Consider the following 112112-nt stretch of genomic DNA (forward strand, 5'->3'; position numbering starts at 1 on the left):
CGGCGACAGAGACTTCAGACTAACAATGCAAACCTGCGTCGCTGCGCTCCGACTGCCCGGCCGGATGACCGTGGAATAGGTGGCCGGATGTTGGTGGACTGAGTGGCCGGATGGCGTGGAATGCCCACCAGGACTTCAAAGAAAGCCAACAACATCGGTCCTTGGCCGTCCTTGGGATCCCGGGCATTGATCGACGGCCACGATTTCACGACCAGGGCGCCGGATCGATAAATCAATTTCTCTGCCGTGTCGGCGATAGGGTCATCGTCCTCCCGGTAAGCGGAACTCAGCCGTAGATCGGTAGAGAAAACGTCCAGCTGCCGGTCATCAAACTCAAAACTGGCAGAGTTGTCAGGTGTAGACTCGCTCAATGCCTGCTGAAATGCACCGGCATGAGCGAACCGCTCCTTTGGATCATTCTGCAATGCTTGCACGAGGACGTTTGCAGGCCACTCTTCTGATGACTCAACCTGAGCTTGAATACTTGCAACGTAGGCGACATCGAGCTTCAGAGGCATTGGCCGGGCCTGAAGCAGATGCCAACCGATCAGCCCGAGCGCGAAGACATCACGACAAAATGGCGTACTGCCTTCCATCGCAGTGTCCAAGTCTTCAGGGAGTGCGATAGCACCGATGCTCAGCAGGGTACGCAAATCGCCGAGAGTACCGACAGGCTGGTAATAGGCACTGATGAAATTGGAAAGAGCGATCGATGACGATGGAGAGAACCATACGCTGTGGTCACCCAGATCACGGTGAGCAATGTTGAATCCATGCAGCCCGGCAAATTGGGCCAGAAGAATTTTGAAAAGCTGGACGCGCTCAAGCGCAGTCATCCGCTCCACAAAGCGGTTGATGAACTCGTTCAGGCGGTAATGCCCGTCCGGCATTTCAAGCAATTCGGCATATTGCTCGGTGATACTGTCGGGGCTGGCATTACGCTTAGGGCGAGCACAGCGATTCATCAACTCCTGATCGCGCAGACGGAGGTAGACCATGACATCCCTCTCGCGGGACAGGATTCGGTACCGTCCTTCAGTCGTTCGAGCACGGGTGTCATCGAGCTTCGAAAAGTCCCAGAGCCGGACCATCGCACGGTCATCCTTGTTATGGATATTGACCGCGTCGTACTCTCGGTAGACTTCTGTTGGGTGTGTGAACACCGCTTGAGACTGCGCACGGTAGTCATCGACAACAAGCTCTTTGGGCTTAACCGTGCCTTCATTGATGATGCCATCGAAGAAGCCGAAATGCTCGTTCAAGCCGATATTCGAGCGCGCGTTGAATCGGTCTTTAAACCACTTAGGGTCGGCCATTTCCAGAAAGTCGTCCAGCAGCATGACATGCTGCATCTCGACCTCAGGAAGATTCAGGGTACATTTGCCGGTGAGCACAATGCAGAAGTCGATCCATGGCTCTTTCCCGTTAGGCAGCCGAGACTTTAGGCCCTTGATTCGTTTCCTCAGTTCAAAGGTTTTCCGACGGGTTTTGTCTACAGGCGAGACTTCTGTTTCCTTCCCGTCTTGGTGCCATTTACCGCCGTGGCTGGTGATCTCGCCGCGCCAGTGCTTAAGCTCGACAACAAGAACGAGGCTGTGGGTGACGATGACAAGATCGAACTCCCCATCTGAGCCCCGCGAGTTAGCAAAACGAAAGCCTGCGTAGCCGCGCCAAGGCCATATGCCATGGCCTGCCTCAGGTTTCTTCAATTGTTTCAGAACGTCAAACGACTTCCCCTTCGAGGGGCCTGATCCTGATTCCGGAGGAAGCTCTTTGGGCCCAAATGCTTTGGCTATCTTGTGGATAGCGTCGATCTCAAACGAAAGGAGACCTCCTTCCCAATAGCGTACGTCCATGTAATCCCCGCGACTTTTCACAATGGAGTCAATCTGCCATACGTTAAGGGAAATGGTGGCCTATTGAAATAAAATATCGGAGGATTTAGCGATTTGGGATCCGTTTTCTTGAGATCCGCCTAGCTCACATTTTTCGCTTTCTAGGACTAACTTCGACTTCACCCGCGCTCAAGGCTCGGAGTCTCGCCGATGACGACGGCCAACTACGCCACGATCCATTTACTCCCACTGACGGTCCAAACGATCGCGCCATCCGGCAACTGACCGCCAAACGTCTGCTCTTTGCCGATTTTTTGCTTTTAGCCAAGGCTAGCTTGCGGTCGAGTCCAGCCGGTCATGAAAAGATCTTGAGCACTGGTCAAGTCGAATGCAAATGGGTGGTCAAGTCCATGCAATTACTCAAATGAGCCAATGAAACGCTTGTTCCGCAGTTTGAAAACGGAAAGGATGCCAAGTGTAGGCTATATGAGCGCCACAACTGGGAGCGGCCATATCAGTTCAATGACGGGCTATAGCCAGCGATTGCCGAAGAAAAACTTAATCCAGTGTCCGGGATTAGTTGACCACCACATACACCACGCTGATGGTAGACGGCCTCTTCCCCATGAACATGGATAGATGAACAAACTGCACACGGTCGGTTTCTGAAACCACTATAAACAAGGGACCATCCGCCTTATGAACATCTAACATCGGCCACTTGTTAAATCATGTATTCTGGATGATGACTGTCCATTGGTTCTTTCAGTTTCCCTCCCATCCACTTTCCTCCCGTCCTACTCTCCAGCAATCAACGCTCGATTCGTTTGGTCACGTAACACGCACCCCGGATCATAGGACTTTATAAATCTCGGAAATCACCTGCATCGTTGCGGTTTCGATCGTTCCTTCGTTCCGGCATAAGACCCAGCCGTGATCTGCAATCGCTTGCTCGAATGCCTGGGTGCAGGCGACATGTTCTTCCAGTCTATGGATCACCGTGCTGTTCAGCCCGCGCTGGCGTGCTGCTGCTCTGGCCCATGAAATATCAGGCGCGGTCACAACTCCGATATGCAGGTCAGGAACTCGGACGTTTCGTTCAATGTTCAACTGTAGAATCTCTGCGAACGGGACTAGCCGGCGAAACGCAGCGTCAGACGGATACCAGCGATCAATCAAGATGATGCTGTCGAGTGGCTGTTCAGTCAGTACGTGCTGAGAAATCCAGGTGCGGCTATCCGCCAGGCGCTCGCAAACCTCCAGCTCCAATACCCGGGTGGGATTTCTGACGAGCTTATTAACGAGGCTCATCGTTTCCCCTCTATAAGGGTCGCTTTTTTTCTCGCAAAGTCTGATCACCTTTTTGTTGTCTGCCCTCAGTACTTTTGTAACGGCCTCCAACAGTGTGGTTTTGCCGGTTCCCTTGGGGCCATCCAGAGAAATAAACAGCGGGCGTTTCATGCTTCACACAACGCTTGATTCAATGGACTGCTCCGTCTGCGCTTTGGGGGAGAATTTCAATACTCTCAGGGTCGTCCGGATTCGATACTTCGAAACACCAACCGTTGCATCGGTCATGGGGTTGCCAGAGTCTCATTAATCCTCGATGCACTCATTTGATTTATTTCGCTAGCCGCTGCCCAGCGGGTCACGCCCCCTGCCCTGCGGCCGAACGCTTACTGCCGCCAATTTTCGCCAAGCCCCTAATGCATCATGTTGTATAGTCATTGGCCAACAGCTCCATCTCACTCGGTGATCCATGTCTTACCCCCTCGACGCCATCACTCACACCTACCTGGGCAGCAACGTCTATTCCCAGTTGCGCAACGCACTGATTACGGGCGGGCTGAAACCGGACGATCGATTGCGCATACGGGAGCTGGCCAGTCAGTTGGGGACGAGTGTCACGCCCGTTCGCGACGCCATTTTGCAACTGGCAAAAGAGAAAGCCCTGGTACTCAAAACCCCCAAGGACATCCGGGTTCCGGTGCTCGACAGTGGCGCTTATCTTGAAATCCGCACGCTGCGGCTGAATCTCGAAGGCTTGGGCGCCGAAACAGCCGCACGACTTGCAACCTCCAGTGACCTGGCGCGCATCGACGCCAACATCCAGCGCAACCTTGAGGCCATCAATAACCATGACCTTCCCGAGGCGCTGCGTCTCAACAGTGAGTTTCACTTCCTGATCGCGGAAGCTGCCCGCATGCCTCTGCTGCGCAGTTACCTGGATAGTCTGTGGATGCGGGCCGGTCCATTGATCGCTCAGGCGTACGCGCACTTTTCCCTGACCATGGCCATCGAGCACCATGTCGAGATACTCAATGCCCTGCGCAATCAGGACGCTGCAGCAGCCAAGCACGCGATCCAGACCGACATCCTCGACGGCAATCAAAAAATGTTGGAATTCATAGCGGTCAGTCAGGAAGCGGTCTCCTAGAGGCGGTTTTCCCGCGAACGGCTATTGACAGTCACTGCACCTGAAAAGATGATGCATCAAACATCAATTGAGTCAGGTGCGTCCATGAGCGAGAAAAAAAAGCTTCTTTTGACCGGTGCCAGCCGCGGTATTGGCCATGCGACGGTCAAGCACTTCAACGCCGCCGGCTGGGAAGTGTTCACCGCCTCCCGCCAGGACTGGGTTGCCGAATGCCCGTGGGCGGAAGGTTTGCTCAACCACATCCATCTGGATCTGGAGGATATCGACAGCGTCAGCGCCAGCTTGGCGATCATCAAGGACAAGCTGGGCGGACGCCTGGATGCCTTGGTGGATAACGCCGGTGTATCGCCAAAAGGCCCGGAAGGCGGTCGACTCGGCGTGCTGGAAACCGATTACGCCACATGGCTCAAGGTGTTCAACGTCAACCTGTTCTCCACCGCGCTTCTGGCTCGCGGTTTGTTCGATGAGCTGAAGGCAGCCCAGGGCAGCATTATCAATGTCACCTCCATCGCCGGTTCCAAGGTGCACCCGTTCGCCGGCGTGGCCTACGCCACGTCCAAGGCCGCCCTCTCGGCACTGACCCGCGAAATGGCCTTCGACTTCGGTCCGCACGGGGTGCGGGTCAATGCCATTGCTCCCGGCGAAATCGATACCGCGATCCTGTCTCCGGGCACCGCGGATATCGTCCAGCGGCTGGTGCCGATGAATCGTTTGGGCAAGCCCGAAGAAGTGGCTTCGCTGATTTATTTTCTCTGCACCAGCGGCGCTTCCTACGTGAACGGCGCGGAAATTCACGTCAACGGTGGCCAGCATGTCTGAAGCGGTCATGGACAAGGCCCTGTGCAACGACCTGATGACCACACAAGCACCGGCGGTGGAGGCTGCCGAGGCGCTGGATATCGCCGATCGGGTGTACGGCCTCAAAGGCAGGCTGAAATTGCTGAACGGTGAGCGCGATACCAACTTTCTCATTGATACCCCGCGCGGTGCCTTTGTCCTGAAGTTCATCAATCCCGCCGAAGACCCCAACGTCATCAGCTTTCAGACCCAGGCTTTGCTGCACATCGAGCAGCACGGTGCCCATCTGCCAGTCCCACGCGTTCTATCCTCGCGCCACGGTGAGGTTGAACCGACGGTGCGGGTCAATGACCAGCAACTGACACTGCGCACTGTCAGTTACCTGGACGGGATCTCGCAAAATCTTGGCAAACCCAGCGCCGCGCTGATGCATGAGCTCGGCACGTCCCTGGCCGAGGTCAACCTGGCCCTCAGGGACTTCCACCACCCCGCCGCCCACCGCGACTTGCTCTGGGATGTCGGGCACGCCGAACGCGTCAGGCCGTATCTGGACCACCTGGCCACCGATCAATTGCCGCTGGTTTCCCGCTTGCTCAATCGCTACGAAACCCATGCAAAGCCGTGCCTGGCGAAGCTGCGGGCGCAGGTGATCCATAACGACCTGAATCCGCACAACGTCATGCTCGACTGCGAAACCGGCACCCGGGTCTCCGCCATCATTGACTTCGGTGATGCGCTCCACGCGCCTCTGATCAACGAGTTGGGAACCGCACTGTCCTACCAGTTCGACGCCGACGCCGCGGATCCGCTTTGGCAGATCAAGGCCTTTGCTGCCGCCTACCATGCGCGGATCCCATTGCAGCGAGAGGAACTGGAGGTTCTGGGCGAACTGATCGCCATGCGCATGGCCATGGCGATCACCATCGCCCAGTGGCGCGCCAGCCTTTATCCAGAAAACCGCGTCTATGTCCTGCGCAACCTGCGCTCAACCTGGCGCAACCTGCAATGCCTGAGCGCAATGCCCGAAGGGCTGCTGACCCAAAGCCTGATCAACGCCTGCACACCGGAGGCTTCATGAGTTCGTCCAACGCTGCTGAGCTGCTTGCCCGTCGTCAACGCGCGCTGGGGGCCAGTTATCGATTGTTCTACGAGGAACCTTTTGCCCCGGTGCGAGGTGAAGGTGTGTGGCTGTACGACAAGGACAACACCGCCTTCCTCGATGCCTACAACAATGTGGCCTCTATCGGACACTGCCACCCTGCCGTGGTCGCGGCGATCGCCGAGCAAAGTGCCCAACTCAATACCCACACCCGCTATTTGCATCCGTCGATCGTGGATTACGCCGAAGACCTGCTCAGCGAGTTCCCCCCGCAGCTCGACAACATGACCCTGACCTGTACCGGCAGCGAGGCTAACGATCTGGCGCTGCGCATCGCGCGTTGTCACAGCGGTGGGACGGGCATCATCGTGACTCGCTGGGCCTACCATGGGGTGACCAGTGCCCTGGCTGAAGTCTCGCCCTCGCTGGCCACCGGCCTGCCAACCGCCAGCCATGTGCGCCTGGTCGATGCTCCGGACTCCTATCGCCGAACCGCCGATTTCGTCGGTAGCGTGCAAGCGGCTGTGCAGGATATGCAAGCTCAAGGCATCAAGCCTGCAGCGCTGCTGGTGGACAGCATTTTCTCCAGTGATGGGGTGTTCAGCCCGGCCAACGGCGAACTGGCGGCTGCGGCGCAATGCGTGCGTAGCGCCGGCGGGCTGTATATCGCCGATGAAGTCCAGTCCGGCTTTGGCCGTACAGGCGGTCAGCGCTGGGGGTTTGCCCGCGATGGGGTGATTCCGGATCTGGTCACCCTGGGCAAGCCCATGGGCAACGGCCATCCGGTTGCCGCGGTGGTTGGGCGCTCTGCGCTTTTCGATCAATTCGGCCGCCAGCAGCGTTACTTCAATACCTACGGCGGCAACCCGGTGTCCTGCAACGCTGCGCATGCAGTCCTGCGGGTGTTGCGCGAAGAAGACTTGCAAGCGAACGCCCGGAACGTCGGCGATTACCTCAAGGCCGGGCTGCGCCAACTGGCCGAGCGCCATGAAGTCATTGGCGATATCCGCGGCGAGGGGCTGTTTATCGGCGTCGAACTGGTGACCGACCGTGCAACCCAGGCACCGGCGACGACTGCCGCCGCGGCCGTGGTCAATGGCATGCGCCGCCGTCAGGTGTTGATCAGCTCGACGGGGGCAAAGGCCAATACCCTCAAGATTCGCCCGCCCCTGGTGTTTGCCCGCGAGCACGCGGACCTGCTGCTAGAACGCCTGGATGAAACCCTGACCGAGCTGCACTGAACGCCGCCTATCGCCGAGACAGACCTGGCCTGTCCCGGCGCCCGCGCTCCTGGGCCGGGGCAATAAACCGGCAATTCCAATGTTCAGGCACCCCGATGGTGCGCAGACCGGCCCCGTCCCCCATAAAACCCTTGAAATCAGGCCGGCTGGATTGGATGGCACAGAATCTGCTTTATTAAAAAATATGATGCATCATGTTTTAACCATGAAACACAATGGGAGGGTTTGAGATGACAGGTAACAGTACAAGCGCCTTCGTCCGCTTCAAAGGGGTGGAGAAAAGTTACGACGGTCTCAAGACCGTGGTTAAGCGATTAGACCTGGACGTTGCTCAGGGCGAGTTCCTCACCCTCCTCGGTCCTTCCGGCTCGGGAAAGACCACCAGCCTCATGATGCTGGCCGGTTTCGAAACGCCGACTCAAGGCCAGATCTTTCTCGAAGGACAGGCCATTGAAAGTGTCCCGGCTCATCGGCGCGGCATAGGGATGGTGTTCCAGAACTACGCCTTGTTCCCGCACATGAGCGTGGCCGAAAACATGGCGTTTCCCCTGCAGGTGCGCGGCATCAAGCGCCACGAAATAGAGACCCGGGTCAAGAAAGCCCTGGAAATGGTACGCCTGGGAGAACTCGCCAATCGTTACCCCGCGCAACTGTCAGGCGGTCAACAGCAGCGGATCGCCCTCGCCCGAGCGCTGATCTTCGAACCCAAGCTGGTGTTGATGGACGAGCCACTGGGCGCGCTGGATAAACAATTGCGTGAACAGATGCAGCTGGAAATTCGCCGCTTGCACCGCGAGCTCGGGTTGACGGTGGTATTCGTCACCCATGACCAGGCCGAAGCCCTGACCCTGTCCGACCGCATTGCGATTTTCAACGACGGCGTCATCCAGCAAGTCGACACCCCGCAAGCGCTCTACGAACGTCCGGCCAACTCCTTCGTGGCCACTTTCATGGGCGATACCAATGTCCTGCCGGGCGTTTTGGCTGCGTTCAACGCCGACCGATGCCAGGTGCAACTTGAACAGGGTGAACAGCTTTACGCACGTACGACACCGGGCCTGGCCACGGGCAGCCGTGCTTCGCTGTCCATTCGCTCCGAACGAGTGACCTTGGATGGCGACGCCCGTTATGACAGCCGCCTCGCCGGGTGTATCGAGGAATGCATCTATCTGGGGGACCACGTGCGCATCCGCCTGAACGTCGCGGGTAATAGCGACTTCAACGTCAAGGTGCCCATTGCCCAGATGCAATCCCACTGGCGTGAAGGTCACAGCCTTCCCGTCTGTTGGCATAGCGCCGACGCCTCGGCGCTCGATGCAATGCCTGCTTGACCCCCCTCCTCCCTTTTTGTTGATGAAATCAGGATATTTGCCATGCTCAAGCGTCTTGCTGCACTGACTGTTCTGGCTGCTTTCGGTTGCCAGGTGAATGCTCAACCATTGACCGTTGTGTCCTTCGGCGGTCTGAACAAGGACGCCCAGGACAAGGCGTTCTACCAACCCTTCAGCGCTGCGGGCAAAGGGGCGGTCCAAGCCGGGGAATACAACGGTGAAATGGCCAAGATCCGGGCCATGGTGGAAACCGGACAAGTGAGTTGGGATGTGGTGGAGGTCGAAAGCCCGGACTTGATCCGCGGCTGCGCCGAGGGCCTGTTCGAACCTCTGGACTGGAGCAAACTGGGCGACGCCAGTAAATTCGTCAGCGGCGCCGTCAGCGAATGCGGTGCCGGGATTTTCCTCTGGTCGACCAACCTGACGTACAACAGCGCCAAGCTCAAGACAGCCCCCAAAGGCTGGGAAGCGTTCTGGGACACCAAGGCCTACCCCGGCAAGCGCGGCCTGCGAAAAAGCGCCAAGTTCACCCTGGAAATCGCCCTTCTGGCTGACGGGGTAAAACCTGCCGAGTTGTATCAGGTACTGGGCACACCGGAAGGCGTCGACCGGGCCTTCAAGAAACTCGACCTGATCAAGTCCGATATCCAATGGTGGGAAGCCGGGGCTCAACCCCTGCAGTGGCTGGTCTCGGGCGATGTGGTGATGACGTCTGCCTACAACGGCCGCGTGTCCGCCGCCCAGGGTGAAGGCCACGACTTCAAGATGGTCTGGAACCACAGCCTGTATGACATCGACAGCTGGGCCATCGTCAAAGGCTCACCGAACAAGGTGCTGGGGGAGCAGTTCATTGCCTTTGCCAACGAAGCGCAGCACCAGAAGGTGTTCGCGCAGAACATCCCCTACGGCCCAACCAACAAGGACACCCTGGCGCTGATCGACGCCAAGACCCGCGAGCAACTGCCGACGGCGCCAGCCAACCTGGAAAACGCCCTGCCCGTGAACACCAACTTCTGGATCGATCACGGTGAGGAACTGGAACAGCGTTTCAATGCCTGGGCCGCTCGCTGATCAACTGCCCCACAGCTGCCCGAATCGTGCCGGCGCTCGTCGCCAGCGCATCCGGGCAATGTTGACGATAGGAGAACTCCCATGTCCGAAGCGCTAGCCCTTCAATCGGCGCCGTCAGTGGTTCAGACGCAACGCTTGCAGAGGCAACTACAGGCTGCCAAACGTGCTTACACACGCCGCTCGATGCTGCTCATCCTGCCCTTGCTGGCATTGCTGGTGGTCGGCTTTTTAACCCCGATAGGGTCACTGCTGACCAAGAGCGTGGAAAACCCGGAAGTCGCCAACGCCCTGCCAAAGACCCTGGTTTTATTGAAGGGTTGGGATGGCAAGGCATTGCCGGGTGAATCCGTGTTCCGCGCCCTGGGTGAGGATTTACGCAGTGCGCGCAGCAATGGGCAGCTGTTTGCGCTCAACCGCCGACTGGGTTACGAAAGCGCCGGCTTGCGCAGCCTGTCGACGGCTGTTCTCGGGCGTATGCCGGGCGACGGCGCCAATGTCCGTGACAGCCTGATAAAAGGCGTGCCGGCACTGGGCGACATCAAGACTTGGTCAACCCTCAGCCAGCTCGGCCAACCCTACACCAGCTTCTACTGGTTGGCGGCCTTCGACCTGAAACTGGACGCCGGCCAGATCCAGGCCGTGGCCCCCGACAAAGCGCTGTACCTGGACGTCCTCAAGCGCTCGCTGACGATCGCCGGGCTGGTCACTGTGCTCTGTGTGCTGCTGGGTTATCCGCTGGCCTACTGGCTCTCGCGACAACCCGCGCGACGGGCCAATCTACTGTTGATACTGGTGCTGCTGCCGTTCTGGACCTCGCTGATCGTGCGCACGGCAAGCTGGATCGTCCTGCTGCAATCGGGCGGTTTGATCAACAACACGCTGATTGACCTGGGAATTCTCGAGAAACCGCTGCAACTGGTATTCAACCGCGCGGGCGTGCTGATTTCCATGACGCATATTTTGCTGCCGTTTCTGATCCTGCCGCTGTATGCGGTCATGAAAGGTATCGACTCACGCTATGAGCGCGCAGCGATTTCCCTGGGTGCCCACCCCTTTACCGCGTTTCAAAGGGTCTACCTGCCGCAGACCTATGCCGGGGTAACGGCCGGAGCGCTGCTGGTGTTCATCATGGCCATCGGTTACTACATCACCCCCGCACTCCTGGGTGGCCCGGGGGACCAGATGCTGAGTTACTTCGTGGCGTATTACACCAACACCACCATCAATTGGGGCATGGCCACGGCGCTGGGCAGCCAACTGCTGATCATCGTGCTGTTGCTGTATTGGGTTTACGCGCGGATCTCGCGCCCTGCCAATCGAGCTGCATAAGGAGGCTGCAATGAAGCATGTCGAACCGCTAGAGATCCGTGTGCTGCGTCCGTTTTTGAGCCTCTACAGCCTTGCTCTGTTGATGTTCCTGATCATCCCGATCCTGGTCATCGTCCCGCTGTCATTCAACGAGGGCTCTTTTCTGAGTTACCCGTTGAGTGGCCTGTCGTTGCGTTGGTATCGCGAGTTTTTCAACTCCAGCGACTGGATGCCGGCCCTGCTCAACAGCCTGAAAATCGCCCCCGCCGCAACCTTGCTCGCCACGGTACTGGGCACCTTGGCGGCGGTCGGACTGTCTCGGGGTGAATTTCGCGGGAAGGCGCTGATCATGGCGATCATGATTTCGCCGATGGTGGCGCCGGTGGTGATCGTCGCCGTCGGGCTGTATTTCTTTTTTGCCAGCTGGGGACTGCTCAACACCTACCCAGGCCTGGTCATCGCCCATGCGGTGCTGGGCGTGCCTTTCGTGGTGATCACCGTCAACGCGACACTTCAAGGTTACGACCGCAATTTCACACGGGCTGCCGCCAGCCTCGGCGCAACACCCTGGTATGGCTTCAAGCGCGTGACCCTGCCACTGATTGCACCGGGCGTCTTGAGCGGCGCGCTGTTCGCCTTCGCCACTTCATTCGACGAAGTCGTCGTGACGCTGTTTCTCGCCAGCCCTACGCAACGCACTTTGCCGATGCAAATGTTTGCTGGGATCAAGGAGAACCTCAATCCCACCATCGCCGCCGCAGCCACCATGATGGTACTCGGCGCGTTACTGCTACTGCTGGCCATGGAGGCCCTGCGCCGCCGGAACGAACGGATTCGCGGCACCTTGTGAGGGCTATCGCCGAGAACGTGCCAGGCACGGGTCAATCAACGCGCAAGCGCAATAACGACTCAAGAACCCGGGTTAGTGAGCTGGATGTACACCGCCCAGGAGCCGAGCATCATCCAGAATGGGGCGAAGATCCACGGCGTGCGAACCGAGAACAGCAAGGACTTGCGATAGCCCTTATGGCTGGACTCGCTCTCGCAGAACAAGGGCGACTCGTCATACGCCAGCCCCATCAACGGCTCGCTGCGCAGCAGTTCGCTTTGTTTGAAGTGCCAATGGTCGATGATCTCGTAGGCGGCCTTGATCCCCGGCCAAGCATTGAGGGAGCTGAGTACCCCCAGCAATGCCAGGAAAGGTGGCACCGCCAGGGTGAACAATTTGCCCCATTCCGGATTGAGGTTGGCCATGCAGGATGCAAAGGCAATCACCAGAAATGACTGCGCCGATAAATAGGCATCGGTGCGGTTGGCCAGGATGCTGGTTTCGTACTGGATCTCCCGACGATAGAAATCCAGGCGTTCCTTGGGCGAACCGAACATTTTGGCGTTGTGCTCGGTGAGCTCGGTTTCTTCCATGTGGGACGTCAGTATTCTGGGCAAAGCAATTCACCTTGTCTGTCGCTGGGCACAATCCTCAGCGTTGTTGATGCTCAGGTTCGGACAGGGTCCGAGCACTGCCCTTTGGTCCGGCCACCAGCCATGCCAGCAGCCCGAGCAAGGGCACAAAGACAATGACCACCACCCACACGCCCTTGCTGTCCCAGGGTTTGGTACTGCGCAGCACACTCCTGATCGCCCACAGTTCCACCAGCAACAGGATTACGGCCAGGGCGATCCAGACATAGTGTTGTATTTGCATGATTTACCTCCCGATTCATAAAGGCTTAGGTCGGGGTGGCCAGCGAGGGTTCATTAAATTTATCGCGCCCCAGAGCCATCGGCGTGCGGTCAACCGATTCTGCGACGCCCCGGCTAGAGCACAGCGCGGGGCCGAATTGGCGTGCAGTCGGCGCCAGAGCAAATCCGGTTGAACCTGACTTGCCTTGGGTCCTCGAATAGCTGTGCAGGTCTGCACGCGATCACCGACCGAGTGCCGGGAACGAGAGATACCTATGAGTTTCATTGTCTGGATGGCAGTGCTGGGCGCAGTCTTGCTGTTGCTCGCGCTGACCTCCTCCTATCTGCGTTGGATGCCGGTCACGACTTCAGCGGTGTGCCTGGTACTGGGGGTTGCCATCGGCCCTGCGGGTCTGGGGCTGTTGCAACTCGACCTGAAACACGCAGCGCCATGGATGGAGCACCTGAGTGAAGTGGCGGTGCTGTTTTCCCTGTTCGTCTGCGGCTTGAAGCTGCGCCTGCCTCTTGGCCACAAAATCTGGCGCGTGGCCTATGGCCTGGCCGGACCGGTGATGTTGCTGAGCATTATCGGCGTGACCCTGGTCCTGCATTACCTGCTTCAAATGTCGTGGGGTGCATCGCTACTGATTGGCGCGGTGCTGGCGCCCACCGACCCGGTGCTGGCGTCGATGGTGCAGGTCAATAACGCCCAGGACTACGATCCGGTGCGATTTGGCCTCTCCGGCGAAGCGGGGCTCAACGACGGCGTGGCCTTTGCATTTGTCATCCTCGGGCTGGTGCTGGTTAAAGCCGATGGTGGCAATGGCGCCTTGTACGACTGGCTTTGGCGGGATGTGCTGTGGGCGGTTCCGGCGGGATTGCTGATCGGCTACTGGATGGGGCGCGGCCTGGGGCGCATTACCTTGTTGCTGAATACCCGGAATGATGACTGCACCGTCTCGCCCAACGACTACCTGACCCTTGCCCTGATTGCGCTGGCCTATGTGGCCGCCGAAAGCCTGCATGGCTATGGTTTTTTATCGGTATTCGCTGCCGGCCTCGGGTTGCGCCAGGCCGAGGTCAATTCGGCGGCCAACCCTCAGGTTCCGGCCGAACACCTGGTGCAACCCCTGGTGGGGCATCAGGATGTCGAACCGCACAAAGCCCTGCATGGCGACACTCAAAGTCTGGAAGGCACCCAAGTGGCCGCTGGAATCATGATGGGCGACATGCTGGCCTTCGGCGGTTTGGTCGAGCGGGCGATGGAAGTCTTTATGGTCACGCTGCTGGGGGTGGTACTGATCGCCCACTGGGATTGGCGTGCACTGCCAATTGGGGCCGCATTATTTGTGTTGATCCGCCCCCTGAGCGTGCTGTTGATTCCCTGGGGCGGCTTGCTCTCCGGCCGCCAACGCTGGCTGATCGGTTGGTTCGGGATCCGCGGTATCGGCAGTCTTTACTACCTGTTCTATGCCCTCAACCACGGCGTACCTCCGGTAACGGCTGCGCTGTGTACCGACCTGACGCTGTCGATTGTGGCATTGAGCATTCTGCTGCACGGTCTCAGCACCCAACCGCTACTGGCGGGTTATGAGCGTTATAAAAAAACCTCGCACCGGTAAATGTAACAAAGAATTTCACGACCTGATTGCTGTCCATTGTTAGACCAACAACCAGGACCCACTGCCATGAAATTCGTAACCTTCTGCCACACGCTTTCCAAATGGGCCGGTAGCTCCAAGACGTTTCTTGTGGCCATCGTGCTGATAGTGGTCTGGGCCCTGACCGGCCCATTTTTCCACTACAACGACACGTGGCAGCTGATCATCAACACCTCGACCACCATCATCACCTTCCTGATGGTGTTCCTGATCCAGAACACCCAGAACCGCGACAACGACATCCTGCACATCAAAATCGACGAATTATTGCGTGCCACCAAAGACGCGCAAAACGCCGCCTTGTGCCTGGATCAACTGGAAAGCAAGGAGCTTCGAACACTGCGTAAGCAATACAGCAGCATGGGTGCGCAGGAGCGTATGGACCCCACGGGCGACTTGTCTGCGCAAAACCCGCGCCCCGCAACCGCCAAGGACAGCGAAGAGGAGGAAGCGCTATAACCCTCTACCCGCCCTGCTCTCCTCCCGGAGGTCAATAAAGGTGACGCGCAAGGTTCCGAGACCAGGTGCAGCGCAATCAAGCTGAACTTCGTTTGGCCCACGGTCCTCAGATAAAGATACGCCGCGTGATACCTGCGCGGGGCTTGCTTACCCTGGAGGACCGGATACATGACCACGCAACTGCATGGCAAAAACATCTTGATCATCACGGCCAATACCGGCATCGAACGCGACGAACTGCTCAAGCCACTTGAAGCGCTGCGCAGCCTGGGGGCAACGTTGACCCATGGCTCGATCAAAGGCGGTTCCACGCAGACCTTCCTGCACGATACCGAGAAGGACCGGCAGGTGGAGTCCGATGGAAAACTGTCAGGCCTGAATGCCCGCGACTTCGACGCCCTGATTATCCCAGGGGGGACGGTGAACGCTGATACCCTGCGCCAGGATCCTGAGGCCCAGCGCCTGGTCAATGAGTTTGTCGACGCGGGGAAGACGGTGGCCGCGATTTGCCATGGCCCTTGGCTACTGATCGATGCGGGAGTAATCCCGGGCAAGACCCTGACTTCCTACACCAGCGTGCGCACCGACTTGCTCAATGCCAAAGCAGCGGGTTGGGTCGACAGTGAAGTCAAGGAATGCACGGCCAATGGTTGGAAACTTATTACCTCCCGTACTCCCGACGACTTGCCGGCTTTCAACCAGGCCATCGCCAACGCATTGCAGAGCGCCTGAGCTTCTGCCTGAGAGTTGTCTGCCATCTCCCCAAGCCCGCTCCGTAATGGCGGGTTCGGGGCGCGTCTGTTTTGCGGAGAGCTGTTGCACATTGCGAGTCAAAGCAATTGACCTGCTCAACGGCGGTCGCGGGCAGGTCAATCGGTCTTTTTTTCTTCAACGGTTTCACGCATCTGCGCCAGCTCACTTTCAAGCGACTCAATACGTTGCAGCATCAGTCCTTTGATCTTGGCCTCCAGCTCCATGGTTTCGTCCAAGGTGAAGGTGCGTTCTATACGGGCGACAATTTCATTATTCATGCTGCGGTTGTTAAGCCGGGCAATGCTCTTGATCCGTGGATGCATGTCATCGGGAAGCCGGATAACAAATTTGTCTCGCTCTTGGGACATGGGAAACACCTCGATGAATGACTGAGGTGATAGCTTAATGCCGTATCCGCCATGAGCTCTTTAGGATAAATCTGAATTGTTCAGGGTGAATTCTCAGTCCCAGGGACCGGGTAACGCGCTCAGAGATAACCTACCTACCCCGTATCACCCTGAGTTCAGGAAAAACCGCTGGCCCCTGGCAGCTCGCGAAGTCCAAGGATTGCTGTCAGCGTGATATCGAACGCAGGCCTGAGTTTCCACCACAGAACCTGAAGGTACTGGGCAACGACACCTGTCAGTTACCCTTGCACTTCAGCTCTGCCTGTTCGTAGTTCAGCTCCTTGTTGCGCTCGGGCAAGTCATACGGCGCCTGGCAGGTGCTGCCGTCCCAAGTGACGTTCATCAAGCCCTTGTCCTGCTTGAGCAGCATCAGCGCCATGCCATACGGGTCCGAGATGGCGCTCTGTTTCCCTTCCGGATCCTCGACGGTGGCCCCAAAGCCCATCTTTTTTCCATCGGCCTGACGCAGGATAAATTGCACTCGACGCCCAATCTGCGCCTGATAGCGAGCAAGCACCACTGCGCCACGGCGCGGCACCACTTGTTGGGTTGCCTGTTCCAGTTCGATATCTGCTCCCAGGTTCCCTGTGTCCAGGCTGACCCAGTTCAAGCGATAGGGCTGGGCATTGGGCACGATGGCGAAACCATTGCGCCCGGTTGTCACTCCCGCATTGCTGATGATGCCCACACCGGGGGTGTCGGGCACTTCGGCCAGGACAAAGCTCTCGCCAACCTGCTGGCCAAGGTTGATACCACCGGCGTGAGCAACCACCGAACCGCTGGCACCGACGTTCAAGCTCTTGTAATCGGGGCCCTGGCCGTAACCGAGGTCCATCCGGCCCACCGCGGTGTCGGTGGAAATACTCGCGTTGCCGCTGTTACCACCTTGACCGTCCCGCCCGCCTTGGAAGGAGTAGTTGGTAGCAGGGCCCAGATAGCCGTTCAGGCCTGCCTGGGTGTTCTGGTTGCCCTCGCGATCACGCAGGATGCGCAGCGTGGCCCGCGGTGAGTGGGCGGTGCTTCCCAGCGGAAGGCTGAAGGACAACGCCACCTGACTGTCATTGCTGCTGGCCGAACCGCGCTCGGCGATATTACGGGTATGGGTCAGGCTCACGGAATAGTTCAGGCTTTTCCAGTAATTGCCGTAACCGGCAGAGATACTTTGCGAACGGGTGCTGCTATTCCAGTAGCTTTGATCGCTGGCGCTCAAGTAGATGCTGCCGTACTGCTGCTTTTCTCCCAGGCTCTGTTGCACGGTCAGGTCCAGGCGCGCTCGAGAGCGCCCCATTCTCGTGGAGGTGAGGTCACGATTGAGGTCCTGCACATGGTCACTGAAACTGCGGTAGCCCTCAGTGGAGTAGCGGTAGGCCGCCAGGGTGAAGTCGGTGCTGGTCTGGGCAAATGTCTTGGCATACAACACCCGGATACTTTGGCCCTTGTCAGTCTGCTGCGGGATTTTGCTGGCACTTTGGGTGATGTCGACCGATAGAGCGCCGATCGGTGTATTGCGCCCTATCCCGAAGTTCAGTGCCTGGAAGTTCTCTGCTACCTGCAGGCCGAAGGTCCCCGTCATATCGTCGCTGAGACCATAGGCCAGCGCTGTGCTGACGAATGAAGGGCTCTGCTGACTATCGTCATTACTCTGATACTGGCCGCCGGCAACACTGAAGGTCATGCGCCCCTTGCGCACCATGACCGGCAGACTGGAAAACGCCTGGCGCGTAACCCGGCGGCGACCATCGGCTTCGACCACCGTCACTTCCAGGTCACCGTTGGAGCCACTGGGGTAGATATCAGTCAACTCAAAGGCGCCCGCGGATACCGGGGTGCTGTAGATGACATAACCGTTCTGGCGCACCTCGACTGTGGCGTTGGTTTCGGCGACGCCGCGAATGATCGGTGCATAGCCTCGTTCGCTGTCGGCGAGCATTGCATCATCGGAGGTCAACTGGGCGCCGCGAAAACGCACGCTGTCAAAAATATTGCCGTTGGTATAGATCTCGCCCAGGGCCAATTGGGCCTTGAGCGCAGTGATATCGCGCTGGACAAAGCTGCGGTTACTGGAGAATTTGGTTGGCTGGCCTTCGTTCATGGTGAGGTTGGACTCGTTGCGCAAGCGCCAAGACCCAAGGTTGAAACCATTTTGCAATCCCAGGTATTTCGAGGTGCTTCTGGTCCCGCCGCTGCTATTACGGCGCATGTTGAACTGATAGTTGATAAAGGCAGCAGTGACGCCTTCATCCCAGAGCGCCGGGTCGACATACCCACGAACGCCAGCCTGCATAAACGCCTGGGGCACGCTAATCAACAGGTGCAAACGGGCAGAGTCGAACTTGACTTCGGCCTGCTCGATCAACGTATCCAACGGGTAGCAGCGATTGGCATTCTCGGGTGCGAGCAGCTCCGGGTTCTGCAACTTGAGCAGATCGATACCGAAGTCCTTGAACATGACCGGTGTCAGGCACGGCTGTACCTCCGCCCCTGCTGCTTCTTGCTTGAATTCGATATCACGTCGGCCATTCAGGTCGCCGTTGACGTAAATTTCCACCCGATAGTTGCCAGGCAGAACGTTGCTACCACCTTGAAGCAAGGCCAATACATCGGCAGGTTGAGCCGAACCACCCTGCAGGAACCCGGTATTAAATGCCAACAGTGGGATTTTTACCCTAGGCTCAGTATTGAGTTGCTCTGAATCAGCATGTGCGACTATTGGAAGTGCAACCAGTAAAAGCGCCCAGCAGAACGACTGCCGACTCTCCAGAGTAATAACGAGGCTAGATTGACCAAAACCTGTAAGCAAATAACCTTTCGACATCATGATTCACTTAGTAGTTGGGTTACATAGGCCAAGTCATGCCTCTGCATTTACAATCGAGAGCAAGGGCCAACGCATGATTTGGTATTGCTATGAATTATCCGCTATAGCCCCTTGGCTTTTGCGGACTGGCCTTCGGTGACATCGACAGTAAATAGATCACGCCCGCCGTAATCATTGATACTGCCAAAATCCAAGCGATGTTTGCTGCCTATTACTTTATTCATAGGCAGAGTGACGGTTTCACCTGGGGAGAGCATGCGCGCCTCAGTTACTTTGTTTTCCTTCACGCCGAAAAGCACCAGATCGACCAAGGTAGTGTAATAAGGTGTCGGATTCTTTATTTGCAGTTGTTGCCCATCAGACGTATTCAGCAGTCGCCATTCCAGTTGTTCGGGTGCTGCGCCGGCTGTGCCGGACAAACCCTTTGGCCGATAAAACACTTTGATCCGCTGACGCACCGCAAGTTGCAGGGTGTTTTCCTCTCCTGCCGACTGGGGTATTTCCTGAATACTTAGCCAGAACACCGACTCTCTGTCGCTGGGCAAGCTGGACCCGGAGAACAGTACGCGTAATAGTTGTTGTTGCTTGGCACCTACGCGGACCAGAGGTGGAGTGATTGCAAATGGCAGATCAGCCTCCCCTTCACTTTCAATCCAGGATTGAACAACGATATCCTTGCCGTCATTACGTACGACGAGGGTTTCCTCTTTTTTTCCTTCAGCAAAAACCAGCCGAGTTCCACTTAGGGATATTGCAGCATGAGCGCCGAAACTGAATGTAATCAGCGCCAGACTCATGGCTTTTATGAAAAACTTAGGCGACATGAAAAACACTCTAAGAGTGTGAGAGGCGCAAGCGCCTCTCACAGCGAGAAACAACTTATTCGTATTTCAGAACAAACGGCATGCTGGCGTTGGCTGTACCCGGCTTGACCGCTGCAGCGTCACTCGTCATGACGTAAGTGGCCCGAACCTGAAGGTTGGTAGTACCGTTAACGCTAGTGCCCGTATAGCTGTCGGTTTTCAGGTCCATTGCGGCACCTGCGGCGTCAACCAGGACAATACCTACACCTTTGGCACCACCGGTTGCGTTATCAATGTGCAAGACGTTAGTGCCCTGAAGCTGAGAAGGCAGTGGGTCAAAGCTCAGTGCAACTTTAGTGTGCGTTTTATCGCACTTCACCGAAATATTGACTTGGCCAGTGCTGGAGATAGCTCCCGGTGCAGCTGCAGTGCCGAGGGTCGAGGCCTGGACGTTGCCCAGCGGGACGTTAATATCACTGGTGCCTTGCCCTTGAACACTGCAACTATCCTGCTTGATAGTTCCGGTGAAGTTAATGTTACCACCGCCACCCTCAGTAAGAGCATTCGCTGTCATAGGCACAGCCAAAACCGAAGACAGAAGGCTTAAAGCAAAAAATCTTTTCATAGTGACACCGAGTTTTAATAGTTGATGGATGCAGCAGTTGTCATTTAACCAATTAAACCGACAAAGATTAATGAGACCAGTCCTATTTGCACTAAGCGGCTCTCATACCAATTACGTCATTACCCTTCAAGCATACCGCCCAAGGCCAAACCCCAAATAGATTACGAAGATGCAATCCGGCCTCTATACAACATAGAGCACCACTATTGGTTCGTCATACGGACATGACGCATAAGCTTCTATTCTTTAGCGCTTGTCGTTAGTTGCCATCATGAGGGGGCATAGTTCAGTCCTTCACTCTGCCAACAGTCATGCGCTAACAGACACCTCCTTTACGATCAAAAAAGGATAACTCGCCGACTATCGTGGATAGCCGCCCCTATTCCGAAATCAATTTGCAGACCGTTGATTGTTTCTTTGGTGGCCTGACAAAGCGCTGTATAAAACTACCAGGCGGATAGATGCACCCTCTGTAACTCCCTGCCACACCAAGGAGCGGTGAGTTGCAAAATTTAAGTGCCCGCCACAGGCCCGCATGAGATGAAGGACCTCATTTCTTTATGATTGCCATGGGCATTGCATAGGTCTGCGGATGGTACTCAACGGGTCCGCCATTCGACTTGGGACACGTACTAAAGCGTTCGACCCGTAACTTCCTATTACAACTTCCCTGATGAGCCGACAGGATTGAACGAGAGTTTTCGTCAGGAAGTGATACGTGCTGATGAGCTTGACTGTCGATGCTGCATGATCACAGGCGTCTTATACCGAAGTGATCAAGGCCCGAAACCGTTGACCGAAGAGCCTTAGTCTCCTCCCCGTAACTGGAGGCGCTCTGAAACGAACTCAGGCAAGGCATGTCACACAATCAAGCGCATCGTGATACAGAAGCTCAACAACTCATGATCCGTAGTGACCTGTAACTTGCGCATCGCCGAGATCTTCTGGGCACTGATGGTCTTTTTGCTGCGATTGAGCAGATGGGCGATCTCATTGACACTCATGCCCGCGGCGAACTGGCGCAGTACTTCGAACTCGCGAACCGAAAGGCTGGAAATCCGGTCTTCGACGGGCTCCGTGCACTCGACCACGCTGGGTAGGGAATGAAACAGTGGTCTGCGGTAGGACTGGCCTCTGGCCAACGTATTGAGCGCTACCAGAATCTCCTTCAGGTCGCTGCTCTTGGGTACGATCCCGGCAACTCCGACATCATAGAGCCGCGACAGAATCAGGTTGTTGGAAACCATGGTCAGAATCAGTACCTGGATGTCCGGAAAGTGCCGGATCAGGTACTCAATCAACTTGATACCGTCGCCATAGGCCTCATCCCCGGGCATGTTGTAATCGGTAATGATCACATCTGGCTTGAGTTGCTGCAGTTTTTCCACCAGCTCCGTTGAGTTCTGCACCTGGGCCACGACTTCATAGCGATTGTCGCGTTCGATGTACTCACTGACCCCCATCAACACCACCGGATGGTCATCAGCTAAAACTATCTTGATTTTTTTCATGAAGTCATTCGTCCAAAGATTAAGTTCGTCAGATCACGACCTGCACCCGCCGCGCTCTCACACGGCTGCAACAGCACGATCTATGCGTGCGAACAGCAGTTCGCTCCTGCGTGCCAGCGGTTGATCAAGCGTCTTGATTTCCAGTGCCTGCTCCACGGCTCCGCAGGCGTCAGCCAGGGCCTGGGCCTGCACCACTGCCAGGGCGCCACGAATGCAATGCAGGCTGCTGCGTAATTGACTGGCGTCCTGTGCGGCCAGGGCGTCGCGTGCGCGCACCATGTCCTCGCGCATGGTGCTGATGAACAGCGCACGCATTTTCGTTGAGACCTGGATCTGATCGGGCGCCTCGACCAGTTCGGTGTCAGCCATTGAGCCAGGTGCCAGCGAAGCCGCCGCGACGAGGTTGTATTGCACGTTGCAGACTCTCATCAAACCGTCCCAGAGCCCCTGCAGGGTCAGGGGCTTGACCATCCAGGCATTCATCCCGACCTGCAGGCAGCGCTCGCCCTCCTCGCGCATGGCATTGGCCGTTACACCAATGATGGGAAACTGCTTGTCCAACTGACGCAACGCGATGGCCAGCTCATAACCATTCATGAGCGGCATGTTCACATCGGTCAACACTGCGTCGAATGCACCCGGCAACCAGAGATGCAGGGCCTCCTGTCCATCCGCAGCCAGCACCACGCGACAGCCGAGCTCCTCGAGCTGCTCCTTGATGATGGCTTGATTGATCGGATTGTCTTCGGCCACCAGCACCCGTAACGGCAACTTGCCGCGCTCGACAGGCCCTCTGTTCGCAGGCGCTACGCCAGCACCGGTTTGCGCCTCGGCCACTGCCCGAGCGATGTCCCTGATTGCATATATCCGGGCCGGCCAGCGCCCATGTTCCGGCTCGACCGCATCTCGCGCCTGGCTGCTGGCGATCACTCTGGGGCCACCCCAACAACAGTCATTACCGGGCGGCCCCAGCAGGTCGACCAATACCGCCCCAGGCAACGGCTCGGCCACCAGGCTTGGCGCTATCAGCGCGTTGGCGCCCCAGTGCTTCAGCCATTCGCAGACGTTGTCCGCCAGTTCCTTGATCGGCGCCCGGACGTACACCGGTCTTGCTCGCAGCAGCGGCACCCCGTGGTCAATCTCGCTGCCTGGCAACACCGACAACTCGACGAAAAAATTGAAACTGCTGCCCAACCCTGGCTCGCTGACCATGTGAATCTGCCCGTTCATCAATTGACTCAGACGCCAGCAGATCGACAGGCCCAGGCCCGCGCCGCCGTCGGTACTGCCCTGGCGTACCTGATAGAACGGTTCGAACAGCAGCACCTGCTGAGCCTGGGAAATTCCCACCCCGGTATCAGTGATCTGCCATTGCAGGCTGACCTTGCCTGCCTCGCGCCCCAGCACCTTGAGACGCAGCACTACCCGCCCGAAATCGGTGAATTTGATGGCATTGGTCACCAGGTTGCCAAGCACCTGCCGAATCCGCGCATGATCGCCCTCCAGGTACTCCGGCACCTGGACATCGATGCAGGCGTACATCTGCAGCCCTTTGGCATTCGCCGCCGCCGCGCAGGCTTCCAGTACCTCCTCGACCATGTCCAACGGGCAAAACCGGCCCAGCTCCAACGGCATCTGCGCCGACTCGATCTTCGACACGTCGAGGACGTCACTGATCAACTGCAGCAAGGTTGAAGACGAGCACTGGATGGTCTTCAGGTACTCCTGCTGGCGCGGATCAAGGGCGGTCCGCTCCAGCAATTCAAGGGTGCCGAGCACGCCATACAACGGGGTGCGAATCTCGTGGCTCATGGTTGCCAGGAAGATCGTCCTGGCCCGGCTGGCCTCCTCGGCCAGGCGCTTGGCCAGGGTCAGGGCGGCGGCACTTTGCTCGTGATGGCTGATATCGCTGAAGGCACATATCCGTACCTGCTGATCCTGATAGCGGGCCGTACTGAAGCGCAGGTGCAAATAACGCCCATCGACCTTGAAGCAGGACTCGCCAATGTCACCGTCTCCAAGCTCATCCAGCACCTGCAGCAGCCACTTGGAGGTGCCCAGCGCCAGGTGGTTTTCCAGCAGCAAACGGTTATCACGCTTGCGTATCACACTCAGTCCGATCGGTGCCGTGTCGATCACCGCGCGATTGAACAGTGTGCTCTCGATCTCTCGGGCATGAGCGCGCTGCAGGGGCCGGCGGACCTTCAACTGGTACCAACGATTGACCAGCCAGGCCAGGGCCAGGCTGCCAGCGATCAGGCCAAGCAGCCCCAACAGTTGCCACCGGGCGTCATGCACAAAGCGTTGGTAGCTGATGTCATACACCGCGGTCCAATGCTCACCCTGGGTCATGGCCAGTTTTATGTGCAGGCCGCGGCTGGAAAAACTCAAGCCTTCGGGCAGTGGTCGGACATCCGTTTGCGAACCCAGCAGCACCCTGCCGTCGGGTCGCGTCAAGCTCAGACCATCGAAAAAGGCCGCCTCCCGGCTAAGGGCAAAACCACTGACTTGAGTCAGCGCGGGTTGCGCCACTACCAGCACTTCACGACCCCGAGCCTCTAACGGCAGCAGCTTGTACGGCATATCGATACTGATATAAGCCTGTAGTTGCCGAGCTGAGTTATCCGGCACTTGCATACCGCTCCAGTGCACACCATCGCGTAGCTTCGGAGCACTGGCCTGCTGCAGCAAAAGGCGCAGTTCAGCGCTGGCCTTCTGGTAACTGGCAGGGTCGAGTACCGAACCATCGGCGCGCCTCTCACCCAGTGCGGGAATGCCCAGGGTGAATTCATCTCCCGGGGTAAGGACAAATACCTGGGGTGGCGAATAAGGCGAGCCGGACCAGAACGCGCCGTAGTCGTTGGCCAGGTGCATACCCAATACGAACGGCGCCTGATCGGGCATCGCCTGATTAGCGTGCGCCGGCACCATGACGCTGAAAGGCAGTGAGAACGAAACCTCCCGGCCTTCGTAGATTACCTGCTGCGGCGTTTGGAACAGCTCGGTAATGCGTAGCGGCGTCAGGTTCTGCTCCAGCAACTCCTGAGGGGCGGTCACTTTTCTCGCCAGGCGCTGTAAAAACGCCTGGTTCTCACCCACTTGCGCCATCAGCAGTTCGAAATGGCGGGTGGCCCTGTGCACCTGCTCGTCCAACAAGCGCTCCACTGCCCAGTAGCAGACTCCCGAGAGCGACAGGACGACCCCTAGGGTGAAGGAGGCCCGGCGCATTCCGGAGTTTGAGGCAACAGTGCCTGGTGAGACGTTATCGGAAGTCATGGTGGGTTCCAGAATGGAAAGGAAGAGCGGTCGACTGACACCCTGTTCGGCAACCCTTTGCAGTACAAAAGGTCATCTGGAGCGCTCCCCGCGAACAAGGCAGCGCACGCTCTGCGTTCAGGGTGGTAATCAATGGCTCGCCGGAGGTCCGTCCTCACTCAACAAGGTGTTGAATTGATCGGATGACACGGCCTGGGAAATCAGGAACCCCTGCACGGCGTCGCATTTGAGCTGGCGCAGCAGCACCAGCTCATCCTGGCTTTCGACGCCCTCAGCCACGACCTCCAGGCCCAGTTGCTGGCCCAGAGCGACGATGCTGGCAATCGCCAGGGCCAGGCTCTTGTTCTCGACACAGCCCTGCACCAGCGCCCGGTCGATTTTCAGTTCGGTAAAAGGGGTCGAGACCAGATTGAAATAGGAGCTGTAGCCTTGGCCGAAATCGTCCTGGGCCAGGCCGAAGCCCTTCATCCTCAGGCGGCAGGCGCCCGCATAGAACTTGCTGATGTTGTCGGTGGTGGAGCACTCCATCAGCTCGAAACCGATCATGCCCGGCACGCCGTCGTGCTCGATCACCAGGTCGAACAGGCGGTCAGCCAGGTTGTCGCTGTCTAGCAGATGAGTAGGCAGATTGATCGAGACCGGAATGTCATAGCCCTGCTTGCGCCAACGGGATTGGGCCAGAATCGTCTGTTTGACGAACAGCATCAGCAATGGCTCTTCCAGGCCAAAGCGCACCACTGCCGGTAGAAAATCTGCCGGCATCAGCAAGCCATGCTGCGGATGAGGCCAGCGGGCCAATGCCTCGGCCGAGATGATGCGGCCATTGGCCAAAGATTTTTTCGGTTGAAACCAGGCCTGCAATACTTCGGCAGCCAATGCCTCTTGCAGCATCTCCCGGCTGAAGACCGGCAGGCTGATATCCAGGGTGCGGCTGGCCCCGAGCCAGGTGTCGAGTTCCTTCATCAATTTATGAACCGAGCCGGACAGCACCGGTTTCGATAACTGGCCTATCACCTTGAGGCCCAGGCTTTGTGCGACCAGGCTGGCGCTGATAATCATGCGTTGGGAAGCCGAGCTCATGATTGCCAATGCCGGCTTCAACGTCCTGGAAGCCAGTTGCTGAATGAATTGCACGCCGTCCATGCCGGGCATCACCAGGTCGGTCAAGACCAGGTCAAAATCAACCTCATCCAGGCGTTTCAGCGCGCTCTGTCCATCGCAAGCGGCTTCAACTCGTACATTGCCGAATTCCTTGAACAGGTTCAGCAGGTACTCATACTGGAAAGGGTGGTCCTCCACGATCAGGACGTTATAAAGCACGGCTCTTACTCCGGTTGTGTTGCAAATTATTGGACAGCGCACGCAGGCCAAACGGCTTGATCAGACACTCATCCATGCCGGCCGCCAGGCAGCGTTCACGCTCATCGCTGAGTGCATTGGCCGTGGCCCCGATGATGGGCAGGTCACAGCCCAGCCGGCGCAGTTGGGCGACCAATTCATAGCCATTCATGTTGGGCATGTTGATATCGGTCAGCACCGCGTCGAATGCGCCTTCGTGCCACAGTGCAAGCGCTTCGTGGCCGTCGGCGGCGAGCTGCGCCGTACAGCCCAGTTCCTCCAGCTGGTCCTTGAGGATCAGCCGACTGATTGCGTTGTCTTCAGCCACCAGCAGGTGCAGCCCCAGTTGCGGCAACACCACGGCGCCGGTCTGGGCGCCATCCGCCTGGCTGTAACTGCCTTGCGCCTGGCCGACTGCGCGGCGCAGGTCCAGCAGGTTGCTGAGGTTGACCTGCCACGACGCGGTCTTGCGATCACCGCTGCTCACACTCACTCTGTCGCACACCTGGACCAGCGGAATGTTCAAGCCTGGTCGGGGTTGCTCAAGGTCGCCAGCCTGCACCTGCACCAGGACTGCGGAGGCTTCCAGCCCTTGCTCCGAATGAATGCCGATTTGCGCACGGGCACCCCAGCGACGCAGCCAGCCGCAGATGTTCTCGGCAAGCTCGCGTGACGGAGAAACCACGTAAACCGTTTCGAGCAGCAGGCGTGGGGCGGTCGGAGCATCACCACTCAAATCCTGCTCCAGCGGCAGCTTCAAGATAAAACTACTGCCCAGCCCTGGCTCGCTGACTACACGCAGGCTGCCATTCATCAGCGAGGTCAGGCGTTGGCAGATGGACAGGCCCAGGCCTGTACCGGCGACCATGCCGGTGTTGTGCCCCACTTGATAAAACGGCGCGAACAGCAGTTGCTGGTGATCTGCGGAAATACCCGCGCCGGTATCGGAGACCTGCCAGAGCACGCAAACGCGCTCGTCATCGCGACTTTCGACCTTGACCCGCAACACGATTCGCCCGCTTTCAGTGAACTTCACGGCATTGCTCAGCAGGTTGTTCAGAATCTGCCGGATGCGCGTCAAGTCACCCTTCAAGCGCTCGGGTAGCAGGGGGTCGACCTGGGCATACAGGTGCAGCCCTTTATTGATGGCAGCTGCCGAAAAGCCTTCGATGACCTCCTGAATCAGATCAAGCGTAGAGATCTCGCTCTCTTCCAGAAACAGTTGCCCGGCCTCGATCTTGGCCACATCCAGCACATCACTGATCAACTGCAGCAAGGTCGATGACGAGCCTTCGATCGCATGCAGGTAGTTGGTCTGCTGGGTATTGAGGGTGGTCCGTGCCAGCAGCTCCAAGGTGCCGAGCACGCCATACAGTGGCGTGCGGATTTCATGGCTCATGGTGGCCAGGAACTGGGTCTTGGCCTCGTTCGCCGTGTCGGCCAATTGCCGAGCATGTTCCAGCGCCGCTTCCACCTGTTTATGGGCGCTGATGTCGCTGAAGGCGCAAAACAGCACATCCTCGCCACGGTAGCGGGTCGCGGAATAACTCAGGATCAGGTGTCGGCCACAGGTTTCGAACTCATCCGTGCCCTCTCCCGCCGGGCTGTCAAAGGCTTGACCAATCCACCCCTGACGACGTTGTTCGCGAACATCTCCAGCCCCCAGCCACTGCTCGGACAGGTGATTTTGCAGGACCACCGCACCGTCCATGCGGCGCAGCACGCAGAGCGCCACCGGAGCAGTCTGGATCACGGCGCGGCTGAAGGCTTCGCTTTCCACCAGCGACTTGTCGCGGTAGATCGCCGGGGCGATCAGGCGTTTTTCTATTCGCGTCACCAGCAGCCAGGTGGCCGCCACGCTGGCGATGCCCAACAGTACGACCAGCAGCAAGGGTCCACGCAATGCCAGGAATACAGAGCGAAAATCGATGGCATAGATCACCTGTAGATCGGTGTAACCCAGGTGCTTGCGCATGATCATGCTGTCGGGCAACCAGCCCTGGCCGACAAAGCCGAAATATTTGTCACCCTGCAACTGCGACACCGCCTGGCTCAGGCTGGGGTACGAGGCGCTGGCGAATACCTCGTTGCCCTGGGCATTGAGCACCAGAAACTCACCCACCCGATCACTGCTCAAGGCTGCCAGCACATCACCATCTTCAATCTCCAACCCGAGCCATCCCGAGCTGGGTTCACGCTCATCGAGCAAGCTGAACAGGTACAGCGAAGAACCGGACTCCGGCGCCCGACTGGAGGTGTCATGCAGCCAGAGCTCGCCTTCCGGCGGCAGGCCCTGGGATGTCAGTTGTTCGAGTTTTTGCAGCACCGACTGTGGCACAACCCGCTCTTCCTGGCGGGCGCCCGGCAGATGCAGGATCTGCGGTTTCGAGCCGGCCTCGACGTATAGCAGGCTGATTTTGTTCTGGCGCAGGTAATCGAGCTTGCGCTCCGTGAGCCACAGGCTCCAGAAAACCTCGCCGCGCCCCAGGCGTACATGCAGCTCCTCATCGGAAACGGTAGGTATGGTTTCTTGCACACCTCGATTGCGCACTGCCGAGAGGCTCAGATTGCGCAGCAGCACCTCATTGCCGGTGAAAAAACGCTGGGCAACGGAGATCGACCCGCTCAGGTAACCCCGTCGCAACGACACTTCGTCCTCGAAACTTGAAATGAGGTAGGCGTAAAGCGCACTGAATAAAGCGAACTGCAACACCAAGGCGAAAAGGCGCAATAGCTTGCGGGCGGCCTTGGGCGTTGAGAAGGAGGCGTCGGCGGGCTGGAATAACTGTTTGAATCTCATTAATTCACACTAAACAGACCACTGCTTCAAGAGACAAGATTCTTCCTGAACTTATATTCCATTCAAAAAATTAATACCGAGAGCAAGCAGGAAATTCCATTTAACTGCTTGCCTTGAACTTTTCACCCTCGATTTAATTCGAGCGTTCCATGTATACAGATCAATTCACTTTTAGCCGTATGCAGGTGTGCAAATACCCTTAGCGGATACTGCGGATATTGCCTTTATTGCCCTTCACGGTGACCGCAACTTTCTTGAACACGAAGTAGTTTTCTTCGCTGACTTCATAACGCGGAGCGACGATCAGGTCAGCGCCGGAAGCCTTGACCGCCTTGTAGGCCGCAGCCGATTTGACTGCGCTGACAGGGTCGAAACCCAGGCCGCCCAGGGCACCGCCGCCGTCGCCGCCATAGGCCACGCCGTCGGCAAATTCGCTGTCGCCACCGAACTTGAGGAAACCAAACAGGATATTGACCGAGGATTGACCGGAGATGGCTTCACCGACTGTCACGTCCGCCTTGAGGTCGGTTTTTACTACGCTGTCGATCGGAGCCGACGGCTGGCTGATGTTGTAGCTGACACAACCACTTGCACCCGCAATAACGGTTGCCAAGGCTACACATTTTAAAAGCGCATTCATAAAACGTCCTTATTACTGAACAGTTAATGCATCCAGATGGGGATACAACGCCCCGCTTAGTCGGGGAGCCGGAGCATATAACCTAAGTTCAAAGGATCTAAATCAGACCAGTCCTATAACTCGTCGAAACCGAAGTTTAAATGGGCCAAAATCCATAAGCCCTGGCGATTTTTTCAGCGTGCCCCAGGCCGACGCTTCAAGGTCTCGCTCGGTAGCTCCTTGAACAAGGCCCGGTAGCTGCTGGAAAACCGGCCCAGGTGCCAGAACGACCAGTGCATCGCGACCTCGGCCACGGTGGTGTCCGCAGCGCTGCGACCAAGCAGTTCGCGGTGCGCGCTGTTGAGCCGCCGCAAGCGCAGCCACTGGCTTGGCGCCATGCCGGTGTAAGTCTTGAAGGTGTGTTGCAACTGACGCAGGGAAACCCCGGCAACCTCGGACAGCTCCAGCAGGTTGAGGGTCTCTTCGGGCACATCGGCGGCCCATTCCGCGACCCGCTTCATGATCGAACGCTCCTCGGCACGCCGCTGCATGGCGCCGCGCTCCAGGCGCACGCAGGCGTTGTCGAGGATGTACAGGCAGTCTTCGAGCAGTTGCTGGGTCAGGGCTTCCCTGCTCGGCGGATCGAAGGTCTGGGACAGGCGGGTCAAAGTGCCGCTGAGCCAGCGACTGAACAGCGCGTTCTGCCCCGAGTTGAGTGGCGCCATGAACAACCCTTCCAGGCGCTCGACACTCAGGCCATGGCGCTGGACGAACTCGGCACCGAACACCACCGCCACTTCCTGGTAGTTCTCCGGGGTGATCCAGATGTTGCGGCTTTCGCCATTGAGCACGTACAGCGCGTTGTCGCTGCGATCGAAACAGAACGCCAGTGCCCCCGGTGGCGCGCAGAAATTCTGCTCGACCCGGGTGTTCATGCATTCCTCGTAGATCTCCACCCCCTGCAGGTCGAGGTAGCGCACCTGGCCAGCGAAATGCCCGGGTGACATCTGCTGGTAATGCTGGACCCAACCGGGTGTGGCACGGATTTGTTCAGCCACGTCGGCGGAGTTGAATGCTTGGACTTGCAAGGCGTTGCACGTTGTCATCGGGGGGACCTTACGCACTCGTTTGGTGCGTTTTGGTTCTGCTTAAAGTGGATAGATGGAACCTTGAGCGTCGACCAAGATAGTCGTCAACGCGCTGCAGGGGAAGCCTTGCCGGAGCCCCTGGCGCCGAATCAACCCACCCCCGAGGTTTTTATGAATGCCCCTTTCGATCAGCTGTCCACTTGGCTGAAAGATCACAAGATTACCGAAGTAGAGTGCGTGGTCAGCGACCTGACCGGTATTGCCCGCGGCAAGATCGCACCGACCAACAAGTTCCTGAACGAGCGCGGGATGCGCCTTCCGGAAAGTGTGCTGTTGCAAACGGTAACCGGGGATTTTGTCGACGACGACATCTACTACGCCCTCCTCGACCCGGCCGACATCGACATGGTCTGCCGCCCCGACGCCGCGGCGACCTATGTGGTGCCGTGGGCGATCGAGCCGACGGCGATCGTCATCCACGATACCTTCGACAAGCTCGGCAACCCGATCGAACTGTCACCGCGCAATGTGCTGAAAAAGGTCCTGCAGCTTTACACCGACAAGGGCTGGCAGCCGATCGTCGCGCCAGAGATGGAGTTTTACCTGACCCAGCGCTGCGAAGACCCGGACCTGCCGCTCAAGGCCCCCCTAGGCCGTTCGGGGCGTGCCGAAAGCGGGCGGCAGTCGTTCTCCATCGACGCCGCCAACGAATTCGACCCGCTGTTCGAAGACGTCTATGACTGGTGCGAAGCCCAGGGCCTGGACCTCGATACGCTGATCCACGAAGACGGCCCGGCGCAGATGGAAATCAACTTCCGCCACGGCGATGCCCTGGACCTGGCCGACCAGATCACCGTGTTCAAGCGCACCCTGCGCGAGGCGGCGCTCAAGCACAATGTCACCGCGACCTTCATGGCCAAGCCGGTGGCCGACGAACCGGGCAGCGCCATGCACCTGCACCAGAGTGTGGTGGACATCGCCACCGGCAAGCCGATCTTCGCCGACGACCAGGGCCGGATGAGCCCGTTGTTCCTGCACCATATCGGCGGCTTGCAGAAGTACATCCCGAAGGTGCTGCCGATGTTCGCACCCAATGTCAATTCGTTCCGCCGCTTCCTGCCGGACACCTCGGCCCCGGTCAACGTCGAGTGGGGCGAGGAAAACCGCACCGTCGGCCTGCGGGTACCGACGTCCACCCCGGAGGCCATGCGTGTCGAAAACCGCTTGCCGGGAGCCGACGCCAACCCTTACCTGGCGATTGCCGCGAGCCTGCTGTGCGGCTACCTGGGTATGGTCGAGGGCATCGAGCCCAGCGCTCCGGTCCAGGGCCGGGCCTATGAGCGGCGTAACCTGCGCCTGCCGATCACCATTGAAGATGCCCTGGCGCACATGGAGAGCTGCCCGACCATCGAGCAGTACCTGGGGCGTAAATTCGTCCAGGGCTATGTCGCGGTCAAGCGCGCCGAACATGAGAACTTCAAGCGTGTGATCAGCTCCTGGGAACGGGAATTCCTGCTGCTCAGCGTCTGATAGCGGGCTTTGCATCACGATCGAACAACAACTCGAAGAGGTGTCGACATGCGTCTATTGAAATCCGTGGTTCCCGTGGCCCTTGCGTTGCTGTGCAGCGCCGGCGCCCAGGCTCAGCCGAGCGTCAGCGTGTACAACTGGACCGACTACATCGGCGAGACCACCCTCGCCGACTTCCAGGCAAAAACCGCAATCAAGGTGATCTACGACGTCTTCGACTCCAACGAGACCCTGGAGGGCAAGTTGCTGGCCGGGCGCACCGGGTATGACGTGGTGGTGCCGTCGAACCATTTCCTGGCGCGCCAGATCAAGGCCGGGGCCTTCCTCAAGCTGGATCGCGCACAACTGCCGAACTGGTCGAACCTGGACCCGAAACTGCTGGCCCTGCTGGAGAAGAACGACCCCGGCAACCAGCACTCGGTGCCCTACCTCTGGGGCACCAACGGCATCGGCTACAACGTCGACAAGGTCAAGCAGGTGCTGGGGATCGACCATATCGATTCGTGGGCGGTGTTTTTCGAACCCGAGAACCTGAAAAAGCTCAGCCAGTGCGGCGTGTCGATGATGGACTCGCCCGATGAAGTGTTCCCGGCGGTGCTCAACTACCTGGGCCTGGACCCACGCAGCGAGAACCCCGAGGACTACAAGAAAGCTGAAGCCAAGCTGCTGGCGATCCGCCCGTATATCACCTACTTCCACTCCTCCAAGTACGTGTCCGACCTGGCCAACGGCAATATCTGCCTGGCCTTCGGTTATTCGGGGGATGTGTTCCAGGCGGCGAACCGGGCCAAAGAGGCGAAAAACGGGGTGAATGTCGCTTACTCGATCCCCAAGGAAGGCAGCAACCTGTGGTTTGACCTGCTGGCCATCCCCGCCGATGCCGGCAATGTCAAGGAGGCCCACGCCTTTATCAACTACCTGCTGGACCCGCAGGTGATCGCCAAGGTCAGTGCCTCGGTCGGTTATGCCAACCCCAACCCGGCGTCGAAGCAGTACATGGACCCCGAACTGGTGAATAACCCCGAGGTTTACCCACCCCAGGAGGTACTGGACAAGCTCTACATCTCCAGTACCCAGCCGCCGGCCATCATGCGTCTGATGACCCGGTCCTGGAGCAAAGTGAAGTCCAACAAATGAATCAGCCAAACACCGGGGCGGCGCCTGCCGAGCACGCCCGCTCCTATTACGCGGCCTCGGCCAGGGCCTTGGCCGGCTACCCGGTGCTGAATGAGGACCTGGAGGCCGACGTCTGCGTCATCGGCGGCGGCTTTACCGGGGTCAACACAGCCATCGAACTGGCCCAGCGCGGGTTGTCGGTGATCCTGCTCGAGGGCCAGCGGATCGGTTGGGGCGCCAGCGGGCGCAATGGCGGCCAGCTGATTCGCGGTATCGGCCATGACGTCAGCGGCTTTGCGCGCTACGTCGGCGAAGAGGGAGTCAACTACCTGAATCGGGCCGGCATCGACTCGGTGGAGCTGGTGCGGCAACGGGTCGGCGAACACGGCATCGACTGCGACCTGCGCTGGGGGTTTTGCGAATTGGCCAACACCCCGGCGCAGTTCGCCGCCTTCCAGGCCGAGCAGGACAGCCTGGCGGCCATGGGCTATGCCCACGCGACACGCATCGTCGGTGCCGCGGACATGGGCCAGGTGGTGGGTTCGTCGGTGTATGCCGGTGGCCTGGTGGACATGGGCTCGGGGCATCTGCACCCGCTCGATCTGGTGCTGGGCGAAGCTCGCCTGGCCGAATCCCTGGGGGTGCGGATCTTCGAGAACAGCCCGGCGCTGCAACTGCTGCACGGCAAATCCGTGACAATCCGTTGCGCCCAGGGCACGGTGCGCGCCGCCAATCTGGTGCTGGCCTGCAATGCCCATCTGGATGACCTGGAACCACGCCTGAGCGGCAAGGTGCTGCCGGCTGGCAGCTACATCATCGCCACCGAGCCACTGGACGAGGCCTTGGCGCAACAGTTGATCCCGCAGAACCTGGCGCTGTGCGACCAGAAGGTCGGCCTCGATTATTACCGGCTGTCCGCCGACCGCCGCCTGCTGTTCGGCGGTGCCTGTCATTATTCAGGGCGCGATCCGGCCGATATTGCGGCGTACATGCGGCCGAAGATGCTCAAGGTGTTTCCGCAACTGGCCAGGGTGCGCATCGATTATCAATGGGGCGGCAAGATCGGTATCACCGCCAATCGCTTCCCCCAGGTCGGGCGCCTGGCCCAGTACCCGAACGTGTTTTATGCCCAGGGCTATTCCGGCCACGGCCTCAACGTCACCCACTGGACCGCCAGGCTGCTGGCCGAGGCCATCCATGCCGGCCACAGCCAGGGCCTGGATATCTTCAGTGCCGTGCCGCATATGACCTTCCCCGGTGGCCCGGCCTTGCGCGCGCCGCTGCTGGCATTGGGCATGCTCTGGCACCGCTTGCGCGAGGTGTTGGGTTGAAGGGGTGACACCGACCTGGCGCCTCAGTGGCTGATAAAGCGCAGAATCGCCTCGGCCACGGCCGGCCCGGCTTCGCGCTGTGGAAAATGCCCCACACCCGGCACTACCTGGCGTTCATAGCGACCGCTAAGGACTTCGCCAGTACCTGGCTGCCACACGTGTTGCACGTCGTTCAACCGCGCCCATCCCCGCGCCAGCATCGAGCTCAAGGTGGGCATCACCAGCGAGTTGCTGCAGCACAAACGCCTGGGTCAACTGGACCAGGTGTTCGGCAAGCAATGCGCGCGGGGTGATGACGAAGGCGAATTACTTTGGGAGGAGCCGCTGGTCTGGGCCTCCAGCAGCACGCTCAAACTGCCACCGGACGCCAGCCTGCCGCTGGCGGTGCTTCCCGAACCTTGCGTGTACCGCGAGGCCGCCATTGCGGCGCTGGCCAGCAGTGCCCGGCCATGGCGTGTGGCCTTTGAAAGCAGCAGCATGGCCGGCTGTATCGCCGCCGCCCTGGCGGGTTTTGCGGTGATACCCATTGCCCGCAGCCAACGGCTGGACGGGCTCCAGCAATTGGGCTCCGAGCACGGCCTGGGAGCCATGAGCCAGGCCCGCTTCTATGCCTTCGCCGAGCAGAACACGCCTACGGTAGCGACGCTGGTTGAAGCGGTGCGGGAAATTGGCCAACGGAAGCGCTTTATTCGTTGATGGTCGCGCAGTGCTTCAGGCATAGACCCGTTGCAAAAAGCCCAGGAGCAGACGATTCACCTCGGGCGCCTGCTCGCTCTGGATCCAGTGCCCGCAATCAGCCAGCAGGTGCTGCTCCAGGTGCGGCACGCTGTCAGGCATACGTTTGAGGGTGTGCGCTTCCAGGACCCCGACCGGGTCGCGGTCGCCGATCAGAAACAGGGTCGGTTGCTGGACCTTGGCCCCACTGAGGAACTCGCTGCGCTGCCAGTTGCGCTCGAAATTGCGGTACCAGTTCAAGGCCCCGCGAAAACCGTGTTCGGCGAAGGTCTGGCGATAGACCTGGAAGTCCTGCTCCGAGCACCAGGGAGGCAATACCTCGGGAATCTGCACCCCATCGAACAGCCGCGCATCGGCGGGACGGGGCTGCAGCAAGGCACCGGCATCGCCCATGAACAGGCGCAGACTGGCGTCGATGTCGGCATCCAGTTCGGCCTCGGCCACGCCAGGCTCCTGGAAATACAGGATGTAATTGAAGCGATCGGCGAAAACTTCACGCATGACCTCGATCGCCGGGCGCTTGGCCCGGCCGGCGAAGGGCACCGAGAGGGTCACCAGCGCCTGTATCCGCTGGGGTTCGAGCAGCGCCAGGTACCAGGCCACCACCGCGCCCCAATCGTGGCCGACCATGCACACCTGGCGATGGCCGAAGGCGTCCATGGCCGCCTGAATGTCGGCGCACAGGGTCAGCAGGTCATAGGCCTCCACCGCCTGCGGTGCGCTGCTGGCACCGTAGCCACGCATCTGCGGCACAAATACCCGGTAACCCGCCGCCACCAGCGGCCCCACCTGCTCGCGCCAGGAATACCAGCACTCGGGAAAGCCATGCAGCAGCCAGACCGGGCGCCCGTCCTGCGGGCCGGCGACCTGCACGCACAGGTCGATGCCGTTGACTGAGAGTCGATGCGCTTGGTAGGGAATCATCGATGGGTGTCCATGGGCCGTAAGGTTTCTGCACGCTAGCAGAACCATCCTTGGCTCTGAATCATCATTCGGCGACCGAATGATGGGCCCCTGGCGTTAACGCACAGCTCAGCTGGCACTGTGGCTGCCTTGCTGACGGATCAGTCTTTGAGTATTCAGGACTTTTTCCAAAGCCTGCTCGGACTCCGGGTCCTGCATCGGCGCGCGGATGGCGGCGGATACCAGGCTGATCAGCTTGGCCATGACCTCGGCGTCGGTGGCCGGGCGCCCGAGACTCATGGCCTGCATCAGCAGGCGCAGTTCGGTACCGGCCATGACCCCGGAAATCGCCTTGAGGGCGAACTGCAAGCGCACCCCCAGTTCATTGCGCGGCAAGTCGGGCAATGCCAGGGCGAACGCCTTGAAGAAGCGCTCGAATACCGGCTGGTAATGTTCCTTGAGGTATTCCTGGATAAAGGGCGATGTGTCGCTGTAGACCCGGCCGAGAAAACGAATGAACGAACGCCCTTCAATGCCGGATTCATCACTGCGCTCCAGGCCCATGGCCGGGGCGAACAGCACGCCGAGCAGGGTTTCGCAATCCAGCGGACCGTCGCTCTGTTCTTCGCACTTGGCGAGCAGTTCCAGGCGCTGGTCATTCAGCGGCCCCAGGCGCTGCATCAGCAGCGCGGTCATCAGCGAGTCCTTGTCGCCGAAGTGGTAATTCACCGCCGCCAGGTTGACCTTGGCCCGCTCGGTGATCTGGCGCAGCAGCACGGCGTCATAGCCGAACTTGATAAACAATGCTTCCGTCGCTTCCAGCAGTCGGGTCTTGGTGACATTTGGAGCACTGAGTTTCTTTGCGACCATGGCGGAGACCTTTGCTGGGGTAAAAAACTGACCGTACGAACAGCGTTTTAAAAAAAAATTTGATTTTTTATACCCGTGCGGCCCTTTTAAAGCAAGCCTTTGACGGATGCCGCCGGTTAAACCGGGCTTTTTTCGACTCGCCAGTCTGGCACCGACCGGGGCGGAAAAAATGTTTCAAATTGTCACGCAAGCACGGGAGAAATTTGCCCCATTCCCCGAGCTTGACGGCTAGCGTCGCCTTGGGATCACAGCTACTATTCAAACAAATTTTTAAAAATAATAAATAAAACCAGTGCTGATCCTGTGTGCAATGCCCTCTCTGCCCTTCTCGGCCCTGGGGAATTCGCCCAGCGACGCCCAGCCTGCCAGCGCGGTAAGCAATGACAGACACAATTGCTCACGAAGGCTTCATCTCCCTGCAAGGCATCGGCAAGAGCTATCGGCTGGCAGACCAGCACCTGCAGATTCTCAAGGACGTCTCGCTGACCATCGAGGTCGGCGAAAGCTGCGCCATCCTCGGCGCCTCCGGTTCCGGCAAAAGCACCCTGCTCAATATCCTCGGCCTGCTCGATCTGCCGGACAGCGGCGAGTACCGCTTCGCCGGCCATGACATCTTCTGCGCCAGCCCCGACCAGTTGGCGGCCATTCGCAACCGACAAATCGGTTTTGTGTTCCAGAGCTTCAACCTGCTGCCACGCCTGAGTGCCCTGGACAACGTTGCGCTGCCCCTGAGTTATCGCGGTGTGGCGCGACGCGAGTCACTGCAACGGGCCATGCACGTACTGGACCAGGTGGGCCTGGCAGAACGCGCCGAACACCGTCCCGCCGACCTCTCCGGCGGCCAGCGGCAACGGGTGGCGATTGCCCGGGCACTGGTCGGCCAGCCCTCGGTAATCCTCGCCGACGAACCCACCGGCAACCTCGACAGCCACACCGCCCAGGACATCATGGAGTTGTTGCTGTCGCTCAACCGCGAGCGTCACGTGACGCTGATTATCGTCACCCACGACCCGCACATCGCCCGCCGCCTGCAACGGCAGATCCGCGTGCACAACGGTGTGGTGCAGGAGGCGTGCCCGGCATGAGCCTGAGGGTCGAGCAAAGCGCCAGCCAATTGCTGCATGAGGCTTTTGTCAGCCTGCGCACCCTGGGCAAGCGCTCGATCCTGGCGCTGCTGGGCATCGTCATCGGCAGTTCCTCGGTGGTGGCGCTGATCAATATCGGCAACAACGCGGCCGAGGAAGCCGCGGCGATTTTCAAGGACATGGGCACCGATACCCTGTCTGTGCAGTTCCCCGGCGCTGCCGACAGCCGTGTACCGCTGCCGCCGATGCTGGATGTCGAGCAACTGCACCGGGACGCGCCAAACATGATGTTTATCGCCCCCGTGACCCTGGCCAGCGGCCCGCTGATCTTCCACGGCCGCTCCACCGGCGCCGGTCTGGTCGGCAGTACCGAAGAACTGGCCGGGGCCATGCGTTTCAATGTGCGCGAGGGGCGCTTTCTTTCGGACTTCGATCAGGGCGAGACCTACACCGTGGTCGGGCATAAGGTCGCCCAGGCCTTGAGTACCCCCGGGGATCTGCTGCGCCTCGGCGACCGGCTCAGGGTCAACGACTACCTGTTCCTGGTGATCGGCATCCTTCAGGAACAACCGGCGTCGCTGATGGTTCCGGTCCAGGCCAATGATTCGATCTTCATCCCCCTGCAAGGCATGCGCCGCATCTACCCCGCGCCGCAGATCAGCAATGTGATCGCCCGGGCGGCCATGGGCCAGGACATGAACCAGGCCGCCGAAGACCTGACCCAGGCCTTGAAGCAGCAACTGCGAGGCAGGGATATCGCCGTGCAATTGCCGCAACAGATCATCGACGGCATGACCCGCCAGAGCCGCACCTTCAGCTACCTGCTGCTGGCCCTGGGCGGCATTTCCCTGATTGGCGGCGGGGTTGGCGTGATGAATGTGATGCTGATGAACGTGTCCGAGCGCCGGCGGGAAATCGGCATTCGCATGGCCTTGGGCGCGCGCCGCCGGGATATCCGCAATCTATTCCTGCTGGAAGCCGTGACCCTGACCGCCGTCGGCGCGCTGTGCGGGGCGGTGCTGGGCGTCGCGGCGGCTTCCATTTATGCGGTGCTGTCCGGTTGGCAATTCACCCTGGCGGCGGCGGCCCTGCCCCTGGGTGTCGGCAGTACCTTGCTGGTGGGGCTGTTTTTCGGTCTGTATCCGGCCGTCTCGGCGTCTCGCCTGCAACCGGTGGAGGCCCTGCGCGATGAGTGACTGGCGCCCATGGATGGTTTGCGTCCTCTACCTGTTCAACCCCCACCTGCTCGCGGCCACCGAGCCCAGCATGGCCAGCCAGGCCGCCGCGCCCTCATTGCGCAACGCCCAGGCGCGCAGTGTGCTGCTGAGCCAGCAAATGACCGACCTGACCCTGGGCGATGCGGTGTACCTGGGGTTGCGCAATAACCGAGGGATTCGCAGCGCCTACCTGCAGCGGGTGGCACAGAAGTTCGACCTGCGGGTGGCTGAAGACGCCTTCAACCCCAAGCTGCTGCTCAATGGCAACTACCGCACTGCCCAAGGCACCGCCGACCGCAGCCGCAACGCCACGGTCGCGCCAACCACCAGCCTGCTGGGTGAATACGGCACGCGCCTGAGCATGGCCTGGACCCAGCAACTGAACAACGCCGACCGGGCCGGGCGCTATCGCAGCGATGGCCTGGACCTGGCCGTGATCCAGCCACTGCTGCGCGGTGCCGGCTGGGACGTGACCACCGCCCCGCTGCGCCTGGCGCGGATCTCGGAGCAGGCCAATCGCCTCAACCTCAAGTCCAGCGTGGCCCAGACCATTTCCGACGTGATCACCACCTACCGCGAACTGCTCAGGTCCCAGGAGCAACTGGCCATTGCCCGGGAAGCCCTCAAGCGCGCCTCGGCCCTGCTGGAGGTGAACAAGGCGTTGATTGGCGCCGGGCGCATGGCGGAATTCGAGATCGTGCAAACCGAGGCCGACATTGCCACCCAGGAACTGGGGGTGGAAGAGGCGCAGAACCAGGTCGACATCAATCGCCTGTCGCTGCTGCGCTTGCTGGCCCTGGACCTGTCCACGCCGATTCGCGCCAGCGAGGCCCTGGAGGCCAGCAAAGTCAGCATCGACAAGGGCCAGGCACTGCGCCTGGCCCAGGTGCAGCAGCCGCAATATTTGTCCACCCTGCTGGGCAGCCAGCAGGCCGACCTCAACCTGGTGATCGCCAAGGACCAGAGCCGCTGGGATGTGTCGCTGGTCGCCGGGGCCAACCAGATCAGTGACCGTTATGACAACGATAACGGCAACGGCTCCGGGCGCCGCTGGGACAGCTATGCCGGGGTCCAGGTGCAGATTCCTATCGGCGATCTGAGTACCCGGCAGGCCGAGGTCCATGCGCGGGTCGACGTGGAAAACCAGGAGCTGGTGCTGGCCGATGCCCGCCAGGCCCTGGAGCGCAGCGTCAACGATGTGGTGCGTGACCTCGGCACGCGCTGGCGGCAATACGAGATCGCCCAGCGCGCAGTGGATCTGTCGCGGCGCAAACTGGACATCGAACGGGAAAAACTCAGCGCCGGACGCTCCAGCAACTTCCAGGTGCTGAGTTTCGAAGGCGACCTGCGAAACGCCGAAAACGCCCGCCTGAATGCACTGATTGCCTATCTGAACGCCCAGACCCAGCTGGATCTGACCCTGGGCATGACTTTGGAGAGCTGGGACATTGCGCTCAACGACTATTGATAAGACGGGTGTTATCCGCCGTCACAAGCGCACGTTGCAGGTTGGCGCGCTGTTGCTGGTACTGGGCGTGGCCGGGTTTGCCGTGCTGCGCTATCAGGCACCCGTTGCCGAACAGCCGGCCCGCGCGCAGTGGATTGCCGTGCAACCAAAACCCTTGAGCCATCAGATCGGCCTGGTGGGCAAGATCGAGCCGCAACAGACCATCACCCTCACCGCGCCTTTTGACGGCAACGTCCAGGCCAGCCTGGTGGAACAGGGGCAGCGGGTCGAGGCTGGGCAGACCTTGTTGCAGATGGACCCGGCACTCCTGGAAATCCAGTTGCGCGATGCCTTGTCGACCCAACTCAAGGCGCGCCGCGCGGTGCAGGAACTGCAGGACTGGGACAGCAGCCAGCAAGTGACCCGCGCCCGGCGCGCGGTCAGGACCTCGGAAATGGCCCTGAGCAACTCGGAACGCAAGCTCAGTGACAGCCAGAACCTGTTCAGTCGTGGCATCGTCGCGCGCAATGAACTGGACGACCTGAACCAGCAGTTGCAGGTCCAGCGCCTCGACCTGCAGGCGGCCAAGGGCGAGCTGGAGCAGACCCTGGCCCAGGGCAAAGGCGAGTACCTGCAGATCGCCGAAATGGAACTGACCAACGCCACCGTGAAATACCAGGCCCTGCGCACCCTGCTTGAAGGGCGCAATGTGCGGGCGCCCTTTGCCGGGATCGTGGTGCCGGCGCCGGGCTCGACGGGCGGGCAAAATTCCAGTGCCATGGCCTCGGGGCCGGTTCAGGCCGGTGCGCGGGTCAATCAGGGACAAGTGTTGTTCGGCCTGGCCAACATCGAGCAGTTGAAGATCGTCAGCAAGGTTTCGGAGCTGGACATCAACCAGTTGCACCCGGGGCAAAGCGTGGAGATTCTCGGCGACGGTTTCGACGGTGAGCGCCTCAATGGCACGGTGGATATCGTCAGCAGCCTGGCGACCTCCGGCGACAGCGCCGGAGGCAGCGCGCAGTTTCCGGTGACCCTGTCGATCCCCAAGCTGACCCGCGAACAGCTGCAACGGGTGCGCCTGGGCATGAGTGCGCGCCTGACGATCGTCACCTACCGCAATGACCAGGCGTTCATCGTGCCGCCCGCGGCGATCCAGCGCGGCCCCGACGGCATGAGCGTGGAATACCGCCAGGGGCCGGACCAACCGGTGCAGCGCTTGCCGGTCACCGCCGGCAAATCCACCGCCGAAGGCGTGGAAGTGTTCGGCCTACAACCGGGCCTTATTCGCCTCCCCGAGTGATCCAAACCCCGGATCTGGCCTGTAGCCGCTGCGGAAGGCTGCGCTGGCCCTCGAGAACGCCATGGATTATCAGGCTGATAGATGGTGTTAGGGATGGCCAGCGTGGTTTGCCCTGAAAGCGCCGTGGGGTGTTCATGCTAGAGTTCGCCAGCCCCCAGCCACCCTCAGCGAGTCGCCATGCCGCATATCGTCCGCACCCATCCCCGCCTGACTGCCGGTGCCCTGATCGGGCTGGCGGTCGGGATCCTGGCCCCGGCCGACTCGGTGATCAGCAAGATCCTCATCGGCTGGAACGCCGGGGTCTGGAGCTACCTGGTGCTGATGTTCTGGCTCGCCGTGCGGGCCAGGGCCGACGATGTAAAGCGCATCGCCGAAGTCGAGGATGAAAACGCCAGCCTGGTGCTGTTCATGGTGTGCATCGCCGCCCTGGCCAGCCTGGCGGCAATCACCTTCGAGCTCAGCGGCAGCAAGGACCTGGAAAGCACCCGGCGCCTGTTGCACTACGGTTTTACCGGCATGACCGTGGTCGGCTCGTGGCTGTTGATCGGGATGATTTTCAGCGTGCACTACGCGCGGCTCTACTACACCTGGGATGGCAAGGAACCGGCCCTGCGCTTCGCCGAAAACCTGACCACCCCCAATTACTGGGACTTCCTGTACTTCTCTTTCACCATCGGCGTGGCGGTGCAGACCGCCGACGTCGGCGTGGCCACCCGTGGCTTGCGCAAAATCGTGCTGGCGCAGTCGCTGATCGGTTTTCTGTTCAACACCGCGATCCTCGGCTTCTCGATCAACATCGCCGCCGGGCTGTTCAGTTGAACGCGCACAAATCTTCTAGACCCGCCCTGGGCGGCGGGCGCTAACTGACGACCTTGACCCTTTCGCGGAGCGCCCATGACTGCGCACAACTGGATCGATCTGGCCCAGGACGCCGAGACCGGCATTGAAACCCTGCGCGCGCACTTCACCGGCCATGCCTACGACCCACACTGGCACGACAGCTACCTGGTGGGCGTGACCGAGCAAGGGGTGCAGCAGTTCAACTGCCGCCGTGCGCGGCACCAGAGCACCCCGGGCAAGGTATTCCTGCTTGAACCCGGCGAGTTGCACGACGGCGAGGCCCCCAGCGCCGGCGGCTTTACCTACCGCATGCTGTACCTCGACCCGCAATGGCTGACCCGCGAACTCGACGCACTGTTCGAAGAGGCGCCGGCCGACAGTCAACTGAGCTTCGCCAGCACCCTGGCCAGTGACCCGCGCCTGGCCCAGGCCACCTGCAACGCCTTCCACAGTCTGCACAGCGGGGAACTGCGGATCGTGCGCCAGAGCGCTCTCGACCAACTGCTCGAACAACTCACCGGGCACCTGCACTGGCGCCAGCGTTATCGCGATGACCCGCGCCTGCCGCTGGTGGCCCACCGTGCTCGGGAGTACCTGCATGCCCACGGCCAGTTGGACATCAGCCTCAATGAACTGAGCCAGGCCTGCGGCGTCGACCGTTTTCGCCTGAGCCGCGCGTTCAAGGCGGCGTTTGGCTTGCCGCCCCACGCCTACCTGGTGCAGTTGCGCCTGGCTCGAGCACGGCGCCTCTTGGCCCGTGGCGAACCCACCGCCGAGGTGGCCATGGCCCTGGGGTTTGCCGATCAGAGCCATATGGGGCGCTGGTTCGTCCGCGCCTACGGCCTGACCCCGGCGCTGTACCGCAAGCGCTGCACAAAGCTTCCAGACGCCTGAGGCGCTGCTTGGCGAAGATGGCGTCTCGATCTTCCCCGGAGCTAGCCTGCCATGTCGTCTTTCCCCACCCTGCTGCCGTTTTTACTGTTTGCCTTCGTCGCCTCCATCACCCCCGGGCCGACCAATATCCTGGTGCTGAGCAACAGCGCCCGCTACGGCTTCAAGGCGGCGTTGCCGATCATCCTCGGTGCCGGCATCGCGGCGGCCACTATTGTGCTGCTGGTGGGCAGCGGCTTCGGCCAGTCCCTGACTCGCCTGCCTGCGGTGCAACACGCCATGCAAGGGATCGGCATCCTCTGGCTCAGCTACCTGGCCTGGCAGATCTACCGCGCACCGGCCACAGCCCTCGACCCCACAACTGATAGCGGCAACCCGCGCCGCCTGGGACTGCTGGGGGGTGCCAGCCTGCAATTGGTCAACCCCAAGACCTGGATGATGGCGTTGGCGGTGGTCAGCGTATTCGCCGGTGAAGGCGCCGAGCGTCAGAGCCATGTGCTGTACCTGTCCCTGGCGTTTTTCCTGATCTCGCTGCCGTGCCTGGGAGCCTGGGCCATGCTCGGTGCCGGTTCGAGCAAGGTGCTGCGCTCGCCTATTGCCATGCAGCGTTTCAACCGGGGCATGGCCCTGCTGTTGCTGGCTTCGGCCTGGCTGAGTCTGTGGGCTTGATTCACGGCGCCCGCCGTTGGTCAGATGCCGCAGTGGATCAGACTTGACGCCGATTGCGCTTTGCTGTTTCCTGAAACCGGTTTCAGTGCAAGTTCAAGCTTGGCGAAATCCAATAATCAAAAAAATAAGGTCGTTGCCCGTGAACAGTTTTTCCGCCGCCCAGCGCAGCCGCGTCACCATGCTTGATGTGGCCGAGCGCGCCGGAGTCTCCAAGGCCAGTGTCTCGCGCTTTATCGGCGACGACCGCGCCCTGCTCTCCGATGCCATTGCCCTGCGCATCGAGCAGGCGATCGAGGAACTGGGCTACCGCCCGAACCAGATGGCTCGCGGCCTGAAACGCGGGCGCACCCGCCTGATCGGCATGCTGGTGGCCGATATCCGCAACCCCTATTCGATTGCCGTGATGCATGGCGTGGAAACCGCCTGTCGCCAGCACGGCTACAGCCTGGTGGTGTGCAACACCGACCGCGATGACGAACAGGAACGCCAGCATCTGGCCAACCTGCGTTCGTACAACATCGAAGGCCTGATTGTGAACACCCTCGGCCACCACCTGGACCAACTGCGCGAACTGCACCAGGAAATGCCCATGGTCCTGGTGGACCGCAAGGTCGAGCAATTGCACAGCGACCTGGTGGGCCTGGACAACCCCGCGGCCGTCAACGCGGCCCTCAGCCACCTGCAGGAGCGCGGTTACCGCGATATCGTGCTGGTCAGCGAACCCCATGACGGCACCAGCTCGCGGATCGAGCGGGTCGCCAGCTTCCACAACGAAATCGCCCAGCGCCCGGGCTTGCACGGCCAGGTTCTGGAAACCGGCAGCGCCCTGACTCAACACCTGAAGCACTTCCTCGCCGCCACGGGCCCGGGGCCCAAAGCCCTGTTCTGCGCCAACGGCATCGCTGCGCTGGCGGCCACCACGGCCCTGCGCGAACTGGATTGCCCCCTGTTCGACGAGATCGGTCTGATCGCCCTCGATGACCTAGATTGGTACCCCTTGGTGGGCAATGGCATCACCGCCCTCGCCCAACCCACCGAGGCCATAGGCGCGAGCGCGTTCGAATGCCTGCTCAAGCGCCTGCGCGGTGACACCCAGCCGCTGCGGGTGCTGGATTTTGCGGCGCAGTTGATTGTGCGGGGATCGACCCGGGGTCGGTGAAACACAGTATTTCGCGGTAGTCGCTGCCGCCAGACGTTGGATGCGCTTCAGCAAAAATTTTTGAACAAAAATGAAACCGGTTTCAGAGGTCAGAACAATGCATAAATCACCCGTTTCCATCAGCCTCTCCAGCTACGGTGCCGACCTGGTGCGCACCCAGGGCCAAGGCCATTTCATCGAGGTGCTGGCCGCCGCCGGGGCCTCGCGAATCGAATGGCGTGAAGAGCTGCTCACCGACGAAGTCCCGGCCGAACTGGCCCAGGCCACTGCGGCGCAGCAACTCGAAAGCCTGTTTTCCTCGCCACTGGAGCTGTGGGTCGCCGGCCAGTCCCAGGCCAATCCGCAGCTGGAACAGGCCCTGTTGCGCGCCCATGCCTTTGGCGCCACGAGTTTGAAAGTGTCCCTGGGCTACTTCACCGACAACAACGACCTGCAGAGCCTCGGCGCCTTGCTGGCACGGCACCCGGTGCGGCTGCTGGTGGAAAACGACCAGACCCTGCACGGCGGGCGAATCGAACCGTTCCAGCGTTTTTTCGATCAGGTCGAGCGCCTGCAACTGCCGGTGCAAATGACGTTCGACATCGGCAACTGGCAGTGGCAAGACCAGTCGGCCGCCACCGCCGCGCGCCTGCTGGGGCGGCATGTCGGCTATGTGCATTGCAAAGCCGTGGCGCGCCGCGCCGACGGCAAGCTGGTGGCCATCCCGCCGAGCGCAGCCGACCTGCATCTGTGGGAACAACTGTTGCGGCACATGACCCAAGGTATTAACCGCGCGGTGGAATACCCGCTGCAAGGCGAGGACCTGGTGCAACTGACCCGTGACCACGTCGGCACCCTCGCCCGCCTGGGCCAGTCACGCCTGGAGAACGCCCATGTCTGAGATCGATATCCTGTCGTTCGGTGAAACCATGGCCATGTTCGTCGCCGAGCACAGCGGCGACCTGGCCCAGGTCGGGCATTTCCATAAACGCATTGCCGGCGCCGACAGTAATGTTGCCATTGGCCTGTCGCGCCTGGGGTTCAACGTGGCCTGGCTGAGCCGGGTCGGCGCCGATTCATTCGGCCGTTTTGTGGTCGACACCCTGAAGGCCGAGGGCCTGGACTGCCGCTTTGTCGAGACCGACCCCGCGCACCCCACCGGGTTTCAGCTCAAATCCCTCGAAGAACACGGCGCCGACCCTCGGGTCGAGTACTTCCGCCGTGGCTCGGCAGCCAGCCGGCTCTCGGTCAACAACATCGCGCCGGCCTTGTTGAAGGCCCGGCACCTGCACGCCACCGGCATCCCGCCGGCTCTCTCGGCCTCGGCCCGGGAGCTGTCCCAGGTGCTGATGAGCCAGATGCGCGCCGCCGGACGCAGCCTGTCGTTCGACCCCAACCTGCGCCCCAGCCTGTGGGACAGCGAAAAACAGATGATCAGCGAGATCAACCGCCTGGCCGTGCAAGCCCATTGGGTGCTGCCGGGCCTGAGTGAAGGTCGCCTTTTGACCGGCTTGCAAGACCCGGCCGATATCGCCGCGTTTTACCTGGACCAGGGGGTCGAGGCCGTGGTGATCAAGCTCGGGGCCGCCGGCGCCTATTACCGCACCCAACTGGATCAAGGCTTTGTCGAGGCCGTGCCGGTGGCACAGGTGGTCGACACCGTAGGCGCCGGCGACGGCTTTGCCGTGGGCCTGATCAGCGGCCTGCTGGAAAACCTCGGCATGGCCGAGGCCGTACAGCGCGCCAACTGGATCGGCAGCCGCGCGGTGCAGAGCCGTGGCGATATGGAAGGCCTGCCGCGCCGTGAAGAACTGCCCCCGCCCGCTGCCGTTCGCTTGCGATCCAGCGCCTGACCGCCGCACCCGATTGACCCGTGACGCGTTACCTGCTGCGACAAAAACAACAAGCTCAGGAGTTCCATCATGCACACCGCAAAACTCGCCACCCGCCGCTGGTGGTACATCATGCCCATCGTCTTTATCACCTACAGCCTGGCGTATCTGGACCGCGCCAACTACGGGTTTGCCGCCGCCTCCGGGATGGCCGCCGACTTGATGATCACCCCGGGACTGTCGTCGCTGCTGGGCGCCCTGTTCTTCCTCGGCTACTTCTTCTTCCAGGTGCCGGGGGCGATCTACGCGCAAAAGCACAGCGTGAAGAAACTGATTTTTGTCAGCCTGATTCTCTGGGGCGCCCTGGCGACCCTGACCGGTATCGTCTCCAATGCCTACATGCTGATCGTCATCCGCTTCATGCTCGGCGTGGTCGAGGCCGCCGTGATGCCGGCGATGCTGGTCTACCTGTGCCATTGGTTCACCCGTGCCGAGCGCTCCCGGGCCAACACCTTCCTGATTCTCGGCAACCCGGTGACCATGCTCTGGATGTCGGTAGTCTCGGGCTACCTGGTGGAGCATTTCAGCTGGCGCTGGATGTTTATCATCGAAGGTCTGCCGGCCGTACTCTGGGCGTTTATCTGGTGGCGCCTGGCGGATGACCGCCCAAGCGAAGCCAAATGGCTCACCTCGCAGGAAAAACAGGACCTGCAAAGCACCCTGGACGCCGAACAGGTGGGCATGAAAGCGGTAAAGAACTACGCCGAAGCCTTCCGCTCACCCAAGGTCATCATCCTGGCGTTGCAGTTTTTCTGCTGGAGCATCGGCGTCTACGGCTTTGTGCTGTGGCTGCCGTCGATTCTCAAGCACGGCGCGCAGATGGACATGGTCGAGGCCGGCTGGCTGTCGGCGCTGCCGTACCTGGCGGCGGTGATTGCCATGCTCGGGGTGTCCTGGGGCTCGGACCGGATCCAGAAGCGCAAACGCTTTGTCTGGCCGCCGCTGCTGATCGCCTCCGTGGCCTTTTACGGCTCCTACCTGCTGGGCGCCGAACACTTCTGGTGGTCCTACACCTTGCTGGTCATCGCCGGGGCCTGCATGTACGCGCCCTATGGGCCGTTCTTCGCCATCGTGCCGGAGATTCTTCCCGCCAACGTGGCAGGCGGTGCCATGGCGCTGATCAACAGCATGGGCGCCCTCGGCTCGTTCGGCGGCTCTTACCTGGTGGGTTACCTGAACAGCGCCACCGGCTCGCCCGGCGCTTCCTACCTGCTGATGAGCGGCGCGTGCTGCTGTCGGTGGTCCTGACGATTTTCCTCAAGCCCGGCGCCAGTGACCGCACGGCGCCGGCCTTGCCTGCCCGTCGACGCTTGGCCCATTCCTGAACCGAACACGGTGGTGAACCCGATGAAAAAACAGGTTGTTGTCTACAAAAAACTGTCCACGGAGCTGATGGCGCGTCTGCAAGCCCAGGCCGAGGTCACGCTGATCGAAGACTTGAGCCCCGCCGGCATGGACCGTCTGCGCGAAGCCCTGCCCCGGGCCCAGGGCCTGCTCGGCGCAAGCCTGCGCCTGGACGCCGAACTGCTGGACCTGGCACCGCAGCTGGAGGCGGTCGCCAGCGTCTCGGTGGGCGTCGACAACTACGACATCGACTACCTGAGCCAGCGCAGGATCCTGCTCAGCAACACCCCGGATGTGCTCACCGAGACCACCGCCGACACCGGTTTTGCCCTGATCCTGGCCACCGCGCGGCGGGTGGTGGAACTGGCCACCCTGGTCCGCGCCGGGCAGTGGAACAGCAACATCGGCCCGCGCCACTTTGGCAGCGACGTGCATGGCAAGACCCTGGGCATCATCGGCATGGGGCGCATTGGCGAGGCCCTGGCCCAGCGCGGGCACTTTGGCTTCGGCATGCCGCTGATCTACCACAGCAACTCGCCGAAACCGGCGGTGGAGGCGCGCTTCAACGCCCGCTATTGCAGCCTGGAGCAACTGTTGCAGCAAGCCGATTTCATTTGCCTGACCCTGCCGCTGACCGCCCAGACACAGGGCTTGATCGGCGCGAAGGAATTCGAGCTGATGCGCCCGGAAAGCATCTTTATCAATATTTCCCGGGGCAAGGTGGTGGACGAAGGGGCGATGATCGAGGCGTTGCAGCAGCGCAAGATCCGCGCGGCCGGGCTGGATGTGTTCGAGCGCGAGCCGCTGGACCACGACTCACCGTTGTTGCAACTGGACAATGTGGTGGCCACCCCGCACATCGGTTCGGCCACCCATGAAACCCGCGAAGCCATGGCCCGCTGCGCCGTCGACAATCTGTTGGCGGCATTGGCCGGACAACGCCCGGCCAATCTGGTCAATCAACAGCTGTGGCCGCAAGCCGCTGGTTAAACCGGCTTCCGGCGCCGTGACGGGCGCCGGGTTCACGCCTGGTCAGATGACGAAGCGCGCCACCATGCTGTTCAAATCCACCGCCAGGCGCGACAGCTCATGGCTTGCAGCGCTGGTCTGGTTGGCTCCTGCCGCCGACTGGGTAGCCAGGTCGCGGATGTTCACCAGGTTGCGATCGACCTCCCGCGACACTTGAGCCTGCTCTTCCGAGGCGCTGGCAATGACCAGGTTGCGCTCGTTGATCAGGTTGATCGACTCGGCGATCTGCTCCAGGGCCACACCGGCGGCGCGGGCCATTTCCAGGGTGCTCTGGGTGCGTTGATTGCTTTGCTGCATCGACTGCACCGCCTCGCCGGTGCCGTTCTGGATCCCGGCGACCATTTTTTCGATTTCCTGGGTCGACTGCGCAGTGCGGTGGGCCAAGGCCCGTACCTCATCGGCCACCACCGCGAAACCACGTCCGGCCTCACCGGCCCGGGCTGCTTCGATCGCGGCGTTCAGGGCCAGCAGGTTGGTCTGCTCGGCAATGGCCCGAATCACATCCAGCACCTTGCCGATGTCTCGACCCTGGGTGGCCAGGCCTTCGATCATCACCGAGGTGTTTTGCACGTCGTGGGTCATGGTCTGGATCGCGTCGACGGTCTGGACCACGCGATCACGGCCTTCACGGGCGGCCTGGGTTGACTGGTGCGAGGCCTCCGAAGTCGACACCGCGTTGCGCGCGACCTCTTCCACGGCGGCGGTCATTTCATTCACCGCAGTGGCGGCCTGTTCGATTTCGTTGTTCTGCTGTTGCAGGCCACGGGAAGCTTCCTCGGTGACCGCGCTGAGTTCTTCCGAGGCTGACGCCAGCTGGGTGGCAGAGCCCGAGATCTGCTCGATGGTACGGCGCAGATTGCCCTGCATATCGGCTAGGGCGCTGAGCAGCCGCGACGACTCGTCCTTGCCGTCGACCTCGATAACTTTGGTCAGGTCGCCGCCGGCAATGGTTTGCGCGGCGCTCAAGGCCCGGTTCAGCGGCTGCACGATGCTGCGGGTCAGCAACAGCGCCAGGAGCACTGTCATCAATGCCGCCGCCAGGGCGACCAGGATGATCCAGGTGATCGCGCTGTCGTAATGGTTGCCGGCATCGGCTGATGCCGCCGTGGCATCGGCGGTGTTGATCGCCACCAGCTTGTTCAGTTGGTCACCCATCAGGTCGGTGCCGTCCTTGATCCGGGTGTTGATCAGGCTGCGCATCTCCTCCAGCTTGTTCTGCCGCGACAGCTCCAGCATCTGATTCTGGGCTTGCAGGTAGTTTTCCAGGGTGGCGGCAAAGGATTTGTACAGCGCCGCTTCCTCGTTGCCCGCCGGCAACGCTGCGTAGCTGGCCTGGGCCTGCTTGAGCTTGTCCACCAGCACGCCGATGCGGGTTTGCGCCTCATCCAGGCCGGCCGCCTCGCGGTTGACCAGGATGCGGAACGACAGGATGCGCATGCGCAGGACGTTCTCAGTCATGTTCCCCAGGTACCTCACACTCGGCAGTTGGATAGTGTCCATATCGATGGACGCCTGGCGAATGATTGACATGCGGTTGACCGCAAATACACCTAACACCACGACCAGCAACGCAATGAACGCAAAACCGAGGAAAGCGCGAGGCGCGATATTGATATTACGTAGGGACATAGGACGACTCTCGGGAAATAAGGGGTTGCGCGCATCCATGCCAATAGCCCTGTCGGCCAGCCGTGCTGGAGGTGTGACAGGTCGGCCCGACTGTTGTAGTTGGTCTGCGAGCCTGTAATGGATATCGGCCGGACTTGAGGTTTAATGCGTCCGCCGGCAAAAAATATTTCCAGTTGTGACCGGGTAGTCACAATTAATCAGTGGCCTTGACTGCTACGTTGGCGCCGAGCATAACCGCAGGTTTCACGGGAGCGCTCTGCCCCGGGGCATACAGCGCCTTGGCCGGCAGGTTGGGCAGCGCGGCGCTCTCGGCCAGCCTCCTGCATCTGTAGGATGGCGAGGGTGCCGCAACCCGCCGATACTCGATTTCAGGCCCTGCCCACGTCTTCGCGACGTTCCGGTCCTTCACTACTTCGTGACGAAAATAATAAGAAAGTCGCACAGAGGTACACCCCAATGAGCGGTCATGATCATGGTCACGCCGGCCTGCTGGCAGCCTTCAGCGCGCTGACACTCGAACTGCAACGCCTGGCCCAGCACCAGGACATCGAAACCCTGCACCCGCACGCCCTGGCCCGTATCAGCCAGGTGCTGCCCTTTGACAGCGCCTGGTGGGGACGCGCCGCGCTGATCGACGGCTTGCCCGAGGAGCACAGTTCCTACCTGTATCACCTGCCGCCCAGCTACCTGCCGGACTGGCAGTCGATCCGCCATATCGACGTCACCGTGAGCCGCGTGCACGCCTCCCCCGGGCAGGCAGTGATCATCGACATGCGCAATCCGGCCAATGGCCCCGGCCTGAACTGGCTGGGCGCGACCTATGACATCGGCGAGCTGATGTGCGTGGTCTACATCGATCCCCACACCCACCTCAGCGATCACCTGGCGCTGTACCGCAAGCCCGGTGCGCCGCGCTTTCGCGAGGACGACTGCCACTTGCTGAACAACATCATGCTGCACCTGGTGGCCGCGGTGTCGGCCAACCAGATCCGCACCCTGGTGGCCATGCGCGAAAAACTTACCCGCCCGCGCAACCTGGCACTGGCGGTCTGCGATCAGCGCGGCACCCTGCATTGCGCCGAGCGCGGGTTTGTCGACCTGCTGCTCAGCGAATGGCCGCAATGGAGCGGTCCGCAGTTACCGGTGGCACTGAATGGTGACGGCTTCGAAGGCAAGCATTTACAGGTCGAAGCCTCGGCCGTGGGCGACCTGTATCTGTTGGCTGCGCGCAACCGCAGCGTGCTGCCGCAGTTGAGCCCGCGAGAAAATGACGTCGCGCAATGCTTCGGCGACGGCAAGACCTACAAGGAAGTGGCCCGGGACCTGGGCATGTCGCCCAACACCGTGCGCCACCATATCCGCGCCATCTACAGCAAGCTCGGAGTCAAGGACAAGGCCCGCATCGCCCAGTTACTGCACGCCCCTCCCAGCTGATCTCCAGCGCTGATCCCGACTGATTTTTTGCTGCCGCCCTGGCGGCCTCGGGCACCTTTTTGCCGGTTTTTTATCCCCCACTGCCACGTCATGGCGAGCTGCTCGCCGCACAACAACCTAAAACAGAGACGTAACGCCATGCACAGATTCACCACCTGCTCCACCGCCGTGGCCTTGACCACGGGGCTGTTGAGCCTGCAAGCCGGTGCCGCCGACCTTAACGCGCGGGATTTTTTTGGCGCGCCCTCGGGCACCACCCTGGGCGTGCTGTACTTGCCGACCACCCGCGCCGGCGACTTCCACGGCCCGGCTGACAGCACCGGCAAGGCCGAACTGCGGGTCAACGCCATGGCATACCGCCAGGTGTTTTTCAGCGACATCTGCGGCACCTTGTGCACCCCGCAATTCATCGTGCCCTTTGCCGACATCAACGCTCGCCTGCCCGGTGCCAGCCAGCACACCGGTGAAAGCGGCTTCGGCGATCCCCAGGTCGGCGGCACCCTGTTTTTCATCAACGACCCGGCATCGCGTACCTACAGCGGCCTGCTGACCCTGATCACCCTGCCCATAGGCGAGTACCACAGCCGGGACCCCGATGTGTCGCCGGGGGCCAACCGTTGGGGCGCGACCTTTGTTTACAACTACACCCAGGGCATCGGCGAAAAGTGGGTGCTGGAAGCCAACCTCGAAGCCCAGCTGTACGCCAAGAATGACGACTACTTTGGCAGCTTACTCAAGCAGGACCCGCTCTATCGGCTGCAAGCCTTCGCGTCCTATGACTTCACCCCGAGCACCTATGGCGCCCTGCGCCTGATCCACGCCGACGGCGGTGAACTGCGGATCAATGACCAGCGCATCGACGACACCCACAAGCGCTACACCCAGGTTGGCTTCGAGGTCGGCCATTGGCTGGATAAGCAAAACCAGCTGATGTTCAGCCTGTCGCAGAACGTTGCCACCGATAACGGTTACCACGGGACCGACGCCTTGCTGCGCCTGGTTCATGTGTTCTGAAGCGCCCTCCCGGAGCCTGTCCATGACCACTCACAGCCACACCTTGAACAGCGACCAGGGCTTGAGCGTCTCGCCCCTGGCCCGGTTGGCGGCGATTGTGCTGTTCGCCGCCATCGTCCCGACCATCCTCATGACCGCGCCGGCGATTGCGGCGCAGTTGGCCAGCCAGTGGCACCTGAGCCCGACGCAGATCGGTGACCTGTTTTCCACCGAGCTGGGCGCCATGAGCCTGGCTACCCTGCCCGCTCTATGGTGGCTCAAACGTTTCGACTGGCGCCGCGCCGCACTGCTGGCCGGCGTACTGTTTATTGCCGCCAACCTGCTGTCGATGCTCGTCACGGATTACGGCGCGCTGCTAGCCCTGCGTTTTTGCAGCGCCCTGGCAGGCGGTTCGCTGATGATCATCTGCCTTTCCAGTGCGGCCTCCAGCGCCAACCCCAGCCGTGTCTATGGCCTGTGGGTGATGGGGCAACTGGTGGTCGGCGCGCTGGGCTTGAGCATCCTGCCCCGGCTGTTCGAGCACTACGGTCTGGCCGCGTGCTACCTGATCCTCGCCGCACTGATGGCGCTGTTCCTGCCCCTGGCGCGCTATTTCCCCCAGGCTGCGCCGGCCGCCGCCCAAGCCGTGGAGCAAGGGCCGCAGCGCTCAAAATGGCAGGCCGCCCTGGGCATTCTCGGGATTCTCAGCTTCTACATCAGCCTCAGCGGGATCTGGACCTTTATCGGCTCGATCGGCGCCAAGGCCGGGATCACGGCGGAACACAGCGGTGAAATCCTCGCCATCGCCACCCTGATGGGCATCGTCGGGGCCGGCTGCGCCTCGTTGATCGGCAATCGTCTGCCACGCCAGCTGTTGCTGGTGCTGGGGTACGGGTTGATGGCCGGCTCGGTGCTGTTGCTTCTGGGCCAGCTGCCCCTGGCACGTTTTGCCCTGGCCGCGCTGGCGTTCAAGTTCACCTGGACCTTCATCCTGCCGCTGATCCTGGCGTGCCTGGCTGACCTGGATCGCTCGGGAAAACTGATGAACGCCTCGAACCTGGTGATCGGTGGCGGCCTGGCCATAGGCCCGGCCATCGCCGGGCGCCTGATCGAAAACAGCGCGAGTTTCTCTCCCCTGCTGATGGGCGGGGCCTGCATCACTTTGCTGTCCCTGGGGCTGATGCTGGCTTGCCGTGTGAAAACAAACCCCCAGGCATAACCCATGCTTCCCTTACCCCACTGGAGCACCGCGTCAATGACCCGTAAAACTGCTTTTTTCTTCGATGAACTCAGCCTCTGGCACAGCGCCGGGCTGCACGCCTTGACCTTGCCGGTCGGCGGCTGGGTGCAACCACCGGCCGCCGCCGGCCACGCCGAATCACCGGAAACCAAACGCCGGCTGAAAAGCCTGCTGGATGTGTCCGGGCTGACCCGTCAGCTGCACGTCCAGAGCGCCAGCGCCGCCAGCGAGGAAGATTTGCTGCGGGTGCACACCCCGGGCTACCTGCAGCGCTTCAAGGCCTTAAGTGACGCCGGGGGCGGCGAACTCGGGCCCCAGGCGCCCATCGGCCCGGGCAGCTACGAGATCGCCAAACTGTCCGCCGGGCTGGCCATTGCGGCGGTGGACCGGGTGCTGGCGGGCGAGTCCGACAACGCCTACTCGCTGTCCCGGCCTCCGGGCCACCACTGCCTGGCGGACGGCGCCATGGGTTTTTGTTTTCTGGCCAATATCGCCATCGCCATCGAAGCCGCCAAGGCTCGGCGCGGGTTGGGCAAGGTCGCGGTGATCGACTGGGATGTGCACCACGGCAATGGCACCCAATCGATTTTCGAAGCGCGCGGCGACGTGCTGACGATATCGCTGCACCAGGACGGGTGCTTCCCGCCGGGCTACAGCGGTGAAGAAGATCGCGGCCGTGGGCCCGGGCTCGGCGCCAACCTCAATATTCCCCTGCCACCGGGCAGCGGGCATGAGGCCTATCTTCAGGCCATGCAGCGCCTGGTCATCCCGGCACTGGAGCGCTTCGAACCGGAGCTGATCGTCGTCGCCTGCGGTTATGACGCCAACGCCGTCGACCCTCTGGCGCGCATGCTGTTGCACAGTGATTCGTTCCGCACCATGACCCGCCTGCTACGCCAGGCCGCCGAACGTCTGTGCCAGGGCCGGCTGGTGCTGGTCCACGAGGGCGGCTACTCCGAGGCCTACGTGCCGTTCTGTGGGCTGGCGGTGATCGAGGAGTTGGCGGGCATCCGCACGGTGGTCAGCGATCCGATGCTGGAGTTCGTGCAGATGCAACAGCCCACTGCGGCGTTCCTGGCCTTTCAGCAGCAGTGGGTCGAACGCCAGGCAGCCGGCTGGGAACAGCACCAGGCCAATCTATAGCGGGCTGAAGGCTAGTCGCGGCTGTTCCACAGTGCTGGCCAGTCCCCGCTGCGCAGACCACTGCACAGCGGCATGCGGCGAAAATCCGTCAGCTGGAAACCCTGGCCGTCGAACGCCCACTGGCTCTGGTCGCCACAATCACCGATGCCGCGCAGCTTGTAAAACGTGCGCAGGAGCCCGGTCCTGGGGTCGTAGGACACTGCGCCGGAGTCCTCCACCTCGAACGGTGGCGGCTGGCGCTTCAGCGGTTGGACCTTGGCCGGGTTGCTGCGGGAACGACTGCCGATCTGGTAGTCGCAGTTATAGGCGGCGCACGCGCTGTAAAGCACCGTCAACGCCCGCTCTGCGGTGAGCGGATAGACCTCGACCCGGGGTTTATCGGCCTCGGCCATGGCGCCGGCCTGGTCCTTGAGCACCGCGGCGGTGATGCGTGCGCGTTCCTGATCGGTCAACGCCGGCGGCGGCGCAGCATAAGTACGCGGCGCTGGCGGCAACTGACGTGGTGGCAGCTCATTGGCGAGGCGCGGTCCGGGACGCATCAGAGCAGTCACGCCCTCCACCCGGCCCTGCACCGAGTCCATCAGCAGCAAGGCGGCCGACAAGCCGCTCAGGGACACGCTGGCCTGCGGGTCGCCGACCATCTGCAACCGCTGGGCGTTGCGCAGTTGCTGCAACCATTTGCGCCCATCGTCCTCCATGATCACGGCGTAGCTTTGCAGGTTGGCATCAGTGCCCTGGTCGTCCAGCTCCAACGTCATCCCGGCCTGCAACTCCAGGCTCAGGGGCTGGCCATCGAGCAACAGTTCGAAGCTGCCCAGCGCCGGCCCGCGATGATCGAGGCGCAGCCGCAGCGACTCTTGCGGCCCACTGCGGCGTGTGACGTGCAAGGTCAGGGAACTGTATTCCGAGCCCATCTGGCCGCTGGGCGCGCTGAGGGCATGGCAGTTGCGCAGGTTGTCACACGCGGTGAGCCACTCGCGGGTCTGGCGCAGCAGCGGCACCTCCTCCGCTGCCGCCCGGGCTTGGGCGACGCTGCCGAACAGCATCAGAGTCATCAGCGTGAGGCGCAGCATGGCGACGCTCCTTGTCGAGAAAAGGCGCGGATTCTCCCACGCCCGGCGCCGCACCAACAGCCCCGCACGCGCTAGGCCGAACGCTCGGCACGGTCCTGGCGCAGACGATATTCGCCCGGGGCGAGCTTGGCATTGCGCTGGAAAAAACGACTGAAATAGGCCGGGTCCTTGAACCCCAGCTGGTAGCAGATTTCATTCACCGTGCTGGCGGTAAACAGCAACAGGCGCTTGGCCTCCTGCATCAGCCGCTCGTACACCAGGCGCTTGGACGGCAAGTCGGCGATGCGCCGGCACACATCATTCAGGCGCGCCTCGGTGACCCCGATCTGCCGGGCGTAGCGCGACAACGGCCAATGTTGCAAGTAGTGCGCCTCGATCAGCTCATTGAAGCGGTGGAAGATCTGCAAGTCTTCGTGGCGCGCCGGACGCGCCTCGAGGGAATTGGCGGACAACCTGAGCAGGCTGATGAGGATCAGCCGGGTCAGGGCCAGCAGGGCCTGCTCGCGCCCGGGTGCCTGCTCGGCGGCCTCGCGTTGCAGTTCCTCGAACAGCAGGGACAGGCGTCGCGCCTCGGCGCCGAACTCCGGGCCCAGGCGTGCCAGGGCCACACAGGCCGGCGGTATCTGCGGGGCCGGCGCCAGGCTGCGGTCAGCCTCGATCAGTTCCCAGACCAACTGCTGGCGTACCGTCAGCACATGGCCTTCGCTGTCGGCTTCGGTCACGAAGGAATGGGGAACGGTCGGCGGCGTGATGAAGAACATCGGCCCCGACTCCAGGTACTGCTGGTCGTCGAGGTAGACCCGCACCGCACCACTTTGCACGTAGTGCACCTGGAAAAACCGGTCATGGCGATGCACCCGCATATTGCGTCCGAAAAAACCGGCGAGGTTGCTCAGCTTGTCGTAGTGCACCTGGGAGTCGGCATAACGCTGGTCGTAGACCTGCCCGATATTGATGTTGGGAATCGGTTGGCGATCGCTCATGAGCGGCTTCTCATTTTTATTTTATGACCTTCGACGCGTCCACATCCTGCGTGATTCATGGCCCGTTCACCAGTACCGGACACCCGGACGATGGCCGACGCTTGACGATCGTTAACATATTAAATATAACGTTAACACATTAACGAAAACGACTCGCGGCTGACGCTCTTTCCGCGACGCTCATGGAGAAAACAACAATGAGTCGTGCACTGAACGACCTCGCCGGTGGCACCCTGTTCGGCGTGGCGCTGAACTACCAGGGCCTGCTGCAAGACCACCTGCAATCCTTCACCCAGCCGCCCTACCAGAAGCCGCCGGTCAAGCCGGTGCTGTTCATCAAGACGCCCAATACCCGCAACGCCGACGGCCAGCCCGTGGTGTACCCCAAGGGGGTCGAACGCCTGCAGCCGGGCCCGGCACTGGGGGTGGTGATCGGCAAGAGTGCCAGCCGCGTCAGCCTGGAAAACGCCATGCAACACGTGGCCGGCTACACCATCGTCAATGAGTTCAGCCTGCCGGAAGACAGCTATTACCGCCCTGCCGTCAAGGCTAAATGCCGTGACGGCTTTTGCCCGCTCGGCCCGGAGCTGGTGCCTGCCGATCAGGTCAGCGACCCCCACGCCTTGAGCCTCAAGCTGTTCGTCAACGGCGAACTGGTGCAGGAAAACAGCACCGCGAACTTCGTGCGCAGCATCCCGCAGTTGATCGTCGAACTCAGCGAGTTCATGACCTTGCATGCGGGCGATGTGCTGATTACCGGCACCCCCGAAGGCCGCGTCGACGTGCGCCCCGGTGACCGGGTCGAGGTGGACATCAGCGGCCTGGGCCGGCTGTCCAACACCATCGTTGCCGAATAAGGAACTGACATGAAACACGCACGCATCCGTTTCCAGGGGCAGGTCCACCACGCCGTGGTCACTGCTACCGACTCTCTGACCCTGGCCGACGGCCGGGTGGTCGCCGCGGACCAGGTGGAGTGGCTGCCACCGGCCACCGGCAGCATGTTTGCCCTGGGCCTGAACTACGCCGACCACGCCGCCGAACTGGCATTCAAGCCGCCGACCGAACCCCTGGCCTTCATCAAGTCACCCGGGACCTACACCGGTCACAACCAGGTGACCTGGCGCCCGGACAACGTCGCCTACATGCACTACGAGTGCGAGTTGGTGGCGGTCATCGGCAAGACCGCACGCAACGTCAAGCGTGCAGACGCACTGGACTATCTCGCGGGCTACACGGTGTGCAACGACTACGCGATCCGCGACTACCTCGAGAACTACTACCGGCCCAACCTGCGGGTAAAAAACCGCGACGCCACCACCCCGGTCGGCCCGTGGATCGTCGATGTGGCCGACGTGCCTGACCCGTCCAACCTCAAGCTGCGGACCTGGGTCAATGGCGAGCTGCGCCAGGAAGGCAGCACCGCCGACATGATTTTCGACATCCCTTACCTGATCGAGTACCTCTCCAGCTTCATGACCCTGCAACCCGGCGACATGATCGCCACCGGCACCCCCGAAGGCCTGTCCGACGTAGTGCCCGGCGATGAAGTGGTGGTGGAAGTCGAAGGCGTTGGGCGCCTGGTCAACCGTATCGTCAGTGAAACCGATTTTTTCGCCAGCCTTGCCCTCAATCACCCGGCTCGCGCGGCCAAGGAGCATGCATAAATGATCAAACACTGGATCAACGGCCGTGAGGTCGAAAGCCAAGACGTGTTCACCAACTACAACCCGGCTACCGGTGAAGCCATCGGCGAAGTCGCCAGTGGCGGCGCCGAGGAAGTGGCCCAGGCGGTCGCGGCCGCCAAGGAAGCCTTTCCGAAATGGGCCAACACCCCGGCCAAGGAGCGCGCGCGGCTGATGCGCAAGCTCGGCGAACTGATCGAGCAAAACGTGCCGCACCTGGCAGAGCTGGAAACCCTCGACACCGGCTTGCCGATTCACCAGACCAAAAACGTGCTGATCCCCCGCGCCTCCCACAACTTCGACTTCTTTGCCGAAGTCTGCACCCGAATGGATGGTCACAGTTATCCGGTCGATGACCAGATGCTCAACTACACCCTGTACCAGCCGGTGGGCGTATGCGCCCTGGTGTCGCCGTGGAACGTACCGTTCATGACCGCCACCTGGAAGACCGCGCCATGCCTGGCACTGGGCAATACTGCGGTGCTGAAGATGTCAGAGTTGTCGCCACTGACGGCCAATGAGCTGGGGCGCCTGGCCCATGAAGCCGGGATCCCGGCCGGGGTGCTGAACATCGTCCAGGGCTATGGCGCCACCGCTGGCGACGCCCTGGTTCGCCACCCGGACGTGCGGGCCATTTCCTTCACCGGCGGCACCGCCACCGGCAAGAAGATCATGCAGACCGCCGGGCTGAAAAAGTACTCCATGGAGCTGGGCGGCAAGTCGCCGGTGCTGATTTTTGAAGACGCCGATCTTGAGCGTGCGCTGGACGCTGCACTGTTCACCATTTTTTCCCTCAACGGCGAGCGTTGCACCGCCGGGAGCCGGGTGTTCATCCAGGAAAGCGTCTACCCCGAGTTCATCAAGGAGTTCGCCGCCCGTGCCAAGCGCCTGATCGTCGGCGACCCGCAGGACCCCAAGACCCAGGTCGGCTCGATGATCACCCAGGCCCACTACGACAAGGTCACCGGCTACATCAAGATCGGTCTCGAAGAAGGCGCCACCCTCCTCGCCGGCGGCCTGGAGCGTCCGGCCAACCTGCCGGCGCACCTGAGCCGCGGCCAGTTTATCCAGCCGACGGTGTTTGCCGACGTCAATAACAAGATGCGCATCGCCCAGGAGGAAATCTTCGGCCCGGTGGTATGCCTGATCCCGTTCAAGGACGAAGCCGAGGCGCTGCAACTGGCCAACGATACCGAATACGGCCTGGCGTCCTATATCTGGACCCAGGACATCGGCAAGGCCCACCGCCTGGCCCGTGGCATCGAGGCCGGCATGGTGTTCATCAACAGCCAGAACGTACGCGACCTGCGCCAGCCATTCGGCGGCATCAAGGGCTCAGGCACCGGCCGTGAAGGCGGTGAGTACAGCTTCGAAGTCTTTGCCGAGATCAAGAACGTCTGCCTTTCCATGGGCAGCCACCACATCCCGCGCTGGGGCGTGTAAGGTTTTGCACAGTCTGTACCCGCTGCATGCCCCAGCGCAGCCAGGGGCTCCGGCTACAGGTCGAACAATAAGATGTTTCAGGAGAAGCACCATGGGCGAAGTCGTTCTAGCCGCCAAGGTCTGTCACGTTCCATCGATGTACCTGTCCGAACTGCCGGGCAAGCACCACGGTTGCCGCGAAGCGGCGATTGCCGGGCACAAGGAAATCGCCCGCCGCGCGCGGGAGCTGGGGGCCGATACCGCGGTGGTGTTCGACGTGCACTGGCTGGTCAACAGCGGTTACCACGTCAATTGCGGTGAGCATTTCCAGGGCACCTACACCAGCAACGAGCTGCCGCACTTCATCAAGAACATGACGTATGACTACCAGGGTTGCACCGAGCTGGGCGAATTGATCGCGGCCGAAGCCGTGGCCGCCGATGTACGCACCCTGGCCCACAACATTCCCAGCCTGGAGCTGGAGTACGGCACCCTGGTCCCGATGCGCTACATGCACATGGACGTGCCACCGGAACAGCACTTCAAAGTGGTGTCGATTGCCGCCTGGTGCGCCTGGCACACCCTCCAGGACAGCTTCACCTTCGGCGCCGCTGTGCGCCGCGCCATCGAAAAGAGCGATCGCAAGGTGCTGGTGCTGGCCTCGGGCTCGCTGTCCCACCGCTTTTCAGACGACCGAGTGGCTGAAGCCAATATCCATAGCTGGACCCGGGAGTTCGACAAACAGGTGGATATGCGGGTGGTGGAGCTGTGGCAGCAAGGGCGCTTTCGCGAGTTCTGCGCGATGCTGCCGGACTACGCCGAACACTGCTATGGCGAAGGCAAGATGCACGACACCGCGATGTTGCTTGGCCTGCTGGGCGGGCCCGAATACAACAAACCGGCGCAGATCATCACCCCGCCATTCGGCAGCTCCGGCACCGGCCAGATCAACGCCATTTTCGAGGTTTGAAGCAGCGCCAAACCACAGGCTGCAAGCCGCAGGAAAACTCCTGCCGCTTGCAGCTTCAAGTTTGCAGCTGCCTCCAAAGGAGGTTCCATGCCGCATTTTGTTGCTGAATACACCGACAACATCGAACAGGCCGCCGACTTGCCGACCCTGTTCGAGAAGGTCCATCACTACCTGGGCGCTAGTGGCGTGTTCCCACTGGGCGGTATCCGCAGCCGTGGCGTGCGCCTGGACACCTGGCGCATGGCCGATGGCAAGCACGATTACGCCTTTGTCCATATGCGCTTACAGGTCGGTGCCGGGCGCGACCTGGCCACCCGACGCCAGGTGGCCGAAGACCTGTTCGAGATCATCAAGGGCCACTTCGCACAACTCCAGGCCCAGCGCCTGCTGGCGTTGTCGTTCGAGATGACCGAGCTGGATGCCGAGCTCAACTTCAAGCACAACAACGTGCACGAGTTTCTCAAGAACCAGGCCTGACAGCGCCCCCTAGCCAACCCGCAGACGATGCCCCGGATGTTCATCCAGCGGGCCTGAACCTGTCGCGCAATAGGTATACGCCCGCAGCCTTCTCGCCGTGGGTATGGGGAGCCTTTGTCCCGGCTTTAAGCAAAATAACAATAAGGAGATCACTCCAATGCCCGGCTCGACACTTGCCATGAACACCGCAACAGCAGTCAACGACACCTACCGCCAGATCACCTGGCGCCTGATGCCGCTGCTGTTTACCTGTTACATCTTCGCCCACCTGGACCGCATCAATATCGGCTTCGCCAAGCTGCAGATGACCCAGGACCTGGGGTTCAGCGACAGCGTCTACGGCTTTGGCGCCGGGCTGTTTTTTATTGCCTACGCGTTGTTTGGCGTGCCGAGCAACCTGGCCCTGGACCGGGTCGGCCCCCGGCGCTGGATCGCCACCCTGATGGTGGTCTGGGGTCTGCTGTCGGCAGGCATGCTGTTGATCGACAGCGCGCTCGGCTTCTATGTCCTGCGCTTTCTGCTGGGGGTCGCCGAGGCCGGCTTCTTCCCGGGCATCCTGGTCTTGCTCAACCGCTGGTTCCCGGCCGGTAAACGCGGGCAGGTCACGGCCCTGTTCGCCATTGCCGTGCCCATGGCCGGGGTCATCGGCGGACCGTTGTCGGGCTGGATTCTCGAAGGCTTCCATGATTTCGGCGGCCTGCGGGGCTGGCAATGGATGTTCCTGATCGAAGGCCTGCCCGTGGTGTTTCTCGGCTTGGTGGTACTCAAGGCCCTGCCGGAAAGCATCGATCAGGTCAGCTGGCTCAGCCCGCAACAGAAGCAACAATTGCACGCTGCGCTCAAGCAGGAAGAACAGCACAAGTCGATCACCAGCTTCGGCGGGATCCTCAAGGACAAATACATCTGGATGCTGGTGTGCATCTACTTCGCGGTGATGCTGGCGGTGAATACCATCGCCTTCTGGATGCCGACCCTGATCCACCACGCCGGCATCGCCCGCGACAGCAGCGTCGGCATGCTCAGTGCCCTGCCCTACCTGGCCGGCTGCCTGTTCATGATCGGCATCGGGCGCTCTTCGGATCGCCTGCGCGAACGCCGCTGGCACCTCAGTGTGCCGCTGCTGATGTCGAGCCTGGGCTTGATCCTCACCGGCCTGGCGCCGGACAACGCCTGGTTGGTCATGGGCGGCCTGATGATCGCCGGCATGGGCGCCAGCGCTGCCCTGCCGATGTTCTGGCAACTGCCCCCGGCCTTTCTGGCCAGCAGCACCCAGGCGGCCGGCATCGCGATGATCAGCTCGTTTGGCAGCATTGCCTCGTTCCTTGCGCCGTACCTGATCGGCGTTGTCCGCGACGCCACCCAAAGTGCCAGCCTGGCGCTGTATGCCCTGGCCCTGCTGATCGCCTGCGGCGCCTGGCTGGTGCTGCGGGTGCCCGCCCTTATTGTCAATCCACGAGAGAAATAATCATGCTCAGCACCTCGGACATTCAACAGGCCGCCGCCCGCCTCGACGCGGCCGAGCGCAGCCGGGAACAGATCGGCCAACTGTCGCTGCAATTCCCCGGCATCACCCTCGAAGACGCTTACGCCATCCAGCGCTGCTGGGTCGAGCAGAAGATCCGCGACGGTCGCAAGCTGGTCGGGCACAAGATCGGCCTGACCTCGCGCGCCATGCAGGTATCGTCGAACATCACCGAGCCGGACTTCGGCGCGCTGCTCGACGACATGCTGTTCGATGAAGGCAGCGACATCCCCTTCGAGCGCTTTATCGTGCCGCGGGTCGAAGTGGAGCTGGCGTTTATCCTCGGCAAACCCCTCAAGGGCCCGAATTGCACTCTGTTCGATGTTCTCGATGCCACTGAATGGGTGATTCCGGCACTGGAGATCATCGACGCGCGAATCCAGCAGCTTGACCCTCAGACCCAGGTCACGCGCAAGGTGTTCGATACCATTTCCGACAATGCGGCCAACGCCGGGGTGGTGATGGGCGGCCGCGCAGTGCGGCCTGGCGATATTGACCTGCGCAAGGTGCCCGCGGTGCTGTACCGCAACGGGGTGATCGAAGAGTCCGGGGTCTCGGCGGCGGTGCTCAACCACCCGGCCAAAGGCGTGGCCTGGCTGGCCAACAAACTGGCGGCCTATGACGTTGGCCTCGAAGCCGGGCAGATCATCCTCGGCGGCTCGTTCACCCGGCCGGTGGCAGCGCGCCCCGGCGATACCTTCCATGTCGACTACGATCAACTCGGCTCCATCGCCTGCCGTTTTGTCTGAGGACGCTGCCATGCAATTGCCAGTCAACACCTTCAAACAACGCCTGCTCCAGGCCGAGCCACAGATTGGTCTGTGGCTTGGTCTGGCCAATGCCTACTGTGCCGAACTGGCGGCCAATGCCGGTTTCGACTGGCTGCTGCTCGACGCCGAGCACGCCCCCAACGACTTGCGCAGCCTGCTCGCCCAGCTCCAGGCGATTGCGCCCTATCCGTCGCAAGCCATCATTCGCCCGCCGATTGGCGACACTGCACTGATCAAGCAGTTACTCGATATCGGCGCCCAGACCCTGCTGGTGCCGATGGTCGAGACTGCCGCCCAGGCGCAGCAACTGGTGCGTGCCATGCGCTATCCGCCGCAAGGTGTGCGCGGTGTCGGCAGCGCTTTGGCCCGGGCGTCGCGCTGGAACAGCATTCCCGGCTACCTGGATCAGGCCGATGAACAGATGTGCCTGCTGGTGCAGATCGAAAACCTCGAAGGCCTGGCCAACCTGGATGCGATTGCCGCCGTGGCTGGCGTCGACGGGTTGTTTATCGGTCCGGCGGACCTATCGGCCGCCATGAGCCATCGCGGCAACCCGGGGCATCCCGATGTGGCTGCCGCGATAGAAGATGCAATCCGGCGGGTTCGCCAGGCCGGCAAGGCAGTGGGAATTCTCAGTGCCGACCCGACACTGGCGCGACGTTATATCGAGCTGGGGGCACACTTTGTCGCGGTCGGAGTGGACACCACTGTCCTGATGAAAGGCCTGCAAAGCCTGGCCGGACAGTACAAGGGCCATGTCGCACCGACCAGTGGTGGTGGGGTTTACTGAGGTTCCTGGCGCTCCCCGCCAGGTGCGATGGGCGCTGACTCGACAAACAACGCTGAATCCGCGAAAGCTGTCTCGGGTTCAGCGCAATCGACAGCTCAGTTGACCTTTTGCGCCGCCAGCCGCCACAACCGGGCAATCGCCTCGGCGCGCTCGCTCAAGAGCCGTGGAGCCTCGGCGCAAGCCTGCTCCAGGGTCATGGGCCCGGAAGCCAGGGCGAACGCGGCCTCGACACCGTGCTGGTACATTTGCTCATACCCTTGGCCCAAAGTGCCCGCGAGCACAATCACCGGCACGCCATGCTGCCGGGCCACCCGAGCTACGCCGAAAGGCGTTTTACCACGCAGGGTCTGGGCATCGAACCGGCCTTCGCCGGTGATCACCAGGTCGGCGCCACGCACCGCCTGCTCCAGGCCTACCAGTTCGGCCACCACCTCCACCCCGGGACGAAACTGCGCGCCGAGAAATGCCTTGGCCGCGAACCCCAGGCCACCAGCAGCGCCACTGCCCGGTTCGTCCCGCACGTCCCGAGGCAAGACGTGCGCGCAGTGATCGGCAAAATGCCCCAGGGCCCGGTCCAGTTGCTGCACCTGTTGTGGCGAAGCGCCTTTTTGCGGGCCGAAGATCGCCGACGCACCGTGCTCGCCACACAGAGGATTGTTCACGTCTGCGGCTATCTCAAAACGGACCTGGGCCAGGCGTGGGTCCAGGCCTTCAAGATCGATCCGGGCCAATGCGTCCAGCGCCAGGCCGCCGCGGGCCAGGGTTTGGCCATGGTCGTCGAACAGTTTCAAGCCCAGCGCCTGCAAGGCGCCGGCACCGCCATCATTGGTGGCGCTGCCGCCAATCGCCAGGATAATCCGCTGGGCACCGGCGTCCAGCGCGGCCAGGATCAACTCGCCGGTGCCGAACGTGCTGCTGGTGCACGCATCTCGCTGGCTTACAGGAACCAACTGTAAACCACTGGCCTCGGCCATTTCGATAATGGCCGTGTGGCTTGCCGCCAACCAACCCCAATGCGCTTCAACCGAAGTACCCAGCGGTCCTTGCACCGCAGTGGTCCTCAATTCGCCCTCGCAGGCGGCCAGAACCGACTCCACCGTACCTTCACCGCCATCGGCCATCGGGCACAGCACCAACTGCGCCTCGGGCCAGACCCGGATCAGGCCTTCGGCAATAGCCGCGGCGACCCCTTCGGCACTCAGGCTGTCCTTGAACGAGTCGGGGGCGATGATGATTTTCATAGGCTATCTCCAGTTCTTATGCGGCCCATGCTGCCACTTGGCGACAGTGCTGACGCCTGTCCGCTGCACAAGAGTGCATGGGCTTTATTGTTCATTGTTACAACAGCGGCCAGCACCGGCCTGAAACCTCACACCCCACGGCGCCGATGCTCGCCAGCGCAGCTTCGCGGGTTCGGCAACGGCTACGGGGATTCCGGGGATTGGGGGGCGATGGTGTGTGGCAGCAATTGCACGCCCAGGTATAAAGCGAGCATGCCGTCCAGGCGCAGGGGGTCGACGCCGCTGAGTTCGGCGATGCGCTCCATGCGATAGCGCAGGCTGTTGCGGTGGATACCCAGGGCGTCGGCGCAGGCCTGGCTCTGGCCGTCGTGTTCGCACCAACTGCGCAAGGTCGCCAGTAACTGGCCATTGCCGTCCTTGGCAAGCACCTTGCGCAATGGGTTGAGCAACTCATCCAGAGCGTCGTCGTTTCGATGCCGCCAGAGCATGACCGGCAGTCGAAAGCGGTTCAGGGTCAGCAACCGGGCATGCGGCAGCAGGTCTCGGCCGTAAGCCAGCAAATCGCTGACCCGCCGGTAGCAGCGCCGCAAGCCGGCCAACCCATCCGCCTGGCCACCCACGGCAACCCGCAAAATGTTCCACCCCAGGCCGTCGAGTTTTTCCAGCAGCCGCTGGTTGTCCACCGTCAAGGTGGCGGGCCGGCACCAGAGCAGCGACGTTTGGGCCGAGCTGACGCACCAGCTGTCCGGATAACGTGATATCAGCCAGGCACTCAAGGCTTCGGCGGTTTGCCCGACACCGTGCTCCAGGCCCAGCTCGAACAGATACGGGGTGCGCGCCAGCTGGGGTTTGAGGCCCATCTGCTGGGCTTCGTCTGCCAGCCGTGGCGAATCCCCCTCATCGCTGAGCAACAGCGCCAGCAAATCATCGCAACGCTGGCGTCGCCATTGCTGTTCGGCCTGCTGATGGCGCTGGCCTACCAGCATTTCGGCGGTCATCTGCACCAGGGCGGCGTAGGTGCGCAGCAGTTCCGGTTCGCCGGTGATGCCCAGCACGCCGATCAACCTCTGGTCATGCAGCAAGGGCAAGTTGATGCCCGGCTGCACGCCCTTGAGGTGCTTGGCGGTCTGTGCGTCGATTTCCACCACCCGACCGTTGGCCAGCACCAGCTGCGCGCCTTCATGGCGAGTGTTGATGCGCTCGGGCTCGCCACTGCCGAGGATCAGGCCCTGGCTGTCCATGACATTGACGTTGTACGGCAGAATCGCCATCGTCCGGTCGACAATATCCTGTGCCAGGTCATGGTCCAGTTCGAACATAGCAGCGTGTTCCTTGAAGGCGGGCCACCAACAGGCCCGTGGGGTTGTTCAGCAGCACAGGGTGAGCCTGCAAACCCTGTGCGTGGGCACAAAGACAGCAGCCGGGGCTGTGGTCGAGACTCTCAGGGCGATCAACGTTACCCTTGCATCGCAAAAAATCATAATAAAGAGAGACTCGCCATGTCACAGAGCGCCGCCGCTACCCTGGCCACCGATGACGACAAAAATGCCGTCTACAAGCGCATTACCCTGCGCCTGATCCCCTTCATCTTCATCTGCTACCTGTTCAACTACCTCGACCGGGTCAACGTTGGATTCGCCAAGCTGCAGATGCTCGATGCCCTGAAATTCAGCGAAACCGTGTACGGCCTGGGTGCCGGGATTTTCTTTATCGGCTATGTGCTGTGCGGCGTGCCGAGCAACCTGGCGCTGAACAAGTTTGGCCCCGGCGCTGGATCGCGCTGATGATGATCACCTGGGGCACCCTCTCCACCTGCCTGCTGTTCGTCACCACGCCGACCGGCTTCTACACCCTGCGCCTGTTCACCGGCGCTGCCGAAGCCGGCTTCTTCCCGGGGGTGGTGCTGTACCTCTCGCAATGGTTCCCAAGCTTTCGCCGTGGCCGAATCATGGCCCTGTTCATGTCCGCGATCCCGGTCTCGGGCCTGCTGGGCAGCCCGTTTTCCGGGTGGATCCTCAACCACTTCGCCGCCGGTCAGGGCGGCCTTGCCGGCTGGCAGTGGATGTTCCTGCTGCAAGGCATACCGACCGTGATCCTCGGCGCGCTGGCGTTCTTCCTGCTCAGCGACAACTTCGCCAGTGCCCAGTGGCTGACGCCTAAAGAGCGCGCGGTGCTCGAAGCGGACCAGGCCCAGGACGCGGCCAGCAAACCCAGGACGGCCACCGATTCACTGGCCGCCGTGTTCAGAAACCCGGCGATCTGGGCGTTCGGCCTGATCTACTTCTGCATCCAGAGCGGGGTGTATGCGATCAACTTCTGGCTGCCGTCGATCATCAAGAACCTGGGGTTCAGCGACAACCTGGTCATCGGCTGGCTTAGCGCAATCCCTTACCTGCTGGCCGCTGTGTTCATGTTGCTGGTGGGGCGTTCTGCGGACTTGCGTAAAGAACGCCGCTGGCACCTGGTGGTACCGATGCTGATGGGCGCCGTCGGCCTGCTGATTGCTGTCAACTTTGCCGCCAGCCCGGTGCTGGCCATCCTCGGCCTGACCATCGCCACCATGGGCGCCCTCACCGGCCTGCCGATGTTCTGGCCGGTGCCGACCGCACTCCTCAGCGCCGGCGCTGCCGCCGGAGGCCTCGCGCTGATCAACTCCATGGGTCAGATGGCCGGTTTCCTCAGCCCGTACCTGGTGGGCTGGGTCAAAGACACCACCGGCTCTACCAACCTGGCGCTGTACCTGCTGGCAGGCGTGATCATTGGCGGCAGCCTGCTGGCCCTGCGCATGACCCGCAACCTGCGCAACAGCTGATTGCGCACGCGGGGCGCCGGTTTTTTTTCAAATCCGGCGCCCCCCCTCGCAAGCGAATCCAAGGCCGGATAATGCCCGCGCACCCGGCCCCTAACGCCGTCTGGCCCCTTCTGCGCGCCAACACGCCGCAGCCTCCCAACGCCGATTCAGTTTGCCCAAGCCGATTGTTCTGGTATTTGATGGACGGCCTGGCCAGGCGCCTTTCGCCTGGCTCCAACCCCGTGCACAAGGAATTCGTCCATGAGCTATCGCCTCCTCGGCCACTCCGGTCTACAGGTCTCCACGCTGACCCTGGGCACCATGATGTTCGGCGAACAGACCAGTACCGAAGAGTCACTGCGCATCATCGACAAGGCCTGGGACCAGGGCATCAACTTCATCGACACCGCCGATGTCTACACCCAGGGTCGCTCCGAAGAGATCGTCGGCGAAGCCATCGCCCGGCATCGCCACGACTGGGTCCTGGCGACCAAGGTCGGCTTCGGTCCGGCCGACGGCGTGCCTAACCGCAGCGGCTTGAGCCGCAAGCATATTTTCAACGGAATCGAAGCCAGCCTGAACCGCCTCGGCACCGACTACCTGGACATCTATTACCTGCACCGCGAAGACCACAACACGCCGTTGCAGGTCACAGTGGCGGCCATCGGTGACCTGCTGCGCCAGGGCAAGATCCGCTACTGGGGGCTGTCCAACTACCGTGGCTGGCGGATCGCCGAAGTGGTGCGCCTCGCCGACGAGCTGGGTATCGAGCGGCCGGTGATCAGCCAGCCGCTGTACAACATCGTCAATCGTCAGGCCGAGACCGAACAGATCACCGCCGCCCAGGCCTATGGCCTGGGTGTGGTGCCCTACAGCCCGCTGGCCCGAGGGGTGCTCAGCGGCAAGTATGCGCCGGACGTCACGCCAGACAGCGCCAGCCGCGCCGGGCGCCAGGACAAGCGCATCCTCGAAACCGAGTGGCGGGTCGAATCCCTGCGTATTGCCCAGCAGATTCAGCAGTACACCCAGCAACGCGGGGTCGGCATGGTCGAGTTCGCCATCGCCTGGGTGCTGAACAATACCGCCGTCAGTTCGGCGATTGTCGGCCCACGGACCGAGCAACAGTGGGATGCCTACACCAAGGCCCTGAGCGTGCGCATCAGCGCTGAAGACGAAGCCTTTATCGATTCGCTGGTGACCCCGGGCCACGCTTCCACTCCTGGTTTTAACGATGTCAGCCACTTCGTTTCCGGACGTACGCCTTTCCCAAGTTGATACTCGACGGTGGCTGCTGCCTGACAGCGGCCACCGTCTTTTCGACCTTGTTCGCTCTTTCTGCGCAGGCATTGGTCGAAGGCAGCGGGCAAACGAGATATTTTCCCGTAACCCACGCTTAATCCGAGTAAACCTCTCGGGCCAAACCCTCTATATTCCCCCCACGGTTCATCACCGCTTTTTCCATTCGCTCAATGACTCTGGTCGTACGAGGACAGTGTGTCTAAAGGTATTGTTTTATCGGTCCTGGCGTCGGTGCTGTTTGCCGTCATGTATTTCTACACGTCCTTGCTGGAGCCGCTGACCGGGGTGGAAATCTTCGGCTGGCGAATGCTGCTGACGGTGCCGTGCATGACGGTCTTCATGGTGGTTTCCGGGGAGTGGCGCCGGGTGCGCGAAGTGCTGCTGCGAGTGGCGGGCAAGCCGCTGTTGCTGCTGGGCCTGTTGCTGTCGTCAGGGCTGTTGGGCGTGCAGTTATGGCTGTTTATGTGGGCGCCGCTCAATGGCCACAGCTTGGATGTATCCCTGGGGTATTTCCTGCTGCCATTGACCATGGTCCTGACCGGGCGCCTGGTGTATGGCGAACGCCTCTCGCGCCTGCAGAAGATCGCTGCGTTTTTTGCCTGCCTGGGGGTGCTCAACGAGCTGTATCAGGTGGGAAGTTTTTCCTGGGCCACGCTGCTGGTGGCCATCGGTTATCCAACCTACTTCGTGCTGCGCAGGCGCCTGGCCGCAGACAACCTCGGCGGGCTGTGGCTGGACATGGCGCTGCTGCTGCCTGTCGCCCTGTGGTTTGTACAGAGCGGCGAGCAAGGCTTTGCGGTGTTCGACCTGTGGCCCTGGCTGTATCTGTTGATTCCGTTGCTGGGGGTGATCAGCGCCTCGGCACTGGTGTGCTACATCATCGCCAGCCGGCTGTTGGCGTTCAGCCTGTTCGGCCTGCTGAGCTATGTCGAGCCGGTATTGCTGCTAGGGGTGTCACTGCTGCTGGGGGAAAGCATCAAGGCCGGCGAGTGGCTGACCTATGTGCCGATCTGGATGGCGGTGCTGGTGTTGGTGTTTGAAGGGTTCAAACATCTGGTGCGTCAGCGTCGGGCTTGAGACGCCCTTGGTACGCTTGGCCCTGAGACGAGTGTCAGGGCCGGCGCAGCCTGCGGCAGCGGCTACAGACAACGCCTCAGATACCGCGCGAACTCAAGGCTTGATTTGTTTCAGCTCGTTGAGCAAGGCCAGCAACGCCTGCATCTTCTCCTCTCCGAATTGCTGCTGGATCTTCTGGTAGTTGATTTCCATGTCGCCACTCATGGACTCGAAGCAGGCCTGGCCCTTTTCAGTCAGGGTGATGAACAGGCGGCGCTGGTCCTCGGGTGATTTGCGGCGGCTGACGTACTCGTCACGCTCCAGGCGCGTGAGCACCCCGGTCATGCTTGGAGGCAGGATGCACGCCATCTTGGCCAGTTGATGACTTTCCAGTTCGCCGTTCTGGCGCAGGATGCGGATCACCCGCCACTGCTGTTCGGTCAAGTCATGCTGGTTGAGGGACGGCCGGAAAAAAGCCATGGCCGCTTCACGGGCTTGGAGCAGCGTTAAGGTCAGGGAAGGTCTTGGCGTCGTCATCTAAAGGTCGGTCAACAGGCTGGGAATCAACGCTAGGCGTCGCGGAAATAAACATTAACACATTCACTATCAGCAATTCCCGGGCAAAATAAAGCCCGATCGAAGAACCTTCGATCGGGCCTGTTTTCAATCGGTCACTGGCTTACTCGGTGGCGAGTACGCCACGACGAACCTGATCACGTTCGATCGATTCGAACAGCGCCTTGAAGTTGCCTTCGCCGAAGCCATCGTCGCCTTTACGCTGGATGAATTCGAAGAACACCGGGCCCATCAGGGTTTCCGAGAAAATCTGCAACAGCAGGCGGCGGTCACCGGCTTCCGACGAGCCATCCAGCAGAATGCCCCGCGATTGCAGTTCGTCCACCGGCTCGCCGTGATTCGGCAAACGGCCTTCGAGCATCTCGTAGTAGGTTTGCGGTGGCGCGGTCATGAAGCGCATGCCGATCTTCTTCAGGCGGTCCCAGGTATCCACCAGATCGTCGGTCAGGAATGCCACGTGCTGAATCCCCTCACCGTTGAACTGCATGAGGAACTCTTCGATCTGCCCCGCGCCCTTGGACGATTCTTCATTGAGCGGGATACGGATCATGCCATCCGGCGCGGTCATGGCCTTGGAGGTCAGGCCGGTGTATTCGCCCTTGATGTCGAAATAACGAATCTCGCGGAAGTTGAACAGCTTCTCGTAGAAACCGGCCCAGTAGGCCATGCGCCCGCGATACACGTTGTGGGTCAGGTGATCGATGATCTTCAGGCCCGCCCCTTCCGGGTTACGGTCGACGCCGTCCAGGTACACGAAGTCGATGTCATAGATCGAGCTGCCTTCGCCGTAGCGGTCGATCAGGTACAGCGGCGCGCCGCCAATGCCCTTGATCGCCGGCAGGTTCAGCTCCATCGGGCCGGTGGCGATATGGATCGGCTGAGCCCCCAGCTCCAGGGCACGGGAGTACGCCTGCTGGGCATTCTTGACGCGAAAGGCCATGCCGCATACCGACGGACCGTGTTCGGCGGCGAAGTACGAGGCCACGCTGTGGGGCTCGTTGTTGAGGATCAGGTTAATGGCGCCCTGACGGTACAAATGCACGTCTTTAGAGCGATGGGTCGCGACTTTGCTGAAACCCATGATCTCGAAGATCGGTTCGAGGGTGTTTGGCGTAGGCGATGCGAATTCGATGAATTCAAAGCCCATCAGGCCCATTGGGTTTTCGAAGATATCTGCCATGGTTGGCGCCTCATCATTATTTTTAGAATTAACGTCCGCGGTCGCGGGCTGCTAGTTGCTATCAATGCTGAGGGCTGGAGGTGGCGCGCAAGAGATGCCGCGCACGCTGCGGGCGAGGAAATCACCGTAGATCAGTTGGAACCCGAGTATCTTCATTTCGACCCTGACTTGCTTACAGGCTGCGGGCGAGGCTTCTGCTGCCAGAAGACATTATTCTTGTATGCGTAACCAGATTCTACACAGCGTAAATAGTTTTGTCCGCAATCTCTATAAAATCCGCTTTTTGCCCAGAGTCGCAAGGGGTTTGTTGCACTGATAGATCCCCAGCAGGATCAAGGCTGCGCCCAGGCCCATGCTCAGGGTCAACTGCTCGCCCAACAGCAGTGCCCCCAGGATCACCGCCGTCAGCGGGTTGAGCGCAATGAAAACGCCAGAGCGCGTGGCGCCGATCTGGCGCAGGCCATCGTAGTACCAGATGTAGGCCAGCGCCGACCCCATCAGGCCCAGGTACAGCAGACTCAGGCCCTGCACCGCACTCAAGTCCAGTAACGCTTGCGGATTCAGCTCGCCGCGCAGGGCGGTGGCGGCACCCAGCATGAGAGTCCCCAGAACAATCGAATACGTCACGGTGTGCAACGGCCCAAGGCTCTGGTTGAGCCCTCGGGAAAACAGCGAATAGACGCCCCACCCCAGCACGCAACCAAAGATCAGCAGGTCGCCGAGCCCACCGTCGGCCGTGCCCTGCAACGCCTGCGGGTCTCGACTGAGGATCACCAGCACGGCGCCCAGTACGCAAACAACGATACCCAGAACCTGGCGCCGACTCAGTTGCTCACGAAACAGCAGCCACGAAGCCAAGGCAATCACCGCCGGGTTCAAGGCCACGATCAAGGACGCCCGCGACGCGCTTATCCGCTGCAAGCCGTAGAAGAAGCACAGGTTGTAAAAGAAAATCCCGAAGAACCCCAAGATCAGCAGTTGCACGCACTGGCGCAGGTTCGGCCGCACCAGCGGGATCCGCTTGCAAGCCATAAACAGCAACAGCGCAAGGCTCGCCAGCAGAAACCGCAGGCTGGCGGCCAGCAGCGGCTCCAGCGCCCCTGACAGCAGGCGTCCGGCGACAAAGGTTCCGCCCCAGATCATGGTGACCGCGATGAGTTTGCAATAGACCGCTCTGTCAGAAGGACCGGAGGGTGTTTGGTCGAACGTTTTCATAAGATTTCAGCACCGGCTTACCTGGGATGGGCTTATTCTTCGTCTAATCAAAGATCATCGTAAAATGAGCAATCACTCATGACCCTGACTCAATTGGAGATTTTTTCCCTGGTCGCCGAATTGCGTGGTTTCACGACGGCCGCCAGCCGCCTGGGAATCACCCAGTCAGCGGTGTCCCACGCCATCAAGGCGCTGGAACAAGAGCTGGGTGTGGAGCTGATTCGCCGCCATCAGGCACAGGTCGAGCTGAGCGATATTGGCCAGCAACTATTGCTGCGCGCCCGGACCATGCTGGGCCTGGCCGCAACCATGCACCAGGAAGCTGCCGATGCCCGAGGCATGAAGCGCGGCACCCTGCGCATCGGCTCGTTTGGGCCAACCTCTTCGATGAAACTGCTGCCGGCCATTCTCGCCGAGTACCGCAGCCGCTACCCCGGCATCGAAGTGCACATCGACGAAGGCCCGGATCGACAGGTCGTGCAATGGCTCGAGGAGCGACGCATCGACGTGGGTTTCGTGGTGCTGCCCCAGGAGCGCTTCGATACCTTTGCCTTGTTGCAGGATCAATGGGTAGCCCTGTTGCCGGCTCAACACCCACTGGCAAATGAAAGCGCCGTCAGCCTGGCCCAGCTGTGCGTCGACCCCTTCGTGCTCACCGAGGCCGGGTCAGCCGAGCTGGTGACCCGGCTGTTTCATCAAGTCGGCCTCAGCCCCAACATCCGCTATCGCAACTCGCAGTTGCTCAGCACCCTGGAAACCGTGGCCCGTGGCGAGGCCGTGAGCCTGGTGGCCGAGCTGGCACTGCCGACCATGCACGATCCGCGCTATGTGCGCAGGCCCCTGAGCCAGCCAGCCAAACGTCAGATCGGCATAGCTGTGCTGGATCGGCGCCAGTCATCGCCGGCGACGCTGGCGTTTATCGAGCAGGCCCAGCGCCTGTACCCAAGATCCCAGGGCGCAAAATAGGCATCCCGTCTATCCTCCCCCTCACCCGGGTTCGATATGTACCCACTGCGATCCCCCTTCTTCTGGCGCCAGTGTCCAGGCGCCGTCCCGTTATAGGTTTGGTCTATGCCATTGACCGTAAAAGGTCCGCAGAAACGCTCGACCCGTGCCCTGCGCACGCTGCTCATCGGCTTGCTGCCGGTGCTGCTGGGCATGATCATCCTGTACCTGCAGGCTGAGCGGGCGCTGCTCCAGAGCAGCCAGCAAACCGCCGAGGAAGCGATCCGCCAGTTCGACCTGATGCTCGACAACAGCGATATCGCCGCCCGCGTGTTGCTGCCTCTGGTTGGCGAGCCTTGCGATGAGACCCGGCAACTGGCGCTGCGCGACCAGGTCACACGCCGTCCGTTCGTGCGCTCGACAAACCTGGTCTGGCGGAACGACAACTACTGCAGTTCATTGCTCGGGCGTTTTTCAGCCGCCCTGGACCCACGAGACTATGTCGACGGTCGGTTGTGGTTGATGAATGGCAACCCGATCACACCCGACACTGCCCTGCTGATCTACCGCCTGAGCCAAGGCGAGCGCTCCGCGCTGGCGACCATCGACGGGTATCACCTGACGAACGCCCTGCGCCTGATCAGCCGTTACGCCGACCTGAAACTGCAAGTGGGCAACAGTTGGCTGTCAGCGGACGGCAAGGTCCATGGGCTACCTGTGCCATCCGCGCCGGTGGCCCACCAGGAGTTGGACTCCGCGCGCTACCCCTACCGCGTCAGCGCCGGCTTTCCCGAAGGCGATGTCTGGCTCTATATGAAGGCCCAGTACCCGCCGCTGTTCAGCCTTCTGCTGTTCTTTGGAATTCTCTCGGGATTCGCCGGCCACTGGTGGCAAAAGCGCTCGTCATCACCCAGTCACGAACTGCAGCGGGCCCTGGGCGCCGCGGAGTTCATCCCCTACTTCCAGCCGGTGGTGCGTGGCGATACCGAGCAGTGGGCAGGCCTTGAAGTTCTGATGCGCTGGAAGCATCCCAAGGAAGGTTTGGTGCGCCCGGATTTGTTCATTCCGTTTGCCGAGCACTCCGGCCTGATCGTACCCATGACCCGCTCCCTGATGCAGCAGACCGCACAGCTGCTGGCGCCCAACGCCTCAAGCTTCAGCGATAACTTTCACATTGGCATCAACATCACCGCCAGCCACTGCCATGACCTGCAACTGCTCGATGACTGCCGCGACTTTCTCGCCCAGTTCCCCGCCGGCAAGGTGGTGCTGGTGCTGGAACTGACCGAACGCGAGTTGGTGGAACCCACCGCCATGACCCACAAACTGTTCGAAGAATTGCACAAGTTGGGGGTAATGATCGCCATTGACGACTTCGGTACCGGGCATTCCAGCCTGGCGTACTTGCGTCAGTTTAATGTCGACTATCTGAAGATTGATCAGAGCTTCGTTGCCATGATCGGTATTGACGCCCTTTCGCGCCATATACTCGACAGTGTCATCGAGCTCTCGGCGAAGCTGGACTTGGGCATCGTCGCCGAAGGTGTTGAAACACTAGAACAACGGGACTATTTGGCGGGGAAAGGCGTCGATTTCCTGCAAGGTTACTTGTTTGGTCGACCGATGCCGGGGGATGAATTCCTAACTGAGTTGGCGCGCCACTAAATAGCCATTTGCGCAAAAAAACACACAATGCATTGCCATTGTCATGCACCAATTTGAATCATCATTAGCAATTGATTCTTGCAAGAACAACATGATTTACTCTTGCCCCGTTAACTACTACAATTTTTCTGGCCTGTACAAGATTCACCGATAGGTCATTAAATTGAGTCGTTCCCCGGCTCTTGGCCTCATCGTTTTGTATGTGCTTGGTATCAGCCAAATACCTTATTGGAGTAAAGATATTGTCCAGACTCGCTGAATTTCGTGCAGCAGAAAAAGCACTTCAAGAACAGCTCGCGCAGCTGGAATCCCTGAAGAACGATGCCGGGCTCAAAAAGGAAATCGAGTTCGAGGAAAAACTTCAGGGCCTGATGAAAACCTACGGCAAGAGCCTGCGCGACATCATCGCGATTCTCGATCCGAACCCGGGCAAGTCCCAGCCAGCAGCCTCTGCCCCGAAACAACGTCGCGCTCGCGTGGTCAAGGTCTATCAGAATCCACACACCGGTGAGCTGATTGAAACCAAGGGCGGCAATCATCGCGGGCTCAAAGCCTGGAAAGAAGAGTATGGCGCTGCCACTGTAGATTCCTGGCTGCGCGGTTAACAACGCTTCGGTCACCAGGGCCCCGCATTGGCGGGGCCTTTGCTTTTTAGCAGTTTCATTTATAGCCAATTGCATTAGTTACAACCGGCTAAATATTCACAACCTCAAGCATCCGCAATAAGGTTTGGCGAGAATCGGCACCTGCGTTCCAGATCACGCGCATTGCACAAGAGCCACCCCATAACTTTGTGCTTAATTCGTTGTCATGGATGCGGAGCATTCTCTGCCAATGGAAATACCCTGCCAAGAGCAAGGTTAAAGTTTCAAGCTATTTCGGGTAGCGAGTATTTCATCCTGACTCTCTGCATAAGCCGCCGCCTGGCCAGCGTAAGAAAGTACATAGGCCTTATCGGCATCCAACGCCGCCACCAGTGTTTGCGACAACACATGCCGACCGTTCTGAGTAATGGTGCAGGTGGTTTCAAGAGCAGAGAGGCGACTCAATTGCGCTTCATGAATCCGATTGCACACACTTTGATAGCCACCTTGTGCAAAGTCCTTTTGCACTGACTTGCGCATCTCCAGCACCACACCTTGAAGATTCACTGCATGACCACTTTCAACCTCCGTCATCGTCAACTCCATAACCAGTACCGGGGTGCCGCCGGCATCATTTTTCACTGCGCGCTGACGAGAGACTTTTGAACTCGGTTCGGCCGGCTGTTCGGGCAACGCCTCCACTTGCCACCCGCTGGGCCAGGCAATCACCGGCTCCGCAGCCTGGGCCAGGGCGCAGAGCAGCAGGCTGCATGTGAGGGCGACGGTTTTTACGAAAAAGGGCATTGTCAGCAATACCTGAGAAACGGGTCTCAAAGTTTGCAGGTGACGCCAGGATTGGGCAATAGATCAGGAGCATTGGGTTTGGCGCCAAGGACGGCTGTTGCGTATCATTGCGCATCCCAAGGATGCATGAATCATCGCAAGCCAAGGCACCGCTCGTTTGCCCGAGCGCCGTTTGCCCCACTTTTTTCCGGAGGGCCCATGAGCCTGCACGAACTTGATACTTTCCCCGGCGTTACCGCCCAGCCTGACTCCGCCACCGCCAACTTTGTGTTCAATCACACCATGCTGCGGGTCAAGGACATCACTCAATCCCTGGATTTCTACACCCGTGTCCTGGGCTTCTCGCTGGTAGAAAAACGCGACTTCCCCGAGGCTGAATTCAGCCTGTACTTCCTGGCCCTGGTGGACAAGGCGCAGATCCCGGCTGACGCCGCAGTGCGTACCCAATGGATGAAGTCGATCCCGGGGATTCTCGAACTGACCCATAACCACGGCACCGAAAACGACCCGGATTTCGCCTACCACAATGGCAACACTGACCCTCGCGGCTTTGGCCACATTTGCATCTCGGTACCGGACATCGTTGCCGCCTGCGAGCGTTTCGAAACACTGGGCTGCGACTTCCAGAAACGCCTGACCGATGGCCGCATGAAAAGCCTGGCCTTTATCAAGGACCCGGACGGCTACTGGGTCGAAATCATCCAGCCGGCCCCGCTGTAGCAACTCGTTTTAACGGGCAAATAAAAACCCCATGAGCCTGGCTCATGGGGTTTTGTTTTTTGCGTCACCGCTTTACGCCGGAGCCGAGGTCCGGATCAAGTGGTCGAAAGCACTGAGAGATGCCTTGGCCCCCTCGCCTACCGCAATCACGATCTGTTTGTACGGCACCGTGGTGACGTCACCGGCAGCGAACACCCCGGGCAGAGACGTTTCACCGCGAGCGTCGACGATGATCTCGCCCCGCGGCGACAACTCGACAGTGCCTTTGAGCCAGTCCGTGTTGGGCAGCAAGCCGATCTGGACAAAGATCCCTTCCAGTTCGACGGTGTTGAACTCACCCGAGTCACGGTCCTTGTAGACCAGACCGGTGACTTTCTGGCCGTCGCCCTTCACTTCGCTGGTCAGGGCGCTGGTGATGACCTTGACGTTCGGCAGGCTGTGCAGCTTGCGCTGCAGCACCGCATCGGCGCGCAACTTGCCGTCGAATTCCAGCAACGTCACGTGACTGACGATACCCGCCAGGTCGATGGCCGCTTCAACCCCAGAGTTGCCACCGCCGATCACTGCTACGCGCTTGCCCTTGAACAATGGGCCGTCGCAGTGCGGGCAGAAACACACCCCCTTGGCCTTGTACTCCTGCTCGCCCGGCACACCCATTTCACGCCAGCGGGCACCGGTGGCCAGGATTAGCGACTTGGCCTTGAGGCTGGCACCGCTTTCAAAGCGCACCTCATGCAACCCGCCCACTTCGGTTGCCGGGATCAGGGCGCTGGCGCGCTGCAGGTTCATGATGTCGACATCGTACTGACGAACGTGGGCTTCCAGGGCTCCAGCCAGTTTCGGGCCTTCGGTCTCCTGCACCGAGATGAAGTTTTCAATGGCCATGGTGTCCAGCACCTGGCCGCCAAAACGTTCGGCGGCGACACCCGTGCGGATGCCTTTACGAGCCGCGTAGATTGCTGCTGCGGCGCCCGCCGGGCCACCGCCGACCACCAGCACGTCAAAGGCGTCTTTGGCGTTGATTTTTTCGGCCTGTTTCTCGATCGCGCTCGTATCGATCTTGCCGAGGATTTCCTCAAGCCCCATGCGGCCCTGGCCGAAGTTCACGCCGTTCAGGTACACGCTGGGAACAGCCATGATCTGACGCTCGTCGACCTCGTCCTGGAACAGCGCGCCGTCGATGGCCACGTGGCGGATATTCGGGTTCAGCACCGCCATCAGGTTCAGTGCCTGGACCACGTCGGGGCAGTTCTGGCAGGACAGCGAAAAGTAGGTTTCGAAATTGAATTCGCCCTTCAGCGAGCGAATCTGCTCCAGCACTTCAGCACTGGCTTTCGAAGGGTGACCGCCGACTTGCAGCAAGGCCAGCACCAACGAAGTAAATTCGTGGCCCATGGGGATACCGGCAAAACGCAGGCTGATATCGCTTCCCGGGCGGTTCAACGAGAACGAAGGCTTGCGCGCATCGGTACCGTTATCGAGCAAGGTGATCAGGCTCGAAAGACTGGCAACTTCTTTGAGCAGTTCAAGCATTTCCTGGGATTTCGCACCGTCGTCGAGGGAGGCTACGATCTCGATCGGCTGGGTGACCCGTTCCAGGTATGACTTCAACTGAGATTTAAGATTGGCGTCCAACATACGGGCGATTTCCTTTTAATTCGGTAAAAAAAAACGCCCGAGCGAAGGTCGCCCGGGCGTTTTGAGGGCGGTGCAGCTTACTTAAGGTGCGGTAAAACCCGCCCTGAGGTGCTTCACGGACTTAGATCTTGCCGACCAGGTCCAGGGATGGAGCGAGGGTGGCCTCGCCTTCTTTCCACTTGGCTGGGCAGACTTCGCCTGGGTGGGCGGCAACGTATTGAGCGGCCTTGATCTTGCGCAGCAGCTCGGATGCGTCACGGCCTACACCGCCATCGTTGATTTCGACGATTTTGATCTGGCCTTCAGGGTTGATCACGAAGGTGCCACGGTCAGCCAGACCGGCTTCTTCGATCAGTACGTCGAAGTTGCGGGAGATGGTCAGGGTTGGGTCACCGATCATGGTGTACTGGATTTTGCCGATGGCTGGCGAAGTGTTGTGCCAGGCAGCGTGGGCAAAATGGGTGTCGGTCGAGACGCTGTAGATTTCGACGCCCAGCTTCTGGAATTCGGCGTAGTTGTCGGCCAGGTCTTCCAGCTCGGTTGGGCAAACGAAGGTGAAGTCAGCTGGGTAGAAGAATACGACAGACCATTTGCCTTTCAGATCGGCGTCCGACACTTCGACGAATGCGCCGTTTTTGAATGCGGTTGCTTTGAACGGTTTAACTTGGCTGTTGATGATAGGCATCGTTGACTCTCCGTCAGTGGTTGAAAACTTGATGGGGAGAATCTTAGCCAACCCGCCGCCGATGCGCTCATTGGCAAACCTGATGCTACCGATTGGTTTTGACTATCAGCGGACTGTATTAATAGAAGAAACCCGAATCTACTGTTCGACCGGTTTTTCTTCGAGACGGGCCATGCCCAGGAACGGGCTGGCCTCGACGTAGCGCATGGCTGACTTCACGTCTTTCCAGCCGACATAACTCATCAAGGACTTCAGATCCCAGCCACAGCGGTGAGCCCAGGTTGCAAACCCGCGGCGCAGTGAATGGCTGGTGTAGCCTTCGGCCGCAATCCCGGCCCGCTCCAGCGCCTGGCGCAACAAAGGGATCACGCTGTTGGCATGCAGCCCCTGCTCGCTCAGATTGCCCCAGCGATCGATGCTGCGAAAAACCGGACCACGCACCAACGCCGCGCTGGCGATCCACTCGATATAGGCCTGAACCGGACATAGCCGCTGCAACGACGGCGTCTGGTAGGTCCTGCCGAGGTTCTCTCGATCACTCTTGCTGCGCGACACGTACACACTGATGCCGGAGCCGGCAATGGCCTGCACGTGTTCGACGTGCAAGCGACACAACTCGTCGCTGCGAAAGCCGCGCCAGAAGCCAAGAAGAATCAGCGCCGTATCCCGTCGGGCACGCAACAGGGCCGGCGTGTCCTCATCGACAATCGCCTGCCGAGCTTCCAGGGCGAGGCAGTTGACCACCTGCTCCAGATGCTGCAACTGCAAAGGCTCGGCCTGTTTTTCCTGGACCGGATGCAAAGCGCGAATCCCCTTGAACACCTGCCGCACCACAGGCGCCTTGGTCGGATCGGCAAAACCCTGGCTGTTATGCCACTGCGCCAGGGCCGAGAGCCGCAGCTTCAGCGTGTTGATCGATAACTCACCGGCATAGGCCGCCAGGTAGCGCGCCACACTGTCGCTGGTGGCGGGCAGGAACCCACCCCAACTCACCTCAAAATGTTCAATGGCGGCTCGATAGCTGCGCCGCGTGTTGTCACGCGTCGCGGCTTGCAGGTAACGATCCAGCTCACTCATGGGGATGCTTCGCTCTAAACGTACGGAAACTCGAGAAGAAAAGCGCAAATCGCTACTGACACGGGGTAATACCACTATATCCCATGTCATTAACGTAAAAGATTTTATTAAAATAATGCGCTATATTGTATGTAATTACATGGTACATACCACAACACGAAATCGTAGGAGAGCACATGGCTCGCGGCGGCATAAATAAAGCGGTGGTGCAAACGGCACGCCTGGCGATCCTCGCGCGCGGCGAGCACCCGAGCATCGACGCAGTACGCATCGAAATGGGCAATACCGGCTCAAAAACCACTATTCATCGTTATTTGAAGGAGCTGGATGACGGGGTTGCACGCACGGGCACCCCGCCCCAGGAGCTTGAGGACGAACTGGCACAGCTGGTTACGCGCCTCGCAGAGCGTCTGCGAGAGCAAGCTCAGGAGCCCATCGAGCAGGCCCAGGCACAATTTGCGGCGCACAGGCTGGCCCTCGAAGAGCGTCTCGCAGAAGCTGAAAACACACGGGCTCAACTGCAGCAGCAACTGGACGTTCAAGGCGTAGCACTGGCGAATGAGAGCGCCACCCTGCTCAGCACCCGCTCCACGCTACAGAGCGAACAGACCCGCAATGCTGGCTTGAACCAGGCCTTGAGTGATTTCGAACTGCGCCTGAATGACAAGGACCAGCAAATCAGCTCCCTGGAAGACAAGCACCTGCATGCCCGTGACGCGCTGGAGCACTACCGCAGCGCGGTGAAGGATCAGCGCGAACAGGAGCAGCGACGTCACGAAGGGCAGCTGCAACAGGTCCAGATGGAGCTGCGCCAGGCACAGCAAAGTGCACTGGTTCGCCAGGATGAGATCACCCAACTGCATCGAGACAATGAGCGACTGTTCAGTGAGAACCGCGCCACTCAAAAAGAGCTGAAGCAGACTCAGGAGCAGGCGAAGAAGAGTGATGCGCGGATTGAGCAACTGCTGGAGCAATCAGGCCGTATGGACAGCGACCGGACGCTGCTTCAGGAACGCCTGCGCGTAGCCCTTCTGGAGAGCCACGCACTCAAGCAGCAAGCTGAAGAGCAGGCCCGCAGCAACAAGGAGTTGGAATTGCGCGCGACCAAGGCCGAGGCCGGCCTTGAAGCCCTGCGTCTGGCCACGCCACACAAGGCGCAGCCAGATGCACAGGAACCACCGCCGAACGCTTAGGCGCCGACCGGGGTACGCATGGTGACGAACTCTTCGGCGGCAGTCGGGTGCACGCCGATGGTTTCGTCGAAGTCGCGTTTGGTTGCGCCAGCCTTCAAGGCAATGGCCAGCCCCTGAACGATCTCACCCGCGTCGGGCCCGACCATATGGCAGCCCAGGACCTTATCGGTCTTGGCATCCACCACCAGCTTCATCAGGGTGCGCTCCTGGCATTCGGTCAGGGTCAGTTTCATCGGCCGGAAACGGCTTTCAAAAATCTGCACCTCGTGCCCCTCCTCCCGCGCCTGCTCTTCGGTCAGGCCGACCGTACCGACATTGGGTAGGCTGAACACGGCGGTAGGGATCATCCGGTAATCCACCGGACGATATTGCTCAGGCTTGAACAGGCGTCGCGCCACAGCCATACCTTCGGCCAAGGCTACGGGCGTCAGTTGCACGCGGCCGATGACATCGCCAATGGCCAGGATCGAGGGCTCGGCGCTCTGATACTGCTCATCAACCTCGACAAAGCCACGCTCATCCAACTTGACCCCGGTATTTTCCAGGCCCAGGTTGTCGAGCATCGGCCGCCGCCCCGTGGCATAGAACACACAGTCGGCCACCAGCTCTCGTCCATCCTTGAGAGTGACACTCAGACTGCCATCGGCCTGTTTGTCGATCCGCTTGATATCCGAATTGAACTGCAGGTTCATCCCGCGCTTGGTCAATTCTTCCTGCAAATGCTTGCGCACCGCACCATCGAAGCCCCGCAGGAACAGCTCGCCGCGATACAGCAACGTGGTGTCCGCGCCAAGGCCATGGAAAATCCCGGCAAACTCGACGGCGATGTAACCACCCCCGACGACCAGGACACGCTTTGGCAGCTCCTTGAGGAAGAACGCCTCGTTGGAGCTGATGGCGTGTTCGCGCCCCGGAATATCCGGGATCTGCGGCCAGCCGCCCGTGGCGATCAGGATGTGCTTGGCGGTGTAGCGCTGGCCATTGACCTCCACCTGATGGGGATCGATCAGTTTGGCGTGGCCCTCGTGCAAGGTGACACCGCTGTTGACCAGCAGGTTGCGGTAGATCCCGTTGAGGCGATGGATTTCCCGGTCCTTGTTGGCGATCAGGGTTGGCCAGTCAAAGCTCGCATCACCCAGGGTCCAGCCAAACCCTTGGGCCTGCTCGAAGTCTTCTGCGAAGTGTGCGCCGTACACCAGAAGCTTCTTCGGCACACAGCCGACGTTGACGCAGGTGCCACCCAGATAGCGACTCTCGGCCACGGCGACTTTCGCCCCAAAACCTGCGGCAAACCGCGCCGAGCGCACACCGCCGGAACCGGCGCCAATTACATAAAGATCAAAATCGTAGGCCATTTCACTCTCCCAGGCAGGCTGACAGCATAACCGCAGTTATCGATACGGTCAGCGCAGTGCATTTAACATCGGGGTAGAAAACGAAAAAGCCACCCGAAGGTGGCTTTTCAGTACAGGGTCCCGCCAGGGCTATCAGTAAGCCTTGCCAGTCTTGTAGAAGTTCTCGAAGCAGAAGTTGGTTGCGTCGATGTAGCCTTCGGCGCCACCGCAGTCAAAACGCTTGCCTTTGAACTTGTAGGCCATCACGCAGCCGTTTTGCGCCTGCTTCATCAGGGCGTCGGTTATCTGGATTTCGCCGCCCTTGCCTGGTTCGGTTTGCTCGATCAGGTCGAAGATGTCCGGGGTCAGAATGTAACGACCGATGATTGCCAGGTTCGACGGTGCATCTTCCGGCTTTGGCTTCTCGACCATGCTGTGTACGCGGTAGATGTCGTCGCGGATCATTTCGCCGGCGATTACGCCGTACTTGTGGGTTTCCTGCGGGTCGACTTCCTGGATGGCCACGATCGAGCAGCGGAACTGCTTGTACAGCTTGACCATCTGCGTCAGCACGCCGTCGCCGTCAAGGTTCACACACAGGTCATCCGCCAGGACCACGGCGAAAGGTTCGTCGCCAATCAGTGGACGGCCGGTGAGGATGGCGTGGCCCAGGCCTTTCATTTCGGTCTGACGGGTGTAGGAGAACGAGCACTCGTCGAGCAACTTGCGGATACCGACCAGGTATTTCTCTTTGTCGGTGCCCTTGATTTGGTTTTCCAGCTCGTAACTGATGTCGAAGTGGTCTTCGAGGGCGCGCTTGCCGCGACCGGTCACGATGGAGATTTGGTTCAATCCGGCATCCAGCGCTTCTTCAACGCCGTACTGGATCAGTGGCTTGTTCACCACTGGCAGCATTTCTTTAGGCATGGCCTTAGTCGCTGGCAGGAAGCGAGTGCCGTAACCGGCTGCTGGGAACAAGCATTTCTTGATCATATGAGTCCTTAAAAGGGCTGTGCTTACGAGTTCGGCGCAGTCTAATCAGGCGGCGAGCACCTTACAATGCCCCGCGCTGGCTAACCGCTGCCATCATAGAGAAATATTCAAGCAGATAGTTCCACAGCATCCTGCAGATCGCTCCCCAGGTAAATCGCCGCCGCCCTGGCCGGAGGAAGTTTCAGATCAATCCCCTGTTGCCCCGAGCGTTAAATGCCACGCCCTTGAGGAGCGTTTGCCGCTATGATTACGCCCTTGATCCCGCTCACGAGACCTCTAGATGTCGGCAGCAAAAAGCATAAACGGTTACCTGATCAGTAAAGCGCAAGACGGCCAATGGTGGGTGACCAGCAGCAACGGCGAAAACATCGCCGGGCCGTTCGCCTCCGAAGCATTGGCGATTGAAGTGGCTTCAGTCCTGCAGGATCAGCCTCCGCCCCCGGCCCGGCGGCGCAACGCCAAGCCCTGAGCCCGCAATAACCGCATCGAGCCCTGCAACTAGCAGGGCTTTTTGATTGTCTGTACCGTAATGGCCGTTGGCTATGGCATTGCGCCTTGGCCTCGGCAACCGCGCCGCCCCTACTCTTGAATGACGACAACCTATATGAACAGACTTTTGGCACTGACCGCTGTATTGGCTCTGAGTGGATGCGCGACGGCCTCCAACACTTACCTGGCAAACGGCGAACAAGGCCTGAGCATCGATTGCTCCGGCGAAGCCAGCTCCTGGGCCAGCTGCTACGAGAAGGCTGATGCCTCTTGTGCGGGCACGGGCTACCGAATCGTCGGCACTGAAGGCACGCCCTCTCTGAAAGAGAGTGAAAAGACTCTGGGCGTCGATGTCGGCAACTTCAAGAGCCGCAGCGTGGTGGTGGTGTGCAAATAACCGGCACCTGCCGGCCTACATATGAATTTCGGCGAACTTGATACCCAGGCCACGGATCGTCTCGACCAGCTCGTCCAGCCGCGAGAATGACTCGACCTCATCGTTGTCATCCACCAGGAAATAGCTGCGCCCAGCGCTCTTCTTGAAAAAAACGATCCACTCTCCCGAATTCGCCGGATTTTGAATCACATGGGTCGCAGAGATATTACCCTCTGCATGCCGCTCCCTTACTTGCTCACGCTTCATGCCTGCTCCCAAAAAGACAATGCCGCCAAAGCATAGGCTTTGACGGCATCAGTGACGATGGTCGACAGTTTATCGGATGCCTTGGCCAATCAAAACGCCATCCAGCGTCTGACCGTACAAATTCACCCCATCATTGGCGTGAAACTTGACCCGGGTTTTCTCGATCGAGCCTTCCACCAGCCGCGGATCCTGCGGCCGCTCATGCTTGTTGACGAACGCCGCCACATCCCAGGCCTGCTGATCGCTCAGGGTTCCGGGCTTGCCCAGAGGCATGTTGTGCTTGATAAAAGACGCCGCCGTATTGATCCGGTGCATCCCCGCGCCCCAGTTGTAGGAGTCCTTGCCCCACAACGGTGGCATTACATAATCCTGCCCGACCTTCTGCCCCTGGCCGTTATCGCCGTGGCAAACCGCACATTGAGCCTTGAACACCTGCTCGCCACGCGCAATGTCGTAGCCCTGGGCCGACTTGGGCACTTCAGGGTAGCCACGCCCCGGTAGTTCAACGCCGAGCGGCGCCTTGCTCGCCAGCCAGTAGGCGTACACCGACAACGCAGTGATTTCCTTGCTGTCCGCTGCGGGCGGCGTCCCACCGTTCATGCTGAACTGGAAGCAGCCCTGCAAGCGTTCGGCAAAGGTGTTGACCTTGTCGTTCTTTTGCCGATACGCCGGGTACATCGGGTAAGCCCCCCAAAGCGGCGCCGAGTTGGCGACCCGACCCTGGCCAAGGTGACAGTTGCTGCAATTGAGGCCGTTGCCGACAAAATTGGGCGCCATACGCTTGGTGTCGACAAACAGCGCATAGCCGTCACGTACCATCTTGCCGTAGGCGTTGTTCGGCAGTTCGCTTTCAGCCGGGGGCTGGAAGTATTGCCCGTGGCTGGCAGCGGCCGGCGTCTGCAACTGGCTCTGATCCTCCATGGCAATGGATGCCGCCTGTACAGAAGTTGCCAGCAAACCGAAGGCCAACGGGAACGAAAAACGAATATTCATGGCCGGCTCTCCTGGCTGTTCACTTTGGAAAAATAATCAGCCACTGCTGTCACTTCCTCTGCGCTCAAGGACTTGGCGATGTGCCCCATCAGGTCGTCCGGGTCATTGCGCCGTGTGCCATCGCGCCAGGCGTTCAGTTGGGCGGTCAGGTAGGCTGCGGATTGCCCGGCCAAAGGCGGAAAGGTCTGCCCCACCCCCACGCCACCCGGGCCGTGGCACGTCACACACTCCGGTACCTGTCGATCCCAGGCCCCACGCAGGGCCAGGCGTTCGCCCAGGCCATTGGGCGTTGCACTGCGGGAAATGGCGGGGGTCGCCGGGGCAGGCATGGCGGCGAGGGTTTGAGTGACGGCGCGGATTTCGTCCTCGGCCAGGGCCTTGGCCAGTGGCTGCATCACCGGGCTGATGCGCGAACCACTGCGAAAATCTTCCAGCTGCTTGCTCAGATAGCCGGCCGGCAGCCCTGCCAGACGGGGAAAGCCGGCTGCCGCTAGGCCCATGCCATCGGCTCCGTGGCACGAGACACAGGCCATTGCGGCAGGCTGCGCGCCACCCTGGGTGAAGACTTTCTGCCCCTCCACGGCGTGGGCAGATTGAACGGACAACAGCATCAGACTACTCAGCAGTATTCGATCCAGTGGGATCATGTCGAACTCCATTATTTTAGTTATATGCTTAGGCCTACTTAATATAAGCCTAAAAACAGTTGGCAAATAGCTATCACTGCTACAACTGCAAAATCGGAGTCGAGCCACCGCACGCCTGAATATTCATCCACAAAAAAGCCCGCGGCGCTTCGAGACCCGAAGCGCGGCAGGCTGTTGAAAAAAATCGAGAGGCGGTCAGCCGGAAATGCATTCCTCGGCGGCCTTGCGGATATCGCCAGGGCGCATCGGAACGTTGGACATGCTCTCGTGCAGCTTGATGCTGCTGCCTCCCGAGCGCTCTTCAATATCAAACACCGCAGTCGGACCTGAAGACACTTTCTGCGGAACAATGATGCGCATGCCGTCCTTGTGCGGCTCGACCTGCAAGGCTCCCCGGCTGCCGGCCAACTTCTCGGTGACGCACTTGGCGTACTCCGGCGGCTTTTTCCCCGAAATCACGTTCAGGGTGGGCGGCGCCTGGTTAATATCCGAGACGGTCGCACAACCGCTGATCGCCAGAGCCAGAATCAACACACCCCACTTCATACAAATCCTCCAATAAAAACCGTCCGACAGTGTAAATGGTGTTTTTCTCCGGCGCGGGAGGTTTTATCGCTCATAAATCGGTAAATAACTGTTTTAAATTGTCAAACCCGGCGGGAGCGGCCCGCTACTACCCCGTGCGGCCTGATAAACTGCGCCATCTTTCAGCTATCGTTTTGATTTTGTAGAAAAAGCCCTTCTGGAGGCGCCCATGAAATTTATCCACCAGCGCGAGCACCTCAACGAGGACGATATTGTCGTCATCGAATGCTCCCAGACCTGCAACATTCGCCTGATGAGCGACGCCAACTTCCGCAGCTTCAAGAATGGCGGTCGCCACAGCTACCACGGTGGGGCCTTCGACAAGTTCCCGGCCAAGATCACCGCGCCGAGTACCGGTTTCTGGAACATCACCATCGACACCGTGACCACCCGCGCCATCAGCGTTACCCGCAAACCGAGCCTGAAGCATTCGATCAAGATCGTCCGCCGCTCCAGCTCTAAACTGCGCTGATTCCGCTCTCACCTCGCCAACCCAAGACAGGTACGCCCGTGGCTCAAACGACCAAGTACGTCATCAAATACAAGCTCAACGGCGAGCGTCGCTTCGAATTCGCCCAACTCGAGACCGGCACCCAGGAAGAGGCACAGGCGGCCTTGCTGGCGTTGCATGGCCAGTCCGAAGACGTGATCAGCGATGTCAGCGTGAGTAAAGCCCTGTAACGCCCGCGCCCTGTCCGACGCCCCATTCAAACGGCGCCGAGACGGCATCTCCTCGGAGTGTCCCTTGAGTAGTCACAGCAGCGACCCCTCCCCTAGTCTCGGCCTGTTTACCGAGACTGATCTGGCACAACCCGCACGCACCGAACAGATCGGCCAGCAGTCCCGGGTGCTGAGGGGCTTCGCCTTGCCTTGGGTCGAGCGCCTGCTGCCGGCCCTCAGGTCGGTGCTTGTCGTTGCGCCGTTTCGCAGTATGGTTACCCCTGGCGGCTTCACCATGTCGGTGGCCTTGAGCAGTTGCGGCAACCTGGGCTGGACCACCGACCACAGTGGTTATCGCTACGCCCGCCTCGACCCGCAGACCGGCCAACCCTGGCCGGCAATGCCCGGAGTATTCGAGCAGCTGGCCCGGGCCGCGGCCCAGGCGGCGGGTTTCGATGGCTTCAGCCCCGATTCCTGCCTGATCAACCGTTATGTCGCCGGGGCCAGGATGTCTTTGCACCAGGACAAGAACGAACGCGATTACAGCGCGCCCATCGTCTCGGTCTCCCTGGGTTTGCCGGCGATGTTCCTGTTTGGCGGCGAGCAGCGTAGCGACCGACAACTGCGGGTCCCGTTGCTGCACGGTGATGTGGTGGTGTGGGGTGGCGTCGACCGGCTGCGCTTTCATGGTGTGCTGCCGCTCAAGGCTGGCAGCCACGAGAAATTAGGCGAGCAGCGGATCAACCTGACGTTTCGCCACGCGGGCTGAAGAGTCGGCTAGCTGCGACAGCCTACAGCGCAACCGCCTGGCAACCGCGCTTTCACGCATTGCCAGGGGCGTGACCTGTTATCAGTGACTGGCAGCCGCTGCATCCGTCGAATGAACGCCGATATAGACCGCAACCGAGTCCGGGCCGGTGTAGACCTCGAAATCCGTAGCGAACTTGCGGCGCAACTGTGGACGGTCTTCGAAGTAGGCCCAGACCAGGCCCCAGGTCTGGATCACGCTGTCGGGCAGCGGCCCCTTCGCGTTGAACACCAGGTATTGGCCACCCTCGACCTGCACCGACTGATAGCCCTCTGCCGCACCGGTCACTTCAACCCCGGCGGTGACATCAAAGGCTCCCGTGGCATCGGACTCATAACCGGAGTACACGCCATAGACAAAGGAATCAGGCTCGCGAGGCTCGATCTTTTCGAACAGCCCTTCGATAAAAAAACGCGCCCACATCGGGCCGATCTGCGCCGTCTCCGGCTGTTGTTCAGTGGCGTTGAGGGTTCGCACCTGCAAACCGGCAACACTGAACGGCAACACCTCGCGCATTTTTACATCCATGGGCCTTATTCCTTGTTCAGGTATTGATTGAAATTGATTATTGGCCAGCAGGTCAGCGGTTGACGTCCACCACCACCCGGCCGCGCAACTGGCCCGCCAACAAGCGCGGAGCGGCCTCGATGGCTTCGCTCAAGCCGATTTCCTGGCTGATCAGCGGCAGCAGCGCCGGGTCAAGGTCCTGACTCAGACGGTCCCAGGCCAGCATCCGCAAGGCTTTGGGCTGAGTCACGCTGTTGATCCCCGCCAGGGTCACGCCGCGCAGGATAAACGGCGCAACCGATGCCGGGAAGTCCATGCCCTGGGCCAGGCCACAGGCAGCGACCGTGCCATTGGCCCGAGTTGCAGCACAGGCATTGGCCAGGGTGTGGCTGCCCACCGAGTCGATAACCGCGGCCCAACGCTCCTTGGCCAGGGGTTTGCCGGGTTGGGAGAGGCTGGCACGATCGATGATTTCACTGGCCCCCAATTGCTGCAGGTAGGCGTGTTCTGCGGTCCGCCCGGTTGAGGCCACCACCCGATACCCCAGACGTGCCAGCAGTGCGATGGAAAAACTGCCAACCCCGCCATTGGCCCCGGTGACCAGCACTTCGCCCTGCTCCGGCGTGACGCCATGACGTTCCAGCGCCAGGATCGCGAGCATCGCCGTGTAACCCGCGGTGCCGATGGCCATGGACTGGGCCGCGCTGAAGGCCTTGGGCAACGGAATCAGCCAGTTTCCGTCAAGCCGGGCCTTCTGAGCCAGGCCGCCCCAATGCCCCTCACCGACACCCCAACCGTTGAGCAGCACCTCGTCACCCACCTGGTAGTCGGGATGAGCGCTGGCTTCGACCGTGCCGGCCAGGTCGATCCCCGGCACCATGGGGAAGCTGCGCACCACCGGGCTGCTGCCGGTAATGGCCAGGCCATCCTTGAAATTCAGCGTGCTGTAGGCCACGCGCACCGTAACGTCTCCCGGCGGCAACTGCTCGTCGCTGATCCGCTGCAGATTGGCGCGATAACCCTGCTCGTCTTTCTCGATCAAAATGCCGTTGAACATGACTGTCTCCCGAATGGCCCCGTGGCTCTCATTGCCCGTGGCAGGGTAATGAACTTCGACCTTGAATCACAAGGCACCGACCTCCCGCTCGGCCGCAGCAAAGACCGTTCGCCAGACATCCTGCCACGACTATGCTTTGACCTCGGCAACCACCCAGTCACCTGCGAGGGATAGCAATGTTCAACTTCATCAAGACCACAATTGCCGGAGGCCTGCTGTTTATCCTGCCGCTGGTGCTGGTGGTGATCCTGCTGGAAAAAGCCGTCCACCTGCTGCGCGGCCCGATCCATCAACTGTTGCCGATGTTCGCCCAGTACAGCATCGCCGGTGTGACCCTGTTCACCCTGGTAGCACTGCTGATGCTGGTGCTGATCTGCTTTATCGCCGGCCTGCTGGCCAAAACCGGCCCGGCTTCGAAGTTGCTCAATGCCCTGGAAGAAAACGTCCTCGGCAAGATCCCCGGCTACGGCTTGCTCAAAGACGCCACGGCGCACCTGGCTGGCCTGGAAAACGTCGAAGGCGCTCGAGTCGGCCTGATCTGCGAAGACGAGGGCTGGCTGTTTTGCCTGGTCCTGGAAAGCCAGGGCACATGGCTCTCGGTGTACATCCCGGACGCCGGGCCGGCGGGCGGCTCGTCCGGTGAGGTGCGGCTGGTCAGCACCAACCAGGTACGCCCCACCGAACTGGACTGGATGCCGGTGCTGGCCTGCGTACGCCGCGGCGGGCATGGCGCGTTGAAGCTGGCAGCGCCCTGGCTGCCGAAGTAACCGCTGCAGTTGGGCTCTATCGGGACCCGGGCAGCCTTTTGACCTCTCAGGCGATAAAGTCGGCTGGCCTTTTCCAGGTGACTCCTGCTACAAACCCTGGCGCTGTCGTCATTACTTTTACTGCGCAGAGGAGTTGCACATGAGCCAATGGCCTGACACCCGAATTGTTGACTTGCTGGGGATCGAACTGCCGATCATTCAAGCTCCGATGGCCGGAGCCACCGGCTCCGCCATGGTTATCGCGGCGGCCCAGGCCGGCGCGCTGGGCTCCCTGCCCTGCGCCATGCTCAGCCCGGAACAGATTCGCCAGGAAGTGCAAAACATTCGCCAGGCCACCCAGGCCCCTCTGAACCTGAACTTCTTCTGCCACCAGACGCCTGCACCCGATCCCGAGCGCGATGCCCAGTGGAAAAACCTGCTGCAACCCTATTACCGCGAACTGGGTGCCGACTTCGACGCGCCAACCCCGGTCAGCAGCCGCGCGCCCTTCGACCACGTGAGTTGCGAACTGGTGGAAGAACTGCGCCCGGAAATCGTCAGCTTCCACTTCGGTTTGCCGGAGCCCTCACTGCTGGAGAGGGTCAAGGCCACCGGGGCGAAAATCCTGTCGTCGGCCAGTACTGTCGATGAGGCCGTCTGGCTCGAACAGCATGGCTGCGACGCGATCATCGCCATGGGCTACGAAGCCGGCGGCCACCGGGCGATTTTCCTCGGCGAGGATCTCAACAGCCAGGTCGGGACCATGGCCCTGGTGCCGCAGATCGTCGACGCGGTGACCCTGCCGGTGATCGCGGCCGGTGGCATCGGCGATGCCAGGGGCATTGTGGCCGCGTTTGCCTTGGGCGCCTCGGCGGTACAATTGGGCACCGCCTACCTGTTTACCCCGGAGGCCAAGATCAGCGCGGCCCATCACCAGGCCTTGCGCAGTGCCAAAGAGAGCCAGACCGCACTGACCAACCTGTTCACCGGCCGCCCGGCACGGGGCATCGTCAACCGGATCATGCGTGAAATCGGTCCGATCAACCCTCTGGCCCCGGCCTTCCCACTGGCCGGTGGCGCCTTGATGCCATTGCGCGCCAAGGACGACGCCGACTTCGCCAACCTCTGGTCAGGCCAGGCACTGCGCCTGGGGCTCGAGTTATCCACCCATGAACTGACCCGGCGCCTGGCTGAGCAAGCCCTGGCCAAGCTGGCCCGGCGCTGAGGGTTCGCCACCACGATTGCACCCGTGGTGGCGCGCCGTTCACCCCATCCAGCAGCAGAGTTCCGTTCGTCGGCGATTCGCTATATATTCCGCTATACAGCGATTACCCCCCTTGCTTCGGTGCAGTCCACTTCCAACAACAAACTGCCCAGCGCACTTGCCCTCAACGGAGCCGTTTCATGACCATTCGTGCCTCAGGATTTGCCCCGACTTGCCTCGCCACCCTCCTCGCCGTGTTTGCCTTTGGTTCGGCCCAGGCCGATGAAGTGCAAGTCGCCGTTGCCGCCAACTTCACCGCGCCGATCCAGGCCATTGCCGCTGACTTCGAAAAGGACACCGGACACAAACTGGTCGCGGCATACGGTGCCACCGGGCAGTTCTATACCCAAATCAAAAACGGCGCGCCGTTCGAAGTGTTCCTGTCGGCTGACGACACCACGCCGCAAAAACTGGAAACCGAAGGCGACACCGTCAAAGGTTCGCGCTTCACCTACGCCATCGGCACCCTGGCCCTGTGGTCGGCCAAGGAAGGTTATGTCGACAGCCAAGGCAAAGTGCTCAAGGACAACCAGTATCAGCACCTGTCCATTGCCAACCCGAAAGCCGCACCTTATGGCCTGGCTGCGACTCAGGTCCTGGCCAAGCTCGGCCTGACCGACCAGGTCAAGAGCAAGATCGTTGAAGGCCAGAACATCACCCAGGCCTATCAGTTCGTGTCCACCGGCAATGCCGAGCTGGGATTTGTCGCCTTGTCGCAGATCTACAAGGACGGCAAAGTCAGCAGCGGTTCGGCGTGGATCGTTCCGGCCGAGATGCACGACCCGATCAAACAGGACGCGGTGATCCTCAACAAAGGCAAGGACAACCCGGCCGCCAAAGCACTGGTTGACTACCTCAAAGGCCCGAAAGCCGCCGCCGTCATCAAATCCTACGGTTACCAGCTCTAAATGCCGCTGGCGAGTGCCGACTTTTCCGCGATCTGGCTGACCCTGAAGCTGGCATCGTTGACGACCCTGATCCTGCTGGTCATCGGCACTCCGATCGCCCTCTGGCTGTCGCGCACCCGTTCCTGGTGGCGCGGGCCGATCGGCGCGGTGGTGGCCCTGCCCCTGGTGCTACCACCGACGGTGATCGGCTTTTACCTGCTCCTGGCCCTTGGCCCCCACGGCTATCTCGGCCAGCTCACCCAGTCCCTTGGGCTGGGCACCCTGACCTTCAGTTTCAGCGGCCTGGTGATAGGTTCGGTGATCTACTCCATGCCGTTTGTAGTCCAACCGCTGCAAAACGCATTCTCGGCTATCGGCACCCGCCCACTGGAAGTGGCGGCGACGTTGCGCGCCAACCCGTGGGACACCTTCTTCAGCGTAGTCCTGCCCCTGGCTCGCCCCGGGTTCATCACCGCGTCGATCCTGGGTTTCGCCCATACCGTCGGTGAGTTCGGCGTGGTGTTGATGATCGGCGGCAATATCCCGGACAAGACCCGAGTGGTCTCGGTGCAGATCTACGATCACGTCGAAGCCATGGAATACGCCCAGGCCCATTGGCTGGCAGGGGCCATGCTGGTGTTCTCGTTCCTGGTGTTGCTGGCGCTCTACTCCAGCCGCAAGACCAAAGCTGGCTGGAGTTGAACCCCATGAGTTCCGAGATTCGCGTCAGCCTCACCCTGGATTATCAAGACTTTGCCCTGAACCTCGACCTGCAGCTTCCGGGGCGCGGTGTCACGGCCCTGTACGGGCACTCCGGCTCGGGCAAGACCACGTGCCTGCGCTGCATCGCCGGGTTGGAAAAAGCCGGGCAAGGTCTGGTACAGATCAACGACGAGGTGTGGCAGGACAGCCGCAGGAAGATCTTCGTCCCACCCCATAAGCGCTCCCTGGGTTATGTGTTCCAGGAAGCCAGCCTGTTTCCCCACCTGTCGGTGCAAGCCAACCTCGAATTCGGCCTGCGGCGCATCCCCCGCGCCCAACGCAAAGTCGACATGGCCCACGCCACCGACCTGCTGGGCATCGGCCACCTGCTCGAACGCCATCCACATAACCTGTCGGGCGGCGAACGCCAGCGCATCGGCATTGCCCGCGCCCTGCTGACCAGCCCCAGGCTGTTGCTGATGGATGAGCCCCTCGCGGCGCTGGATGCCAAGCGCAAAAGCGAGATTCTGCCCTACCTCGAACGCCTGCATGACGAGTTGGATATTCCGGTGCTGTACGTCAGCCACTCCCAGGATGAAGTGGCGCGGCTGGCCGACCATATCGTGCTGCTCAGCGAGGGCAAGGCAATGGCCAGCGGCCCCATCGGCGACACCCTGGCCCGGCTCGATTTGCCCCTGGCCCTGGGCGACGACGCCGGCGTGGTGATCGAGGGCCGGGTCAGCCACTACGATGCCAACTACCAACTGGTGACCCTGCAACTGCCCGGCAGCCAACTGACGATACGCGTGGCCCATGCGCCCCTGGCCATCGGCAAGAGCCTGCGCTTCAAGGTGCAGGCACGGGACGTCAGCCTCAGCCTGCAAGCCGGCGAACACAGCAGCATCCTCAATCGCCTGCCGGTCACGGTCAGCCAGGAAACTGCCGCCGACAACAGCGCTCACGTACTGGTGCGCCTCGATGCCGCCGGCACACCGCTGCTGGCACGGATCACCCGCTTCTCCCGCGACCTCCTGGCACTGCACCCCGGCCAGCAGCTGTGGGCACAAATCAAGGCGGTCGCGGTCCTCGCCTGAGGCACTCGAAAATCCTTGGCACGACTGCCGGGCGCCGTGGTCAATCCGATACAGGCCCGCTCGTTTTGCCAAGGATTACTGCCATGCCCGACACTACACTGCCCGTCGACCTGCCACCCGACCTGCATTACGTCGATGACAGCCAGCCCGGTATCCGGCGCAAAAAACTGCGCGGCAAATTCTGCTACTTCGACGCCGATGGCCAACGTATCAAGGACCCGGACGAGATCAAGCGCATCAACGCCCTGGCTGTGCCGCCGGCCTACAGCGATGTGTGGATCTGTGCCGATCCGCGCGGCCACCTGCAAGCCACCGGCCGTGATGCCCGGGGCCGCAAGCAGTACCGCTACCACGCGCGCTGGCGCGAAGTGCGCGATGCCGACAAATACTCGCGCATGCTGGAGTTCGGTGGCGCCCTGCCAAAACTGCGCCGGCAACTGGAGGCGCTGCTGGCGGCGCCCGGGTTCAGCCGGGACAAGGTCATGGCCACCGTCATCACCTTGCTCGACGCCACGCTGATTCGTGTCGGCAACAGCCAATATGCCCGCGACAACCGTTCCTACGGCCTGACCACCCTGCGTAGCCGGCACGTTGAAGTCAAAGGCAGCGCGATCCTGTTCCAGTTTCGCGGCAAGAGCGGCATCGAGCATCAGATCACCATCAAGGATCAGCGCCTGGCCCGCATCATCAAGCGCTGCCTGGAGCTGCCGGGGCAAAACCTGTTCCAGTACCTGGACGAAAACGGTGAGCGCCACAGTGTCAGCTCCTCGGACGTCAACGCTTACCTGCAAACCCTGACCGGCGCCGATTTCACCGCCAAGGATTACCGCACCTGGGCCGGCAGCACCCTGGCGTTGGCGGTACTGCGCGAACTGCAATGGGAGTCGGAAACCGAGGCCAAAAAACACATCGTCGAGATGGTCAAGGACGTCTCCCGCCAACTGGGCAACACCCCGGCCGTGTGCCGCAAGTGCTACATCCACCCCGCCGTGCTCGACAGCTTCCTGCTCGGCGACCTGGCCAAGCTGCCCAAGCCCAGGACTCGCAAGGGGCTCAAGGCAGAAGAGGTGGGCCTGGCGATGTTTCTGGAAAGCCTGGTGGATCAAGTCGCCGCCAGTTGAAGCAAACCCGGGTTGTCAAAGGCCCGGGCTGCGCGTTAGGCTGTGCGCCTTCCCCCGTTCCAGGACGATTGCCGACGTGAACAACTAAGCCTTCCAAAATGTATTCGCAACAAGCCGCTCTGGCGCTTGTTGGCTTTTTTCGACATTTTCTGGAGGTGCTGATGACTCACGTCACACGGCTGCCTGCGCTGGTCTCTTTGCACCAGCTGAGTTTTCAATTGGCCAATGGCCAACCCCTGTTCGAAGCCCTCGACCTCAGTTTCGACCACCAGCCTACCGGCCTGGTCGGGCGCAACGGCGTGGGCAAATCCGTGCTTGCACGCTTGATTGCCGGCGAACTCGCCCCTGCCATCGGCAGCATCCATCGCAGCGCCCGGGTGAAATACCTCGCCCAGCAACAGGACACCGCGCCCTGCCACAGCGTCGCCCAGGTCGCAGGTCTGGCTCAGGCTCTGGACGCCCTTGATCGATTGGGCGCTGGCAACGCCTCGCTTGAGGACCTGGAGCAACTGGATGAACGCTGGGATCTGGCCGAACGCCTGCGGCGCCAGCTGGACGCTGCCGACCTCGTTGATATCGGGCCAGGCACGGCGGCGGCCCACCTCAGCGGTGGCCAGTTGGCCCGCGTCGCCATGATCGGCGCCCTGCTGAGCGGGGCCGATCTGCTGGTGCTGGACGAGCCGACCAACCACCTCGATGCCCAGGGTCGGCGCTGGCTGCTGGCACAACTGCAACAGTGGCGTGGCGGCCTGATCGTGATCAGCCACGACCGCCACCTGCTGGCCCACATGCAGCGCATCGTCGAGCTGACGCCCCAGGGTGCCCGGGTCTATGGCGGCAACTATGCCGTGTTCCAGCAACAGCGGCTGACCGAGAGTGACGCAGCCCAGGCCGCCCTCGAGCAGGCACGAACCGAACGCAGCCGGCAGCGCAAACGCCTGCGGCGCGAACACGACACCATCCTGCGCCACGCCGCCGGCGCCCGCAAAAATGCCGATACCGCTAATGTTTCCCGCTTCGAGCGGGCCAAGATGAAAGGTGCGGCGCAGGACATCATGGGCCACGTGCGCCATGCCCATCAGGCGCAAAAAACCGAGCTCGACCAGCAGGTCAGCCAGGCCTACGCCCGGGTGCTGCCAGACACCCCGACTGTAGTCACACTGCCCGGAACCGCAGTGCCTGGCGGCCAGCAACTGTTCTGCCTGACTGCCGCACAACTGCCCTGGCTGCCCGCCAATGCACCTTCGAGCTACGTCACCTGCAGCGCCAGCGGGCCGTTGCGGATTGCCCTTCGCGGGCCCAATGGCTGCGGCAAATCGACCCTGCTGAATATGCTCGCCGGCAACCTTCAGCCCTTGAGTGGTGAGTGCCGGGTCGGGGTTCAGGGAGCCTATCTCGACCAGCAACTGGCCCTGCTCGACCCCGAGCGGTCGATTATCCAGCACCTGGGTGTGCTCGATACGCCATTGAACGAAGGCGAACTGCGCAGTCGCCTGGCACAGCTGCAACTCGATGCCCGGCGGGTGACCCAGCCTTGCGGCCAATTGAGTGGCGGCGAACGCTTGAAAGCGGCGCTGGCGGTCGCCTTGTGGAGCGCAACTCCCGCCAGGCTCCTACTGCTGGACGAGCCCACCAACCACCTGGATCTGGAATCGGTACAGGCCTTCGAAGCGGCGCTGAGGGGCTTTCCCGGGGCGATGGTGGTGGCGTCCCACGATGAGGATTTTCTGGCGGCCCTGGCGCCCAGTCATCAACTGCAATGGACCATCCAGGGCTGGGTCTTTACCCAGGTCACGCCATGAATCCGTTGCCCGGCCGTACGGTTGCAGCCCACGTTTCAGTCATACGGCCTTACAGCAAAATACCGTGCGACGGCGGGCCACATGATAATGTTCCGCCGCCCATCACCAACAAGGACTGTTAAACCATGAAATTCGGTTACACCATCGTCTACGTCCCCGACGTTGCTGCCTCGTTGACATTCTTTGAACAGGCTTTCGGCTTCAGCCGCCGGTTCCTGCATGAGTCCGGCACCTATGGCGAGCTGGAGAGCGGCGCCACCACCCTGGCCTTCGCCGCCCATGAACTGGCGGCCATGAATTTCACCACCGGTCACGTCGCCGCACACTCCTCGCCGCAGCCCCTGGGTATCGAACTGGGCCTGGTCACCGACGATGTCCCTGCGGCTCATGCCAAGGCCCTGGCCCAGGGCGCCAGCGAACTCTCGGCTCCCAGCGCCAAGCCCTGGGGGCAGACGGTGTCTTACCTGCGCTGCCCGGACGGGACCCTGGTGGAGTTGTGTACCCCGATCCACCCCTGAACCTGCGGCGTCTATCTGAGTTTGACCGCGGTGCCGGTGACAAACACCACCACCATCCGACCACGACCTGACGACATGCTGATTTCGTAATCAAGGCCAACCACCGCGTCCGCCTGAAGCACCTCGGCGCGCTGGCGGATTTCCTCGGTGGCCTGGGCCCGTGCCTCTTTCAGGGCACGCTCCAGGGTCTGTGAACGACCGCCGAAGAAGTCGCGCAGGCCGGCAGATAAATCGCGCACGACGTTGATGCCCTGGACCGACTCGGCGCTGACGATATCCAGGTAGGCGGCAATCGTCCGGCCTTCAATGCTGTGGGTGGTGGTCAAGATCATGCTGTTCTCCCTGGTCCAACCTGCGCGCCAGCGTGAATACGGCGGCGCACGTAAAAAGCTATCGACACCCGGAGGCATCGCTGCAAGGTGGGCAATAAAAAAGCCCCGCTCTTAGGCGGGGCACGTCTCAAGGCTTCAGGGGCCGCTCTTCATCGCGCTCCGAAAGACTCTTGCCGTCGTCCGGGTGCTTCCAGGTCTGGGGCGGCGGCTCATCGTGCTCGACAAGGTCCCGATCCAGGTCCTGGTCCTGCGGCTGTTGAGGGTGGTTTTTATGCTCGTTAGTCATGCCCAGCTCTCCTGCAAAGGGTCAGATCCAGCCTTGTTCAGGGTAGAACATCTGTCGGCGGATACCCCGGCCCCGCAGGCCACCTTGACCAGGAAATGACTCACATCCTTGCCGTGGATCAGGCAAAGATGAATTTTCTTTCACTGTGCCCGGTGCCATCGCTGGTTATAGTCCGCCTGCTCATTCAAGAAACTACGTTCGCCCGCTCTCCCGCGGGCTTTTTTTTGCCTGTTCAAAAGACCGAGGTCCGGACTGACGTATGCCTCGACCCGCCTCATTCCAGACCAGGCAGCTCCTTGCAGTCCTTCAAGATGGATTCTTCCTCGGCAGTGTGGTCGGCAGCCATAAACGACAACATGCCGCGGTCGCCCTTGGTGTGCCAGCGATAACTGTTCTGTTCATCATCGGCCACATACAACGCACCGGAGCCGGACTGGCTGATGTGCATGGGAATCAGATGCCCTTTGTACTGAAGCGTGGCGAACGAGTCGCCATTGGGCAGATTCAGATAAGCCGCCTCGATGCGCATTCCGCCTTCGCACTGGTAGCGAGCAACCGTACTTTGAGCGCCCTGCTCTTGAGAGTCATCGGCCTGATCGAGGTCGTCCGTTGCTGCGTGGCTCAACAATGGCGAGGCCAGAAACACCAGCAAAGCAGCGAACCTGAAACGTTGAGAAAGCATGGGCTGAACCCTGGAAAATTGATCGTCCCTATCGGACGTTCAAGGCAGGGTTAAGTTCATGCCGAAGGGCATGCGCCGGTGGGGGAAGTTTGCAGTGCGGGCCGATAAAACCTGTTCACTCGGACAACCAATAATGTGCGCAATTGTGAAGGTGAAACAGTGGCTGCGACTAAATTTCAGGCAAAAAAAATCCCAAGTAGCTGATGGAAACTTGGGATTAAAAATGCATAAACCGTGGTAGGTGAACGCGACGCAATCTTATCTTATCGGCAGCAGATGTAACAAGATATTTGACGCCTTTCGTCGGAATTAAAATCACCTAAGTCCTTAAATAACCACATGTTTTTAAAGGTGTACGGTTTACAGGGATTAATTATCTCCCTGTTTTGGCGCACTTTTAAGGGGCTGAAACGGTGGCTGAAGTTCGATAAAACCAATGGCAATAACAGCCTTCTGTCCAAGGCAGCAAATGCAAGGCCCCACCGTATAAAACGCCCCAAAAAAGTGCGCGCACCAACAGCCCGATATTTGCCGATTCTTTCCTTCCTGCGTCCAAAATGCCCACCCGGGGAGGTGTCGCAAAAAGACGTGTCAGGCGCTTTGCGGGCAAAAAATTTGAATTTCGTGAGACGGGGCCAGGTCAAGAAGAGTAAGCACAGTCAATCTGACGAGGTAAGAGCCATGACCATCGAAGCAGAGACACTTGTCCAACTCGCCGAAGCGCTTCAACACCAGGGCCTGGTGTTGGTTTGCGATGTGAACTTTATCCGCGCGCCCTATCGCCACAACCATCGCTGGGTATGCCGCGTCGAGTGACAGCCTCCGTCGCCGAATACTCGGTGCGCGTTCAACGCTGACAGTGCCAACAGGCTGTTAGCGTTGTTTCAGCGCTGAACGTGAGCTTCAAATAAACCTGAAACTGCGCTTGTTTAGCCCTCTTCTTGCGTGCCATTCCCCGCCTTAGCTCGCCTCTGCGGGCGTCACACGCTCATAAACTTTCTTGTTGTGCAGCAACAAGTTTATTTGTTGGACGCCTCCCCCCCGAGCCGCAATGATGCGGGCCACTGACGCTCGACCTTCCAGGTCAAATAATAAAAAACCGAGTCGGGCTGCCCGCCAAGCTCAGGAAGCGAACCAGACTGCTGGTCTTCTTCACTTCCGGCTTTTCTGGCGCCGCGGCACGCTGCTAAGGACCTCCACTCCATGCAAACTGTTGTGAACTTATGGCCGCTGATAGGCGTGCTCGTCATCGTGGTCGGCTTTGTCCTACGCTTCAATCCGCTGCTGGTGGTGACCGCCGCCGCGATTGCCACGGGCGTTGCCGCTGACTTTTCCCTGGAGAAAATCCTCGCCGCCATGGGCGACGGCTTCATGGAAACCCGTGCCCTGCAACTGATCCTGCTATTGCCCCTGGCCGTCATCGGCCTGCTTGAACGCCATGGCTTGCGCCTGCACGCGCAGAACTGGATTGCACGCTTCGAACGGGCCACCGTCGGGCGCCTGCTGATCATTTACCTGTTTGTTCGTGAAAGCACGGCCGCCATGGGCCTGACCAGCCTTGGCGGTCACCCGCAAATGGTGCGCCCGTTACTGGCCCCCATGGCGGAAGGCGCCGCGGAAAAACGCTATGGCCCGCTGCCGCAAGTGCTGCGTCACAAGGTCCTGGCCATGTGCGCTGCCACCGATAACGTGGGACTGTTTTTTGGCGAGGACATCTTTGTTGCCTTCGGCGCGATCGCACTGATGCACACCTTCCTGCTGGGTTCGGGGATTGATGTCGAGCCGCTGCATATCGCCTTCTGGGGCATTCCCACCGCGATTTGCGCCTTCATCATTCACGCGATACGCCTGCACCGATTCGACCGCATGCTGAGCCGCAAACTGTCGGCCACCGACCGCCATGCCTCCCCAGTGGAGACCGCAGCATGATCATCTCCATTGAGTACCTGTACTGGCTGGCCGGGGTGCTGCTGCTGATTACCGCGGGCATGATCCTGGTTGACCGCAGCCATCCCAAACGTTGGTCCAGCGGCCTGTTCTGGCTGTTGTTCGCCATGGTCTTCCTGATTGGCGAGCGCCTGCCCACGGTCGTGGTAGGCGCCGGCGTGGTGCTGATGGCGCTGATCGCCGGCCTGGGTGGCGTGGGCCGCGGCGCTCACGCCGAGTTGCATGTCAAGGCGGCGCGAGCCAGTGCCGGACGCCTGGGGCACAAGCTGTTCATTCCCGCACTGGCGATCCCGCTGACCACGGTAATCGGCTCGGTACTGCTCAAACACTATGAGATTGGCGGCGTACCGCTGCTTGACCCGAAAAACACAACCTTTGTCTCCCTGGGCCTGGGCTGCCTGATCGCCCTGGCGCTGGCCTGCTGGCTGACCCGGGACACGCCGTTGCAAGCCTTGCGCGAATCGCGGCGTCTCACCGAAGCGCTGGGCTGGACCATGGTCCTGCCGCAGATGCTGGCGATGCTCGGGCTGCTGTTCAATGACGCGGGTGTCGGCAATGCCGTGGCTCACGTGGCCACCACCTATATCAACCTGGACTTCCGTCTGGTTGCGGTGATGGTCTACGTGCTGGGCATGGCGCTGTTCACGGTGATCATGGGCAACGGTTTTGCTGCGTTTCCGGTCATGACCGGCGGTGTCGGCGTGCCGGTACTGGTGGGCGTGTACGGCGCCAACCCCGCAGTGATGGCGGCGATCGGCATGTTCTCCGGCTACTGCGGCACGCTGATGACGCCGATGGCGGCCAACTTCAATATCGTGCCGGCTGCCCTGCTCGAACTGCCCGACAAGAACGCCGTTATCAAGGCCCAACTGCCGACCGCGCTGATGATGCTGCTGGTCAATATCGTTCTTCTTTACCTGCTGATGTGAGGCAATGATGCGTACTGTGCTGCTGACGGGTTTCGAACCCTTCGACCAAGACACCATCAACCCATCCTGGGAGGCCGTGCGCCGCCTGGACGGCACCGACCTGTGTGATGGCGTACGAATCATCGCCCGCCAGTTGCCCTGTGCATTTGTCACCTCGGGTACGCGCTTGAATGAACTGCTCGCCGAGCACAGCCCGCAGATGGTCATCGCCACCGGGCTGGCCTCGGGTCGCAGCGAACTGTCCATCGAGCGCGTGGCGATCAACCTCAACGATGCGCGTATCCCGGATAACCTGGCCTATCAGCCGATAGACACCCCGGTAGAGGCTGGTGGCCCGGCGGCGTACTTCAGCACGCTGCCGATCAAGGCCATAGTCAAGGCGCTGCGCGAGGCCGGGATTCCTGCGGCGGTGTCGCAGACCGCCGGCACCTTCGTCTGCAACAGGGTGTTCTACAGCCTGCAGCACGCCCTGGTCGGTTCAGGGGTCCGCAGCGGGTTTATCCACGTGCCCTACCTGCCCGAACAGGTTGCGCGCAGTGCACCCGGGCAACCTTCACTGGCTCTGGAAACACTGGTCGAAGGCCTGCGAATCGCCGCCTTGAGTGCCTGGAACACCCAGGCCGATATTGCAGAAAGCGGCGGCCAAGTCTGCTGATTCCGCACAGCGCGATGAGGGTCACCGCCTCGCGCCGACATTGACTTCTCGACAGCACATCGCCAGGATCCGCCGATGAACAACATTCGCCACACCGCCATGATGCGCCCGTACATGACCGCCTTCGGCGGGTCGTGAGGGCATACGCAGCGGTGTTGACGTATGACCAAAAGGCCCCGCCAGCGATGGACGGGGCCTTTTGGTTTCCGGGTCCTGCTGGCTGTCAAGGAGAAACGCCATGCTCACATTCAGACCCGCCAGGGAAGCGGATGCCCAGGCCTGCTGGGACATCCGGGTTGAGGCCATAAGAGCCGGCTGCTCAAGGGTGTATAGCCCCGAGCAGATCCGTATCTGGACCAGCGACAGCCCGTCCCCCGCCTATGCCGCCATGGTCGAGCGCCACTACCAGTTGGCAAGTATTGAGCAGCAGATCGTCGGCACCGGGATGATCGATCTGCAGAGCGGCAAAGTGGATGCCATTTTTATCAGGCCAACGTTCATGGGCCTGGGTGTAGGCCGGCAGATGCTGGCGCACCTGGAGCAACTTGCCCGGGAGAGGCACCTGCACCAGGTAAGCCTGGAGTCGACGCTTAACGCCGCGCCGTTTTATCGACACTGTGGCTACGCGGGAGAGCAGATCGCGACCTATGAGTCGCCACTCGGTATCTCCTTGGACTGCGTCCCCATGAGCAAAACATTGCGCCATTCGTTCGAGCATTGACCAACCTTTGAATTACCATGGGCGGCGTTTTTTATTGGCCGCCCATAAGGAGATCCGCGCCCATGAGTGAGTTTGATTTTGCCCAATTGCAGGCTGACCTTGAGTCCGCCTCGAGGCTGGCGCTGCTCCAGATCGCCAAAGCCCACCCTGAAGAAACACTGTGCAGCTTCGCCCTCTACAGCGATTGCGGGGCCATGACCGCCTGTATCGCCAGCAATACCCGGAGTCACCAGCAGCGTCATCAGGCCGAAAACCCCGATGACCAGGCCTACTACAAATTCTCACCGGCAGAGTGGCGTTTCGAAGGCCAGGGCGCCGACCAGGAAATCGGCCAGATCTGCACCCGACTGCGGGAACGCGCCCTGGATATCGAGGACGACCCCGGCTTTGGTGCCTTCCGCGACCAGCTGTACCAGACCTGCGTCCAGGCCCTGGAGAACTTGCGCAACCAAGGGGTTTTCTCCGGGTTCGGCGAGGACTTTCTGCTGGTGTTCGCCGTGTCGGATGACGACCCGGATCCCGCCGTCGAACTGGCCAATCTCAGCCGCCTGAACTCGCCCGCCACCGTCGAGGAATACAAGGCCTGGCAAGCCACCTGGGCCAGGCAATAAACCCTCGAGGCTGGCAGCACGCTGTAGCCTCAGGCAGTCGCCCGTGTTTTACACAGGTAAGGGCTTACCTAGTCACTTGGTAGTCACTTGGGTCAAAGGAATGAGATCAGCAGAAAACACCAATCCAGTACCCTCTCGCCCCTCGATTACCATCATCGGCGTTGCGCTGGGCCTGGCCGTTGCACTCTGCATCAGCGCACAAGGTCCGTACTTCTGGAGTAACTTCGCAGGTTATTGGTTACCGCAGGCGGCAGTGCCATGGCCATGCTGTTCAAGGCGTCACGGGCTGTGCTCGGTGGCGTCGCGCTGACGATGGCGCTGTACTTGTACCTTTTCGACAGCTGGGCCACCGAGTCCATGGCATGGCTGTTCTACCTGTTCAGCTTCCCTGGCGTGCTGGTTGGAGCACTGCTCGCCAGTGTCGCACCGTCACGCAACCCCTACGAGGTCCTGATCGCTGCGGGCTGGGTGATCCTGGGCATCGTGGTGAACCTGACCATAATGCTGATCACGATGGCATAACACGGCACCTGGAGCCCCCTGGACGGGCATGAGGAGGCGGTTGGGCCTCATGCCTCCTCGGCAAACGCGTCCTTGATAAAAGCCTCCAGTTCCTTTTCCTCAAGCAGCTCAATGGAAAAATGCCCAAAGCGTTTCGGCAACCAGATGATGCGTGTGCCACTGGGTGATTGCAGATTATCGCGAGACAGCGGATTGCCGTTTTCATCTTCCGGCTGGACACCCTCCTCGACTAACTCGTCGTAGGCTGCCTCAATGTCCGGCGTGGAATAACAATGGCGGTAGATCATGCCTTCGCCGTTAGCGTCCATCAGCACCTTGAGATTGCCGGTAAACGGCTGCACGAGCATAAGGCGCTCCGTTCCAAACATCACAATCGCAAAACGCACGTGCAGGTCGCCACGCTGCCAGTCGAGCGTCTTTGAAATCCTTGCGCTAAAGACTCGAGCGTAATACCGGCAGGCTTCCTCAAGATCCTTGACCAGAACATCCACGTGGCTGAATTTTAATTTCAACGGCCTCACCCTTTTCCTGAAATGGGATTCATCGGTCTTCAGCCCGGCGCCACTGACCAAAGTGCTCAAACCTATCACTGATTGCGGCCTGGCAGGCGTTCCTCAACCCTCGAAAATGCTTGGGGCCAGCCCACCTGGAGCCGTACTTATAGAGATAACGCTGTCGCCGACACGTGCAATAATCCCGCACGTTCCAAAGCAACGTCGCCCTACAGCAAATGGAGTTGCCCTTATGAAGAAGTACATCCTGTATCCGCTGCTTGCACTGCTTGCCGGATGCAGCACGGGGCCTTATTTACATCCGGAATCGCCCCTGGGCGAAAACGCGCTGCTGTCACGCACCTGCCCCGGACCCAAGGCAGCGATGAGCTTTGCCCCGTTATCGGAAGAGCTCAATTGGGTGCACCTATTGGTTTATGTGGCGCCGCCAGGAACCTCAAGCTGGCCAGGCAACCAACGTTCGACGGACACTGAACTGCGCCTGTTTGGTCGCCTGTACACGCCTCCCTACCTGCGCAACCTCAACACCCCGGAGCAACGCAGAGCGGCCTACAGACAGACCCCGCCAGCACTGTGGATCAGCGCTGCATCGCCGCAAGTCACGGTGACGCTGGCGACCGGGCAGCGCTATCAAGTCAGTATCGAACAGCTGAAAACCGGCTTTGATCCGCGAGAACAATTTCACAGCGGGTGGAAAGGAACGCCCCTGGGCAAAGGCGACATGGACGACTTCACCCTCACCTTCCCCGACCTTTTCATCAACGGCGAGAAAGTCCCCATGGCGCCCATCCACTTCAAGAAGCGCGAAGAACGCTACGCGCCAGTGTTCAACTGCTGACGGCCCATCATTCCTGATAGGCCGGCACAACGGGGACGACGTTCAAGGCTGCGTGCGCTCCCCGTCGGATGGCAGCGCATCGAGCTGTATATAGGTGCGGAACACGTGGTCCCAGAGCGGCGAGGACACGCCGAAGTTTTTCTCGATGCCCTTGCGATGATGCAGGTCGTGGTTGGCCACCAACCCGGAAATAAAGCGGTAGGCCCAATGCTCCGGACGGTGCATCACGTAATGCAACGAGATGTAGCAGAAGTAACCCACCACCACCCCGGCAAACACTGACGTCAGGTCCGTCCACCACGCAAGCAGCAAGAGCAGCGCGTACACCGAACTGGTTTTCCAGCTGGACACCCCGATGTAAGCCAGGACGTCGACATGGTGCGTCCAGTGTTCACGGCGGTACAGCGAGTGAAACAGGGAGCGGTGCACCCAATACTCGACCAGCGACCAGGCCAGCAGGCCGGCCAGCGCCTGGCCAACATGAAAGGGCCCGAGGTACAGCGCCAGCAGGACAAACAACGGCGCGGTGAAAAAATCGAGGTAATAAGCCAGCGAAGACATCAGCCATTTATTGGACGCAGCCATGCGCGAAATTCCTTGTGAGAGCCGACGGACATCAGGTTATGAGCGGATCGAAAAAAGCGTGCACACACTAACAGATGAGCCATGGGCAAACCTATGGCCTGAACCTCATCGGCTGCCACGTTGCAACTTCCGGTGCCGTTAGGACCGACAACCGGGCCTTTGCGCAGCAGATGGATGCTCGCGCCTCAGCAATTCCAGGGGGCTTGAGCCTTCGCATCGATGCCATATTTCGCACGTGCACGGGCATGGGCGTCGGCATCAACCAAGGCCAGCGCCGCCAGTACGATGTGGTACCGATCCACTTCAAAAAAACTGCGCAAAGCCGCACGTGTGTCACTACGCCCGAAACCGTCGGTCCCGAGGGTGATGTAGGGCGCCTGTAAATAGGGGGCCAGCAACTGCACATAGGCCCGTACGTAATCGCTGGCCGCCACGATCGGGGTGCTACCCGGCAGGCAGCGCTGCAAGTGACTGGGTTGTTGTACGTCACCACCGAATATCTGTTGACGCTGCGTTTCGCGGGCTTCACGGGCCAGTTCGGAAAAGCTCGTCACGCTCCAGACTTCCGCACTGAACTGCCACTCTTCGTCCAGCATCCGTGCCGCAGCGATCACCTCGCGCAGAATGGCCCCCGAACCGAGCAGGCGTACCGAAGGCACCTGGTCACCGTAACGAGCGTAGAGGCGCATGCCGCGAATGACGTCTTCATGTTCGCTGGGCTGCAGTGAAGCCTGGACGTAGTTTTCGTTGGTCACTGTCAGGTAATAGAACTCATCCTGCTGCTGTTCCAGCATGCGCCGGCTGCCGTGATCGATAATCACAGCCGCCTCGCTGGCGAATGCCGGATCGTAGGCGCGACAGTTGGGGACCGTGGCTGCCATCAGTTGGCTGGAGCCATCCTGATGCTGCAACCCTTCGCCCGCCAGGGTGGTACGCCCCGCAGTCGCACCGATCAGGAATCCCCTGGCCCGCTGGTCAGCGGCGGCCCATATCAGGTCGCCAATGCGCTGAAAACCGAACATCGAGTAGTAGATATAGAACGGCAGCATCGGCTCACCATTGACGCTGTACGAAGTAGCAGCGGCGATCCAGGAAGAGATGGCGCCCGCCTCGGTGATGCCCTCTTCCAGCAACTGCCCATCGACGGCTTCCTTGTAGTAGAGCAATGCACCGGCGTCTTCCGGCTCATACAACTGCCCCACTGCCGAGTAGATGCCGATCTGACGGAACAGGTTGGCCATGCCAAAAGTCCGCGCCTCATCCGCCACAATGGGCACGATGCGCGGCCCCAACTGCTTGTCCTTGATCAGTTGGGTGAACAGGCGCACAACCGCCATTGTCGTGGATATCTCCCGCTCATCGGCGGTCAGGGCAAAGCGCCCATAGCTGTCGAGCGGCGGGACTTCGACCGAGGCAACCTGGCTGCTGCGCTTGGGCAGATAACCGCCCAAGGCTTGGCGCTGCCGATGCAGGTAACGCAACTCGGGGCTGTCTTCGGCTGGCCGGTAAAAACGCATTTCCTCCACGGCCTGGTCATCGAGCGG

Annotated in this window: 108 protein-coding genes and 5 pseudogenes (1 of these 113 running past the window's edge); 69 read left to right on the forward strand and 44 right to left on the reverse strand. The window is 60.8% G+C overall.

Annotated features, from left to right (window positions below):
- Window positions 1-14: 14 nt before the first annotated feature.
- Complete coding sequence (locus AC19YX_RS31065) at window positions 15-1856, reverse strand: NERD domain-containing protein (RefSeq protein WP_500607752.1); 1842 nt, start codon at window positions 1854-1856, stop codon at window positions 15-17.
- A gap of 396 nt (window positions 1857-2252) precedes the next feature.
- On the opposite strand from AC19YX_RS31065, the pseudogene AC19YX_RS31070 reads away from it, so the two are divergent.
- Window positions 2253-2371 (forward strand): annotated as a pseudogene (locus tag AC19YX_RS31070) (IS3 family transposase); the annotation flags it as partial.
- A gap of 316 nt (window positions 2372-2687) precedes the next feature.
- On the opposite strand, the gene AC19YX_RS31075 reads toward AC19YX_RS31070, so the two are convergent.
- On the reverse strand, window positions 2688-3296 hold the full coding sequence (locus tag AC19YX_RS31075; RefSeq protein ID WP_500607753.1) for a dTMP kinase: 609 nt from the start codon (window positions 3294-3296) through the stop codon (window positions 2688-2690).
- 298 nt (window positions 3297-3594) lie between these two features.
- Here AC19YX_RS31075 and AC19YX_RS31080 point away from each other — a divergent pair, with 298 nt between their 5' ends.
- The 8 genes from AC19YX_RS31080 (at window position 3595) to AC19YX_RS31115 (ending at window position 11970) form a co-directional block, all read left to right on the forward strand.
- A complete protein-coding gene (locus AC19YX_RS31080; RefSeq protein ID WP_020294582.1) occupies window positions 3595-4272 on the forward strand; it encodes a GntR family transcriptional regulator in 678 nt (225 codons plus the stop codon).
- An 84-nt stretch (window positions 4273-4356) separates the two neighbouring features.
- Entirely contained in the window at window positions 4357-5091 is a 735-nt protein-coding gene (locus AC19YX_RS31085) for an SDR family NAD(P)-dependent oxidoreductase (protein ID WP_078472927.1), read from the forward strand.
- A complete protein-coding gene (locus AC19YX_RS31090) occupies window positions 5084-6148 on the forward strand; it encodes a phosphotransferase (protein ID WP_500607754.1) in 1065 nt (354 codons plus the stop codon). The genes AC19YX_RS31085 and AC19YX_RS31090 overlap by 8 nt, the downstream gene beginning before the upstream one ends.
- Entirely contained in the window at window positions 6145-7410 is a 1266-nt protein-coding gene (locus tag AC19YX_RS31095) for an aspartate aminotransferase family protein (RefSeq protein WP_500607755.1), read from the forward strand. The genes AC19YX_RS31090 and AC19YX_RS31095 overlap by 4 nt, the downstream gene beginning before the upstream one ends.
- A gap of 215 nt (window positions 7411-7625) precedes the next feature.
- Complete coding sequence (locus AC19YX_RS31100) at window positions 7626-8741, forward strand: ABC transporter ATP-binding protein (protein WP_421546780.1); 1116 nt, start codon at window positions 7626-7628, stop codon at window positions 8739-8741.
- A 42-nt stretch (window positions 8742-8783) separates the two neighbouring features.
- A complete protein-coding gene (locus AC19YX_RS31105; RefSeq protein WP_500607756.1) occupies window positions 8784-9812 on the forward strand; it encodes an ABC transporter substrate-binding protein in 1029 nt (342 codons plus the stop codon).
- Window positions 9813-9893: 81 nt separating this feature from the next.
- Window positions 9894-11141, forward strand: a complete 1248-nt coding sequence (locus AC19YX_RS31110) for an ABC transporter permease (RefSeq protein WP_500607757.1) — start codon at window positions 9894-9896, stop codon at window positions 11139-11141.
- 10 nt (window positions 11142-11151) lie between these two features.
- Entirely contained in the window at window positions 11152-11970 is an 819-nt protein-coding gene (locus tag AC19YX_RS31115; protein ID WP_020294589.1) for an ABC transporter permease, read from the forward strand.
- Between the two features lie 59 nt (window positions 11971-12029).
- Here AC19YX_RS31115 and AC19YX_RS31120 read toward each other — a convergent pair whose 3' ends face one another.
- Both AC19YX_RS31120 and AC19YX_RS31125 read right to left on the reverse strand, forming a co-directional pair.
- Window positions 12030-12566, reverse strand: a complete 537-nt coding sequence (locus AC19YX_RS31120) for a hypothetical protein (protein ID WP_043228280.1) — start codon at window positions 12564-12566, stop codon at window positions 12030-12032.
- Between the two features lie 34 nt (window positions 12567-12600).
- On the reverse strand, window positions 12601-12825 hold the full coding sequence (locus tag AC19YX_RS31125; RefSeq protein ID WP_020294591.1) for a PLDc N-terminal domain-containing protein: 225 nt from the start codon (window positions 12823-12825) through the stop codon (window positions 12601-12603).
- A gap of 253 nt (window positions 12826-13078) precedes the next feature.
- Between AC19YX_RS31125 and AC19YX_RS31130 the strand changes: the two genes are divergently transcribed.
- From AC19YX_RS31130 to AC19YX_RS31140, 3 genes are all read left to right on the forward strand, one after another.
- The gene (locus tag AC19YX_RS31130; RefSeq protein ID WP_078472933.1) at window positions 13079-14425 is read left to right on the forward strand and encodes a cation:proton antiporter; all 1347 of its coding nucleotides are present in this window, start codon (window positions 13079-13081) and stop codon (window positions 14423-14425) included.
- Between the two features lie 66 nt (window positions 14426-14491).
- A complete protein-coding gene (locus AC19YX_RS31135) occupies window positions 14492-14923 on the forward strand; it encodes a low affinity iron permease family protein (protein WP_078472934.1) in 432 nt (143 codons plus the stop codon).
- Window positions 14924-15091: 168 nt separating this feature from the next.
- Window positions 15092-15655 carry a type 1 glutamine amidotransferase domain-containing protein gene (locus AC19YX_RS31140; RefSeq protein ID WP_500607758.1) on the forward strand — a complete coding sequence of 188 codons (564 nt, stop codon included), beginning with the start codon at window positions 15092-15094 and terminating at the stop codon, window positions 15653-15655.
- Between the two features lie 137 nt (window positions 15656-15792).
- Here the strand turns inward: AC19YX_RS31140 and AC19YX_RS31145 are convergent, their stop codons facing one another.
- The 10 genes from AC19YX_RS31145 to AC19YX_RS31190 all read right to left on the reverse strand — a co-directional run bounded on the left by AC19YX_RS31145 (window position 15793) and on the right by AC19YX_RS31190 (window position 30979).
- Window positions 15793-16044, reverse strand: a complete 252-nt coding sequence (locus tag AC19YX_RS31145; protein WP_020294595.1) for an Arc family DNA-binding protein — start codon at window positions 16042-16044, stop codon at window positions 15793-15795.
- Between the two features lie 274 nt (window positions 16045-16318).
- Window positions 16319-18733 (reverse strand): fimbria/pilus outer membrane usher protein, encoded by a 2415-nt coding sequence (locus AC19YX_RS31150; RefSeq protein WP_500607759.1) that lies wholly within the window; start codon window positions 18731-18733, stop codon window positions 16319-16321.
- A 269-nt stretch (window positions 18734-19002) separates the two neighbouring features.
- A complete protein-coding gene (locus AC19YX_RS31155; protein WP_421546774.1) occupies window positions 19003-19725 on the reverse strand; it encodes a fimbrial biogenesis chaperone in 723 nt (240 codons plus the stop codon).
- A 55-nt stretch (window positions 19726-19780) separates the two neighbouring features.
- Window positions 19781-20329 (reverse strand): fimbrial protein, encoded by a 549-nt coding sequence (locus tag AC19YX_RS31160; protein WP_421546773.1) that lies wholly within the window; start codon window positions 20327-20329, stop codon window positions 19781-19783.
- 860 nt (window positions 20330-21189) lie between these two features.
- Complete coding sequence (locus AC19YX_RS31165; RefSeq protein ID WP_078472937.1) at window positions 21190-21840, reverse strand: response regulator; 651 nt, start codon at window positions 21838-21840, stop codon at window positions 21190-21192.
- Window positions 21841-21897: 57 nt separating this feature from the next.
- Entirely contained in the window at window positions 21898-25116 is a 3219-nt protein-coding gene (locus AC19YX_RS31170) for a hybrid sensor histidine kinase/response regulator (protein ID WP_500607760.1), read from the reverse strand.
- A 129-nt stretch (window positions 25117-25245) separates the two neighbouring features.
- Window positions 25246-26436, reverse strand: a complete 1191-nt coding sequence (pvrR, locus tag AC19YX_RS31175) for a response regulator cyclic di-GMP phosphodiesterase PvrR (RefSeq protein WP_201130989.1) — start codon at window positions 26434-26436, stop codon at window positions 25246-25248.
- A complete protein-coding gene (locus AC19YX_RS31180; protein WP_500607761.1) occupies window positions 26426-29254 on the reverse strand; it encodes an ATP-binding protein in 2829 nt (942 codons plus the stop codon). Before AC19YX_RS31180 ends, pvrR begins: the two co-directional genes overlap by 11 nt.
- A gap of 199 nt (window positions 29255-29453) precedes the next feature.
- A complete protein-coding gene (locus AC19YX_RS31185; RefSeq protein WP_078472941.1) occupies window positions 29454-29894 on the reverse strand; it encodes a hypothetical protein in 441 nt (146 codons plus the stop codon).
- Between the two features lie 173 nt (window positions 29895-30067).
- Entirely contained in the window at window positions 30068-30979 is a 912-nt protein-coding gene (locus tag AC19YX_RS31190; protein WP_201130991.1) for a helix-turn-helix domain-containing protein, read from the reverse strand.
- Between the two features lie 153 nt (window positions 30980-31132).
- On the opposite strand from AC19YX_RS31190, the gene AC19YX_RS31195 reads away from it, so the two are divergent.
- Genes AC19YX_RS31195 through AC19YX_RS31205 form a run of 3 tightly spaced genes read left to right on the forward strand, consistent with a single transcriptional unit; the run spans window position 31133 to window position 34938 of the window.
- A complete protein-coding gene (locus tag AC19YX_RS31195; RefSeq protein WP_020294605.1) occupies window positions 31133-32491 on the forward strand; it encodes a glutamine synthetase family protein in 1359 nt (452 codons plus the stop codon).
- Window positions 32492-32539: 48 nt separating this feature from the next.
- Window positions 32540-33628 carry a polyamine ABC transporter substrate-binding protein gene (locus AC19YX_RS31200; protein ID WP_078472944.1) on the forward strand — a complete coding sequence of 363 codons (1089 nt, stop codon included), beginning with the start codon at window positions 32540-32542 and terminating at the stop codon, window positions 33626-33628.
- Window positions 33625-34938 (forward strand): NAD(P)/FAD-dependent oxidoreductase, encoded by a 1314-nt coding sequence (locus AC19YX_RS31205; RefSeq protein WP_500607762.1) that lies wholly within the window; start codon window positions 33625-33627, stop codon window positions 34936-34938. Before AC19YX_RS31200 ends, AC19YX_RS31205 begins: the two co-directional genes overlap by 4 nt.
- 23 nt (window positions 34939-34961) lie before the next feature.
- Here AC19YX_RS31205 and AC19YX_RS31210 read toward each other — a convergent pair.
- Window positions 34962-35069: pseudogene (locus tag AC19YX_RS31210) on the reverse strand (alpha/beta fold hydrolase); the annotation flags it as partial.
- Window positions 35070-35148: 79 nt separating this feature from the next.
- On the opposite strand from AC19YX_RS31210, the gene AC19YX_RS31215 reads away from it, so the two are divergent.
- On the forward strand, window positions 35149-35634 hold the full coding sequence (locus tag AC19YX_RS31215) for a LysR substrate-binding domain-containing protein (protein ID WP_500607763.1): 486 nt from the start codon (window positions 35149-35151) through the stop codon (window positions 35632-35634).
- A gap of 15 nt (window positions 35635-35649) precedes the next feature.
- On the opposite strand, the gene AC19YX_RS31220 is transcribed toward AC19YX_RS31215, so the two are convergent.
- Together AC19YX_RS31220 and AC19YX_RS31225 are read right to left on the reverse strand one after the other, a co-directional pair.
- On the reverse strand, window positions 35650-36597 hold the full coding sequence (locus AC19YX_RS31220; RefSeq protein ID WP_500607764.1) for an alpha/beta fold hydrolase: 948 nt from the start codon (window positions 36595-36597) through the stop codon (window positions 35650-35652).
- Between the two features lie 108 nt (window positions 36598-36705).
- On the reverse strand, window positions 36706-37446 hold the full coding sequence (locus AC19YX_RS31225; RefSeq protein ID WP_020294609.1) for a TetR/AcrR family transcriptional regulator: 741 nt from the start codon (window positions 37444-37446) through the stop codon (window positions 36706-36708).
- Window positions 37447-37826: 380 nt separating this feature from the next.
- On the opposite strand from AC19YX_RS31225, the gene AC19YX_RS31230 reads away from it, so the two are divergent.
- From AC19YX_RS31230 to AC19YX_RS31285, 12 genes and pseudogenes are all read left to right on the forward strand, one after another.
- The gene (locus AC19YX_RS31230) at window positions 37827-38531 is read left to right on the forward strand and encodes an ABC transporter ATP-binding protein (RefSeq protein WP_500607765.1); all 705 of its coding nucleotides are present in this window, start codon (window positions 37827-37829) and stop codon (window positions 38529-38531) included.
- Window positions 38528-39727 (forward strand): ABC transporter permease, encoded by a 1200-nt coding sequence (locus AC19YX_RS31235; protein WP_500607766.1) that lies wholly within the window; start codon window positions 38528-38530, stop codon window positions 39725-39727. Before AC19YX_RS31230 ends, AC19YX_RS31235 begins: the two co-directional genes overlap by 4 nt.
- Window positions 39720-41216: a TolC family protein gene (locus tag AC19YX_RS31240; RefSeq protein ID WP_500607767.1), complete on the forward strand. Its 1497-nt coding sequence runs from the start codon at window positions 39720-39722 to the stop codon at window positions 41214-41216. Before AC19YX_RS31235 ends, AC19YX_RS31240 begins: the two co-directional genes overlap by 8 nt.
- A gap of 13 nt (window positions 41217-41229) precedes the next feature.
- Window positions 41230-42495, forward strand: coding sequence for an efflux RND transporter periplasmic adaptor subunit (locus AC19YX_RS31245; protein ID WP_421547572.1), 1266 nt, complete (start codon window positions 41230-41232; stop codon window positions 42493-42495).
- A 177-nt stretch (window positions 42496-42672) separates the two neighbouring features.
- The gene (locus AC19YX_RS31250; protein ID WP_078472965.1) at window positions 42673-43314 is read left to right on the forward strand and encodes a DUF1345 domain-containing protein; all 642 of its coding nucleotides are present in this window, start codon (window positions 42673-42675) and stop codon (window positions 43312-43314) included.
- A 75-nt stretch (window positions 43315-43389) separates the two neighbouring features.
- Window positions 43390-44229: an AraC family transcriptional regulator gene (locus tag AC19YX_RS31255; RefSeq protein ID WP_500607768.1), complete on the forward strand. Its 840-nt coding sequence runs from the start codon at window positions 43390-43392 to the stop codon at window positions 44227-44229.
- 51 nt (window positions 44230-44280) lie between these two features.
- Window positions 44281-44895: a LysE family translocator gene (locus tag AC19YX_RS31260; protein ID WP_500607769.1), complete on the forward strand. Its 615-nt coding sequence runs from the start codon at window positions 44281-44283 to the stop codon at window positions 44893-44895.
- 139 nt (window positions 44896-45034) lie between these two features.
- Complete coding sequence (locus tag AC19YX_RS31265) at window positions 45035-46054, forward strand: LacI family DNA-binding transcriptional regulator (RefSeq protein ID WP_500607770.1); 1020 nt, start codon at window positions 45035-45037, stop codon at window positions 46052-46054.
- A 97-nt stretch (window positions 46055-46151) separates the two neighbouring features.
- A complete protein-coding gene (locus tag AC19YX_RS31270; protein WP_078472972.1) occupies window positions 46152-46934 on the forward strand; it encodes a sugar phosphate isomerase/epimerase family protein in 783 nt (260 codons plus the stop codon).
- Window positions 46927-47886: a sugar kinase gene (locus tag AC19YX_RS31275; protein WP_500607771.1), complete on the forward strand. Its 960-nt coding sequence runs from the start codon at window positions 46927-46929 to the stop codon at window positions 47884-47886. The genes AC19YX_RS31270 and AC19YX_RS31275 overlap by 8 nt, the downstream gene beginning before the upstream one ends.
- A gap of 69 nt (window positions 47887-47955) precedes the next feature.
- Window positions 47956-49250 (forward strand): annotated as a pseudogene (locus AC19YX_RS31280) (MFS transporter).
- Between the two features lie 22 nt (window positions 49251-49272).
- On the forward strand, window positions 49273-50259 hold the full coding sequence (locus AC19YX_RS31285; protein WP_500607772.1) for a 2-hydroxyacid dehydrogenase: 987 nt from the start codon (window positions 49273-49275) through the stop codon (window positions 50257-50259).
- A 42-nt stretch (window positions 50260-50301) separates the two neighbouring features.
- Here AC19YX_RS31285 and AC19YX_RS31290 read toward each other — a convergent pair whose 3' ends face one another.
- Both AC19YX_RS31290 and AC19YX_RS31295 read right to left on the reverse strand, forming a co-directional pair.
- Window positions 50302-51165: a methyl-accepting chemotaxis protein gene (locus tag AC19YX_RS31290; protein ID WP_371106491.1), complete on the reverse strand. Its 864-nt coding sequence runs from the start codon at window positions 51163-51165 to the stop codon at window positions 50302-50304.
- Window positions 51160-51966: pseudogene (locus AC19YX_RS31295) on the reverse strand (MCP four helix bundle domain-containing protein); the annotation flags it as partial. The gene AC19YX_RS31290 and the pseudogene AC19YX_RS31295, both read right to left, overlap by 6 nt.
- A gap of 417 nt (window positions 51967-52383) precedes the next feature.
- Here AC19YX_RS31295 and AC19YX_RS31300 point away from each other — a divergent pair.
- From AC19YX_RS31300 to AC19YX_RS31315, 4 genes are all read left to right on the forward strand, one after another.
- Window positions 52384-53361, forward strand: a complete 978-nt coding sequence (locus AC19YX_RS31300) for a helix-turn-helix transcriptional regulator (protein WP_201131003.1) — start codon at window positions 52384-52386, stop codon at window positions 53359-53361.
- Between the two features lie 138 nt (window positions 53362-53499).
- The gene (locus AC19YX_RS31305) at window positions 53500-54375 is read left to right on the forward strand and encodes a transporter (RefSeq protein WP_500607773.1); all 876 of its coding nucleotides are present in this window, start codon (window positions 53500-53502) and stop codon (window positions 54373-54375) included.
- Between the two features lie 22 nt (window positions 54376-54397).
- Window positions 54398-55573: an MFS transporter gene (locus AC19YX_RS31310; protein WP_500607774.1), complete on the forward strand. Its 1176-nt coding sequence runs from the start codon at window positions 54398-54400 to the stop codon at window positions 55571-55573.
- Window positions 55574-55609: 36 nt separating this feature from the next.
- Entirely contained in the window at window positions 55610-56737 is a 1128-nt protein-coding gene (locus tag AC19YX_RS31315) for a class II histone deacetylase (RefSeq protein ID WP_500607775.1), read from the forward strand.
- 11 nt (window positions 56738-56748) lie between these two features.
- Here the strand turns inward: AC19YX_RS31315 and AC19YX_RS31320 are convergent, their stop codons facing one another.
- The gene (locus tag AC19YX_RS31320; RefSeq protein ID WP_078472987.1) at window positions 56749-57810 is read right to left on the reverse strand and encodes a DUF1176 domain-containing protein; all 1062 of its coding nucleotides are present in this window, start codon (window positions 57808-57810) and stop codon (window positions 56749-56751) included.
- A 71-nt stretch (window positions 57811-57881) separates the two neighbouring features.
- The gene (hpaA, locus tag AC19YX_RS31325) at window positions 57882-58793 is read right to left on the reverse strand and encodes a 4-hydroxyphenylacetate catabolism regulatory protein HpaA (protein ID WP_020294628.1); all 912 of its coding nucleotides are present in this window, start codon (window positions 58791-58793) and stop codon (window positions 57882-57884) included.
- Window positions 58794-58990: 197 nt separating this feature from the next.
- Here hpaA and AC19YX_RS31330 point away from each other — a divergent pair, with 197 nt between their 5' ends.
- The 8 genes from AC19YX_RS31330 to hpaI all read left to right on the forward strand — a co-directional run bounded on the left by AC19YX_RS31330 (window position 58991) and on the right by hpaI (window position 66429).
- Window positions 58991-59650 carry a fumarylacetoacetate hydrolase family protein gene (locus AC19YX_RS31330; protein WP_078472988.1) on the forward strand — a complete coding sequence of 220 codons (660 nt, stop codon included), beginning with the start codon at window positions 58991-58993 and terminating at the stop codon, window positions 59648-59650.
- A 9-nt stretch (window positions 59651-59659) separates the two neighbouring features.
- A complete protein-coding gene (locus tag AC19YX_RS31335; protein ID WP_078472989.1) occupies window positions 59660-60460 on the forward strand; it encodes a fumarylacetoacetate hydrolase family protein in 801 nt (266 codons plus the stop codon).
- Window positions 60461-61921 (forward strand): 5-carboxymethyl-2-hydroxymuconate semialdehyde dehydrogenase, encoded by a 1461-nt coding sequence (hpaE, locus tag AC19YX_RS31340; RefSeq protein WP_020294631.1) that lies wholly within the window; start codon window positions 60461-60463, stop codon window positions 61919-61921.
- 91 nt (window positions 61922-62012) lie between these two features.
- Window positions 62013-62870 carry a 3,4-dihydroxyphenylacetate 2,3-dioxygenase gene (hpaD, locus tag AC19YX_RS31345; RefSeq protein ID WP_020294632.1) on the forward strand — a complete coding sequence of 286 codons (858 nt, stop codon included), beginning with the start codon at window positions 62013-62015 and terminating at the stop codon, window positions 62868-62870.
- An 87-nt stretch (window positions 62871-62957) separates the two neighbouring features.
- Window positions 62958-63347 carry a 5-carboxymethyl-2-hydroxymuconate Delta-isomerase gene (locus tag AC19YX_RS31350; protein ID WP_500607776.1) on the forward strand — a complete coding sequence of 130 codons (390 nt, stop codon included), beginning with the start codon at window positions 62958-62960 and terminating at the stop codon, window positions 63345-63347.
- Window positions 63348-63504: 157 nt separating this feature from the next.
- Window positions 63505-64812, forward strand: coding sequence for an MFS transporter (locus tag AC19YX_RS31355; protein WP_500607777.1), 1308 nt, complete (start codon window positions 63505-63507; stop codon window positions 64810-64812).
- A gap of 2 nt (window positions 64813-64814) precedes the next feature.
- Window positions 64815-65618, forward strand: a complete 804-nt coding sequence (gene hpaH, locus AC19YX_RS31360; RefSeq protein WP_078472992.1) for a 2-oxo-hept-4-ene-1,7-dioate hydratase — start codon at window positions 64815-64817, stop codon at window positions 65616-65618.
- Between the two features lie 10 nt (window positions 65619-65628).
- Window positions 65629-66429, forward strand: a complete 801-nt coding sequence (hpaI, locus tag AC19YX_RS31365; protein WP_500607778.1) for a 4-hydroxy-2-oxoheptanedioate aldolase — start codon at window positions 65629-65631, stop codon at window positions 66427-66429.
- Window positions 66430-66524: 95 nt separating this feature from the next.
- Here hpaI and AC19YX_RS31370 read toward each other — a convergent pair whose 3' ends face one another.
- Together AC19YX_RS31370 and AC19YX_RS31375 are read right to left on the reverse strand one after the other, a co-directional pair.
- Window positions 66525-67670 carry a glycerate kinase gene (locus AC19YX_RS31370; protein ID WP_500607779.1) on the reverse strand — a complete coding sequence of 382 codons (1146 nt, stop codon included), beginning with the start codon at window positions 67668-67670 and terminating at the stop codon, window positions 66525-66527.
- A gap of 182 nt (window positions 67671-67852) precedes the next feature.
- A complete protein-coding gene (locus AC19YX_RS31375; protein ID WP_500607780.1) occupies window positions 67853-68989 on the reverse strand; it encodes a sugar diacid recognition domain-containing protein in 1137 nt (378 codons plus the stop codon).
- A 180-nt stretch (window positions 68990-69169) separates the two neighbouring features.
- Between AC19YX_RS31375 and AC19YX_RS31380 the strand changes: the two are divergent.
- The 3 genes and pseudogenes from AC19YX_RS31380 (at window position 69170) to rarD (ending at window position 72837) form a co-directional block, all read left to right on the forward strand.
- Window positions 69170-70482 (forward strand): annotated as a pseudogene (locus AC19YX_RS31380) (MFS transporter).
- A gap of 240 nt (window positions 70483-70722) precedes the next feature.
- Window positions 70723-71736: an aldo/keto reductase gene (locus AC19YX_RS31385; protein ID WP_201131015.1), complete on the forward strand. Its 1014-nt coding sequence runs from the start codon at window positions 70723-70725 to the stop codon at window positions 71734-71736.
- 219 nt (window positions 71737-71955) lie between these two features.
- Window positions 71956-72837, forward strand: coding sequence for an EamA family transporter RarD (gene rarD, locus AC19YX_RS31390; protein WP_078472998.1), 882 nt, complete (start codon window positions 71956-71958; stop codon window positions 72835-72837).
- Window positions 72838-72930: 93 nt separating this feature from the next.
- Here rarD and hpaR read toward each other — a convergent pair whose 3' ends face one another.
- From hpaR to AC19YX_RS31405, 3 genes are all read right to left on the reverse strand, one after another.
- Window positions 72931-73353: a homoprotocatechuate degradation operon regulator HpaR gene (gene hpaR, locus AC19YX_RS31395; RefSeq protein WP_020294642.1), complete on the reverse strand. Its 423-nt coding sequence runs from the start codon at window positions 73351-73353 to the stop codon at window positions 72931-72933.
- A gap of 142 nt (window positions 73354-73495) precedes the next feature.
- Window positions 73496-74572, reverse strand: a complete 1077-nt coding sequence (hppD, locus tag AC19YX_RS31400; RefSeq protein WP_078472999.1) for a 4-hydroxyphenylpyruvate dioxygenase — start codon at window positions 74570-74572, stop codon at window positions 73496-73498.
- Window positions 74573-74839: 267 nt separating this feature from the next.
- Window positions 74840-75787 carry a DMT family transporter gene (locus AC19YX_RS31405; protein WP_500607781.1) on the reverse strand — a complete coding sequence of 316 codons (948 nt, stop codon included), beginning with the start codon at window positions 75785-75787 and terminating at the stop codon, window positions 74840-74842.
- 78 nt (window positions 75788-75865) lie between these two features.
- Between AC19YX_RS31405 and AC19YX_RS31410 the strand changes: the two genes are divergently transcribed.
- The 3 genes from AC19YX_RS31410 to AC19YX_RS31420 all read left to right on the forward strand — a co-directional run bounded on the left by AC19YX_RS31410 (window position 75866) and on the right by AC19YX_RS31420 (window position 79002).
- Complete coding sequence (locus tag AC19YX_RS31410; RefSeq protein ID WP_500607782.1) at window positions 75866-76753, forward strand: LysR family transcriptional regulator; 888 nt, start codon at window positions 75866-75868, stop codon at window positions 76751-76753.
- A gap of 105 nt (window positions 76754-76858) precedes the next feature.
- Window positions 76859-78397 carry an EAL domain-containing protein gene (locus tag AC19YX_RS31415; RefSeq protein ID WP_201131018.1) on the forward strand — a complete coding sequence of 513 codons (1539 nt, stop codon included), beginning with the start codon at window positions 76859-76861 and terminating at the stop codon, window positions 78395-78397.
- A 242-nt stretch (window positions 78398-78639) separates the two neighbouring features.
- Window positions 78640-79002, forward strand: a complete 363-nt coding sequence (locus AC19YX_RS31420; protein WP_020294647.1) for a histone-like nucleoid-structuring protein, MvaT/MvaU family — start codon at window positions 78640-78642, stop codon at window positions 79000-79002.
- A 255-nt stretch (window positions 79003-79257) separates the two neighbouring features.
- Here the strand turns inward: AC19YX_RS31420 and AC19YX_RS31425 are convergent, their stop codons facing one another.
- Window positions 79258-79785, reverse strand: a complete 528-nt coding sequence (locus tag AC19YX_RS31425; protein WP_500607783.1) for a DUF4946 domain-containing protein — start codon at window positions 79783-79785, stop codon at window positions 79258-79260.
- 198 nt (window positions 79786-79983) lie between these two features.
- Here AC19YX_RS31425 and gloA point away from each other — a divergent pair, with 198 nt between their 5' ends.
- Window positions 79984-80505, forward strand: coding sequence for a lactoylglutathione lyase (gene gloA, locus AC19YX_RS31430; RefSeq protein ID WP_500607784.1), 522 nt, complete (start codon window positions 79984-79986; stop codon window positions 80503-80505).
- Between the two features lie 72 nt (window positions 80506-80577).
- Here the strand turns inward: gloA and ahpF are convergent, their stop codons facing one another.
- From ahpF to AC19YX_RS31445, 3 genes are all read right to left on the reverse strand, one after another.
- Window positions 80578-82143, reverse strand: a complete 1566-nt coding sequence (gene ahpF / locus AC19YX_RS31435) for an alkyl hydroperoxide reductase subunit F (RefSeq protein WP_020294650.1) — start codon at window positions 82141-82143, stop codon at window positions 80578-80580.
- Between the two features lie 121 nt (window positions 82144-82264).
- Complete coding sequence (gene ahpC / locus AC19YX_RS31440; RefSeq protein ID WP_020294651.1) at window positions 82265-82828, reverse strand: alkyl hydroperoxide reductase subunit C; 564 nt, start codon at window positions 82826-82828, stop codon at window positions 82265-82267.
- Window positions 82829-82966: 138 nt separating this feature from the next.
- Window positions 82967-83905: a site-specific integrase gene (locus tag AC19YX_RS31445; protein WP_500607785.1), complete on the reverse strand. Its 939-nt coding sequence runs from the start codon at window positions 83903-83905 to the stop codon at window positions 82967-82969.
- 176 nt (window positions 83906-84081) lie between these two features.
- Here AC19YX_RS31445 and AC19YX_RS31450 point away from each other — a divergent pair, with 176 nt between their 5' ends.
- A complete protein-coding gene (locus tag AC19YX_RS31450; RefSeq protein ID WP_500607786.1) occupies window positions 84082-85098 on the forward strand; it encodes a DNA-binding protein in 1017 nt (338 codons plus the stop codon).
- Here AC19YX_RS31450 and gorA read toward each other — a convergent pair.
- Both gorA and galU read right to left on the reverse strand, forming a co-directional pair.
- Window positions 85095-86453, reverse strand: a complete 1359-nt coding sequence (gene gorA, locus AC19YX_RS31455) for a glutathione-disulfide reductase (protein WP_500607787.1) — start codon at window positions 86451-86453, stop codon at window positions 85095-85097. The two genes, AC19YX_RS31450 and gorA, sit on opposite strands and share 4 nt — an antisense overlap.
- A gap of 132 nt (window positions 86454-86585) precedes the next feature.
- Window positions 86586-87425, reverse strand: coding sequence for a UTP--glucose-1-phosphate uridylyltransferase GalU (galU, locus tag AC19YX_RS31460; protein ID WP_078473009.1), 840 nt, complete (start codon window positions 87423-87425; stop codon window positions 86586-86588).
- Between the two features lie 280 nt (window positions 87426-87705).
- On the opposite strand from galU, the gene AC19YX_RS31465 reads away from it, so the two are divergent.
- Both AC19YX_RS31465 and AC19YX_RS31470 read left to right on the forward strand, forming a co-directional pair.
- Entirely contained in the window at window positions 87706-87894 is a 189-nt protein-coding gene (locus AC19YX_RS31465) for a hypothetical protein (protein ID WP_078473010.1), read from the forward strand.
- Window positions 87895-88029: 135 nt separating this feature from the next.
- Complete coding sequence (locus AC19YX_RS31470) at window positions 88030-88311, forward strand: hypothetical protein (protein WP_043228295.1); 282 nt, start codon at window positions 88030-88032, stop codon at window positions 88309-88311.
- Window positions 88312-88326: 15 nt separating this feature from the next.
- Here the strand turns inward: AC19YX_RS31470 and AC19YX_RS31475 are convergent, their stop codons facing one another.
- From AC19YX_RS31475 to AC19YX_RS31490, 4 genes are all read right to left on the reverse strand, one after another.
- Window positions 88327-88557: a hypothetical protein gene (locus tag AC19YX_RS31475; protein ID WP_020294658.1), complete on the reverse strand. Its 231-nt coding sequence runs from the start codon at window positions 88555-88557 to the stop codon at window positions 88327-88329.
- 69 nt (window positions 88558-88626) lie between these two features.
- Complete coding sequence (locus AC19YX_RS31480) at window positions 88627-89550, reverse strand: c-type cytochrome (protein ID WP_500607788.1); 924 nt, start codon at window positions 89548-89550, stop codon at window positions 88627-88629.
- Window positions 89547-90197, reverse strand: a complete 651-nt coding sequence (locus tag AC19YX_RS31485) for a c-type cytochrome (protein WP_500607789.1) — start codon at window positions 90195-90197, stop codon at window positions 89547-89549. The genes AC19YX_RS31480 and AC19YX_RS31485 overlap by 4 nt, the downstream gene beginning before the upstream one ends.
- A 195-nt stretch (window positions 90198-90392) precedes the next feature.
- Complete coding sequence (locus AC19YX_RS31490) at window positions 90393-90743, reverse strand: hypothetical protein (protein ID WP_078473013.1); 351 nt, start codon at window positions 90741-90743, stop codon at window positions 90393-90395.
- A 208-nt stretch (window positions 90744-90951) separates the two neighbouring features.
- Between AC19YX_RS31490 and AC19YX_RS31495 the strand changes: the two genes are divergently transcribed.
- The 3 genes from AC19YX_RS31495 to alkB all read left to right on the forward strand — a co-directional run bounded on the left by AC19YX_RS31495 (window position 90952) and on the right by alkB (window position 92211).
- Complete coding sequence (locus tag AC19YX_RS31495; RefSeq protein WP_020294662.1) at window positions 90952-91254, forward strand: DUF1883 domain-containing protein; 303 nt, start codon at window positions 90952-90954, stop codon at window positions 91252-91254.
- 38 nt (window positions 91255-91292) lie between these two features.
- The gene (locus AC19YX_RS31500; RefSeq protein ID WP_178102990.1) at window positions 91293-91463 is read left to right on the forward strand and encodes a hypothetical protein; all 171 of its coding nucleotides are present in this window, start codon (window positions 91293-91295) and stop codon (window positions 91461-91463) included.
- 103 nt (window positions 91464-91566) lie between these two features.
- Window positions 91567-92211 (forward strand): DNA oxidative demethylase AlkB, encoded by a 645-nt coding sequence (gene alkB / locus AC19YX_RS31505; protein WP_500607822.1) that lies wholly within the window; start codon window positions 91567-91569, stop codon window positions 92209-92211.
- Between the two features lie 81 nt (window positions 92212-92292).
- Here alkB and AC19YX_RS31510 read toward each other — a convergent pair whose 3' ends face one another.
- Both AC19YX_RS31510 and acuI read right to left on the reverse strand, forming a co-directional pair.
- Window positions 92293-92778, reverse strand: a complete 486-nt coding sequence (locus tag AC19YX_RS31510; protein WP_500607790.1) for a GyrI-like domain-containing protein — start codon at window positions 92776-92778, stop codon at window positions 92293-92295.
- Between the two features lie 52 nt (window positions 92779-92830).
- On the reverse strand, window positions 92831-93814 hold the full coding sequence (acuI, locus tag AC19YX_RS31515; protein ID WP_500607791.1) for an acrylyl-CoA reductase (NADPH): 984 nt from the start codon (window positions 93812-93814) through the stop codon (window positions 92831-92833).
- A 176-nt stretch (window positions 93815-93990) separates the two neighbouring features.
- On the opposite strand from acuI, the gene AC19YX_RS31520 reads away from it, so the two are divergent.
- From AC19YX_RS31520 to AC19YX_RS31555, 8 genes are all read left to right on the forward strand, one after another.
- A complete protein-coding gene (locus tag AC19YX_RS31520; protein WP_500607792.1) occupies window positions 93991-94581 on the forward strand; it encodes a hypothetical protein in 591 nt (196 codons plus the stop codon).
- Between the two features lie 139 nt (window positions 94582-94720).
- Window positions 94721-95785: an NAD(P)H-dependent flavin oxidoreductase gene (locus AC19YX_RS31525; RefSeq protein WP_500607793.1), complete on the forward strand. Its 1065-nt coding sequence runs from the start codon at window positions 94721-94723 to the stop codon at window positions 95783-95785.
- A 179-nt stretch (window positions 95786-95964) separates the two neighbouring features.
- The gene (gene modA / locus AC19YX_RS31530) at window positions 95965-96732 is read left to right on the forward strand and encodes a molybdate ABC transporter substrate-binding protein (protein WP_078473019.1); all 768 of its coding nucleotides are present in this window, start codon (window positions 95965-95967) and stop codon (window positions 96730-96732) included.
- Window positions 96733-97413: a molybdate ABC transporter permease subunit gene (modB, locus tag AC19YX_RS31535; RefSeq protein ID WP_201131029.1), complete on the forward strand. Its 681-nt coding sequence runs from the start codon at window positions 96733-96735 to the stop codon at window positions 97411-97413.
- 5 nt (window positions 97414-97418) lie between these two features.
- Window positions 97419-98507 (forward strand): molybdenum ABC transporter ATP-binding protein, encoded by a 1089-nt coding sequence (gene modC / locus AC19YX_RS31540; RefSeq protein WP_500607794.1) that lies wholly within the window; start codon window positions 97419-97421, stop codon window positions 98505-98507.
- An 83-nt stretch (window positions 98508-98590) separates the two neighbouring features.
- Window positions 98591-99628, forward strand: coding sequence for a DNA topoisomerase IB (locus tag AC19YX_RS31545; RefSeq protein WP_500607795.1), 1038 nt, complete (start codon window positions 98591-98593; stop codon window positions 99626-99628).
- Between the two features lie 161 nt (window positions 99629-99789).
- On the forward strand, window positions 99790-101430 hold the full coding sequence (locus tag AC19YX_RS31550) for an ABC-F family ATP-binding cassette domain-containing protein (RefSeq protein WP_500607796.1): 1641 nt from the start codon (window positions 99790-99792) through the stop codon (window positions 101428-101430).
- A 125-nt stretch (window positions 101431-101555) separates the two neighbouring features.
- Window positions 101556-101948 (forward strand): VOC family protein, encoded by a 393-nt coding sequence (locus AC19YX_RS31555; protein WP_078473023.1) that lies wholly within the window; start codon window positions 101556-101558, stop codon window positions 101946-101948.
- An 11-nt stretch (window positions 101949-101959) separates the two neighbouring features.
- On the opposite strand, the gene AC19YX_RS31560 is transcribed toward AC19YX_RS31555, so the two are convergent.
- The 3 genes from AC19YX_RS31560 to AC19YX_RS31570 all read right to left on the reverse strand — a co-directional run bounded on the left by AC19YX_RS31560 (window position 101960) and on the right by AC19YX_RS31570 (window position 103248).
- Window positions 101960-102280 carry a YbjQ family protein gene (locus tag AC19YX_RS31560; RefSeq protein ID WP_078473024.1) on the reverse strand — a complete coding sequence of 107 codons (321 nt, stop codon included), beginning with the start codon at window positions 102278-102280 and terminating at the stop codon, window positions 101960-101962.
- A 127-nt stretch (window positions 102281-102407) separates the two neighbouring features.
- Window positions 102408-102566, reverse strand: coding sequence for a hypothetical protein (locus AC19YX_RS31565; RefSeq protein ID WP_178102991.1), 159 nt, complete (start codon window positions 102564-102566; stop codon window positions 102408-102410).
- Between the two features lie 274 nt (window positions 102567-102840).
- Window positions 102841-103248 (reverse strand): MliC family protein, encoded by a 408-nt coding sequence (locus tag AC19YX_RS31570; protein ID WP_242487524.1) that lies wholly within the window; start codon window positions 103246-103248, stop codon window positions 102841-102843.
- Window positions 103249-103587: 339 nt separating this feature from the next.
- Here AC19YX_RS31570 and AC19YX_RS31575 point away from each other — a divergent pair, with 339 nt between their 5' ends.
- The 7 genes from AC19YX_RS31575 (at window position 103588) to AC19YX_RS31605 (ending at window position 108633) form a co-directional block, all read left to right on the forward strand.
- Complete coding sequence (locus AC19YX_RS31575) at window positions 103588-104064, forward strand: hypothetical protein (protein ID WP_500607797.1); 477 nt, start codon at window positions 103588-103590, stop codon at window positions 104062-104064.
- Between the two features lie 387 nt (window positions 104065-104451).
- On the forward strand, window positions 104452-105177 hold the full coding sequence (locus AC19YX_RS31580; RefSeq protein ID WP_201131032.1) for a DUF969 domain-containing protein: 726 nt from the start codon (window positions 104452-104454) through the stop codon (window positions 105175-105177).
- Complete coding sequence (locus AC19YX_RS31585; protein ID WP_078473027.1) at window positions 105174-106124, forward strand: DUF979 domain-containing protein; 951 nt, start codon at window positions 105174-105176, stop codon at window positions 106122-106124. Before AC19YX_RS31580 ends, AC19YX_RS31585 begins: the two co-directional genes overlap by 4 nt.
- Before the next feature lie 7 nt (window positions 106125-106131).
- Entirely contained in the window at window positions 106132-106779 is a 648-nt protein-coding gene (pcp, locus tag AC19YX_RS31590; protein WP_500607823.1) for a pyroglutamyl-peptidase I, read from the forward strand.
- 238 nt (window positions 106780-107017) lie between these two features.
- Window positions 107018-107500 carry a GNAT family N-acetyltransferase gene (locus AC19YX_RS31595; protein ID WP_078473028.1) on the forward strand — a complete coding sequence of 161 codons (483 nt, stop codon included), beginning with the start codon at window positions 107018-107020 and terminating at the stop codon, window positions 107498-107500.
- A 62-nt stretch (window positions 107501-107562) separates the two neighbouring features.
- Entirely contained in the window at window positions 107563-108111 is a 549-nt protein-coding gene (locus AC19YX_RS31600; RefSeq protein WP_161955771.1) for a DUF4303 domain-containing protein, read from the forward strand.
- A gap of 258 nt (window positions 108112-108369) precedes the next feature.
- On the forward strand, window positions 108370-108633 hold the full coding sequence (locus AC19YX_RS31605) for a hypothetical protein (protein ID WP_500607798.1): 264 nt from the start codon (window positions 108370-108372) through the stop codon (window positions 108631-108633).
- A gap of 47 nt (window positions 108634-108680) precedes the next feature.
- On the opposite strand, the gene AC19YX_RS31610 is transcribed toward AC19YX_RS31605, so the two are convergent.
- Window positions 108681-109145, reverse strand: coding sequence for a VOC family protein (locus AC19YX_RS31610; protein ID WP_078473105.1), 465 nt, complete (start codon window positions 109143-109145; stop codon window positions 108681-108683).
- Between the two features lie 232 nt (window positions 109146-109377).
- On the opposite strand from AC19YX_RS31610, the gene AC19YX_RS31615 reads away from it, so the two are divergent.
- Complete coding sequence (locus AC19YX_RS31615) at window positions 109378-109983, forward strand: hypothetical protein (protein ID WP_078473031.1); 606 nt, start codon at window positions 109378-109380, stop codon at window positions 109981-109983.
- A 42-nt stretch (window positions 109984-110025) separates the two neighbouring features.
- Here AC19YX_RS31615 and AC19YX_RS31620 read toward each other — a convergent pair whose 3' ends face one another.
- Both AC19YX_RS31620 and mdeB read right to left on the reverse strand, forming a co-directional pair.
- Window positions 110026-110568: a sterol desaturase family protein gene (locus AC19YX_RS31620; RefSeq protein WP_421546727.1), complete on the reverse strand. Its 543-nt coding sequence runs from the start codon at window positions 110566-110568 to the stop codon at window positions 110026-110028.
- Window positions 110569-110753: 185 nt separating this feature from the next.
- Window positions 110754-112112 carry the 3' portion of an alpha-ketoglutarate dehydrogenase gene (mdeB, locus tag AC19YX_RS31625; protein WP_500607799.1) on the reverse strand. 1305 nt of this gene lie beyond the right edge of the window, so the window shows 1359 of its 2664 coding nt (coding positions 1306-2664); its start codon lies beyond the right edge, outside the window; the stop codon is at window positions 110754-110756.

Source organism: Pseudomonas sp. MF09150 (assembly GCF_059862355.1).

Bases quoted from the DNA above. Each gene is read 5' to 3' on its own strand.
- AC19YX_RS31065 (WP_500607752.1), bottom strand. From the start codon at position 1,856: ATGGACGTACGCTATTGGGAAGGAGGTCTCCTTTCGTTTGAGATCGAC.
- AC19YX_RS31075 (WP_500607753.1), bottom strand. From the start codon at position 3,296: ATGAAACGCCCGCTGTTTATTTCTCTGGATGGCCCCAAGGGAACCGGC.
- AC19YX_RS31080 (WP_020294582.1), top strand. From the start codon at position 3,595: ATGTCTTACCCCCTCGACGCCATCACTCACACCTACCTGGGCAGCAAC.
- AC19YX_RS31085 (WP_078472927.1), top strand. From the start codon at position 4,357: ATGAGCGAGAAAAAAAAGCTTCTTTTGACCGGTGCCAGCCGCGGTATT.
- AC19YX_RS31090 (WP_500607754.1), top strand. From the start codon at position 5,084: ATGTCTGAAGCGGTCATGGACAAGGCCCTGTGCAACGACCTGATGACC.
- AC19YX_RS31095 (WP_500607755.1), top strand. From the start codon at position 6,145: ATGAGTTCGTCCAACGCTGCTGAGCTGCTTGCCCGTCGTCAACGCGCG.
- AC19YX_RS31100 (WP_421546780.1), top strand. From the start codon at position 7,626: ATGGGAGGGTTTGAGATGACAGGTAACAGTACAAGCGCCTTCGTCCGC.
- AC19YX_RS31105 (WP_500607756.1), top strand. From the start codon at position 8,784: ATGCTCAAGCGTCTTGCTGCACTGACTGTTCTGGCTGCTTTCGGTTGC.
- AC19YX_RS31110 (WP_500607757.1), top strand. From the start codon at position 9,894: ATGTCCGAAGCGCTAGCCCTTCAATCGGCGCCGTCAGTGGTTCAGACG.
- AC19YX_RS31115 (WP_020294589.1), top strand. From the start codon at position 11,152: ATGAAGCATGTCGAACCGCTAGAGATCCGTGTGCTGCGTCCGTTTTTG.
- AC19YX_RS31125 (WP_020294591.1), bottom strand. From the start codon at position 12,825: ATGCAAATACAACACTATGTCTGGATCGCCCTGGCCGTAATCCTGTTG.
- AC19YX_RS31130 (WP_078472933.1), top strand. From the start codon at position 13,079: ATGAGTTTCATTGTCTGGATGGCAGTGCTGGGCGCAGTCTTGCTGTTG.
- AC19YX_RS31135 (WP_078472934.1), top strand. From the start codon at position 14,492: ATGAAATTCGTAACCTTCTGCCACACGCTTTCCAAATGGGCCGGTAGC.
- AC19YX_RS31140 (WP_500607758.1), top strand. From the start codon at position 15,092: ATGACCACGCAACTGCATGGCAAAAACATCTTGATCATCACGGCCAAT.
- AC19YX_RS31145 (WP_020294595.1), bottom strand. From the start codon at position 16,044: ATGTCCCAAGAGCGAGACAAATTTGTTATCCGGCTTCCCGATGACATG.
- AC19YX_RS31155 (WP_421546774.1), bottom strand. From the start codon at position 19,725: ATGTCGCCTAAGTTTTTCATAAAAGCCATGAGTCTGGCGCTGATTACA.
- AC19YX_RS31160 (WP_421546773.1), bottom strand. From the start codon at position 20,329: ATGAAAAGATTTTTTGCTTTAAGCCTTCTGTCTTCGGTTTTGGCTGTG.
- AC19YX_RS31165 (WP_078472937.1), bottom strand. From the start codon at position 21,840: ATGAAAAAAATCAAGATAGTTTTAGCTGATGACCATCCGGTGGTGTTG.
- AC19YX_RS31170 (WP_500607760.1), bottom strand. From the start codon at position 25,116: ATGACTTCCGATAACGTCTCACCAGGCACTGTTGCCTCAAACTCCGGA.
- AC19YX_RS31180 (WP_500607761.1), bottom strand. From the start codon at position 29,254: ATGAGATTCAAACAGTTATTCCAGCCCGCCGACGCCTCCTTCTCAACG.
- AC19YX_RS31185 (WP_078472941.1), bottom strand. From the start codon at position 29,894: ATGAATGCGCTTTTAAAATGTGTAGCCTTGGCAACCGTTATTGCGGGT.
- AC19YX_RS31190 (WP_201130991.1), bottom strand. From the start codon at position 30,979: ATGACAACGTGCAACGCCTTGCAAGTCCAAGCATTCAACTCCGCCGAC.
- AC19YX_RS31195 (WP_020294605.1), top strand. From the start codon at position 31,133: ATGAATGCCCCTTTCGATCAGCTGTCCACTTGGCTGAAAGATCACAAG.
- AC19YX_RS31200 (WP_078472944.1), top strand. From the start codon at position 32,540: ATGCGTCTATTGAAATCCGTGGTTCCCGTGGCCCTTGCGTTGCTGTGC.
- AC19YX_RS31205 (WP_500607762.1), top strand. From the start codon at position 33,625: ATGAATCAGCCAAACACCGGGGCGGCGCCTGCCGAGCACGCCCGCTCC.
- AC19YX_RS31220 (WP_500607764.1), bottom strand. From the start codon at position 36,597: ATGATTCCCTACCAAGCGCATCGACTCTCAGTCAACGGCATCGACCTG.
- AC19YX_RS31225 (WP_020294609.1), bottom strand. From the start codon at position 37,446: ATGGTCGCAAAGAAACTCAGTGCTCCAAATGTCACCAAGACCCGACTG.
- AC19YX_RS31230 (WP_500607765.1), top strand. From the start codon at position 37,827: ATGACAGACACAATTGCTCACGAAGGCTTCATCTCCCTGCAAGGCATC.
- AC19YX_RS31235 (WP_500607766.1), top strand. From the start codon at position 38,528: ATGAGCCTGAGGGTCGAGCAAAGCGCCAGCCAATTGCTGCATGAGGCT.
- AC19YX_RS31240 (WP_500607767.1), top strand. From the start codon at position 39,720: ATGAGTGACTGGCGCCCATGGATGGTTTGCGTCCTCTACCTGTTCAAC.
- AC19YX_RS31250 (WP_078472965.1), top strand. From the start codon at position 42,673: ATGCCGCATATCGTCCGCACCCATCCCCGCCTGACTGCCGGTGCCCTG.
- AC19YX_RS31255 (WP_500607768.1), top strand. From the start codon at position 43,390: ATGACTGCGCACAACTGGATCGATCTGGCCCAGGACGCCGAGACCGGC.
- AC19YX_RS31260 (WP_500607769.1), top strand. From the start codon at position 44,281: ATGTCGTCTTTCCCCACCCTGCTGCCGTTTTTACTGTTTGCCTTCGTC.
- AC19YX_RS31270 (WP_078472972.1), top strand. From the start codon at position 46,152: ATGCATAAATCACCCGTTTCCATCAGCCTCTCCAGCTACGGTGCCGAC.
- AC19YX_RS31275 (WP_500607771.1), top strand. From the start codon at position 46,927: ATGTCTGAGATCGATATCCTGTCGTTCGGTGAAACCATGGCCATGTTC.
- AC19YX_RS31285 (WP_500607772.1), top strand. From the start codon at position 49,273: ATGAAAAAACAGGTTGTTGTCTACAAAAAACTGTCCACGGAGCTGATG.
- AC19YX_RS31290 (WP_371106491.1), bottom strand. From the start codon at position 51,165: ATGCAGGGCAATCTGCGCCGTACCATCGAGCAGATCTCGGGCTCTGCC.
- AC19YX_RS31300 (WP_201131003.1), top strand. From the start codon at position 52,384: ATGAGCGGTCATGATCATGGTCACGCCGGCCTGCTGGCAGCCTTCAGC.
- AC19YX_RS31305 (WP_500607773.1), top strand. From the start codon at position 53,500: ATGCACAGATTCACCACCTGCTCCACCGCCGTGGCCTTGACCACGGGG.
- AC19YX_RS31310 (WP_500607774.1), top strand. From the start codon at position 54,398: ATGACCACTCACAGCCACACCTTGAACAGCGACCAGGGCTTGAGCGTC.
- AC19YX_RS31315 (WP_500607775.1), top strand. From the start codon at position 55,610: ATGACCCGTAAAACTGCTTTTTTCTTCGATGAACTCAGCCTCTGGCAC.
- AC19YX_RS31320 (WP_078472987.1), bottom strand. From the start codon at position 57,810: ATGCTGCGCCTCACGCTGATGACTCTGATGCTGTTCGGCAGCGTCGCC.
- hpaA (WP_020294628.1), bottom strand. From the start codon at position 58,793: ATGAGCGATCGCCAACCGATTCCCAACATCAATATCGGGCAGGTCTAC.
- AC19YX_RS31330 (WP_078472988.1), top strand. From the start codon at position 58,991: ATGAGTCGTGCACTGAACGACCTCGCCGGTGGCACCCTGTTCGGCGTG.
- AC19YX_RS31335 (WP_078472989.1), top strand. From the start codon at position 59,660: ATGAAACACGCACGCATCCGTTTCCAGGGGCAGGTCCACCACGCCGTG.
- hpaE (WP_020294631.1), top strand. From the start codon at position 60,461: ATGATCAAACACTGGATCAACGGCCGTGAGGTCGAAAGCCAAGACGTG.
- hpaD (WP_020294632.1), top strand. From the start codon at position 62,013: ATGGGCGAAGTCGTTCTAGCCGCCAAGGTCTGTCACGTTCCATCGATG.
- AC19YX_RS31350 (WP_500607776.1), top strand. From the start codon at position 62,958: ATGCCGCATTTTGTTGCTGAATACACCGACAACATCGAACAGGCCGCC.
- AC19YX_RS31355 (WP_500607777.1), top strand. From the start codon at position 63,505: ATGCCCGGCTCGACACTTGCCATGAACACCGCAACAGCAGTCAACGAC.
- hpaH (WP_078472992.1), top strand. From the start codon at position 64,815: ATGCTCAGCACCTCGGACATTCAACAGGCCGCCGCCCGCCTCGACGCG.
- hpaI (WP_500607778.1), top strand. From the start codon at position 65,629: ATGCAATTGCCAGTCAACACCTTCAAACAACGCCTGCTCCAGGCCGAG.
- AC19YX_RS31370 (WP_500607779.1), bottom strand. From the start codon at position 67,670: ATGAAAATCATCATCGCCCCCGACTCGTTCAAGGACAGCCTGAGTGCC.
- AC19YX_RS31375 (WP_500607780.1), bottom strand. From the start codon at position 68,989: ATGTTCGAACTGGACCATGACCTGGCACAGGATATTGTCGACCGGACG.
- AC19YX_RS31385 (WP_201131015.1), top strand. From the start codon at position 70,723: ATGAGCTATCGCCTCCTCGGCCACTCCGGTCTACAGGTCTCCACGCTG.
- hpaR (WP_020294642.1), bottom strand. From the start codon at position 73,353: ATGACGACGCCAAGACCTTCCCTGACCTTAACGCTGCTCCAAGCCCGT.
- hppD (WP_078472999.1), bottom strand. From the start codon at position 74,572: ATGGCAGATATCTTCGAAAACCCAATGGGCCTGATGGGCTTTGAATTC.
- AC19YX_RS31405 (WP_500607781.1), bottom strand. From the start codon at position 75,787: ATGAAAACGTTCGACCAAACACCCTCCGGTCCTTCTGACAGAGCGGTC.
- AC19YX_RS31410 (WP_500607782.1), top strand. From the start codon at position 75,866: ATGACCCTGACTCAATTGGAGATTTTTTCCCTGGTCGCCGAATTGCGT.
- AC19YX_RS31415 (WP_201131018.1), top strand. From the start codon at position 76,859: ATGCCATTGACCGTAAAAGGTCCGCAGAAACGCTCGACCCGTGCCCTG.
- AC19YX_RS31425 (WP_500607783.1), bottom strand. From the start codon at position 79,785: ATGCCCTTTTTCGTAAAAACCGTCGCCCTCACATGCAGCCTGCTGCTC.
- gloA (WP_500607784.1), top strand. From the start codon at position 79,984: ATGAGCCTGCACGAACTTGATACTTTCCCCGGCGTTACCGCCCAGCCT.
- ahpF (WP_020294650.1), bottom strand. From the start codon at position 82,143: ATGTTGGACGCCAATCTTAAATCTCAGTTGAAGTCATACCTGGAACGG.
- ahpC (WP_020294651.1), bottom strand. From the start codon at position 82,828: ATGCCTATCATCAACAGCCAAGTTAAACCGTTCAAAGCAACCGCATTC.
- AC19YX_RS31445 (WP_500607785.1), bottom strand. From the start codon at position 83,905: ATGAGTGAGCTGGATCGTTACCTGCAAGCCGCGACGCGTGACAACACG.
- AC19YX_RS31450 (WP_500607786.1), top strand. From the start codon at position 84,082: ATGGCTCGCGGCGGCATAAATAAAGCGGTGGTGCAAACGGCACGCCTG.
- gorA (WP_500607787.1), bottom strand. From the start codon at position 86,453: ATGGCCTACGATTTTGATCTTTATGTAATTGGCGCCGGTTCCGGCGGT.
- galU (WP_078473009.1), bottom strand. From the start codon at position 87,425: ATGATCAAGAAATGCTTGTTCCCAGCAGCCGGTTACGGCACTCGCTTC.
- AC19YX_RS31465 (WP_078473010.1), top strand. From the start codon at position 87,706: ATGTCGGCAGCAAAAAGCATAAACGGTTACCTGATCAGTAAAGCGCAA.
- AC19YX_RS31470 (WP_043228295.1), top strand. From the start codon at position 88,030: ATGAACAGACTTTTGGCACTGACCGCTGTATTGGCTCTGAGTGGATGC.
- AC19YX_RS31475 (WP_020294658.1), bottom strand. From the start codon at position 88,557: ATGAAGCGTGAGCAAGTAAGGGAGCGGCATGCAGAGGGTAATATCTCT.
- AC19YX_RS31480 (WP_500607788.1), bottom strand. From the start codon at position 89,550: ATGAATATTCGTTTTTCGTTCCCGTTGGCCTTCGGTTTGCTGGCAACT.
- AC19YX_RS31485 (WP_500607789.1), bottom strand. From the start codon at position 90,197: ATGATCCCACTGGATCGAATACTGCTGAGTAGTCTGATGCTGTTGTCC.
- AC19YX_RS31490 (WP_078473013.1), bottom strand. From the start codon at position 90,743: ATGAAGTGGGGTGTGTTGATTCTGGCTCTGGCGATCAGCGGTTGTGCG.
- AC19YX_RS31495 (WP_020294662.1), top strand. From the start codon at position 90,952: ATGAAATTTATCCACCAGCGCGAGCACCTCAACGAGGACGATATTGTC.
- AC19YX_RS31510 (WP_500607790.1), bottom strand. From the start codon at position 92,778: ATGGATGTAAAAATGCGCGAGGTGTTGCCGTTCAGTGTTGCCGGTTTG.
- acuI (WP_500607791.1), bottom strand. From the start codon at position 93,814: ATGTTCAACGGCATTTTGATCGAGAAAGACGAGCAGGGTTATCGCGCC.
- AC19YX_RS31520 (WP_500607792.1), top strand. From the start codon at position 93,991: ATGTTCAACTTCATCAAGACCACAATTGCCGGAGGCCTGCTGTTTATC.
- AC19YX_RS31525 (WP_500607793.1), top strand. From the start codon at position 94,721: ATGAGCCAATGGCCTGACACCCGAATTGTTGACTTGCTGGGGATCGAA.
- modA (WP_078473019.1), top strand. From the start codon at position 95,965: ATGACCATTCGTGCCTCAGGATTTGCCCCGACTTGCCTCGCCACCCTC.
- modB (WP_201131029.1), top strand. From the start codon at position 96,733: ATGCCGCTGGCGAGTGCCGACTTTTCCGCGATCTGGCTGACCCTGAAG.
- modC (WP_500607794.1), top strand. From the start codon at position 97,419: ATGAGTTCCGAGATTCGCGTCAGCCTCACCCTGGATTATCAAGACTTT.
- AC19YX_RS31545 (WP_500607795.1), top strand. From the start codon at position 98,591: ATGCCCGACACTACACTGCCCGTCGACCTGCCACCCGACCTGCATTAC.
- AC19YX_RS31550 (WP_500607796.1), top strand. From the start codon at position 99,790: ATGACTCACGTCACACGGCTGCCTGCGCTGGTCTCTTTGCACCAGCTG.
- AC19YX_RS31555 (WP_078473023.1), top strand. From the start codon at position 101,556: ATGAAATTCGGTTACACCATCGTCTACGTCCCCGACGTTGCTGCCTCG.
- AC19YX_RS31560 (WP_078473024.1), bottom strand. From the start codon at position 102,280: ATGATCTTGACCACCACCCACAGCATTGAAGGCCGGACGATTGCCGCC.
- AC19YX_RS31565 (WP_178102991.1), bottom strand. From the start codon at position 102,566: ATGACTAACGAGCATAAAAACCACCCTCAACAGCCGCAGGACCAGGAC.
- AC19YX_RS31570 (WP_242487524.1), bottom strand. From the start codon at position 103,248: ATGCTTTCTCAACGTTTCAGGTTCGCTGCTTTGCTGGTGTTTCTGGCC.
- AC19YX_RS31575 (WP_500607797.1), top strand. From the start codon at position 103,588: ATGTTTTTAAAGGTGTACGGTTTACAGGGATTAATTATCTCCCTGTTT.
- AC19YX_RS31580 (WP_201131032.1), top strand. From the start codon at position 104,452: ATGCAAACTGTTGTGAACTTATGGCCGCTGATAGGCGTGCTCGTCATC.
- AC19YX_RS31585 (WP_078473027.1), top strand. From the start codon at position 105,174: ATGATCATCTCCATTGAGTACCTGTACTGGCTGGCCGGGGTGCTGCTG.
- pcp (WP_500607823.1), top strand. From the start codon at position 106,132: ATGCGTACTGTGCTGCTGACGGGTTTCGAACCCTTCGACCAAGACACC.
- AC19YX_RS31595 (WP_078473028.1), top strand. From the start codon at position 107,018: ATGCTCACATTCAGACCCGCCAGGGAAGCGGATGCCCAGGCCTGCTGG.
- AC19YX_RS31600 (WP_161955771.1), top strand. From the start codon at position 107,563: ATGAGTGAGTTTGATTTTGCCCAATTGCAGGCTGACCTTGAGTCCGCC.
- AC19YX_RS31605 (WP_500607798.1), top strand. From the start codon at position 108,370: ATGGCCATGCTGTTCAAGGCGTCACGGGCTGTGCTCGGTGGCGTCGCG.
- AC19YX_RS31615 (WP_078473031.1), top strand. From the start codon at position 109,378: ATGAAGAAGTACATCCTGTATCCGCTGCTTGCACTGCTTGCCGGATGC.
- AC19YX_RS31620 (WP_421546727.1), bottom strand. From the start codon at position 110,568: ATGGCTGCGTCCAATAAATGGCTGATGTCTTCGCTGGCTTATTACCTC.